This window comes from Candidatus Eisenbacteria bacterium, from assembly GCA_016235265.1.
Classification (GTDB): domain Bacteria; phylum Eisenbacteria; class RBG-16-71-46; order RBG-16-71-46; family JACRLI01; genus JACRLI01.
In genome coordinates this window covers 57672-172668 of sequence record JACRLI010000015.1, presented here as the reverse complement: position 1 = coordinate 172668, position 114997 = coordinate 57672, and the positions used below count along the sequence as shown (strand labels likewise).

114 protein-coding genes (2 of these 114 only partly in view) are annotated in these 114997 nt (G+C 71.7%); 108 read left to right on the top strand and 6 right to left on the bottom strand.

Annotated features, from left to right (window positions below):
- From HZB25_08920 to HZB25_08645, 56 genes are all read left to right on the top strand, one after another.
- Positions 1–2688 carry the 3' portion of a glycosyltransferase gene (locus HZB25_08920; protein MBI5837354.1) on the top strand. Its footprint begins 195 nt before the window's first position, so only the last 2688 of its 2883 coding nucleotides appear in the window; the start codon falls outside the window, past its left edge; its stop codon occupies positions 2686–2688.
- Positions 2678–3475, top strand: coding sequence for a glycosyltransferase family 2 protein (locus tag HZB25_08915; protein MBI5837353.1), 798 nt, complete (start codon positions 2678–2680; stop codon positions 3473–3475). Before HZB25_08920 ends, HZB25_08915 begins: the two co-directional genes overlap by 11 nt.
- Positions 3476–3505: 30 nt before the next feature.
- On the top strand, positions 3506–6397 hold the full coding sequence (locus HZB25_08910) for a tetratricopeptide repeat protein (protein ID MBI5837352.1): 2892 nt from the start codon (positions 3506–3508) through the stop codon (positions 6395–6397).
- Positions 6398–6691: 294 nt separating this feature from the next.
- Positions 6692–7531, top strand: a complete 840-nt coding sequence (locus tag HZB25_08905) for a flagellin (protein MBI5837351.1) — start codon at positions 6692–6694, stop codon at positions 7529–7531.
- 207 nt (positions 7532–7738) lie between these two features.
- Complete coding sequence (locus tag HZB25_08900; protein MBI5837350.1) at positions 7739–8098, top strand: flagellar protein FliS; 360 nt, start codon at positions 7739–7741, stop codon at positions 8096–8098.
- A gap of 22 nt (positions 8099–8120) precedes the next feature.
- Positions 8121–9521, top strand: coding sequence for a flagellar filament capping protein FliD (gene fliD, locus HZB25_08895; protein ID MBI5837349.1), 1401 nt, complete (start codon positions 8121–8123; stop codon positions 9519–9521).
- A gap of 24 nt (positions 9522–9545) precedes the next feature.
- Positions 9546–9911 (top strand): flagellar protein FlaG, encoded by a 366-nt coding sequence (locus tag HZB25_08890; protein MBI5837348.1) that lies wholly within the window; start codon positions 9546–9548, stop codon positions 9909–9911.
- A gap of 67 nt (positions 9912–9978) precedes the next feature.
- Complete coding sequence (locus HZB25_08885) at positions 9979–10230, top strand: hypothetical protein (protein MBI5837347.1); 252 nt, start codon at positions 9979–9981, stop codon at positions 10228–10230.
- Positions 10231–10292: 62 nt separating this feature from the next.
- Positions 10293–10613 (top strand): flagellar biosynthesis anti-sigma factor FlgM, encoded by a 321-nt coding sequence (locus tag HZB25_08880; GenBank protein ID MBI5837346.1) that lies wholly within the window; start codon positions 10293–10295, stop codon positions 10611–10613.
- Positions 10614–10722: 109 nt separating this feature from the next.
- The gene (locus HZB25_08875) at positions 10723–11586 is read left to right on the top strand and encodes an HDOD domain-containing protein (protein MBI5837345.1); all 864 of its coding nucleotides are present in this window, start codon (positions 10723–10725) and stop codon (positions 11584–11586) included.
- Between the two features lie 22 nt (positions 11587–11608).
- The gene (locus HZB25_08870) at positions 11609–12895 is read left to right on the top strand and encodes a SpoIIE family protein phosphatase (GenBank protein ID MBI5837344.1); all 1287 of its coding nucleotides are present in this window, start codon (positions 11609–11611) and stop codon (positions 12893–12895) included.
- The gene (locus HZB25_08865; protein MBI5837343.1) at positions 12892–13359 is read left to right on the top strand and encodes an ATP-binding protein; all 468 of its coding nucleotides are present in this window, start codon (positions 12892–12894) and stop codon (positions 13357–13359) included. The genes HZB25_08870 and HZB25_08865 overlap by 4 nt, the downstream gene beginning before the upstream one ends.
- A gap of 31 nt (positions 13360–13390) precedes the next feature.
- Complete coding sequence (locus HZB25_08860; GenBank protein ID MBI5837342.1) at positions 13391–13711, top strand: STAS domain-containing protein; 321 nt, start codon at positions 13391–13393, stop codon at positions 13709–13711.
- Between the two features lie 2 nt (positions 13712–13713).
- A complete protein-coding gene (locus HZB25_08855) occupies positions 13714–15732 on the top strand; it encodes a HEAT repeat domain-containing protein (protein ID MBI5837341.1) in 2019 nt (672 codons plus the stop codon).
- Between the two features lie 127 nt (positions 15733–15859).
- The gene (locus tag HZB25_08850; GenBank protein MBI5837340.1) at positions 15860–17281 is read left to right on the top strand and encodes a hypothetical protein; all 1422 of its coding nucleotides are present in this window, start codon (positions 15860–15862) and stop codon (positions 17279–17281) included.
- Positions 17256–18668: a sigma-54-dependent Fis family transcriptional regulator gene (locus HZB25_08845; protein MBI5837339.1), complete on the top strand. Its 1413-nt coding sequence runs from the start codon at positions 17256–17258 to the stop codon at positions 18666–18668. The genes HZB25_08850 and HZB25_08845 overlap by 26 nt, the downstream gene beginning before the upstream one ends.
- Before the next feature lie 178 nt (positions 18669–18846).
- The gene (locus HZB25_08840) at positions 18847–19263 is read left to right on the top strand and encodes a response regulator (protein MBI5837338.1); all 417 of its coding nucleotides are present in this window, start codon (positions 18847–18849) and stop codon (positions 19261–19263) included.
- On the top strand, positions 19264–20097 hold the full coding sequence (locus HZB25_08835) for a hypothetical protein (protein ID MBI5837337.1): 834 nt from the start codon (positions 19264–19266) through the stop codon (positions 20095–20097).
- Positions 20098–20119: 22 nt separating this feature from the next.
- Positions 20120–20509 (top strand): response regulator, encoded by a 390-nt coding sequence (locus tag HZB25_08830; GenBank protein MBI5837336.1) that lies wholly within the window; start codon positions 20120–20122, stop codon positions 20507–20509.
- 10 nt (positions 20510–20519) lie between these two features.
- A complete protein-coding gene (locus HZB25_08825) occupies positions 20520–20834 on the top strand; it encodes a sigma-70 family RNA polymerase sigma factor (GenBank protein ID MBI5837335.1) in 315 nt (104 codons plus the stop codon).
- On the top strand, positions 20831–21958 hold the full coding sequence (locus HZB25_08820; protein ID MBI5837334.1) for a tetratricopeptide repeat protein: 1128 nt from the start codon (positions 20831–20833) through the stop codon (positions 21956–21958). The genes HZB25_08825 and HZB25_08820 overlap by 4 nt, the downstream gene beginning before the upstream one ends.
- Entirely contained in the window at positions 21955–23103 is a 1149-nt protein-coding gene (locus tag HZB25_08815; GenBank protein ID MBI5837333.1) for a PAS domain-containing protein, read from the top strand. Before HZB25_08820 ends, HZB25_08815 begins: the two co-directional genes overlap by 4 nt.
- Positions 23100–24515 carry a sigma-54-dependent Fis family transcriptional regulator gene (locus HZB25_08810; protein MBI5837332.1) on the top strand — a complete coding sequence of 472 codons (1416 nt, stop codon included), beginning with the start codon at positions 23100–23102 and terminating at the stop codon, positions 24513–24515. Before HZB25_08815 ends, HZB25_08810 begins: the two co-directional genes overlap by 4 nt.
- Positions 24516–24608: 93 nt before the next feature.
- A complete protein-coding gene (gene flgB, locus HZB25_08805; protein ID MBI5837331.1) occupies positions 24609–25019 on the top strand; it encodes a flagellar basal body rod protein FlgB in 411 nt (136 codons plus the stop codon).
- A gap of 91 nt (positions 25020–25110) precedes the next feature.
- Positions 25111–25599: a flagellar basal body rod protein FlgC gene (gene flgC / locus HZB25_08800; GenBank protein ID MBI5837330.1), complete on the top strand. Its 489-nt coding sequence runs from the start codon at positions 25111–25113 to the stop codon at positions 25597–25599.
- Positions 25599–25913: a flagellar hook-basal body complex protein FliE gene (fliE, locus tag HZB25_08795; protein MBI5837329.1), complete on the top strand. Its 315-nt coding sequence runs from the start codon at positions 25599–25601 to the stop codon at positions 25911–25913. Before flgC ends, fliE begins: the two co-directional genes overlap by 1 nt.
- Positions 25914–25998: 85 nt before the next feature.
- Positions 25999–27450, top strand: coding sequence for a flagellar M-ring protein FliF (gene fliF, locus HZB25_08790; protein MBI5837328.1), 1452 nt, complete (start codon positions 25999–26001; stop codon positions 27448–27450).
- The gene (gene fliG / locus HZB25_08785) at positions 27447–28481 is read left to right on the top strand and encodes a flagellar motor switch protein FliG (protein ID MBI5837327.1); all 1035 of its coding nucleotides are present in this window, start codon (positions 27447–27449) and stop codon (positions 28479–28481) included. Before fliF ends, fliG begins: the two co-directional genes overlap by 4 nt.
- On the top strand, positions 28465–29121 hold the full coding sequence (locus tag HZB25_08780; GenBank protein MBI5837326.1) for a hypothetical protein: 657 nt from the start codon (positions 28465–28467) through the stop codon (positions 29119–29121). The genes fliG and HZB25_08780 overlap by 17 nt, the downstream gene beginning before the upstream one ends.
- Positions 29108–30415 carry a FliI/YscN family ATPase gene (locus HZB25_08775; protein MBI5837325.1) on the top strand — a complete coding sequence of 436 codons (1308 nt, stop codon included), beginning with the start codon at positions 29108–29110 and terminating at the stop codon, positions 30413–30415. Before HZB25_08780 ends, HZB25_08775 begins: the two co-directional genes overlap by 14 nt.
- Before the next feature lie 6 nt (positions 30416–30421).
- Positions 30422–30868: a hypothetical protein gene (locus tag HZB25_08770; GenBank protein MBI5837324.1), complete on the top strand. Its 447-nt coding sequence runs from the start codon at positions 30422–30424 to the stop codon at positions 30866–30868.
- A 6-nt stretch (positions 30869–30874) separates the two neighbouring features.
- On the top strand, positions 30875–31420 hold the full coding sequence (locus HZB25_08765) for a hypothetical protein (protein ID MBI5837323.1): 546 nt from the start codon (positions 30875–30877) through the stop codon (positions 31418–31420).
- On the top strand, positions 31417–33303 hold the full coding sequence (locus HZB25_08760; GenBank protein MBI5837322.1) for a flagellar hook-length control protein FliK: 1887 nt from the start codon (positions 31417–31419) through the stop codon (positions 33301–33303). Before HZB25_08765 ends, HZB25_08760 begins: the two co-directional genes overlap by 4 nt.
- A 37-nt stretch (positions 33304–33340) precedes the next feature.
- Positions 33341–34024, top strand: a complete 684-nt coding sequence (locus tag HZB25_08755) for a flagellar hook assembly protein FlgD (protein MBI5837321.1) — start codon at positions 33341–33343, stop codon at positions 34022–34024.
- A gap of 84 nt (positions 34025–34108) precedes the next feature.
- On the top strand, positions 34109–35374 hold the full coding sequence (locus HZB25_08750; GenBank protein ID MBI5837320.1) for a flagellar hook protein FlgE: 1266 nt from the start codon (positions 34109–34111) through the stop codon (positions 35372–35374).
- 51 nt (positions 35375–35425) lie between these two features.
- Complete coding sequence (locus HZB25_08745) at positions 35426–35752, top strand: flagellar FlbD family protein (GenBank protein MBI5837319.1); 327 nt, start codon at positions 35426–35428, stop codon at positions 35750–35752.
- A gap of 3 nt (positions 35753–35755) precedes the next feature.
- Positions 35756–36532 carry a flagellar motor protein gene (locus HZB25_08740; GenBank protein ID MBI5837318.1) on the top strand — a complete coding sequence of 259 codons (777 nt, stop codon included), beginning with the start codon at positions 35756–35758 and terminating at the stop codon, positions 36530–36532.
- Entirely contained in the window at positions 36529–37287 is a 759-nt protein-coding gene (locus HZB25_08735) for an OmpA family protein (protein MBI5837317.1), read from the top strand. Before HZB25_08740 ends, HZB25_08735 begins: the two co-directional genes overlap by 4 nt.
- Positions 37277–37882 carry a flagellar basal body-associated FliL family protein gene (locus HZB25_08730; GenBank protein MBI5837316.1) on the top strand — a complete coding sequence of 202 codons (606 nt, stop codon included), beginning with the start codon at positions 37277–37279 and terminating at the stop codon, positions 37880–37882. The genes HZB25_08735 and HZB25_08730 overlap by 11 nt, the downstream gene beginning before the upstream one ends.
- A 27-nt stretch (positions 37883–37909) precedes the next feature.
- Positions 37910–38884 carry a flagellar motor switch protein FliM gene (gene fliM / locus HZB25_08725; protein MBI5837315.1) on the top strand — a complete coding sequence of 325 codons (975 nt, stop codon included), beginning with the start codon at positions 37910–37912 and terminating at the stop codon, positions 38882–38884.
- A gap of 10 nt (positions 38885–38894) precedes the next feature.
- The gene (fliN, locus tag HZB25_08720) at positions 38895–39299 is read left to right on the top strand and encodes a flagellar motor switch protein FliN (GenBank protein ID MBI5837314.1); all 405 of its coding nucleotides are present in this window, start codon (positions 38895–38897) and stop codon (positions 39297–39299) included.
- 2 nt (positions 39300–39301) lie between these two features.
- A complete protein-coding gene (locus HZB25_08715; protein ID MBI5837313.1) occupies positions 39302–39772 on the top strand; it encodes a flagellar biosynthetic protein FliO in 471 nt (156 codons plus the stop codon).
- Positions 39759–40562, top strand: coding sequence for a flagellar type III secretion system pore protein FliP (gene fliP, locus HZB25_08710; GenBank protein ID MBI5837312.1), 804 nt, complete (start codon positions 39759–39761; stop codon positions 40560–40562). Before HZB25_08715 ends, fliP begins: the two co-directional genes overlap by 14 nt.
- 10 nt (positions 40563–40572) lie before the next feature.
- On the top strand, positions 40573–40839 hold the full coding sequence (fliQ, locus tag HZB25_08705; protein ID MBI5837311.1) for a flagellar biosynthesis protein FliQ: 267 nt from the start codon (positions 40573–40575) through the stop codon (positions 40837–40839).
- Between the two features lie 2 nt (positions 40840–40841).
- Positions 40842–41612, top strand: coding sequence for a flagellar type III secretion system protein FliR (fliR, locus tag HZB25_08700; GenBank protein MBI5837310.1), 771 nt, complete (start codon positions 40842–40844; stop codon positions 41610–41612).
- Positions 41613–41706: 94 nt separating this feature from the next.
- Positions 41707–42783, top strand: a complete 1077-nt coding sequence (gene flhB / locus HZB25_08695) for a flagellar biosynthesis protein FlhB (GenBank protein MBI5837309.1) — start codon at positions 41707–41709, stop codon at positions 42781–42783.
- 11 nt (positions 42784–42794) lie between these two features.
- The gene (flhA, locus tag HZB25_08690) at positions 42795–44870 is read left to right on the top strand and encodes a flagellar biosynthesis protein FlhA (protein MBI5837308.1); all 2076 of its coding nucleotides are present in this window, start codon (positions 42795–42797) and stop codon (positions 44868–44870) included.
- Entirely contained in the window at positions 44860–45891 is a 1032-nt protein-coding gene (locus tag HZB25_08685; GenBank protein MBI5837307.1) for a hypothetical protein, read from the top strand. The genes flhA and HZB25_08685 overlap by 11 nt, the downstream gene beginning before the upstream one ends.
- Before the next feature lie 46 nt (positions 45892–45937).
- A complete protein-coding gene (locus HZB25_08680) occupies positions 45938–46798 on the top strand; it encodes a MinD/ParA family protein (GenBank protein ID MBI5837306.1) in 861 nt (286 codons plus the stop codon).
- On the top strand, positions 46795–47031 hold the full coding sequence (locus tag HZB25_08675) for a hypothetical protein (GenBank protein ID MBI5837305.1): 237 nt from the start codon (positions 46795–46797) through the stop codon (positions 47029–47031). Before HZB25_08680 ends, HZB25_08675 begins: the two co-directional genes overlap by 4 nt.
- Positions 47032–47050: 19 nt before the next feature.
- Positions 47051–47845, top strand: coding sequence for a FliA/WhiG family RNA polymerase sigma factor (locus HZB25_08670; GenBank protein ID MBI5837304.1), 795 nt, complete (start codon positions 47051–47053; stop codon positions 47843–47845).
- 16 nt (positions 47846–47861) lie between these two features.
- Positions 47862–48308 (top strand): hypothetical protein, encoded by a 447-nt coding sequence (locus HZB25_08665; GenBank protein MBI5837303.1) that lies wholly within the window; start codon positions 47862–47864, stop codon positions 48306–48308.
- A 75-nt stretch (positions 48309–48383) separates the two neighbouring features.
- Complete coding sequence (locus HZB25_08660) at positions 48384–49307, top strand: hypothetical protein (protein MBI5837302.1); 924 nt, start codon at positions 48384–48386, stop codon at positions 49305–49307.
- A 69-nt stretch (positions 49308–49376) separates the two neighbouring features.
- The gene (locus tag HZB25_08655) at positions 49377–50228 is read left to right on the top strand and encodes an HDOD domain-containing protein (GenBank protein MBI5837301.1); all 852 of its coding nucleotides are present in this window, start codon (positions 49377–49379) and stop codon (positions 50226–50228) included.
- A gap of 57 nt (positions 50229–50285) precedes the next feature.
- Positions 50286–51548: a sensor domain-containing diguanylate cyclase gene (locus HZB25_08650; GenBank protein ID MBI5837300.1), complete on the top strand. Its 1263-nt coding sequence runs from the start codon at positions 50286–50288 to the stop codon at positions 51546–51548.
- Positions 51549–51550: 2 nt separating this feature from the next.
- Positions 51551–53332 (top strand): response regulator, encoded by a 1782-nt coding sequence (locus HZB25_08645; GenBank protein MBI5837299.1) that lies wholly within the window; start codon positions 51551–51553, stop codon positions 53330–53332.
- A gap of 34 nt (positions 53333–53366) precedes the next feature.
- Here HZB25_08645 and HZB25_08640 read toward each other — a convergent pair whose 3' ends face one another.
- Entirely contained in the window at positions 53367–54917 is a 1551-nt protein-coding gene (locus tag HZB25_08640; protein ID MBI5837298.1) for a hypothetical protein, read from the bottom strand.
- Positions 54918–55085: 168 nt separating this feature from the next.
- On the opposite strand from HZB25_08640, the gene HZB25_08635 reads away from it, so the two are divergent.
- The 7 genes from HZB25_08635 to HZB25_08605 all read left to right on the top strand — a co-directional run bounded on the left by HZB25_08635 (position 55086) and on the right by HZB25_08605 (position 64699).
- Positions 55086–57731, top strand: coding sequence for a valine--tRNA ligase (locus tag HZB25_08635; GenBank protein ID MBI5837297.1), 2646 nt, complete (start codon positions 55086–55088; stop codon positions 57729–57731).
- Positions 57732–57809: 78 nt separating this feature from the next.
- Positions 57810–59195 carry a hypothetical protein gene (locus HZB25_08630; protein ID MBI5837296.1) on the top strand — a complete coding sequence of 462 codons (1386 nt, stop codon included), beginning with the start codon at positions 57810–57812 and terminating at the stop codon, positions 59193–59195.
- A gap of 136 nt (positions 59196–59331) precedes the next feature.
- Positions 59332–61506: an excinuclease ABC subunit UvrB gene (uvrB, locus tag HZB25_08625; GenBank protein MBI5837295.1), complete on the top strand. Its 2175-nt coding sequence runs from the start codon at positions 59332–59334 to the stop codon at positions 61504–61506.
- Positions 61503–62381, top strand: a complete 879-nt coding sequence (nadC, locus tag HZB25_08620) for a carboxylating nicotinate-nucleotide diphosphorylase (protein MBI5837294.1) — start codon at positions 61503–61505, stop codon at positions 62379–62381. The genes uvrB and nadC overlap by 4 nt, the downstream gene beginning before the upstream one ends.
- Positions 62378–63124 (top strand): biotin--[acetyl-CoA-carboxylase] ligase, encoded by a 747-nt coding sequence (locus HZB25_08615; protein ID MBI5837293.1) that lies wholly within the window; start codon positions 62378–62380, stop codon positions 63122–63124. The genes nadC and HZB25_08615 overlap by 4 nt, the downstream gene beginning before the upstream one ends.
- Positions 63121–63876 carry a twin-arginine translocase subunit TatC gene (gene tatC, locus HZB25_08610; protein ID MBI5837292.1) on the top strand — a complete coding sequence of 252 codons (756 nt, stop codon included), beginning with the start codon at positions 63121–63123 and terminating at the stop codon, positions 63874–63876. Before HZB25_08615 ends, tatC begins: the two co-directional genes overlap by 4 nt.
- Before the next feature lie 55 nt (positions 63877–63931).
- Positions 63932–64699 (top strand): type III pantothenate kinase, encoded by a 768-nt coding sequence (locus HZB25_08605; protein MBI5837291.1) that lies wholly within the window; start codon positions 63932–63934, stop codon positions 64697–64699.
- A 121-nt stretch (positions 64700–64820) separates the two neighbouring features.
- Here HZB25_08605 and HZB25_08600 read toward each other — a convergent pair whose 3' ends face one another.
- Positions 64821–66791: a glycosyltransferase family 39 protein gene (locus HZB25_08600; GenBank protein MBI5837290.1), complete on the bottom strand. Its 1971-nt coding sequence runs from the start codon at positions 66789–66791 to the stop codon at positions 64821–64823.
- A gap of 149 nt (positions 66792–66940) precedes the next feature.
- Between HZB25_08600 and HZB25_08595 the strand changes: the two genes are divergently transcribed.
- The 10 genes from HZB25_08595 to tatA all read left to right on the top strand — a co-directional run bounded on the left by HZB25_08595 (position 66941) and on the right by tatA (position 73300).
- Positions 66941–68122, top strand: coding sequence for an LL-diaminopimelate aminotransferase (locus HZB25_08595; GenBank protein ID MBI5837289.1), 1182 nt, complete (start codon positions 66941–66943; stop codon positions 68120–68122).
- Positions 68104–68466 (top strand): dihydroneopterin aldolase, encoded by a 363-nt coding sequence (folB, locus tag HZB25_08590; GenBank protein MBI5837288.1) that lies wholly within the window; start codon positions 68104–68106, stop codon positions 68464–68466. The genes HZB25_08595 and folB overlap by 19 nt, the downstream gene beginning before the upstream one ends.
- Positions 68463–68957 carry a 2-amino-4-hydroxy-6-hydroxymethyldihydropteridine diphosphokinase gene (gene folK / locus HZB25_08585; GenBank protein ID MBI5837287.1) on the top strand — a complete coding sequence of 165 codons (495 nt, stop codon included), beginning with the start codon at positions 68463–68465 and terminating at the stop codon, positions 68955–68957. The genes folB and folK overlap by 4 nt, the downstream gene beginning before the upstream one ends.
- A 6-nt stretch (positions 68958–68963) precedes the next feature.
- Complete coding sequence (locus HZB25_08580; GenBank protein ID MBI5837286.1) at positions 68964–69614, top strand: deoxynucleoside kinase; 651 nt, start codon at positions 68964–68966, stop codon at positions 69612–69614.
- Entirely contained in the window at positions 69611–70408 is a 798-nt protein-coding gene (gene panB / locus HZB25_08575) for a 3-methyl-2-oxobutanoate hydroxymethyltransferase (protein MBI5837285.1), read from the top strand. The genes HZB25_08580 and panB overlap by 4 nt, the downstream gene beginning before the upstream one ends.
- Complete coding sequence (locus tag HZB25_08570) at positions 70408–71259, top strand: pantoate--beta-alanine ligase (protein MBI5837284.1); 852 nt, start codon at positions 70408–70410, stop codon at positions 71257–71259. The genes panB and HZB25_08570 overlap by 1 nt, the downstream gene beginning before the upstream one ends.
- Entirely contained in the window at positions 71256–71999 is a 744-nt protein-coding gene (locus HZB25_08565) for an NTP transferase domain-containing protein (GenBank protein ID MBI5837283.1), read from the top strand. The genes HZB25_08570 and HZB25_08565 overlap by 4 nt, the downstream gene beginning before the upstream one ends.
- 10 nt (positions 72000–72009) lie before the next feature.
- Positions 72010–72486 (top strand): HIT domain-containing protein, encoded by a 477-nt coding sequence (locus HZB25_08560; GenBank protein MBI5837282.1) that lies wholly within the window; start codon positions 72010–72012, stop codon positions 72484–72486.
- Between the two features lie 66 nt (positions 72487–72552).
- On the top strand, positions 72553–73053 hold the full coding sequence (locus tag HZB25_08555; GenBank protein ID MBI5837281.1) for a LytR C-terminal domain-containing protein: 501 nt from the start codon (positions 72553–72555) through the stop codon (positions 73051–73053).
- A gap of 55 nt (positions 73054–73108) precedes the next feature.
- Positions 73109–73300, top strand: coding sequence for a twin-arginine translocase TatA/TatE family subunit (tatA, locus tag HZB25_08550; GenBank protein MBI5837280.1), 192 nt, complete (start codon positions 73109–73111; stop codon positions 73298–73300).
- 113 nt (positions 73301–73413) lie between these two features.
- On the opposite strand, the gene HZB25_08545 is transcribed toward tatA, so the two are convergent.
- From HZB25_08545 to HZB25_08530, 4 genes are all read right to left on the bottom strand, one after another.
- Positions 73414–75225: a SurA N-terminal domain-containing protein gene (locus HZB25_08545; protein ID MBI5837279.1), complete on the bottom strand. Its 1812-nt coding sequence runs from the start codon at positions 75223–75225 to the stop codon at positions 73414–73416.
- Positions 75226–75327: 102 nt separating this feature from the next.
- On the bottom strand, positions 75328–75771 hold the full coding sequence (locus HZB25_08540) for a biopolymer transporter ExbD (GenBank protein ID MBI5837278.1): 444 nt from the start codon (positions 75769–75771) through the stop codon (positions 75328–75330).
- Positions 75768–76442: a MotA/TolQ/ExbB proton channel family protein gene (locus tag HZB25_08535; GenBank protein ID MBI5837277.1), complete on the bottom strand. Its 675-nt coding sequence runs from the start codon at positions 76440–76442 to the stop codon at positions 75768–75770. The genes HZB25_08540 and HZB25_08535 overlap by 4 nt, the downstream gene beginning before the upstream one ends.
- The gene (locus HZB25_08530; protein MBI5837276.1) at positions 76439–77698 is read right to left on the bottom strand and encodes a 6-bladed beta-propeller; all 1260 of its coding nucleotides are present in this window, start codon (positions 77696–77698) and stop codon (positions 76439–76441) included. Before HZB25_08530 ends, HZB25_08535 begins: the two co-directional genes overlap by 4 nt.
- A gap of 141 nt (positions 77699–77839) precedes the next feature.
- Here HZB25_08530 and HZB25_08525 point away from each other — a divergent pair, with 141 nt between their 5' ends.
- The 35 genes from HZB25_08525 to ptsP all read left to right on the top strand — a co-directional run.
- Positions 77840–78943: a PAS domain-containing protein gene (locus HZB25_08525; GenBank protein MBI5837275.1), complete on the top strand. Its 1104-nt coding sequence runs from the start codon at positions 77840–77842 to the stop codon at positions 78941–78943.
- Positions 78940–80322, top strand: a complete 1383-nt coding sequence (locus HZB25_08520; protein ID MBI5837274.1) for a sigma-54-dependent Fis family transcriptional regulator — start codon at positions 78940–78942, stop codon at positions 80320–80322. The genes HZB25_08525 and HZB25_08520 overlap by 4 nt, the downstream gene beginning before the upstream one ends.
- Before the next feature lie 285 nt (positions 80323–80607).
- Complete coding sequence (locus HZB25_08515; GenBank protein MBI5837273.1) at positions 80608–81021, top strand: response regulator; 414 nt, start codon at positions 80608–80610, stop codon at positions 81019–81021.
- 165 nt (positions 81022–81186) lie between these two features.
- Complete coding sequence (gene uvrA / locus HZB25_08510; GenBank protein ID MBI5837272.1) at positions 81187–84027, top strand: excinuclease ABC subunit UvrA; 2841 nt, start codon at positions 81187–81189, stop codon at positions 84025–84027.
- A 95-nt stretch (positions 84028–84122) separates the two neighbouring features.
- Positions 84123–84695, top strand: coding sequence for a hypothetical protein (locus HZB25_08505; protein MBI5837271.1), 573 nt, complete (start codon positions 84123–84125; stop codon positions 84693–84695).
- Positions 84696–84927: 232 nt separating this feature from the next.
- Positions 84928–87630, top strand: coding sequence for a DUF2344 domain-containing protein (locus tag HZB25_08500; GenBank protein MBI5837270.1), 2703 nt, complete (start codon positions 84928–84930; stop codon positions 87628–87630).
- 54 nt (positions 87631–87684) lie between these two features.
- Positions 87685–89133, top strand: a complete 1449-nt coding sequence (locus HZB25_08495) for an Rne/Rng family ribonuclease (GenBank protein ID MBI5837269.1) — start codon at positions 87685–87687, stop codon at positions 89131–89133.
- A gap of 154 nt (positions 89134–89287) precedes the next feature.
- Complete coding sequence (gene rplU, locus HZB25_08490) at positions 89288–89602, top strand: 50S ribosomal protein L21 (GenBank protein MBI5837268.1); 315 nt, start codon at positions 89288–89290, stop codon at positions 89600–89602.
- 43 nt (positions 89603–89645) lie between these two features.
- Positions 89646–89909, top strand: a complete 264-nt coding sequence (gene rpmA, locus HZB25_08485; GenBank protein MBI5837267.1) for a 50S ribosomal protein L27 — start codon at positions 89646–89648, stop codon at positions 89907–89909.
- A 169-nt stretch (positions 89910–90078) separates the two neighbouring features.
- Positions 90079–91008 carry a malate dehydrogenase gene (mdh, locus tag HZB25_08480; protein ID MBI5837266.1) on the top strand — a complete coding sequence of 310 codons (930 nt, stop codon included), beginning with the start codon at positions 90079–90081 and terminating at the stop codon, positions 91006–91008.
- 23 nt (positions 91009–91031) lie between these two features.
- On the top strand, positions 91032–91556 hold the full coding sequence (locus tag HZB25_08475) for a cytochrome c (protein ID MBI5837265.1): 525 nt from the start codon (positions 91032–91034) through the stop codon (positions 91554–91556).
- 286 nt (positions 91557–91842) lie between these two features.
- Positions 91843–92352 (top strand): hypothetical protein, encoded by a 510-nt coding sequence (locus HZB25_08470; protein ID MBI5837264.1) that lies wholly within the window; start codon positions 91843–91845, stop codon positions 92350–92352.
- 98 nt (positions 92353–92450) lie between these two features.
- The gene (locus tag HZB25_08465; GenBank protein ID MBI5837263.1) at positions 92451–93497 is read left to right on the top strand and encodes an SPFH domain-containing protein; all 1047 of its coding nucleotides are present in this window, start codon (positions 92451–92453) and stop codon (positions 93495–93497) included.
- Positions 93481–95022 (top strand): hypothetical protein, encoded by a 1542-nt coding sequence (locus HZB25_08460; protein ID MBI5837262.1) that lies wholly within the window; start codon positions 93481–93483, stop codon positions 95020–95022. The genes HZB25_08465 and HZB25_08460 overlap by 17 nt, the downstream gene beginning before the upstream one ends.
- 192 nt (positions 95023–95214) lie before the next feature.
- Positions 95215–95946: a 3-deoxy-manno-octulosonate cytidylyltransferase gene (kdsB, locus tag HZB25_08455; GenBank protein ID MBI5837261.1), complete on the top strand. Its 732-nt coding sequence runs from the start codon at positions 95215–95217 to the stop codon at positions 95944–95946.
- A gap of 29 nt (positions 95947–95975) precedes the next feature.
- A complete protein-coding gene (locus tag HZB25_08450) occupies positions 95976–96707 on the top strand; it encodes a hypothetical protein (GenBank protein MBI5837260.1) in 732 nt (243 codons plus the stop codon).
- A gap of 10 nt (positions 96708–96717) precedes the next feature.
- Entirely contained in the window at positions 96718–97197 is a 480-nt protein-coding gene (locus HZB25_08445) for a DinB family protein (protein ID MBI5837259.1), read from the top strand.
- Between the two features lie 161 nt (positions 97198–97358).
- The gene (locus tag HZB25_08440) at positions 97359–98990 is read left to right on the top strand and encodes a CTP synthase (protein MBI5837258.1); all 1632 of its coding nucleotides are present in this window, start codon (positions 97359–97361) and stop codon (positions 98988–98990) included.
- Positions 98991–99339: 349 nt separating this feature from the next.
- Positions 99340–100833 (top strand): hypothetical protein, encoded by a 1494-nt coding sequence (locus HZB25_08435; GenBank protein ID MBI5837257.1) that lies wholly within the window; start codon positions 99340–99342, stop codon positions 100831–100833.
- A 114-nt stretch (positions 100834–100947) separates the two neighbouring features.
- Complete coding sequence (gene kdsA / locus HZB25_08430; protein MBI5837256.1) at positions 100948–101775, top strand: 3-deoxy-8-phosphooctulonate synthase; 828 nt, start codon at positions 100948–100950, stop codon at positions 101773–101775.
- 100 nt (positions 101776–101875) lie between these two features.
- Positions 101876–102484 carry a YIP1 family protein gene (locus HZB25_08425; GenBank protein MBI5837255.1) on the top strand — a complete coding sequence of 203 codons (609 nt, stop codon included), beginning with the start codon at positions 101876–101878 and terminating at the stop codon, positions 102482–102484.
- Between the two features lie 13 nt (positions 102485–102497).
- Entirely contained in the window at positions 102498–103607 is a 1110-nt protein-coding gene (locus HZB25_08420) for a GNAT family N-acetyltransferase (protein ID MBI5837254.1), read from the top strand.
- A 17-nt stretch (positions 103608–103624) separates the two neighbouring features.
- Positions 103625–104632 (top strand): KpsF/GutQ family sugar-phosphate isomerase, encoded by a 1008-nt coding sequence (locus HZB25_08415; GenBank protein ID MBI5837253.1) that lies wholly within the window; start codon positions 103625–103627, stop codon positions 104630–104632.
- A gap of 110 nt (positions 104633–104742) precedes the next feature.
- Positions 104743–105300 carry an LPS export ABC transporter periplasmic protein LptC gene (gene lptC / locus HZB25_08410; GenBank protein MBI5837252.1) on the top strand — a complete coding sequence of 186 codons (558 nt, stop codon included), beginning with the start codon at positions 104743–104745 and terminating at the stop codon, positions 105298–105300.
- A gap of 2 nt (positions 105301–105302) precedes the next feature.
- Positions 105303–106022, top strand: coding sequence for an LPS export ABC transporter ATP-binding protein (lptB, locus tag HZB25_08405; protein MBI5837251.1), 720 nt, complete (start codon positions 105303–105305; stop codon positions 106020–106022).
- 63 nt (positions 106023–106085) lie between these two features.
- A complete protein-coding gene (gene rpoN / locus HZB25_08400) occupies positions 106086–107552 on the top strand; it encodes an RNA polymerase factor sigma-54 (GenBank protein MBI5837250.1) in 1467 nt (488 codons plus the stop codon).
- A 25-nt stretch (positions 107553–107577) separates the two neighbouring features.
- Positions 107578–108105 carry an HPF/RaiA family ribosome-associated protein gene (locus HZB25_08395; protein MBI5837249.1) on the top strand — a complete coding sequence of 176 codons (528 nt, stop codon included), beginning with the start codon at positions 107578–107580 and terminating at the stop codon, positions 108103–108105.
- 58 nt (positions 108106–108163) lie between these two features.
- Positions 108164–109132 (top strand): HPr kinase/phosphorylase, encoded by a 969-nt coding sequence (locus HZB25_08390; GenBank protein MBI5837248.1) that lies wholly within the window; start codon positions 108164–108166, stop codon positions 109130–109132.
- Position 109133: 1 nt separating this feature from the next.
- On the top strand, positions 109134–109550 hold the full coding sequence (locus HZB25_08385; protein ID MBI5837247.1) for a PTS mannose transporter subunit IIAB: 417 nt from the start codon (positions 109134–109136) through the stop codon (positions 109548–109550).
- Positions 109522–110001 (top strand): PTS sugar transporter subunit IIB, encoded by a 480-nt coding sequence (locus HZB25_08380; GenBank protein MBI5837246.1) that lies wholly within the window; start codon positions 109522–109524, stop codon positions 109999–110001. The genes HZB25_08385 and HZB25_08380 overlap by 29 nt, the downstream gene beginning before the upstream one ends.
- Complete coding sequence (locus HZB25_08375; protein ID MBI5837245.1) at positions 109998–112142, top strand: DUF1926 domain-containing protein; 2145 nt, start codon at positions 109998–110000, stop codon at positions 112140–112142. Before HZB25_08380 ends, HZB25_08375 begins: the two co-directional genes overlap by 4 nt.
- Positions 112139–112861 carry a PTS sugar transporter subunit IIC gene (locus HZB25_08370; protein MBI5837244.1) on the top strand — a complete coding sequence of 241 codons (723 nt, stop codon included), beginning with the start codon at positions 112139–112141 and terminating at the stop codon, positions 112859–112861. Before HZB25_08375 ends, HZB25_08370 begins: the two co-directional genes overlap by 4 nt.
- A 2-nt stretch (positions 112862–112863) precedes the next feature.
- A complete protein-coding gene (locus HZB25_08365) occupies positions 112864–113604 on the top strand; it encodes a hypothetical protein (GenBank protein MBI5837243.1) in 741 nt (246 codons plus the stop codon).
- A complete protein-coding gene (locus HZB25_08360) occupies positions 113594–113860 on the top strand; it encodes an HPr family phosphocarrier protein (protein ID MBI5837242.1) in 267 nt (88 codons plus the stop codon). The genes HZB25_08365 and HZB25_08360 overlap by 11 nt, the downstream gene beginning before the upstream one ends.
- Positions 113861–113863: 3 nt before the next feature.
- Positions 113864–114997, top strand: partial view of a phosphoenolpyruvate--protein phosphotransferase gene (gene ptsP / locus HZB25_08355; GenBank protein ID MBI5837241.1) — the 5' portion only. It continues 648 nt past the right edge of the window; the window shows 1134 of its 1782 coding nt (coding positions 1–1134); its start codon is at positions 113864–113866; the stop codon falls past the right edge of the window.

The window sequence follows — 114997 nt, the reverse complement described above, 5'->3', positions numbered from 1 at the left end:
GCCCGGCCGGCGCTGCGCGAGGGCGCGGTGCGGGCCGTGGCGTGGACCGACGCCGGCGCCGACCTGGCGGAAGGGGAACTGGAGGCGATCCTCACCGCCGCGATGCGGGTGGCCGCGGAGCTGGTGGTGGTGGCCGCCCCCGCGGGCCTGGCCGGGAGAATCGAGTGGCACGCCCGCTCCGACGGGCGCTTCGAGACCCGCAGGCTCCCCTGGGGCAGCGCGGCGGTGGAGTGCGCCGCCGCCCAGGCCGACCGGTTGCCCGAGGTGCGCCCCGAGGTGAGCCGCGCGCTGCGCTCGCAGCGCGGCGCGTGGGCGCGCCTGGCTCGGTCCACGGCCTCCCCGGATTCGGGGCGCACGCTGGTGGTCCTCACGCGCCTGGAGCCCCGGGTGCCCGTGCTCGACAGCCTCTCCGGGCTCCCGGGCTCCGGCCCGGCCGCCGTGGCGGAGGCGCTGGCGCCGGCCCTGCTGTGCCCGGCCTGCGCCGCCGCCGCGGTTTGCGCCACCGGCCGCGAATGCCGTCCGCTGGAGTGCACCGCGTGCGGCGCGGGCGCGGCCGCCGGCCTGCGCGGCTTCCCGGACCTGCGGCCCTCCGCGTGGCGGTGCGACCCGGCCACGAAGCGTCCCGACGCCACCGTGGTGATCCCCGCCTACGGGAAGTCCGAATGGACGCGGCAGTGTCTCGCCTCGCTCTTCTCCGTCCCCGCGGGGGCCAGCTTCGAGGTGGTGGTCGTGGACAACGCCTCGGTGGAGGACCCGCGCGAGGCGCTGGCGGAGTTCCTGCCGCGCATCCGGCTGATCCGCAACCCGGTGAATGTCGGGTTCGCGAGGGCCTGCAACCAGGGCGCGCGCGCGGCCGCCGGTTGCCACGTGCTGCTGCTCAACAACGACACCGAGGCGCACCCGGGCTGGCTCGGGCCGCTGGTGGAGGCGCTGGACCAGGACCCCACGGTGGGGATCGCGGGCAGCAAGCTGCTGTTCCCCGACGGGACCATCCAGCACGCCGGCGTGACGGTGGCCGGCAACCCCGACTTCCCGCAGGGGGTGACCGGGTTCCACATCTACCAGCACGACCCGGCCGGGGCCCCGCACGTGGACCGTCCGCGGGACTTCCAGGTGGTCACCGCGGCGTGCTGCCTGGTTCGCGGGGAATTGTTCGACGCGCTGGGCGGTTTCGATCCCGCCTACTGGAACGGCTTCGAGGACGTGGACCTGTGCTTCCGCGCCCGGGCCCACGGCTTCCGCGTGGTGTACCGACCCCGCAGCGTCCTCACGCACCACGAGTCCATGGGCGGCCCGGAGCGCTTCTCGCGCATGTCGCACAACGCCAAGGTGCTCAACGCCCGGTGGGCGGGGCGGGTGCGGCCCGACGTTCATCCGGTGCATCTCGAGGACGGGTTCCTGACCTGCTGGCGCCGCCGGGGCGGGGGGCCGCGCACGGAGGTGCTGCCCGTCGGCCTCACCTCCGTGGTGCTCCTGCCCGGGCATGGCGTGCGCCAGGCCGCGGAGTGCGCGGAGGCGGTGCGCCGCCACACGACGCTGTCCCACGAAATCCTGGTGGCCTGGGACCCGGGCTGCGGGGCATTCCCCGCGGAGCTGGCGCGGCTGGGTGCGCGCGCGGTCGGGACCGGGTCCGCCCCGGGCCTGTCCCGCGCCGCCAACGCCTCCGTGCGCGCGGCCAAGGGACGCTTCGTGGTGCTGCTCGACGACCGGGCCCGGGTGACCGCCGGGTGGCTCGAGGGGCTCCTGGGGGCGCTGGCCGACCGGGACGCGGCCGGCATGGCCGGCCCGCTGCTGCCGGTGCCCTCCGGCGCCCAGGCGGTCGGCGAGGCGCTCTGCTCGGCCGGGCCGGCGGAGGCCGCGGCGCAGCTGCGCGCGCTGCGGCGGATGGACTACGCGGACACTCCCGGGCTCCGTCCCGAATGCCTGGCGCTCCGGTGCGAGGTGGTGGAGCGCATCGGCGAGCTGGACGAGGCGCTGGACGGGCAGGCGGCCGTGGACGACTTCTGCCTGCGGGCCCGGGAGTCGGGCCTGGGGCTCACGGTGGCCCGCGACACCTACGTGCACGTGGACGGCGGGGACCCGGAGGAAGGCGCGCCTTCGGCGGCGCGGGCGTTCGCCCTCAAGTGGGGCGTGACCGCGGCGGAGTACTTCCTGCTGGGGCACCCGCCGGTGCGCGCCGTGCCGGACCTGCCCGAGGCGGGCGACCCCGCGGTGCGCGCGCTGCTGCGCGCCGCATCGGAAGAGCTCGACGCGGGGCTCGTGCGCGAGGCGGTGGCACGCCTCGAGGCCGCCCACGCCACGGGCGACGGGCCGGCGGAACTGGCGCTGCTGCTGGGGATTGCGCGCTGCGCTTGCGGAGACTTCGAAGCCGGGGCCCGGGAATTCGCGGAGGCCGTGCGACGCGCCCCGCGCTCGCGACGGGCGCTGGGCCACCTGGCCCACGTGCTCCGCCACCTGGGGCGCGGGGAGGAGGCCGCCGGGGCGTTCTCCCGGCTGCTCGAACTGGATCCACAGGATCCTGAGGCGCTGCTGGACACCGGGGACTGCCTGCTCTCCATCGGGCGCACGGACATGGCGGTGCAGTGCTTCCACCTGGCCCGCAAGCTGGCCCCGCGAAACGAGGACATCCACGACCGGCTGCGCCTGCTGGGCGCCGCCGGGGAGGAGGAACTGCCCCTTGCCGGTTGAACGCGGAATCGAACCCCGGCTCACGTCCATCCTGGTGCCGGTATGGAACCAGCTGCCGCTGCTGCGGCTGGCTCTCGAGAGCATCGGCCGCCACACCCGGCAGCCCCACGAGATCGTGATCGTGGACAACGGCTCCCGCGCGGACGTGCGCGAGGACCTCGCCGGCCGCGACGTGCGCCTGATCGTGAATCCCGGGAACCGCGGCTTCGCGGCTGCCGTCAACCAGCTGGTGGACGCTTCCCGCGGCGGGACGCTGGTGCTGCTCAACAGCGACGTGCAGGTCACTCCGGGCTGGCTGGAGGAGCTGCACGAGGCGCTGGCGTTGCCCGGCGCGGGGCTGGCGGGCCCGCTCACCAACAACTGCTCCGGTGCGCAGTGCGTCCCGGTGGACTACGCGCGCAGCGGCGGGCCCGACGGCGTGGCCCGCACCCTGGCCGCCACGCGCTTCGGCGCGGTGCGCGAGGTGGAGCGATTGGTGGGTTTCTGCCTCGCCTTCACCCGGGAGACGGCCGACGCCGTGGGCGAATGGGACGAGCGCTTCGGGATCGGCAACTTCGAGGACGACGACTACTGCCTGAGGACCCGCCTGCTGGGCCTGAAGTGCCTGGTGGTGGAAAGCTGCTTCGTGCACCACGAGGGCAGCGCCACATTCCGCGCCGAGGGCGTGGACTACATGGCGTTGATCGAACGCAACCGCGCCCTGTTCCAGCAGAAATGGCGCAACCCGGAGCTGGCGCTGCTGCCCAGCCTGCTCCGGCGGCTGGAGACGGCGCAGCGGGCGGCGTAGCGGCCGCCGCGCGCATCGAGGAGGAACACCGTGCCCGAGGTCCGGCTTTCGCTGTGCATGATCGTCAAGAACGAGGAGGTCCACATGCGCGAGTGCCTCGCGATGGCCTCCGAGTTCGTGGACGAGATGATCGTCGTGGACACCGGCTCCACCGACCGCACCGCGCAGATCGCGAGGGACGCCGGCGCGCGGGTGTCCGGGTTCGCGTGGACCGGCGATTTCGCCGCCGCACGGAACGCGTCGCTGGCGCAGGCGACCGGGGACTGGGTGCTGTACCTGGACGCCGACGAGCGCATCGACTTCTTCAACGGCGCGCGGCTGCGCCGGTTCCTGGAAAATGCCGATGAGTACCTCCCGGCGATGTGCCTGCGGATCGAGAGCGAGGCCCGGCACCGCCATTCCGGAGTGTGGCTGTCCCACTACTATCCCCGCGTCTTCCGCCGCCTCCCGGGAGTGCGCTTCGAGGGAGCGCTCCACGAGCAGGTGATCGGGCCGGACGGGCCCCTGGCGGCGGCGGCCCAGCGCGTCCCGGTGGTGATCCGCCACCTCGGTTACGCCGACCCGCAGCGCGAGCCGGCCCGCCGCGCGCGGAACCTGGCCATCGTGGAGGAGGAGGCGCGGCTGCGCTCCGACGATCCCATGGTGCAACGCAACCTCGCCAACGCGCTGATGGCAATGGGCGAGTACGAGCGCGCCCGGGGCCTGTTCCGCAGGCTGCTCGAGGCGCCGCTGCCAGCGGAGTTCCTGCAGCAGGCGCACTGGAACCTGTGCATCTGCGCCCTGGAGACGGGGCGAAACGCCGAGGCCCTGGAGGCGATCGGCGAGGACGACCGGACGCAGTGCGGGATGTTGCTGCGGGCGGAGGCCGCCCGCCGCTCGGGCGACCCCACCCGCGCGGCGGAAATCCTGACCTCGCTGCTGGAATCCCCGCCCCCGCCCAGCGACGCGGTGATGGACTTCCACGCCGAGCCGGTGCACGTGCGCGTGCAGCTGGCCCTGTGCGAGCGGATCCGCGGCTACCCGGCGCGCGCCCGCGCCCACCTGGAGGCGGCGCTGCGCCTGCAGCCCAACTCCGCGGAGGCGCTGCTGGAGTTGGCGTCGCTGGATGAGGTGGCCGGGGAGCTGGAGAGCGCCCGGGCCCACCTGGAGAAGGCCACCCGGCTCACACCGCACCTGCCCGAAGGGCACCTGGCCCTGGCCCGCGTGCTGATGGGGCTGGGCCGGCCCCACGAGGCGCGCGCCGCGCTGGCGTCGGGCGCGGCCCACGTGCCGGGAAACGCCGAGCTGCTGCGGTTGCAGGAGACCATGGACGAGGATGAGCTGGTCTCCGGCAGCCGCGTCACCGGGGCGGACCTGAGCGTGTGCATGATCGTGCGGGACGCGCGGCCTTCGCTGGAGCGCGCGCTGGCCAGCGTGCGCGGCGTGGCTGATGAGATCGTGGTCGTGGACACCGGCTCGGTGGACGGCACGCCCGACCTGGCCCGCGCGATGGGCGCCGCGGTGATCACGACCACCTGGGACGATGACTTCTCCGCGCCGCGCAACCTGGCGCTGTCCCACGCCCGGGGCCCGTGGGTGCTGGTGCTGGATGCGGACGAGGAGCTGGACCCCGATTCCGTGGACGAACTCCGGGCCCTGCTCCGCGGCGGGCGCTGGGACGCGGCCGAGGTGGTGATCGCCAACCGCATGCGCGACGGCGAGGCGGTGAGCGGGGTGTCCCACCATTACTGCCGCGTGTTCCGCAAGCTCCCGGGCGTGGCCTTCGAGGGCCGGGTGCACGAGCAGGTGCTTCCCTCGCTGGTGCGGGGGGGGGCGCGGCTGGCGCGGAGCAACATCCGCATCCTGCACGCGGGTTACGGCCTGGACGCGCAGACGCTGCGCGTCAAGCAGGAGCGCAACCTGAGACTGCTGCACCGGGAGATCGCGGAACGTCCGGGGGACCGGTTCCTGTTGTTCCATCTGGGCGTGACCCTCTTCGCGCTGGGACGCAACGCCGACGCGGTGATCCCGCTGGAGGCCTCGCTGCACGGGCGCTCGCTGCCGCCCGAGGCCCTGTCGCTGGCGCACGTCAAGCTGGCGCAGATCGCGCTCGCGGAGGGCAACCGGGAGACCGCCCGCTCCCACCTGGACGAGGCCGAGGCCGCCCGCCCGAACAGCGCGCTGGTGACCTACCTGCGCGCGGGCATCGAGTTCATGGGGCGCGACTACCAGGTCGCGGCGGAGTTGCTGGGGAGGCTGCTGGCCTCGGGACAGGGCCTGGCATGCGAGGAGAGCCTGGACGAGGGCCCGCTGCGCCTGGACCACGGAAACTGCCTCTACTACCTGGGCCGCTTCGGGGAGGCCGTGCGCGAATACATGCGCGCGGCGGAACTGCAGCCGGAGTCCGCGCTGGCCCGCTACAACCTGGGCAACGCCCTGTACCAGTCGGGACGCTACGGCGAGGCCCTGCAGTCCTTCGACCGCGCCCTGTCGCTGGACCCGGGTCTTCAGCCCGCGCGGCACAACGCGTGGCAGTGCACGCTGCGGATCGCCGAGCAGATGGAACGCGAGGGGCGGGACCTGGAGCTGGCCGCGCTGGGCGTGGTCGGGGCGCCGCGGGAACTGCGCACGCGCGTGGCGGCCGCCCGGATCCGGGCCCACCTGCCCGGCGAGGCGCTGGAATTGCTCGAGGAGCTCTTCCGCGAGGACAGCGGCGACCCGCACACCGAGTTCCTGCGTGCGGTGGCGCTGCGGGAAGCGGGGCGCGTGGCGGAGAGTCTCAAGGTGTTCGAGAGGCTCACGCCCCAGCACGCTTCGGACGCGCAGCTGCTGTCGCAGTACGCCCTGGCGCTGCTGGCCGCGGGGCGCGAGGACGAAGCCGCCGGGGCGTACGAGCGCGCCCTGGCCGCGGATCCCTCGCTGGCCGGGCGGGCAGCCGCCTGATTGCGCCGGCGCCCGCCGGATTGGCCGGGCGCCCACCACGAGGCCGGTCGGAGGGTGCGCGCGGGCCCGGCACCGCGGTCCGCCGGCACTTCCCGCACCCCGGCGGCGCGCCGGGGTCCGCCCGGCTAAAGTTCCTGCGAGTAATGCCGAAAACCCAGTCCAGACGGTTGGATCCCCGGTGAGGAGCTCGGCCCGGCGATGGGATCCCCGAACGCAGAGGGATCTTGCGAGACCCTCGGGTATGGAAACCCGCTTCGCCACGGATGGTGAAGCACCACAAGGAGTCATCTCCCAATGGCGTCTTCGGACATTTCACGGATCCGGTCCAACATCCAGAGCTTGAACATCCTGCAGGCCCTGCGTGGTGTGAGCCGCGACCTGGCTGTCCACCAGCTGCGCCTGGCGACCGGAAAGCGGATCAACGAGGCCGGTGACGACCCCGCGGGTCTGACCATCGCCAGCAAGCTGGACATCCGGAATCGTAACCTCAACCAGGTGATGGACAACCTGGGTGAGGCGAAGAACCTCATCGGCGTCGCCGAGGGCGGCCTCGAGAAGATGAAGGACGTGCTCTCCGAGATGTCGTCCAAGATCCTGAAGGCGGCCTCGGACTCCCTGGGCACCACCGAGCGGCAGGCGATCTCGGCGCAGCTGACCCAGCTGACGAACGAAATCAACAGCATCGCCAGCGACACCTCGTTCAACGGTGTGTCCCTGCTGGCGAGCGCGGTGACCTTCACCTTCCAGACGGGCGAGGGCAGCCAGACCGCCTTCACGTCGGGCAACTACTCGGCGACCGCGCTGGCGATGACGCAGATGAGCGGCCTCACCTCGGGCACCGTCATCAACAGCAGCAACTACTCCACGTACCTGCAGGAAGTGACCTCCGCGCTGGCCACGGTCAACTCCGGCCTGACCACCGTGGGATCGCTGACCAACCGGTTCACCGTCAAGGAAGACGTGATCGCGGTGGCCATCACCAACACCGAGGCGGCCTACAGCCGAATCATGGACGCCGACGTGGCCCACGAGCAGATGCTGGTGGTCCGCGACCAGATCCTGCAGCAGACGTCCACGTCCGTGCTCGCCCAGGCGAACGTGAACTCGCAGGCGCTGCTGGCCCTGTTCCGCTAGGCCGGGACCGGGCCTGGGATCCCTTCTTTGAGGATCCCGTGACGAATCCGTGCGCCCGGCGGGGGCCGAAGGGCCCCCGCCGGGACCGCCGGAAACCCGGAATCACGGACCCGGGATGGGAAGCCCGGGGAAGGGAAACCGGGGATGAGAGACCCGGGATGAGGTCCCGGGATCAACGGAAGCAACACCAACGCAGCGAGGCCCCCTTTGCCGTCGAACCTGGACTCCAGCAGCCGCCGTTACGTCGAGCACGACCTCCTGAGCCGCAACCCGCAGGAACTCGTGCTCGCGGCCTACGACCTGGGACTGAAGGGCTGCCGCAAGCAGGACCGGTCGCTGGTGCGCGACGTGCTCACCGAGCTGATCGCGGCGCTCGACTTCAACCAGCCCGTCGCGGGCAACTTCCTGGTGCTGTACGACTACGCCCTGCGCGAAGTCCGGGAAAACCGCTTCGAGCAGCCCGAACGCATCCTCTCCTGCCTCCGCGACGCGTGGAAGCAGGCGATGGAAGAGAGCCGCCACGCGGCCCTGACCGGCAAGGAAGCCGGAATGTCCACCGCGGCCTGACGCCGCGGGGGGAGGAAGCACCATGGCCACCACGTCCAGCGTGAGCTCCACATCGGGGGGCAAGTTCGCCACCCAGATCGAGCAGCTCCTGCAGCTGGAACGCGGCCCGATCAACAAGCTGATCGCGCGCCGCTCCCAGCTGGACGTGACGCGTGGCATCCTCAGCGACATCGGGAAGATGCTCTCGGACCTGCGCACGGCGGTGGACGGCCTGCGCGGCACCGGCACGCTCTCCCCGCTGCTGGGCTTCAGCGTCACCAACTCCAACGCCCAGGTGGTCAGCGCCACGGCGGCCGCGGGCGCGGCCCGCGGCACCCACCAGGTGACGGTCACCGAGCTGGCCCAGTCGCACATGCTGGGCAGCGGCAGCTTCAACAAGTCGGCCACCGACTTCGCGGCCGGCGACTACGCCTTCGACATCACGGTGGGCGGCACGACCACCCGCATCCAGGTGACCCTGGGCGCGGGGCTCAGCGACGACACCGCGCTCTCGACGATCGCGCAGGCCGTGAACGCGGCCGGCATCGGCGCCAGCGCCTCCGTGATCACCACCGACGCCGCCGCCGGCACGCGCCGGCTGGTGCTGCAGTCCACCAAGACCGGCGTGGAGAACCTGGTCGCCAACGTGGCGGACGCCACCGGCGGCCTGGCGGCCCAGCTGGGCATCCAGGGGGCCTCCACGTCCTCCTCGTACTCGGCGGCCACCATCCAGCAGGCCAGGGACGCGGCCTTCAACCTGGACGGGCTCGACCTGTCGTCGGCCAGCAACCAGGTGGCCAACGTGCTCTCCGGGGTCACGCTCACGCTCAACGCGAAGAGCGCCACCCCGGTGAGCTTCACGGTCGCCGCCGACGGCACCGCCACGCGGAAGGTCGTGGACGACTTCATCACCAAGTACAACGCCGTGCTGGGCTACGTGCGGGCCAAGAGCGCCATCTCCGATGACGGCAAGACCCGCGGCCCGCTGTCCGGAAACAGCTCGTTCGGTTCGCTGCGCGGCGACCTGCGCGACATCACCGGCGGGCGGGTGGACGGAGTGTCGGCCGGCGCCCCGGCGGGGCTGTACGACCTGGGCATCGACGCGGCCCAGGACGGCACGCTCTCGGTCACCGACGAAAGCAAGCTCGCCGCGGCGCTCGACGCCAACCCGGCGCAGGTCGTGGCGGTATTCGCGGGAAGCAACGGAGTCGCCTCGCGGCTCTACACCCTGGTCGACGACTTCACCTCAACCGGCGGCAGGCTTCGCCTCGAGACCCGAGCTCTCGACGACCTGTCCGCTTCACTCGACGCCAGGAAGGCGGGATTGGAAGATCGCCTGGATCGCAGGCGGAAACAGCTCGTGGCGCAGTTTGCCCGACTTCAGGATCTTGCCAACTCGCTGGCAGACCGGCAGTCACAGCTGTCCAGTTTGACGGGCGGTTAGGCGCCCGTGCCAAGAGAGGACGGCATGAGCTCGATCGAACCACTCAAGCCCGGAACCCCGATGCCCACGACGTGGGACAGCGGGGCCGTGGCGGAACCGGCGTCCGGCGACGGAACGCATGATGCCGGCACGACCCGCGCGCCGGTCCGGCCCCACGTGATGGGGCAGGCTCCGGAGGGCGGCGAGAAGCAGCCCGGTCCCACCCCGGTGGGCACGCGGGTGATGTTCAGCGTGGACCAGCAGTTGCGGGAGACCATCATCCGCGTGGTGGACAAGGACAGCGGCGACGTGCTGCGCCAGATCCCCACGGACGAGGCCCTTCGCATCCGGCGCGCCTACGCCAAGGAACAGGAGAAGGAACCCGACACGGGCGAGGGCGGCGTTGCCTGAGACTTCCCGCCACCCGGCCCGTGAACTGTTTGATTCCGCCCGGCGCCTGAGGTCCGCTCTCCGGAGCATGGACTTCCAGGCCGCCGCGCGGGCGGGCGCCGAGTGCGATGAGCACGTCCGGGCCCTCCGCGCGGCCGGCGCCCCGGCCCCGGAGCCGAGGCGCTGGGCCGAGGCGGCCACCCGGATGCTCGCGCTCTGCCACCGCGCCGTGGTGACGGAGCAGGACCGGGTGGCCCGCGAGCTGGAATCGCTGGAGATGCAGGAGCGATGCGCTTCCCGGTACGCGGGAAAAGACCCCGTGCGCCGGCGCAGCGCCTGAAGCCGAAGCCGAACCCGACACTCACCGCACCCGCGGGCGCGAGCGCCCGGGAGAGAGCCAGCATGCCGATTCCGCCGATCGACCGGTTCCGAGCCGCCGAGGGAAGCCAGCCCCCGCGCAAGGCTTCCGCCAGCGACGCCTCCCGCAAGCCGGACCGGCCGTCCTCGGACGAGATTGACATCTCCGAGGAGGGCCGCGACCAGCTGCGGGTGCACGAGGCCGTGGTGGCCGTGAAGCGGGCGGCGGCGGACGTGCCGGATGTCCGGGAGGAGCGGGTGCAGCAGGCGCGGCAGCGCGTCCAGGAGGGCTACTACGAGCGTCCCGAGGTCCGGGGCTCCATCGTCGAGGCCCTCCTGAGCGCGTTCCGCAAGCCGGCCCACTAGGACCGTGCGCGGAACCGGAGCACCCGGCCGAGCCGGTGCGGGGCGCCCCCGGGGCGCCTGAAAGCCAGAGTCTCCTTCACCAGGCCCCCGGCCTCGGAGAGTTCCCCGAATGCTACTCGCCGAACTCCAGCAGAAGGTGGAGCGCACTCCCAATCTGCCGTCGCTCCCCGTGGTGGTCACCAAGATCATCGCGGCGGTGGACGACCCCAAGTCCTCCGTGTCGCGGCTCAACGAGCTGATCAGCCAGGAGCCGGCGCTCGCCGCCCGGATGCTGCGCCTGGCCAACTCCGCGTACTTCGGCCGCCGCAACGGGATGGTCTCGCTGCCCCAGTGCGCCCTGGTGCTCGGCTTCAACACCATCCGCAGCCTGGCCCTGTCCGCCTCCGTGCACCGCATGATCGCGGGCGCGGGGGCGAAGACGTTCCAGCCCCAGGAGTTCTGGCGGCACTCGCTGGGTGTGGGCGTGGGCGGCCGGGTGCTGGCCCGCGCGGTGGGCCGCGACAGCGAAGCCGCGATGTCCGCGGGCCTGGTCCACGACCTGGGCAAGCTGGTGCTCGACGTGGTGGCCACGGTCGAATACGAGGAGGCCCTGGCGTCGGCGAAGGAGCGGCAGAACTCCGCGTCCGACGCCGAGCGGGAGTTCCTGGGTGCCTCGCATGGCGAGGTGGGTGGATGGCTGGCGACCAAGTGGAAGCTCCCCGACGTCATCGTGGCGGCCATCACTCACCACCACTCACCCGCCGCTGCGGACGCGCAGCACCAACCGCTGGTGCACCTGGTGGCGCTGGCGGATTCCCTGGCCCACGCGCTGGACGCGGGCCGGGCCGCGGCGGACGTGGACGCCACGCTGTGGCAGGCGGCCACCGTGCCCTTCGAGCGCGCGGCGGACCTGGCCGTCGAGTTCCAGAAGGAATGGAAGCAGGCGGAGGAAGTGATGGGCACGCCGGACGCGGAGGTCCCGCAGGCCGCCTGACGGCCCGCGGGGGAGGGCGCCGGTGCTCCAGGCGATCAAGGTGGCCGCGCCGGCCGTGGACGACCGCGCGGAGCTGGAGCTGGGCCTGGCGCGCATCCGGGAACTCACGGATGTGGCCGCGCTGCTCACCTCCACCTTCGACCGGGACCAGATCCTCAGCACCCTGATGGACGCGGCCCTGCACATGGCGGGCGCCGAAGTGGGCTGCCTGTGGCTGGAGGCCGAGACCCCGCACGCGCGGGTGGCATGGGGCCTGGAAGGGGACGTGCTGGAGCAACTGCGGCTCCAGGGAGGCGAGACCGTTCCCGAGTGCGTCACGCGGACCGGGGAGATGGTCTGGTCGCCGGATTGCCTGCACGACCCGCGCTTCCAGAGCGTGCCGCAGGGCGTGAGCCTGGAGTCGCTGGTCGCGGTTCCGCTGCGGCACAAGGGTCACGCCCTCGGCGCGCTGGTGATCGCCAACCTGGCCTACGAGGGCCTGGATGCCGCGGCCGCAGACAGCCTGGGCGCGCTGGCGGGCCTGGCCACCGTGGCCATCGAGAACGCCCGGCTGCACCAGGTGGACCTCGAGAAGCAGGCGCTCGAGCGGGAGCTGGGCATCGCCCGGCAGGTCCAGATGGCGCTGCTGCCCGGCCGCGAGCCGGAGGGCACCGGCATCCGCTGGGCCACCGCGTACTTCCCGATGGGCAAGGTGGGGGGCGACTACTTCGATTTCGTGCGCGGCCCGGGGGGCGCGGCGGGGGTGGTGGTGGCGGACGTCTCCGACAAGGGCGTGCCCGCGGCGCTGTTCATGGTGGCCACGAGAAGCCTGGTGCGCCGCGAGGCGGCGCTGCACTCGGACCCGGCGGGCGCGGTGCGCGGCGTCAACCTGGCGCTGTGCGAGGACACCGAGCGCTACGCATCCGTGTTCGTGACGCTCTTCTACGGGCTGTACGAAGCCGCCACGCGGACCTTTCGCTACGCCAACGCGGGGCACTGCCCGGCGCTGTGGCTGCCGCGCGAGGGCGAGCCGGCCTGGCTCACCGCCCGGGGCGGCGTGCTGGGCCAGTTCCCGGAGATGACCTACGTGGCCGGCGAGGTGACGCTGGCGCCGGACGATCTCCTGGTGTTCTACACCGACGGGGTGACCGAGGCGCACGGCCCCGACGACTCGCTCTTCGGGATGGAACGGCTGCTGGCCACCGTGCGCGCCGCGCGCGGGCTGCCGGTGAAGGAGCTGGCCGCGCGCATCGTGGAGGAGGTCCGGCTGTACGCGGGGCCCGGGGGCGTCTCGGACGACCTGACCGTGCTGGTGGGGAGGGCGGAGTGAACCGCGACGCCGGCCGCCTGGGAGCGGCGCAACACTGGTTCCGGGTGGAACTGCCCAGCGACCCGGCCATGCTGCCGTGGGTGAGCCACGGTCTGCGGACATTCCTCCGCGCCAGCGGGTGGAGCCGGAGGGACACCTTCCGGATCGACCTGGCGGTCAACGAGGCGATGCACAACGCCATCACGCACGGCAACAGCCGGCGGGCCGACCGCACCGTGGAGCTGGTGGTGAGCGACGTCGAGGACGGCGTGTGGTTCGACGTGGTGGATCGCGGGAACGGCTTCGACGTGGGCCGCCTGCAGTCCGTCACCGAACGCAACCGCGAGATGCTGGAGGGGGGGCGCGGGGTGGCGTTGATGCTGCGGCTGATGGACAACGTGGAGGTGGTCCGCGGCCCGGGTGAAAACCGGGTCCGGATGTGGAAGACGCGCCCCGGCGCAATGGAAATGCGCAAGGCCGGGTGACCGGCAACCCCGAAACCCCAAGGAGCGGGAGATGACACTGAAGAAATCGCAAGTGCCCAACGGAGTCGTCCTGGAGGTCTCGGGACGCCTGGACGGCGAGGCCGGCAACCTCCTCGTGGAGGAGATCTCCGCGCTGGCGCAGTCCGGGCTCCACGTGGCCATCGACCTGCGGGCGGTGCCGTTCGTCAACAGCGCGGGGCTGGCCTCGCTCATCACCTGCCTCAAGCGCTGCCGGGAGCGGCGCGCCACGCTGCGCCTGCTCTCGCTGCAGCCGCAGGTGCAGGAAGTGTTCGAGCTGACCCAGCTTTCGCACGTCTTCGGCATGCACCGGTCCATGGACCAGGCGGCCTGAACGTGACCCCGGGCAGGGACATCCCCGGCGTGATCGCCGGTTCGGGCCCGGACATCGAGCAGCTCCTGGCCGAGGCCGGGAGCCCCGAGGACCGGGTGCGCCGGCGCGCCGCGTCGCGGCTGGGCCTGTGCCGGGATTCCCGCGCGGTGCCGGCGCTGGTGGGCCTGCTCTCCGATCCGCGCCAGAGCGTGCGGGAGACCGCCGCCGAGGCGCTGCGCATGCGCGGGGGCCAGGACACCGCCGCCGCGCTGGGCGGGCTGCTGGGATCCAACGACCTGGGCCTGCGCAACCGCGCGGGCTCCGCGCTGGCCGGCCTGGGTGAGCACGCGGTGGGCGTGCTGGTGGGCGCGGCCGCCGCGGCCGAGCCCAGCACGCGGAAGTTCGCGCTCGAGCTGATGGGCGAGGTGCGCGACCCGCGGGCCGCCGCCACGCTGGTGCACGGGCTGCGCGACCCCGACCCCAACGTGGCCTTCGCGGCCGCCGAGTCGCTGGGCAAGTTCCGCGGCGCCGAGGTGGCCACCCACCTGATGGACGTATTCCGCGAGCGGCCCGAACTGCGCTGCGCCCTGGCCGAGGCACTCGGCCGCCAGGGGGACCCGCGCGCCGTGCCGCTGCTGCTGGAATCCCTGGACCACGACGACCTGATGGTGCGCTTCGCCGCGGCCAACGCGCTGGGCCAGGTGGGCTCGCCGGACACCCTGCGCCCGCTGATGTCGGGCTACCGGGGGGCGCCGGCGCCGCTGCGCCACGCCATCATCCGCGCCGTGAGCCGGCTGCTCGAGAAGGGCCCGGTGGGCGAGGCCGCCGACGGCTCCCTGGACTTCATGGTCCCCGACCTGGTGGACGCCTCCGGGTGCGAGGAGTGGGACATCCGCCTCGCGGCGCTCCGCGTGCTGGCCCTGTGCCCGCCCTCGACGGCGGTCACCGCCGTGCTGGCGGCGCGGCTGGAGGACCCCGTGGAGGAGATCCGCAACCAGGCCCGGCGCGCGCTGGAGCGCACCCCCGACGACGTGGTGCCGCACCTGGTGCGCGTGGCGCGCGAAGCCGGCGTGGCCGCCCGCTGCCTGGCCCTGGAGATGCTGGCTTCGCACTCCGACCCGCGGGTGGTGGAGGCCATGTCCGAGCTGCTGTCCTCCGACGACGAACGGCTGCGCGCCGCCGCGGCGCTGGCGCTGGGCCAGTGCGGCCGGGATGGCGACGGCGCCCCGCTGGTGGCGCTGCTGGCCGATCCCATCCCCGCGGTGCGCGCCTGCGCCGCGCGCGCCCTGGGCTGGCTCCGGGTTCCGGAGGCGGCCGCGGCGCTCCGCGCCCGGCTTGACGATGAAGCGCCCGAGGTGCGAGAGTCCGCGCTCGGGGCGCTGGTGCTGCTCTCCGGCGACGACGTGGTGCGCAGCCTGAACGAGGACCTGCACCACCCCGACCCCGAGCGCCGCCGCCTCGCGGTGTCCGCGCTGGGTTTCATCGGGGACGAGGCGGTGCTGGAGCCGCTGCTCGAGGCGCTGCACCACGGCGACGAGATGGTCCGCCAGTCGGCGGCCGTCTCCCTGGCGCGGCTGCGCGACCCGCGGGCGCTGGAGCCGCTGCTCCCGGTGCTGCGCGATCCGGCTGCCGGGGTGCGCCAGTCGGCGCTGCAGGCCCTGGCGGCGATTGACATGAACGCGGTGTTCCCCCAGCTCACGGGCATGCTGGAGGATCCGGATCCGTGGGTCCGCTACCATCTCGTGAACACCCTCGCGGGGAGCGGCCACCCGGGCGTGCCCGACCTGCTGGTCCGCGCGCTGGGCGATCCCGCCACGGTGGTGACCGTGGCGGCCGCGGGGGGGCTGGGCTCCCTGGGGGTGCAGGAGGCGGTGCGGCCGTTGGTCGCGCTGCTGGAGCGCCCCGAAGAGGACCTCGTGCGCGCGGCCATCACCGCGCTGGGCCGGATGGGCGGCGAAGAAGTGCGCGCCGCGCTCGACCGCGTCCGCGCCGAACGCCCGGAGTGGCGGGAGGTGGTCGACCTGGCCAGTTCCTTCCCCTAGAGGCCAACCGTGTGAGGGGCCCGTGACCGAACGCCGTCCGTCCGTCCCGAAGCCCCGAGCCTCCCGCAGCGCCCGCAGCGCCGTCCCGATCCCCGTCCCCGCCCCGGCCCGACTCTTCGAACCTGTCATGGATCTGCTGGCCCGAGAACGCGGGGTCACCGCATTCGGCGTGGCGTGGCGCCTTCCCGGCCTGGCGCCCGCGCTGGCGCACCGCCGCCTGGACGCCGCCGGCCGCCGCGCGCTGCGCGCCGCCCTGGCGGAGACGGTCCCCGGCTCCGGCTCCCCGTTCCCACTGCATCGGCCCTCGGACCCGTGGCGCGCGTGCGTGCTGCTGGTGCGCGTGCGGGCCGCGCTGCCGCCCGGCCGGCGCGCCGCGCTCCGGCGGGTGGCCGCGTCCGCCGCGCGGTCGGCGTTCGAGACGTGGGACGCCGCGCGGCGCGCGCACGCCTGGGCCGTGGCGGGCGCGCTGCTGGAGGAGGGTCTGCTCACGGTGGCCGGCGACGGCGCGGTCACCGCGGCCAGCGATTCGGCGGCTCACATCCTGGGCGTGCCGGCGGCCGGCCTCGTGGGGCTCCCGCTCGCGGCGGCCCTGGGCCAGGACGCCGGGTTCCCATGGCCCCTGGCGCCGGGGGTGGCCCTCGAGGTGCGCGCGCCGCACCCCACCGGACACAGCCTGGCGCTGGTGCTGCGCGCGGTTCCGCTGGGCCGCGGTGCGGGCCACGCGGTGGTGATCTCCGACCGCAGCCAGGAGCGCCGCGCGCAGGAACAGGCGCGCCGGCGCGACCGCCTGGCGGTGCTGGGCGAGCTCTCCGCGGGCGTGGCGCACGAGATCCGCAATCCCCTCGCGGGCATCGCGACCAGCGCGCAGGTGCTGCGCAACCGGCTGGAGGAGGGCGACGACCGCCGTCGCTTCCTGGACGTGATCCAGGACGAGGTCAACCGGCTGGACAGGATCGTTTCAGGGTTGCTAGACTACGCGCGCCCCTGGACCCTCACGCTGCGGCGCGTCTCGCTGCCGGACTGCGCGCGCAAGGCGCTCGCACTGGTGGCCGACGCCGCCGGCCGGCAGGGCGTGGTGATCGAGTTCCAGGAACAGGATCCGCTGCCCGAGGTGTTCGCCGACGGCGACCAGCTCATCCAGGTGTTGCTCAACGTGTTCCGCAACGCCCTCGAGGCCATGCCCCGCGGCGGCAAGCTCACGCTGGATGCGCGCCTCGCGGAGAGCCCGCCGTTCATCCGCCGCACCGGCGGGCGGCGCGCCGAGGACAGCCTGCTGCCGCAGGGTCCGCCGGCGGCGGCGCGCCCGGTGGTGCGCCTGCGGGTGTCGGACACCGGCGAGGGGATCCTGGCCGAGCACCTGCCGCGCCTGTTCGACCCGTTCTTCACCACCCGCGCCACGGGGACCGGGCTGGGCCTCGCGATCTGCCAGTCCATCATTCACGAGCACGGCGGCAGCATCTCCGCCGAGAGCACCCCCGGCCGGGGCACCACCATCACCCTCGAGCTGCCCCTGGAGAAGCGCCATGGCCAGAGAAGAAAAGACGGATGACAGCCCGCGCGTCCTGATCGTGGACGACGAGGAAAACTTCCGCGCGATGCTGACCGAGCACCTGCGCGACCAGGGCTACGGGGCTTCCGCGGTGGGCAGCTCCGCCGACGCCCTCGAGTCCCTGGCCCGCGACCCGCACGACGCGGTGCTGCTCGACATCCGCCTGGGGCGCGAGAACGGCATCGAGGTGCTCCGCAGGATCAAGCGCGACTTCCCCGACGTGGAGGTGGTGATGGTGACCGCCTTCGGCAGCGTGAACCTGGCGGTGGAGGCCACCAAGCTGGGCAGCTTCGACTTCGTGGAGAAGCCGCTCAACCACGACCACTTCGACATCGTGCTCAAGAACGCCACGGCGCAGGCGGGGCTCCGGCGCGAGGTGGAGCGCATGCGCGAGGAGCGCCGGCGGGAGGCCCCGCCGGGCGACTTCGTGGGCCAGAGCGCCGTGCTGCAGGAGATCCGCGACCAGATCGCCAAGATCGCCACCGGCGGCCGCTCCACCGTGCTCATCCAGGGCGAGACCGGCGTGGGCAAGGAGCTGGTGGCGCGCATGGTCCACTGGGCGCGTGAAGGCGACGCGGGGCCGTTCGTGGTCCTCAATTGCGCGTCGCTGCCCTCCGAGCTGCTGGAGAGCGAGCTGTTCGGGTACGAGAAGGGAGCGTTCACCGGCGCCGCCGGCCAGAAGAAGGGGCTGCTGGAGCTGGCCTCCGAGGGCACGCTGTTCCTGGACGAGATCGGCGAGATGACCCTGCCGCTGCAGGCCAAGCTGCTGCGGGCCATCGAGACCAAGACCTTCCGCCGCGTGGGCGGCACCTCGGACGTGAAGGTGGCCACGCGCATCATGGCCGCTACGCACCGCGACCTGCTGGCGATGAAGAGCGAGGGGAAGTTCCGCGAGGACCTGTACTTCCGGCTGATGGTGATCCCCATCCGGGTCCCGCCGCTGCGCGAGCGCCCGGAGGACGTCCTGCCGATCGCCCGCCACCTGGTGGCGGTCCTGAACCGCGAGATGGACCGCAACGTGGAGGGGGTCGCCCCCGACGCCGAGTCGGCCCTGGTGAAGTACCCCTGGCCGGGCAACGTGCGGGAGCTGCGCAACGTGCTCGAGCGCGCGATCCTGCTGCACAGCGACAAGGTGATCCGGCTCTCGGACCTGCCCCCCGAGGTGCGCTCGGGCTCGGCGGCCCCGGCCGGCGGAACGGGCTTCCGCCTGGGCAACGGGCAAGGCATCCCCACCATGGCGGACGTGGAGAAGATGGCCATCGAGTTCGCCCTGGGCAAGTGCGGAGGGAACAAGACCAAGGCCGCCGAGGCCCTGGGGATCTCGCGCCAGACCCTTCGGACCAAGCTCAAGGACTACTGCCTGGCCGGGGTGGAGGACGACGGCTAAGAATCTGCCGACCCGGGCGGGTCCCACCCGCCGGGGCGGAAGCATTTTCCGGGGGGCGGCAAAACCGGCCGCCCCCGCTGCATTTGAGCCGCTTGCCGCGCAAGCAGTTACAGCCCTCCTCCAAACCCGCACCCAACCCCGAAATCTGGCACAGGCATTGCCTTAGCGCTGCTGGACGCTGGCATCCGGACTTCCCCGGGGCGGGCTGGCCAACGCGAGTGGGGGCAACCTGAGAGTTCTGATCGTCGAGGACGAGCGCGCCACGGCCTGGGCCCTGGCGGAGCGGCTCGGGGAGGAGGGATTCGCGGCCGTGACCGTGACTTCCGCGGAACAGGCCCTGCGGGTGCTGCGGCGCGAGCCGTGCGACCTGGTGATCGCCGACCTGCGGCTGCCCGGCCTGGGGGGCGTGAACCTGATTCGCAGGCTGGCGCGGCGCAAGCGCGCCGTGCCCGCGATCGCCATCACCGCGCACGGCACCCCGGCGCTGGTCCGCCAGGTCATGGGGGCGGGCGCGGTGCAGTGCTTCCTGAAGCCCTTCCGCGTGGAACTGCTGGTGGAGGGGGTGCGGCAGGCGCTGGCCCGGGAGCCGGGCTAGATGTTCGTGCCGGTGATCTCGCCGCAGCGCCTGGTGGCGCCACCCGAGGACTGGGGGGCCCTGCGGGACTTCATCCACGAGAGCACCGGCGTGCACTACGCCGACCCGCGGCTGCCGCTGCTGGTGGAGCGGCTCCAGGGCCGGCTCAAGACGGTGGACGCGCAGGGCGCCCACGACCTGCTGCTGAGACTCAAGTACGACGAGACGGGGCAGGAACTGCGCCAGCTTCGCGACCTGGCCGCGCCCCACGAGAGCGGCTTCTTCCGGGAGGCGGAACAACTGGACGCGCTGGTCGAGGAAGTGCTCCCGCCGCTGGGCGGGGAAGGCCCGGTGAGGGTGTGGAGCGTGGGGTGCGGGGCGGGCGAGGAGGCGTACTCGCTGCGGTACCGGCTGGGGCAGGACGACGCGGTGTCGGAACGGGGCCTGGAGGTGCTGGGTTGGGACCTGTCGGAGCGGTGCGTCGCCGACGCCCGGCGCGGGGAATACCGGGGCGCCGCGGTGCGCGACGTGCCCGAAACCGTGAAGCCCCAGCTGTTCGAGGACCGCGCCGGCATGCTGCGGGTGCGGGATCGCTGGAGGCAGGGTGTGAGCTTCGAGGCCGGGAACCTGCTCGAGCTGGAGCCGGGGGAGCGGGCCGAGCCCGACGCGGTGTTCTGCCGGAACGTGATGATGTATTTCTCCGAGACTTCGCGCAAGCGCGCCGCCGCGGTGCTCTACGAGTGCCTGCGGGACGGCGGGTTCCTGTTCCTGGGCAAGGCCGAATCGCTGCACGGCGTGAGCCGCGCGTTCCGGCCGGTCACCTTTCGCCGAGGCCTCGGGTACCGCAAGGATTAGCACATTCACCCAAGAGGTGGTCATGTCCCAGCTGGTTCTCGTCGTCGATGATTCCCCGACCACGCGCAAGTTCATCGCGTTCAGCCTGCGCCTGATCGGTTGCCGGGTGATCGAGGCGATGGACGGTCACGACGCCCTCGAACAGCTGGCCCGGAACCCGGAGACGGCGCTCATCTTCACCGACCTCAACATGCCCAACATGGACGGTCTCTCGCTGCTGCGCGCGGTGAGGGGCTCCGCCGCCTTCGCCGGCGTGCCGGTGCTGGTGCTGACCAGCGAGCAGGACGAGCCGGTGCGCAACCAGAGCCTTCAGGCCGGGGCGGAGGACTACCTGGTGAAACCGTTCAGTTCGGAACAGGTCCAGCAGTGCGCCCAGAAGTACCTGGACGGCCTGCGGCGGACCGGTACCTAGGAGGGACCCGATGTTGTCCGTGGAATCCCTGCTCGGCTGGCTGCCCGGGAGATCGCCCGCGGCCCACCCGCCGCTCACCCCGGACGCGCAGAGCACCGCGCGCCGCCTGATCGTGGACACGCTGCCGCGGCTGGACGAGAAGCGGCGGCTGGTCCTGGCGCTGCACTACTACGAGGAGCTCTCGGCCGGCGAGATCGCGCGCACCCTGGGCCTGCCGGAGCGCGAGGTGGAGAGCCTGCAGCGCGACACCGTGGCCATGCTGGCGCGCGAGATCGAGCGGCGCCTCGAACCGCCGCGGCCCGCCCGGGCCGCGAGGAAGTCGTGATCCACCCGCCCCCGGGCGCGGGGCGCGCACTGCTGGCGCTGGCGTGCGCCGCGGCGCTGTGCGGGCCGGCGCCGTCGGCGCGGGCCGGCGGCGGGGACGCGGTGCTGCGCTTCCGCGGGCCGCGTCCGCAGAAGGTCTGGGAGCTGGGCTCCCCGCCACGCGTGGTGCTGGACTTTCCCGCCGACGCGAAGGTGGAGGCGGATCCGGGCGCGAATCGCCTGCGGCGGGCCCAGGTGCGCGACCTCGATGGCGCGCACCCGCGCCTGATCCTGGAACTGCCCCGGAGCGCGCCGTACTGGGTGAGCTGGAGGGACTCGGCCGGCGTGCTGCTGCTGGCCGGCGGGCCCGCGCCGGCGCCCGCAACTCCGGCTTCATCCGTCGCGGGCCCGCGGTCCGGCGCCGCGCCCGCGACCGCCCGCGGTCGCTCCGCAGGCCCCGCCGCGATCCGCGCGCCCGCGCCGCCCCCGAAGTCGGGGGTCGCCGGCCGGCGCGCGCACGACACCCGCACGGTCACCTCCCGGGCCCCGGATGCACCGGTGCGCACCGCCCTGGCGCGCGGTGACGCCGTCGCGGCCGCCGCCGCGCTCGACAGCTGCGCCAGGTTCCTGTCGGCGGACTCGGCCGCGGCGCTGTACGCGCGGCTGGCCCTCCTGGAATGGGCGCTGCATGCCGCCCCGGATGGGGTGGAAGGTCACGCCCGCCGGGCGCTGCAGCTGGGCGCCGAGTCGGTGTCGCTGGACCTGCTGCTGGGCCGGGTGCTGGATCGCACCGGGCGCACCGACGAGGCGGCGCGCTGGTACCGGCGCGCCACGCAGATCACTCCGGACCCGGAATCGAAGGATGACGCGCGGCGGACCGCGTACTTCCAGTGGGCCGACGCCCAGTACCGCCTGGCCGGACCGGAGGACGCGCTCGCGGCCTACGTCGAGGCCATGGCCGCGTATCCCGCGGCCCCCGAGCGACCCTGGTCCTTGCACCAGTGCGCCAAGCTCGAGACGCGGCTGGGCCGGGCGCAGGCCGCCGCCGCCCGCCTGCAGGAGCTGGAGACGCACCACCCGGACGACTACTGGACGGCCCAGGCCCGCGCTCGCGCGGGCTCGGCCGCGCGGATGACCTCCCGATGACCGTGCTGCACCCGGGGACCGACTGGACCGGGCAGGCGGAGCTGGAACTGCGCCTTGCCCAGGACGAGGCCGAACTGTACGTGCTGCGCGACCGGTTGCGTCGCGTGCGCGAGGAGTCCGAGGGCTTCCACCTGTGGGTCGGCCGGGTGATGGAGTCCCTGCCGCTGGGCCTGGTGTGGAGCGACTCCTCCGGGCGCGTGCGCAGCATGAACCACGCCGCGGAGCGCATGCTGGGTGTGGGCCGCGAGGCCGCGCGGGGGCACGCGTACGCCGAGTTGTGGCCCGGCCACCCCTCGCCCGCGGACCGCCTGCGCGCCGGCGGACCCCGAAGCGAGGCGCTGGACCTGGGACCGGATTCCGGTCACCTCGACTCCGAGGTGTCCTGGGTGCGCGGCGTGCGCGGCGAGCCGCTGGGGGCCGTCGAGATCCTGACCGACCGCACCGAGGACGTGCGGCTGCGCAAGGAGCTGGAGGGCGCCCGCTCGCTGGCGGCGCTGGGACGGGTGGCCGCGGTGGCGGCACACGAGATTCGCAACCCCCTGGGCGGCATGTCCGGCTTCCTGGACCTGCTGGAGCGCGGGCTGGAACCGGCCGACCCCCGCCGGGCCTACGCGGAGAAGATCCGCTGCGGCATCCACGCCCTGGAGGACCTGGTCTCCGAATTCCTGGAATTCACGCGGCCCTTCGAGCCGCGCAAGGACCCCGTGGACCTGCGCGCGGTGGTGGAATCCGCGCTGGTGCAGACCGGTTCGCTGGCGCGCGAGCGCGGCGTGGCCCTGGTGTGGAAGCGACCGGGGGCCGCATTCACCCGCGGGGACGCGACGCGCCTGCAGGCGGCCGTGGTCAACGTGGCTCGCAACGCGGTGGAAGCCTCGCCCCGGGGCGGCCGGGTGCGGGTGGCCCTGATCCCGGGCGAGGCGCACCGGCTCACGATTTCCGACTCCGGCCCCGGCGTGGATCCCGCCGTGCGCGACCGGATGTTCGAACCGTTCATCACCGGCAAGGCGCGCGGCACCGGGTTGGGCCTGGCGCTGGCCGCCAAGGCCGCGCAGTCGCACGGCGGCGCCCTCGCGTACCGGGACCGGAAGCCGCACGGGGCCTGCTTCACCCTGACCCTGCCGTCCCTGCCTCCGGAGGACGCATGAAGCCGCGCGCGCTGGTGCTGGACGACGAGCCCCTGATGCGGGACTTCCTGGGCGAGACGCTGCGCGGCGCGGGCTACGAGGTGGTGGCCACGGGAGAGCCGGCGGAGGCGCTCGACGCCTGGCCCGCCTTCGCGCCCGACGTGGTGTTCCTGGACCTGCGCCTGCCCGGGACCACCGGTGTGGATGTGCTGCGCGAGGCCCGCTCGCGTGGCGGCAGCGGGGCGTGCGTCTTCCTGACCGCCTACGGCACGGTGGAATCGGCGGTGGCCGCGCTCAAGGAGGGCGCGGAGGACTACCTGCTCAAGCCGTGCTCGGCCGACCTCATCGAGCGCGCCGCGGCGCAGGCGCTGCGCGTGTCCCGGCTTCGCGGCGAGAACCGCCGCCTCAAGGAGCTGGTGCGCGAGAGCCGGGCCCACTCCGGCATCGTGGGCAACGACCCGGCGCTTCGAGCCGTGCTGGAGCAGCTTCCCGCGCTGGCCCGCAGCCGGGCCACCGCGCTGGTGCTGGGGGAGAGCGGGACCGGCAAGGAACTGGTGGCGCGGGCGCTGCACGACCTGGGTCCGCGGGCCGAGGGCCCGTGGGTCAGCGTGAACTGCGCCGCCGTGCCGGAGGGACTGCTGGAGAGCGAGCTGTTCGGATACGAGAAGGGCGCCTTCACCGGTGCCGGCGGCCGGCACCCGGGGCGCTTCGAGCAGGCCCACGGGGGCACGCTGCTGCTGGACGAAATCTCCGAGATCAGCCCCGCGCTGCAGGCCAAGCTGCTGCGCGTGCTGCAGGAGCGCGAGTTCTACCGCCTGGGAGGCGCCGAGCCGGTGCGGGTGGACGTCCGGGTGGTGGCCACCAGCAATCGCGACGTGCCCGCCATGATCGCCCGCGGCGCATTCCGCGCGGACCTCTTCTACCGCCTCAACGTGGTCACCGTGACGCTGCCGCCGCTGCGCCAGCGCGCCGGCGACATCCCGCTGCTGGCGTCGCACTTCGTGGCGCGTGTCGCGGCGGAGAGTGGCCGCGACGTGCGTGCCGTGAGTCCCGAGGCCCTCGAGGGGCTGCAGCGACATGCGTGGCCGGGCAATATCCGCGAGCTGCGGAACGCCGTGGAGCGGGCCGTGGTGTTCGCCCGCAGCGAGGTGCTGCAGCCGGCCGACTTCCGCCTGGACGAGCCCCTGCCCGCCCCGCACGGCACACTGAACCTGGACGAGCTGGAACGCTCCGCCATCCGCGACGCGCTGCAGGCCTGCGGCGGCAACCGGATGCGCGCGGCGGAGACGCTCGGCATCAGCGTGCGCACCCTGCGCAACAAGCTCCGCCAGTACCGCGAGGAGGCCGGGGCGCAAAACTTGCCGCCCGGGGCGGCAGAAATTGCCCACCGGGCCCGTCCGGCCGCCCAACCTGCCTTGAGGGTCGCCGCGTAACCCACCTTCCTGCTTGATCTTGTCGGAAATGCCCGGAGCCCCTCCGGGTGGCACGTGGATTGCGTTTTGCCCCTCCACGGACTGGAGGCGAACGTGCTGGACAAGATCCTCTTCGGAGAAAGCATCCCGGGACTGCGGCAGGGCCTCGACGCGGCCGCGCTGCGCCAGAAGGTGACCGCGGACAACATCGCCAACGTGGGCACTCCCGGCTACCAGGCGAAGCACGTGGCGTTCGAGGAGCTGCTCCAGGATCGCACCCGGCAGCCGCACCGTCTGCAGCTGGCCGGGGACGGCCCGGCGCACCTGGAAGCCTCGCGCGGGGCGCGGCACGTGTCGCCGCGGGTGGAGGTGGACACCTCCCCGGATTTGCGCAGCGGCGTGAACAACGTGGACATCGAGCGCGAAATGGTGGAGCTGCAGAAGACCGTGCTGCGCCACGGCGCGATCGCCCAGCTGGTCTCCGCGAAGTACAAGATGATCCGACAGGCCATCGTCGACCGGTAGGCAGGTTTCGTGAGCGCGCCCCGCTGCGGGGCGCGCGCATCCTGGGAGCCGCGCCGCGCGGTCCCGTCCCGGAGGAAGCACCATGCCGGACATGGGCATCTTCAACAGTCTCGAGATCAGCGCGTCGGGGCTCGCCGCGCAGCGGCTCCGGCTGAACGTGATCGCCAACAACATCGCCAACGCCAGCGTGACCAGGACGCCCCAGGGCGGGCCGTACCGCCGCCAGGTGGCCGACTTCCGCGCCGCGCTCGACGGCCCGCGCATCCTGGTGCCCGAAGGCCCCGCGTCCCCGGCCGCCGGCATGAAGACCGGCCCGGGCCAGGTGGCCGCCGAGCGCTACCAGGTGCTGCCCGCCGGGGTGGAGGTGGGCGAGGTGCAGGACGACCCCTCGGAACTGCCCATGGTGTACGACCCGGGCCACCCGGACGCCGACGAGAAGGGCTACGTGCGGATGCCGAACGTGAACCCGGTGACCGAGATGATGGACCTCATGGCCGCTTCGCGGGCCTACGAGGCCAACGTGACCGCGCTGACGGTGGCGCGGGACATGGCCAACAAGACGCTGGAGATCGGCCGCTGATGGAGACCATTCGCCTGAACCCGATCGAGGTCGGGCGGCCCCTCGAGGGGACCTCGCCCGCCGCCACCCCCGCCGCCGGCGCCGGTCCGGCGCAGGTGCCGTTCCAGCAGCTGCTGACCCAGGCCGTGGACACGGCCAACGCGCTCTCGCAGCGCTCGGACGCGATGAACCAGGCCCTGGTGGAGGGCCGGCCGGTGGACCTGCACCGCGTGGTGCTGGCGCAGCAGGAGGCCCAGATCGCCTTCGACCTGGTGCTGCAGATGCGCGACAAACTGGTGTCGGCGTACCAGGAAGTGATGCGGATGCCGCTGTAGGAAGGCCCGCGGAGCGGGCCGGGCCCGGGGACAGTCCCCGGACGGACATGGACGTCGGACCGAACAACGATGAAGGGTGACTGGAATGGATCGACTCCTCGGGACCTGGAAACGGTTGTCCGCGAACCAGCGCATGGCGGTGGTCCTTTCGCTGCTGGCCGTGGTGGCCCTCGGCGCGCTGGTGGCCACGTGGGCCGGCCGCCCCGACTACCAGGTGCTCTACACCGGTCTGAAGTCCGAGGACGGCGGCAGGATCGTGGAGAAGCTCCGCACCAAGAAGGTGCCCTTCCAGCTGCGGGACGGCGGCGCCACGGTGCTGGTGCCGGCCGCGCAGGTTTACGAGACGCGCCTCGACCTGGCCACCGCGGGGCTGCCGCAGTCCGGTGGGGTGGGCTACGAGGTGTTCGACAAGAACAACTTCGGGATGACCGACTTCGTGCAGAAGCTCAACTACCAGCGCGCCCTGGAGGGCGAGCTCACGCGCACCATCCAGGGCATCGAGGAGGTGGAGCAGGCCCGCGTCCACCTGGTGCTGCCCGAGCCGCACCTCTACACCGAGGAGCGCGCGGTGCCGACCGCCTCGGTGGTGCTCAAGCTCCGCGGCCGCCTGAACCAGGGCCAGGTCCACGGCATCACCCGGCTGGTGGCCAGCGGCGTGGAGGGGCTCAAGCCCGAGGACGTGACGGTGATCGACACCAACGGCAACGTCCTCTCCAAGGGTCACTCCGCCAACTCCATCGCGGGGCTGTCGAACGACCAGCTGGAACTGCAGCAGAACGTGGAGAACTACCTGTCCCACAAGGTGCAGGGCATGCTCGAGGAGGTGCTGGGCAGCAACCGCGCGGTGGTGCAGGTCAGCGCGCAGCTGGACTTCGACAAGATCGAGCGCACCGTGGAGAAGTACGACCCGGACAACCAGGTGGTGCGCAGCGAGGAGAAGAACGACACCCAGGGCCAGGGGGGCGGGGAGCGCAGCACCAGCTCGGTGGTCAACTACGAGGTGTCCAAGAGCGTGGAGCACATCGCCAGCGCTTCGGGCGGCATCCGCAAGCTGTCGGTGGCGGTGATGGTGGACGGCGCCTACCAGGTGGACGCCAAGGGCGCGCGCAAGTACCAGCCGCGCAGCCCGGAGGAGCTGACCAAGATCCGCAACATCGTGCGCAACGCCGTGGGCATCGACGCCAAGCGCGGGGACGAGCTGGAAGTGGCCAACGTGGCGTTCGACACCTCGGTGATGGACGCGGTGGCCAAGGACATGAAGAAGGCCCAGACCTTCGGCGTGGTGAGCAAGGTCGGCGGCAAGGTGGGCTACGTGGTGGTGGGCCTGCTGCTGCTGCTCTTCCTGCGCTCCGCCATGAAGGGCCTCGGCAGCCTGACGCAGGCGCCGCCCCCGGAGGAGGAGCTCCACGGCCAGCAGGACCCGGTGCAGATCCAGCGGCGGCGGATGGAGGAGCGCATGGCGCGGCTCGCCCGTGAGCGGCCGCAGGAGGTCGCCACCCTGGTCCGGGCCTGGATGCGCGAGGAGAACCCGAATTGAAGCCGCAACTGAAGACCACCTCGATCTCCCAGCTCACCGGGGCGCAGCGCGCCGCCGTGCTGATGGTGAGCCTGGGACCCGAGGACTCCGCCCGGGTGCTCAAGGAGATGCCGCCCGCGGACATCGAGTCGCTCACGCTGGAGATCGCGCGGCTGGGCGACGTGCCCAGCGAGCTGCGGCACCAGATCTTCGAGCAGGTGGGCAAGGAGGCCATGACCCGCGAGAACTTCGTGGAGGGCGGCCTCCCGTACGCCCAGCAGGTGCTGGAGCGCGCCCTCGGCGGGGACCGCGCGCGCGAGATCGTGAACCGGGTGCAGGGCTCGGTGGAAACCACCGGCTTCGAGATGCTGCGCAACTTCGAGACCGCGCACCTGGTGAACTTCATCCGCAACGAGCACCCGCAGACCATCGCGCTGATCCTGGCGCACCTGCGGGTGCCGCAGGCGGCGGAGGTGCTGAGCATGCTGCCGCCCGAGACGCAGCCGGAAATCGTGGCGCGCCTGGCGACCATGGACCACATCAGCTCCGACACCATCAGCGAGATCGAGAGCGTGCTGAGCCAGAACCTGGTCTCGGTGGAGAGCCAGTCGGCCAGCGAGGTGGGGGGCGTGCAGGTGGTGGCCGACCTGCTGAAGCGGCTGGACCGCGGCGTGGAGCGCAACATCCTCTCCACCCTGGATCGGGAGAACCCGGCGGTGTCGCAGCAGGTGAAGAACCTCATGTTCCTGTTCGAGGACATCGGCCGCATCGACGACCGCGGCATCCAGCGGCTGCTCAAGGAAGTGGACACCAAGGAGCTGGCGCTGGCCCTCAAGGCCGCCAGCGAGGAGCTGAAGAACCTGATCTTCCGCAACATGTCCGAGCGCGCGGTGGAGATCCTCAAGGAGGAGCGCGACAGGATGGGCCCGGTGAAGCTCAAGACCTTCGAGGAGGCCCAGCGGCACGTCATCGACGCCGTGCGCGCCCTCGAGGAGCAGGGCGAGATCGTGATCGCCGGGCGCGGAGGCAAGCAGGATGAAGTCGTCGTCTAGCGTCATCCGCGGCGCGGTGCGCACGGAGCCGGCGGAAGGCCCGGGGCAGGACGCCCCGGTGGCCGTGTTCGCGCCCTATCCCCAGCCCGCCCGGCACGTCCGCATCCAGCCGTCGGCGGAGGCGCAGGGCGAGGCGGCCTACCGCAGGGGCTTCGAGGACGGTGTGGTGGAGGGCCGCGCGCAGGGCGAGGCCGAGGTCGAGGGACTGCGCACCACGCTGGATCTGGTGGTCCGCGAGGTGTGGGAGCACCGCGAGCGCATGACATCCGAGCTGGAGACCGACGCGGTGCGCCTGGCCCTGGCGGTGGCGGGAAGGGTCGTGGGCCGGCTGTCGGAGGAGGACCGCACCATGGCCGAGCGCATGACCACCGAGGCGCTCAAGCGGGTCACCGCGCGCGACCGCATCACGCTGCGCGTGAACCCGGAGGACCTGGAAGCGGTCCGCTCCCGGCGCGAGGCGTGGCTGCGGATCGTGGAGGGCGTGGAGCACTTCGAGGTGATCGAGGACCGCCGCGTGGCGCGCGGCGGCGCGCTGGTGACCACGCTGCACGGGGCGGTGGACGCGCGGTGGACCACGCAACTGGTGGAGATCGAACGGATGCTGCTGGGAGAGAGGCCCGGGACCGATGCCGACGCTTGAACCGAGGCTGGAGCGGGTGAACCGCTTCGACTCCATCCGGGTGACCGGCCGGGTGGCGCAGGTGGTGGGCCTGGTGGTGGAAGCCACCGGGCTGTCCGCCTCGGTGGGCGAGCTGTGCGAGATCTGCACCTCCCGCACCGAGCCGCCCGCGCGCGCCGAGGTGGTGGGCTTCCGGGGCGACCGCGCGCTGTTGATGCCGCTGGGCGACCTGCGCGGGGTGCACCCGGGCAGTGAGGTGGTGCGCACGCGCCAGCCGCTGTCGGCGCCGGTGGGCCCGGGGATGCTGGGACGGGTCCTGGACGGAATGGGCGTTCCCATGGACGACGGGGGCCCCCTGCCTCCGGGCGAGATGCGCCCGCTGCATGCCGCGCCGCCGCACCCGCTGAAACGCGCCCGCGTGCTGCGCCCGCTGGCGTCCGGGGTGCGCGCGGTGGACGGATTCCTGACCCTGGGACGCGGGCAGCGCATGGGCATCTTCTCGGGCTCGGGCGTGGGCAAGAGCATGCTGCTGGGGATGATGGCGCGCGGCACCGAGGCCGAGGTCACGGTGATCGCGCTGATCGGCGAGCGCGGCCGCGAAGTGCGCGACTTCCTGGAGCGCGACCTGGGCCCCGAGGGGCTGAAGCGCTCCGTGGTGGTGACGGTGACCAGCGACCAGCCCGCCCTGGTGCGGGTGAAGGGCGCGCTGCTGGCCGCCACCATCGCCGAGTATTTCCGCGACCGCGGCGCGCAGGTGCTGCTGCTGATGGACTCGCTCACCCGCGTGGCGATGGCGCAGCGCGAGGTGGGCCTGGCCACCGGCGAGCCGCCCACGGCCCGCGGCTACACCCCGAGCGTATTCGCACTGATGCCGCAGCTCCTGGAGCGCTCGGGTTGCGGCGCGGACGGCTCGGTGACCGGCATCTACACGGTGCTGGTGGAACAGGACGACATGAACGACCCCATCGCCGACTCCGCGCGCTCGGTGCTGGACGGCCACGTGGTGCTCTCGCGGCGCCTGGCGTCCGCGGGGCACTACCCGGCCATCGACGTGCTGGAGAGTGTCAGCCGCGTGATGCACGACGTGGCGGACCCGGAGCACCGCAAGTGGGCGCAGGAGGGCCGCCGGCACCTGGCCACCTACCGCGAGGCGGAGGACCTGGTGCAGATCGGCGCCTACGCCCGGGGCAGCAACGCCGACATCGACGCCGCGCTGGAGCGGCGGCCGCGCCTGCAGCAGTTCCTGCAGCAGGCCCCCGGCGAACTGGAACCGTTTCACGGCACCCTGGCGCACCTGCGCGCCGCGGTGGCCTAGGCCGCCATGACCCGCCGCTACCGGCTGCACGGCCTGGAGCGCCTCCGGGCGCGGGCCCTGAAGGACCGCCAGATGGCGCTGGCGCGGGCCGTGGGGGCGCGCGCCGCGGTGGAGCGGGAGGTGGCGCGGCTGCAGCTCGAGGAAAACCGCACGTTGCAGGCGCTGCGCGCGGAGATTTCGGATCCGGCGGCGGTGCGCACCTGGAGCGACCTGGCCGACGCACACCGGCAGGCCCGTGGGGCGGCCGCGACGCGGCTCCGGGGGGCGCACCAGGCCGAGACCCTGGCCCGGGACGCGGTGGCCGCGGCCCGCCAGCAGCTGCGGGTGCTGGAGAGGCTCAAGGAGAGAATCGCCGAGGAGGTCCGGCTGGACACGGTCCGGGCCGAGGAGCGGGAGCTGAACGACAGGAACGCCGGCCGCTACGCGCGCCGGATGTCCCTGGAGAGGGTGTAGGACGCCATGAAGTGGGTCGCCATATTCCTGGTCGCGTTCCTGGGGATCTTCACCGGGCTGCTGTTCGCCACCGGTGTGGCCCAGCAGCACCTGCTGCCGCTGGTGAAGCAGCGCCTGGCGCAGTCGCGCACCGCGCCGGCGAAGGCGCCGGCGGAGCCGCCTGCCGCACCCGGCGGGGCCGCCGCGCCCGCGGAGAGCGCCGCCGCCGCGCCGGTCCCGACTGCCGCCGTGGCTGCCGCCCCCGCGCCGGGCGCCGGGGAGCCGGACGCCGACGCCGCGCGGCGCGACGCCGTCGCCAAGGCCGTGCCCGCGGCCCGCACCCCGGAGCAGCAGGCCCAGGACAAGGCGCTGGCGAAGATCTACGCGGAGATGAAGGCCGAGGACGCCGCGCGCATCCTGCGCCAGCTCGACGACGTCACCGCCATGGCCATCGTGCGCCAGCTCAAGGCCCCGCAGGCCGCGCGCCTGCTGGAGGCGTTCGGGCCGGAGCGCTCGGTGCGCATCACCCAGATGTGGGCCGGCATGACCGGTCCGGAGGGCAGCCGCCCGTGAGCGAATCCGTCCAGTCTCCGCGCCCGCGCCCCGCGGCACGGCGCACCGACCCGTTCGAGCCCCGGCCCGCGGCCCCGCCGCAGGCCGGGCCGGGCGCTGCATTCGCGGCGCTGCTCGACCTGGCCGCGCGCCCGCAGGCGGCGCCCCCGGGCGGGCGGGACCGCGCCCGCGCCGCGGACCCGCGCCGCGACTGCGCGCCGACCCCGTCGCCGCGCACCGGGCGGAGGGACGACACCGACGCGCCCCGCGCCGCACACGCCGCAGCGCCCCGCGATTCCCGCGACGTCAGCACCCCGGCGCGCCCGGCCCGCGGTGCGGACGGCGAGGACCGGCCCGCGGGGGACGAGGACGCACGGACGGAGCGCGCCGCCCCGATCGGCGCGACCGGCGGCACCCCCGGCCCCGACGGGGCACGGACTGCGCCGCGCGCATCGAAGGTCGGAGTGGACGGGACGGGCGGTGGGGAACCCGCCCGCGTGCCGCAGCCGCAGTCGGCCGCGCCGCAAGGCGGACCGGGTGCGGCGAGCGCGTCCCCCGGCGCGCCGGGCACGACGCCGCAGCCCGAATCATCCGCCGCGACGGGCACCCCGTCGGCGCCCGCCGGGTCCGGCCTGCCCGCGGCCGTCGGCCCGGACGGAGACGCCGGGGACCCCGCGGGGGCGATCCTGAAGGAACTGCTGGGGGCCGCCGCGCGCGTGGTGGTGACCGGGCCATCGAAGTCGGATTGGGGCCAGGCAACCGCGGTTGCGGCGCAGGTCCGGGCAGGCGCAGAGGCGGAGGCGGAAGCCGCGGGGGCGCAGCCCGGGGACACCGCGGCCGCGGCGCCGGGCCAGGACGCCGGAGCTTCGGCCCCGGCGACTTCGTCGCGCTCGAACGCCAGCGGCGCAGGTGTGCCGGGCACGCTGCCGGTGACGCCGCAGGACGCGAAGGGCAACGCCCCGGGCGCGCCCGAGGCGCAGCCGGAGGCCGCCCGTCCGAACCAGGAACCGAATGCCGCAGGCACGGCGAATGCCGACGCCCCGGCCCGCGCCGGCGAAGCCGGTCCGCGGGGCGTCCGCGCCGCGTCCGCGCCGGAAGCCGCCGCGGGCGCGCCACAGGCTGCCGCGTCCGCCGCCCCGGAGGCGTCGGGCCCGCGCGGTGCACAGGCGCACGAGTCCGCCCGGGGCGCGGGCACTCCCGCCCACCCGGTGGTGGAGGCCCAGCGCCAGGGAGGAGGGGAACAGGCTTTGACGCAGGAGGGCGGAAACCCCCGTTCCGGCGCCTCCGAGCCCGCGGCCAGCACGACACCGGCGGGAGCGGAGCCTCGCGCTCAACTGATGAAGACACAGGATGTTGCGACCACGGTTTCGAGTGGATCCGCCGACGCGGTGACCGCGGTGAGAGCCGACTCCGCCACGGCCGCCGCGCCGGGCGCCCGGTCCCGCGAGGAGGCTGCGACCCCGGTGTCGAAGTCCCACGCCGGCGCGCCCGCCGCGCGCCGGATCGTGGACACGCTGGTGAGCCAGATCGCGATCAAGTTCCACGCCCCGGGTTCCAGCGAGGCCACGGTGCGGCTGCACCCCGAATCGCTGGGCAAGGTGGAGATCCGGCTGCGCATGGAGAACGGCCACTTGCAGGCGCAGTTCGCGGCGGACAGCCCGGAGGCCCGCGAGGCCATCCGGCAGCATCTTCCGGAATTGGAGCGCGCGCTGGCCGACGCCCGCGGCGTGACTTCGCTCAGGGTGGAAGTGGGGGGGAGTTTCGAGGGCCACGGCCGCCGGGATGCGGCGCCGGCGCGCACGCGCCCGGCAGTCCCGCGGGCTGCGACCACGACCACGGAGATCGCTCCGGCACCCGGCGCGCCCCGCGCGGCGCGCGAAGGCCGGCTGGACTTGTACGCGTGACCCCGGCATCGGGGCCCGCACGGGAGGTGAGCACGTCATGAGCACGAACGCGATTCACGGCACCAACACCGCCGCGAGCCTGGGCGCCACCATGGGCGCGAGCGGCGCCAGCGCGCTGGGCAAGGAGGACTTCCTGCTCCTGCTCACCGCGCAGCTGCGCAACCAGGACCCCATGCAGCCGATCCAGAACGAGGCGTTCGTGGCGCAGCTGGCGCAGTTCTCTTCGCTGGAACAGATGCAGAACATGAACGACGGCATGGCCACCAGCATTCTGCTCAACCAGTCGGTGAACAATTCGCTCACCACCGGGCTCATCGGCCGCGACGTGGAGGCCCGGGGCGACCAGTTCACCCTCTCCGCCGGCGGCAAGGTGGACCTGGGCTTCAACCTCTCCGGCGCCGCGGGCAGCGTGAAGGTGGAGGTGGTGGACTCCAGCGGCAAGGTGGTGGCCACGGTGAAGTCCGGCAGCATGGGCGAGGGTTCGCACACCGTGGCCTGGGACGGCAACGGCGCGGACGGCCAGCCGGCCCCGGCCGGCGAGTACACCTTCAAGGTCACCGCCACCGACGCCAAGGGCGCGGCGGTGCCCGCGGAGACGCTGGTGCGCGGACGCGTGACCGGGGTGAAGTTCAGTCACGGTCAGACCTACCTGCTGGTGGGCGACCGCTCCGTGAGCCTGTCCGACGTGACCCAGATCGTGGAAGCCCCGGTGAAGAAGTAAGGGGGCGTTGGAATCGACCTCAAATCGCGGGCCCGCCCCTGGGGGCGGCGCCCGGTGCGGAACCTGAAAGCAAAGGAGACTTCCATGCTGCGAGCCATGTTCTCCGGAGTCACCGGCCTGCGGGCCCACCAGACCATGATGGACGTGATCGGTAACAACATCGCCAACATCAACACCATCGGCTTCAAGACCGGTCGGGCGCGCTTCGCCGAGCAGTTCTCCCAGCTGCTGCAGGCGGCCTCGCCGGGCAGCGGCACCCAGGGCGGCACCAACCCGATGCAGATCGGGATGGGCACCGGCGTGGCCGGCATCGACAACTTCTTCGGCCAGGGCACGCTGGAGAACACCGGCCTGGGCACCGACCTGGCCATCCAGGGCGACGGCTTCTTCATCCTGGGCAGCGGCGGCGGGCAGCAGTACACCCGCGCCGGCGCGTTCAGCTTCGACGCCCAGGGCCGCCTGGTGGATCCGGGCACCGGCAAGGTGGTGCAGGGCTACATGGCCGACGCCGCCGGCACCATCGCGCCGGGCACCGCGCTGTCCGACCTGCGCATCTCCACCGACGCCACCGCCTCCGCCAAGCCGACCACGCAGATGGAAGTCCACGGCAACCTGGACGCCGGCGCGGCGGCGGGAACCAACGTGGACGTCACCACCACCGTGTACGACTCGCGCGGCAACAAGCACTCGCTGACGCTGCGCCTGACCAAGGATGCCACCAGCCCGCTGGTGTGGAACGTGACCATCCCGACCCCGCCGACGGGCTACACCGCCACCGGCGGCGCCGGCGCGCTGACCTTCAACACCGACGGCACGCTCAACACCAGCTCGGTGACCGACCTCACGCTCGCCCCCAGCCCGGCGAACGGGGCGGCCGACATCGTGGTCAAGCTGGCGACCACCACGTCGCCGGCCTACAACCCGTTCGGCACCATGACCTCGAGCGCCGGCGACACCACCGCGTTCGTGTTCAGCCAGGACGGCTACAGCGCCGGCAACCTGGTGCGCACCTCGATCGACAGCCAGGGTCACGTGGTGGGCAGCTTCTCCAACGGCGTCACGCGCACGCTGGCCCAGGTGGCGCTGGCCCGCTTCATCAACGACGCCGGGCTGACCAAGGGCAACGGCAACTCGTGGGAAGAGTCGCTCAACTCCGGCCGCGCGGTGGTGGGCTCGGCGGGCTCCGGCTCGTTCGGCAGCATCTCCGCCGGCGCGCTGGAAGGCTCCAACGTGGACCTGGCGTCCGAGTTCACCGACCTGATCACCGCGCAGCGCGGGTTCCAGGCCAACGCCCGGATGATCACCACCGGCGACGAGCTGCTGAGCGAAGTCGTCAACATCAAGCGCTAGCCGGCGGCCTGGCGGGGCGGCCCGGGGACGGGCCGCCCGTCACGGAGGACCATGATTCATCTCACCAAGCTCAACGGCGTGGATTGCGTGCTCAACGCCGACCTGATCGAGACGCTCGAAAGCACGCCGGACACCACCATCACCCTGATCTCCGGGCACAAGATGAACGTGCTCGAGCCGGTGGACGAGGTGGTGGCCCGGGTGATCGAGTTTCGCCGACGCCTGATGGCGGCCCCCTACGTCGTGGAGGGGTCGTGGCAGGAGGAGGAGGAGTCGGGGCGGGAGGAAGTGGACGAGGCGCAGGACGCGCCGCTCGCGCAGGCGGGGCCCATCCCCGGCCCGTGGGCGACGGCCCCGCGGTCCGGAGAGGAGCGCTAGGTCATGGATCTCGCGACCGTCGGCGGACTCGTCCTGGCGCTGGGCTCGATCCTGGTCTCCTACCTCATGGAGGGCGGCGAGGTCGCCGCGGTGCTCCAGATCCCGGCGATGCTGCTGGTGATCGGCGGCACCATCGGGGCGTCCACCATGACCACCTCGCTCAAGACCGTGCTGGCCCTGCCCACGTACCTGAAGATCGCGATGTTCTCCAGCGAGCGGAGCCCGGGGGAGCTGATCAACACCATCGTGACGCTGGCCGAGAAGGCCCGCCGCGACGGGTTGCTGCCCCTGGAGTCCGAGGCCAAGAAGATCAAGGACCCCTTCCTCAAGAAGGCCGTGGAACTGGTGGTGGACGGCACCGACCCGGCGGTGGTGCGCAACATCCTGGAAACGGAGATGGCGTTCATCTCGGTGCGGCACAAGGAGGGCGCGACGCTGTTCGGGAAGCTGGGCGGGTTCTCGCCGACCCTGGGCATCATCGGGACGGTGCTGGGCCTGATCCACACCCTGGGCAACACCAGCGACGCGAGCAAGATGGCCGAGTCCATCGCCGGCGCCTTCATCGCCACGCTGTGGGGCGTGGGCATGGCCAACCTGTTCTACCTGCCGATCGGCGATAAGTTGAAAGTCAGGCACGAGGAGGAGCAGCTGTTCCTGGAACTGGCCATGGAGGGGGTAATTTCCATCCAGAGCGGTGAAAATCCGCGCGTCATCCGGACCAAGCTGCTGAGCTTCCTGGAGCCCAAGGCCCGGACCGAGCCCCAGAAGAAGGCCGCATGAGCCGGCGCCGCCAGTCCCACGAGGAGCACGAGAACTCCGAGCGCTGGCTGCTGACCTACGCCGACCTGATTACGCTCCTGCTTGCCTTTTTCATCGTCATGTACTCGATGTCGAAGGTGGACGCGAAGAAGTTCGGGGCGGTCAGCACGGCGCTGCACAAGATCCTCTCGGGCGGCGGGTTGCTCCTGAAGGGGGACATGGGCACGGTCGTTGCTCCTACCCAATCGTACGTGCCGTCGGAGAGCATCGATCTCAAGATCGTTATGGGAAAGATGGAGGCAGACCTCAAGTCCGAGGCCCTCTCCGGAAAGCTGCGCATCAAGCAGGACGCCCGGGGCGTGGTGCTGTCGCTCTCCGACAAGGTGCTGTTCGAGTCGGGGAAGGCGGAGATCCAGCCGGGCGCGCGGGCCATCCTGGACACGCTGGCCACGCTGCTCGCGCGGTACCCGAACGAAGTGAGGGTGGAGGGTCACACGGACAACGTACCCATCCACAGCGACCGATTCGCCTCGAACTGGGAGCTTTCGTCGGCGCGGGCCACCGCGGTGATCCGCTACCTGGTGGAAAACCACCGGATGTCGCCGGCACAGCTCTCGGCGGCCGGCTACGCCGAGTACCGGCCCGAGGTGGCCAATGACAGCTTCGAGGGCCAGGCGCGCAACCGGCGCGTGGACTTCGTGATTCTGGCGGCCCCGGCCCCGCCCCCGGCGGAGGTCTCACCGCCCACCACGACAGGAGGCGACGATGGCCGATGAGGCCAAGGCCCCCGCGGCCCCTGCCACGGACGCGAAGGACGCCAAGGATCCCAAGGACGCCAAGGATCCCAAGGGCGCGAAGGACGCGAAGGATTCCAAGGACCCCAAGGCCAAGGTCAAGGGGGCCCCGGCGAAGAAAGGCGGCCCGCTGTTCCTGATCCTGGGGCTCGTGGGCGGCCTGGTGGTGATCGTGGGCGCCTCGCTGGCGATCATCTACATGGTGGTGCTGCCGAAGGCGAAGAGCGCCGAGGCGAGCGCGAAGAAGAAGCCCGAGAAGGCCGTCGAGGCCGCCATGGGCCCGATGTTCCAGCTGAAGGACATGGTCATCAACTCGGCCGACAAGGACGAGATCCACTACATCAAGGTCGGGCTGGCCTTCGAGGTCGCCAGCGAGAAGGAAGTGGAGGAGCTGGGGGCGCGCGACGCAGTGCTCCGCGACCTGATGATCACCGAGTTCGGCAAGTGCACCGTGGCGGAGCTGAACACGCCCGAGGGACGCCAGCGCATCCGCGACGTGATCAAGGCGAAGATGTCCGAGAAGATGAAGGACATCGCGGTGCGCAACCTCTACTTCACGGAGTTCGTGGGCCAGTAGGCGCCCGCGGCCCGACAGGGGAATCCGATGGCCGGCATTCTGAGCCAGGAAGAAATCGATGCCCTGATGAGCGCCGTATCCACCGGCGACCTCGAGGCGTCCCCCGGCGATCCCGGGATGCCGGCGCAGAACATCACCACCTACGACTTCCGCCGGCCGAGCCGGCTCACCAAGGAGGAGATCCGGACCCTCACGAGCATCCACGAGTCCTTCGCGCGCATGCTGGCCAACTCGCTGTCGGCCTACCTGCGCTGCGTGGTGGAGGTCTCGCTGGTGTCCGTGAGCGGGGTGACGTACGCCGAGTACCAGCAGGCGCTGCCCAACCCCACCGGGCTCACCGTGCTGAGCACCCCGCCCTTCGAGGGCGGCATGGTCCTCGAGATCAACCAGAGCCTGCTGCTGGCCATGATCGACCGGCTCTTCGGCGGTCCCGGGCTGCTGGGCTCGGAGGGCAAGCACCTCACCACGCTGGAACAGACGGTGATCCAGAAGATCGTGCGGCGCGCGCTGCCCGACCTGGTGGAATCGTGGAAACCGGTGGTGGCGCTGCAGCCCGAGATCGACGTGTTCGAGAGCAACCCGCAGTTCGTGAGCGCCGGCGCGGCCGGCGACATGGTGCTGTTCGTGTCTTTCGAGATCCAGCTGCCCAAGGCATCCGGGTTCGCCAGCCTGTGCTTCCAGCACCGCGACATCGAGGAGCCGCTCAGCAAGGCCGGCGCCGCCGGAAGCCCGGGCCAGCGGGTGCGCCGGCCCACGCCGATCCCCGGGGAGCTGTGGCGCGACGGCATCGAACCCACCTCGCTGGACGTGGCCGGGGTGCTGGGCCACGCCCGGATCCGCATCGGGGAGCTGCTCGACCTGCGCGTGGGCGACGTGGTGCGGCTGGACAGCACGCCGCGGGGCACCCTGCCGCTGTGCATCTCGGGCCAGCCCAAGGGCTCGGTGCGACTGGGCCGCGTGGGCCGTCACCGCGCGCTGGAAGTGATCTCCCTCGAACCGTGAGGAGCAAGCCATGAGTGAAGCATTCGAGACCTCCGACTCCGTGCAGGAGCCGATGGACGCGCCGGCCGGGGACTTCGGCGGGGGGGACACCCCCGCGGTGGCCCAGGCCGTGGCGCTGCCGGAACTGGCGCCGGACCCCGGCCAGGTCGCGCCGCGCAGCATCGACCTGTTGCTGGACGTGGAACTGCCGCTCTCGGTGGAGCTGGGTCACGCCCAGATGCCCATCAAGAGCATCCTGGAGCTGGGACTGGGCTCCGTGATCCGCCTCGACAAGGCGGCCGGGGACCCGGTGGACGTGCTGGTGAACGGCAAGCTGGTGGCCCGCGGGGAAGTGGTGGTGGTGGACGAGAATTTCGGCGTGCGCATCCTGGGCCTGGTGGATCCCGACCAGCGCCTCGGCGGGCTGAAGGCCTGATCGTGCGCGCGCTGCGCCTGCTCTGGGTCGCCGGGATGACGGCGTGGGCCACCAACGCCGCGGCCCTGGACCTGCACTACACCGAGCCGTCGGTGCCGCCCGCGCCCTCGATGCTGGGGCTGCTGCTGCGCACCGGGCTGGCGCTGGCCGTGGTGGTGGCGCTGGTGTACCTGGTGGCCTGGCTGCTGCGCCGGGCGCAGCCCGGCTTCGCCCGGGCGCGCAAGGGGCCGGTGGAGGTGGAGTCGCACGTGCCGCTGGGGCCCAAGCGCTCGCTGTACACGGTGCGCTGGGGGCGCTTCCGCCTGCTGCTCGGGGCGGGCAGCTCCGAGATCACGCTGCTGGCCTCGGAATGGAACGAGGGCGCCGGGGAACCGGCCGCCGCGCGCGGCGAGCTTCCGGACGAGGCGCAGTTCGGGAAGCGCCTGGACGATTTCCTCTCGCGACTGGGGAAGATGGAAGATGACCGCTCCTAGCCGGCTCCTGCTCGTCACGCTGCTGGCGGCGACCGCGTTGCTGGCCGCCGCGCCCGCCGCGGCGCAGGTCCCCGCCGGCGCCGCCCCCGCGGCGGCGGCCGCCCCGGCCGGCGTGGGTCTGCCGCACATCACCCTGGGGGTGGAGCAGTCGCGCACCCCGGGCCAGGTGAGCACGTCGCTGCAGCTGCTCCTGCTGTTCACGATCCTGAGCATCGCCCCGGCGCTGCTCATCATGATGACCTCGTTCACGCGCATCGTGGTGGTCCTGAGCTTCCTGCGCCAGGCCATGAGCACCCAGCAGATGCCGCCCAACCAGGTGCTGATCTCGCTGGCGCTGTTCCTGACCTTTTTCACCATGTCGCCGGTGTGGAACCAGGTGAACACCCAGGCGGTGCAGCCGCTCATGGCGGGGCGCATCACCCAGGCCGAGGCCGTCAAGGTGGGCACCGTGCCGCTGCGCGAGTTCATGCTCCGCCAGACGCGCGAGAAGGACCTGGCGCTGTTCGTGAAGCTCTCCCGGCAGCCCGCGCCGCGCAGCGCCGCCGACATTCCCATGACCACCGTGATCCCGGCGTTCATGATCAGCGAGCTGCGCACCGCCTTCCAGATGGGTTTCGTGATCTACCTGCCGTTTCTCATCGTGGACATGGTGGTGGCCAGCGTCCTCATGTCCATGGGCATGATGATGCTGCCCCCGGCCATGATCTCGCTGCCCTTCAAGATCCTGTTGTTCGTGCTGGTGGACGGGTGGCACCTGGTCATCCGCTCGCTGGTCATGAGCTTCCGCTAGGAGGCGCCCGGTGACCCCGCTCGAAGCCGTCTCGATCCTCAAGCAGGCCCTGTGGACCGCGGTGGTCCTGTCCACGCCCATGCTCCTGTTCGGGCTGGTGGCGGGGCTGGTGGTGAGCGTGTTCCAGGCGGTCACCCAGATCCACGAGATGACGCTCACGTTCATCCCCAAGATCCTGGCGGTGATCCTCGGCCTGGTGCTGTTCCTGCCGTGGATGCTCAACATGATGATCACCTACACGTCGAACCTGTGGCTCGGCGCGGCGCGCATGCGCTGACCGTGGACACCGCGCTCTTCATGGGCGGCCCGGCGTTCCTGCTGGCGTTCGCCCGGGTGGCCGGGATCCTCGCCTCCGGCCCGTTCTTCGGCGGCCGGGCCGTGCCCACGCAGTTCAAGCTGGGCGCGGCGCTGTTCATCACCCTGCTGGTCCTGCCGGGGCTGAAACCCGGCGGGGTCGCGCTGCCGCCCACGCTGCTGCTCACCTGCCTGTCGGTGTTCCGCGAGGTGGCCATCGGCGCGGCGGTGGGGCTGCTGGCGCAGCTGGTGTTCACCGCGGTGCAGATCGCCGGGGAGCTGCTGGGCCTGCAGATGGGCTTCTCCATGATGAACCTGGTGGACCCCAGCACCGGCGCCTCGGTGCCGGTGATCTCCGAGGTCTACGGCCTGTTCGCCTCGTTGCTCTTCTTCGCCCTCGACGCGCACCACCTGTTCGTGCGCGGGGTGTTCGCCAGCTTCGAGCTGGCGCCGCTCGGCGTGGCCGGGTTTCAGCCGGCCGTCGGGATGGCCCTGGCGGGCGCGGTGGGCAAGGTGTTCGTGATGGCGCTGGAGTTGTCCGGCCCGGTGCTGGCGGCGCTGTTCCTGGCCGACGTGGCCCTGGGCCTCGTGGCGCGCACCATCCCCCAGATGAACGTGTTCACCGTGGGCTTCCCGCTCAAGATCGCGCTCGGCCTGGTCGCGCTCGGCATGACCCTGCCGATGCTCGCGGGGGTGCTCGAGCGCCAGTTCTCCGCCCTGGAGATCGCCGTACGCACGCTCCTGCGTGGCATGTAGCTTGCGTTTCCCTGTGGTGCCATGCGTTTTGCAGTTCCCGGGCTGCCGCCCGGGAAGAACTTGCCGCGGGCCGGCCCGACGGGGGTAAGTGTCGTTGGCGGAAGACCATAAAGACGAGAAAACCGAGCCCGCATCACCCAAGAAACGACGGGAAGCCCGGGAGCGGGGCCAGGTTGCGCAGAGCCAGGAGGTAAATTCCGCGCTCGTGCTGCTGGCCAGTATTTTGGCGCTCTCGTGGGCCACCCCGCACATGGCGCGCGAGATCGGCGGTCTCGCCCGGCTGTACTGGGGCGAGGGGCTGCAGCGCGCCTGGTCCGCGGAGAGCGCCCAGGGCGAGCTGACCTTCCTGCTGCTGCACGTGGGCAAAGCCATCGCCCCGGCGATCCTGGTCATCGGCGTGGTGGGCGTGGCCTCGAACCTGATGCAGGTCGGGGTGATCTTCTCGGGGGAACCCATCAAGCCCAACCTCGAGAAGCTGAACCCGATCAAGGGCGCGCAGCGGATCTTCTCGAAGAACGGCCTGGTGGAGCTGCTGAAGGCGCTGATCAAGCTCTCGCTGATCACCTGGATCACCTGGGGCACGCTGCGCACCGAGTTCCTGGGCCTGCTGCCGTTCTTCGGCAGCGACCTGGCCCACGTGCTCCCCGCGGCGGGCAAGGCCACCTACCACCTGGCGCTTCGCGTGACGCTGGGCCTGCTGGTGGTGGCCGTCGCCGACTACGGCTGGCAGCGCTTCCAGTTCGAGCAGGGGCTGATGATGACCCGCGAGGAAGTGAAGGACGAGTTCAAGCAGGCGGAAGGGGACCCGCGGATGAAGGCGCGCATGCGCGCGCTGCAGCGCTCGATGCTGCGCCGGCGGATGCTCCAGGACGTCCCCAGGGCCGACGTGGTGATCACCAACCCCACCCACTACGCGGTGGCGCTGCGCTACAAGAGCGGCGAGATGAACGCGCCGACGGTGGTGGCCAAGGGGGCGCGGCTCATCGCGCTGCGCATCAAGGAACTGGCCCGCGAGCACCACGTCCCGATGGTGGAGGACGTGCCGCTGGCGCAGGCCCTGTACAAGTCGGCCGAAGTCGGCAAGGAGATCCCGCTGCAGTTCTACGAGGCCGTCGCCGAGGTCCTGGCGTTCGTCTACCGGCTGCGCGCCCGGCGCGCGGGCGTGGCGTGAGGAGCTGACCCATGGAATCCACCTCCCGCGCGGGGGCGCTGTCCGCGTTGAACCGCTACGGGGAGCTCCTCGTGGGCGCCGGCCTGCTGCTGGTGCTGGCACTGATGGTGGTGCCGCTGCCGCCGCCGGTGCTCGACATCCTGCTGGTGTTCGACATGCTGCTGGCGCTGGTGGTGCTGCTGCTCACCGTGTACGTGCAGAAGCCGGTCGAGCTGTCGGTGTTCCCATCGGTGCTGCTGCTCTCCACGCTGCTGCGCCTGAGCCTGAACGTGGCCTCCACCCGGCTGGTGCTGCTGCACGGTTATGCCGGCGAGGTGATCGCGGCGTTCGGCAGCTTCGTGGTGGGGGGCAACTACGCGGTGGGGCTGGTGATCTTCGTCATCCTCACCGTGATCCAGTTCATGGTCATCACCAAGGGCGCCGGGCGCGTGGCCGAGGTGGCGGCGCGCTTCACCCTGGACGGCATGCCGGGACGCCAGATGGCCATCGACGCCGACCTGAACGCCGGGCACATCGACGAGGCCGAGGCCCGCCGCCGGCGTCTGGAGCTGACCCGCGAGGCCGACTTCTACGGCGCCATGGACGGTGCCAGCAAGTTCGTGCGCGGCGACGCCATCGCCGCGGTGGTGATCATCCTGGTGAACATCATCGGCGGCCTGGTGGTGGGCGTGGCGCAGATGGGCATGTCGGTGGGCGCCGCCCTGCAACAGTTCACCCTGCTCACCGTGGGTGACGGGCTGGTGGCCCAGATCCCGGCGCTCATCATCTCCACCGCCGCGGGCATCATCGTGACCCGCGTGAGCGGCTCGTCCACGCTGGGCGGCCAGATCCTCAAGGAGATGCTGTTCAAGCCGCGGGCGCTGATCGTGGCCGGCTCGCTGATGTTCGCCCTGGCGCTGGTCCCGGGACTGCCCAAGTTCCCGTTCCTGCTGCTGAGCCTCTCGGCCATCGGCGTGGGCGTGGCGGTGCGTCGCAGCCAGGACCGGCACCACCGGGCGGGGGAGAAGGACAAGCGCGAGAAGGCCTCCGCGAGGCCGGAGGAGGTGGAGAAGCTCCTGCCGCTGGACGCGCTGCAACTGGAGATCGGCTACGCGCTCATCCCGCTGGTGGACGAGAAGCGCGGCGGCGACCTGCTCCCGCGCGTGACGCTGGTCCGCCGGCAGAGCGCGCTCGACCTGGGCCTGGTGGTGCCGCCCATCCGGATCCGCGACAACCTGCGGTTGCGCCCGGCGGAGTACTCGCTGCAGCTGCGCGGCTCCGAGCTGGCGCGCGGTGAGGTCCGCGTGGGCCAGTGCCTGGCGCTGGACCCGGGCACCGCGGAGGGGCCGCTGCCGGGCGTGAAGACCAAGGACCCGGTGTTCGGCCTGCCCGCGGTGTGGATCGAGGAGGCGGAGAAGCCGCGGGCCGAGGCCGCCGGGTACACCGTGGTGGAGTGCTCGGCGGTGATCGCCACGCACCTCTCCGAGACGGTGAAGTCGCACGCGCACGAGATCCTCACGCGGCAGGAGACGCAGACCATCATCAACACGGTCAAGGCCACGCACCCGGCGGTGGTGGAGGAACTGGTCCCCAACCTGCTCAGTGTGGGCGGCGTGCAGAAGGTGCTGCAGCGCCTGCTCCGCGAGCGGATCAGCATCCGCGACATGGTCACCATCCTGGAGGCGCTGGCCGACCACGCCGGGGCCGTGAAGGACCACGACCAGCTGGCCGAGTTCGCGCGGCAGGCGCTGGGGCGCTCCATCGTGCGCCAGTACCAGGATGCGCGCGGCCAGGTGCCGGTGATCACGCTGGACCCGGACCTGGAACAGGACCTGGTGGACCGGCTCACGCCCACCGACCAGGGCCAGGAACTGCTGCTGGAGCCGACCCGGTTGCAGGCGCTGCTGCGCGAGCTGCGCGCGGCGGTGCAGGTGGCGCTCACCTCCACGTCCCAGCCGATTCTCCTGTGTTCCCACGCCATCCGGTCGCAATTGCGGCGCCTGGTGGAAAAGTCCTTCCCCGCGCTGGTGATCCTGTCCTACCGCGAAGTGGCCGCGGCGGACGCAGTGAGCTCGGTGGCCACGGTCCGGAAGCCCGATGCGCATTAAGAAGTTCGTCGCACGCACCATGCCCGAGGCCCTCGCGGCCGTGAAGGCCGACCTCGGGGACGCCGCGGTCCTGCTGCGCACCCGCGCCCTCGACATCCGCGTGGACGGCAAGCGCGGCTTCGAGGTCACGGCCGCCGCCGAGACCGAGCCGGTCCGCCCCACCCGCGAGCCGCGGGCGACCCTGCCCGACCTGCCGCCCCATGTCCCGGCGCCGCTGCCGGTGGGCCCGATGCGGGCCCCCGAAGTGGCGAACTGCCTCGTGTCGCGGGGGGTGGATGAGCTTCTTGCAAGGCGACTGGCCGAGGCGTGGCAAAAGAAGAGCCGCTCGAGCGCCGGAATCCGCCTGGAGGACGCCCTGGCGGAGCTGATCCCGGTCACAAAGCCGGTCACACCGTCGGCGCAACCGCATGTGATCGCATTGGTTGGACCCACTGGAGCGGGCAAGACCACGACCCTCGCCAAACTGGCGGCGCACTTCGTGCTTGAAGGGAAGTACACGGTGCAGCTGCTCACCGCGGACACGCACCGCATCGCCGCCGTGGATCAGCTGGCGGCCTACGCCCGGCTCCTGAAAGTAGGTTTCGAGGTGGGTTTCGACGCCGAGGAATTGTCCCGACACCGCGCCGCCTGCGGTACCCGGATCCTGCTCGTGGACACTCCCGGCGTGGGCCCGCTGGACGATGCCGGCCTGGCCGGCCTGGAGCGCACCCTGGCAGCGGTGCGGCCCGACGAGACCCACATGTGCCTGCCCGCCGGCATGAGGACCCCGGACCTCCGCCTGGCGGCTTCGCGCTTCGCCCGATTGGGCTGCGACCGGCTTCTTTTCACCAAGACCGACGAGAGCGCCACCTCGGGTCAGTTGCTGAGCGCGCTGGCCGAGACCCGGCTCCCGGTCTCGTACTGGACCACCGGGCCGGTGGTCCCCGGAGACTTCGAGACGGCCACGGGCGGGGGATTCGCCCGGCTGGTCCTGGGAGGTACCCCCGATGCACGGCAACAGCGGGCCCGCCAGGGCGCCTAAGCCCCGAGGATCGGAACGCCTCCGCACCGCGCGCGAGCGCGACCGGGTGCGTCCCTCGGCGCTGCCCCGCGCGCCCCGCCGCACCGTGGCGGTGGCCAGCGGCAAGGGCGGCGTCGGAAAGACCAACATCGCCACCAACCTGGCGGTCGCGCTGGCGCAGCGCGGCAAGAAGGTGCTGCTGGTGGACGGCGACCTGGGGCTCGCGAACGTGGACCTGCTGCTGGGGCTCAGTCCGAAGCTGACCCTCAAGGACGTGGTGCTGGGACGCCGCGCCGTGGAGGACGTGGTGCTCGAAGGCCCGCTGGGCGTGCGCGTGCTGCCCGCCTCGAGCGGCATCGAGGACCTGGCGAACCTGGACGACTTCCGGCGCGAGAAGCTGATCCGCTCCATCCAGGCCCTGGACGGCGACCTGGACTTCGTGCTGGTGGACACCGGCTCGGGCATCGGCCGCAACGTCACCAGCCTGGCCTTCGCGGCCGACGAGGTGATGGTGCTGACCACCCCCGAGCCGCCCTCGTTCTCCGACGCCTACGCGCTGATCAAGGTGCTGGCCCGGCGGCCGCTGAACGCGCCCCCGCGGCTGGTGGTGAACATGGTCACCGGCTACGACGAATGGCAGGAGGTGGCGGCCCGCATCGCGCTGGTGTCCCGCCGTTTCCTGGGCCTCGAGCTGACACAGTGGGGCTACGTGTACGAGGACCCGGCGGTGGGCCAGGCGGTCCAGAAGCAGGAGCCGTTCGTGCAGGCGTCCCCGTACTGCCTGGCGGCCAAGTGCATTCAGCAGCTGGCCTCGCGGATGCTCGAGGACCCGGGCTACGAGTCCGCGGGACTGGAGGGGTTCCTGCGCGGCGTCACTCCCGAGGAGCCGGAGACGGTCGAAGTCGAAGTGGAAGGGGAAGCCGGTTGAACGAGCTGGCGTCCCGGATTGCGAAGGCGGCGGGGGCCGCCGCGGCGCTGCTGGGCTTCGTCACCGCGGTGTACGCGGGTGCCAGGCTCGAGCAGGTGGTGCTGCGGGCCGTGATCGCCTTCGTGCTGGCCTGGGCGGCGTGCGAATTCCTCGCGCGCTACGTGCTGCGCACCCTGCTCCTCAGGGTCCTGGAAGATCGCAAGGATCGCCAGGTCGACCTGACGGTGCGGTAGACCCGAGAGAGCCGACGACATGCGAGGTGCAGTCAATCCTGAGAAGGTGGTCCGGACGTTCGTCGAGCGCTCCGACCGCAGCCGCCGGGCGAACCAGAAGGTCAAGCAGGCCGTGCTCACCCAGTACGCGCCGCTGGTGAAGTACGTGGTGAGCCGCATCGCGGCCGGGCTGCCGCGGAACGTGGACCAGGAGGACCTGTTTTCGGCCGGCGTGCTGGGGCTGCTGGACGCCCTGGAGAAGTACGACGCCGGCAAGGGCACCAAGTTCGAGACCTACGCGGTGTGGCGCATCCGGGGCGCGGTGCTCGACGAGCTGCGCTCGCTGGACTGGGCCTCGCGCTCCACCCGCCGCAAGGCCCGCGAGATCGAGGAAGTCTGCCGCCGGCTGGACCAGAAGCACGGCCGGCCGGCCTCCGAGCTGGAGATCGCCCGGGAGCTGAAGATCCCCCTGAGCGAGTACCTCCAGCTGATCGACGAGATCAAGGGCACCGTGCTGCTCTCGCTGGACAAGCCGGCGCACGGCGACGACCACGACTCCGGCACGCTGGAGAGCTGCCTGGACCTGGCGGTGGACGACGATCCGCTGCAGGCCATCGAGTCCGAGGAAGACAAGGAACTGCTGGCCGAGGCGGTCAACCAGCTGCCGGAGCAGGAGCGCCTGGTGATCGCGCTGTACTACTTCGAGGAGATGACCCTGCGGGAGATCGGGGAGACCCTGGACATCTCGGAGTCGCGGGTGTCCCAGGTGCACACCTGCGCGCTGGTGCGCCTGCGCGGGCGGGTCCGCAAGGTCATGATGGGGGAGGCCGCCTAGGCGCGGCCGCAGGGAGATGACGGATGTCCGCGGACTGACCCAGTCCGTGCTCCAGACCACCCAGGTGGACCGGGTGCAGGACGCGCAACAGCGGCAGGTGAGCCTGGACCAGCGCACCGGGGTGCAGCAGTTCGCGCAGCGCGTGGACCAGCGGCGCAACCAGGTGAACCTGGCCGAGCGGGTGGAAGGCGACGCGCTGGGTTCGTTCGAGGGCGGGGCGGAGAATGGCACCGCCGGCACCGGGGACTCCGCGGAGGATGGCGGGGAGGAGCGGGACGAGGGGCTGCTGGACGATCCGCCGCCGGACGAGGAGATGCTGGAAGCCATGGCGGCGGTGGAAGACCCAACGGAAGAACGCGCGGACGCGGAAGCGGACGCGGCGGCGCCGGCGGCTCCAGCCGGGACCGCCGCCCACGGCGGGGACGCCGGGAACGAGCCCGGCCACATCGACATCACGGTCTGAAGCGGACCACAAACTGATTCGCAGGTTCAACTCGACCCGGGCCGCCGTCCCGAGCGCGGCCCCGAGGACACGATCATGAAGATCCGAGCCCTGATCCTCACCGCCCTGATGCTGGCTGCGGCCGGCGCGGCGCACGCCGCCGGAGCCCCGGCGCCGTCGACCGCGTCCGCCGTCCTGCCGGCGCAGGCCGGCCCGCCGACGCCGGCGGCCGACCCGTCGCGTCCGTCGCAGGCGGACGGAACGGATCCCGGAGATTTCGCCGCGCGCGTCGCGCTGGAACGCTCGGAGCTCGTCGTCCCGGCCGCGGGGCCCGCGCCGGCCGCCGCGGGCCCGGCCGACGGCGCCGCGAATCCGGCGGCAGCCGTGACCGCGGACCTCGGGGCGGTGCTGGGGCTGGGGGTGTCCGCCGCGCTGATCGCATTCAGCCTGGTGCTGGCCTGGGCCCAGCGCCGCCACCTGCGGGCGCTGCTGCGACCGCTGGCGAGCGGGCGAGCGGGCGAGGGCCTTCTGCGTCCGGCCTCCCCGCGCGTCGCGCGCACCTCCGCGCCGGTCGCGGCGCCCGCGGCCGCCTCGGAGTCGGCGAGCCTCAAGGCGCTGGCCCTGGAGCTCCAGGGCACCATCGAAGAGTTGCGCGCGGAGCGGAGCCGCTGGGAGCGCGAGTGGCAGGAACGGGAGGCGCAGTGGTCGCGCTGGATCCGGCGCAGCCAGCGGGACGCCGCGGAGGCGGCCGCCGGCCCGGAGGGCGAGAGCGCGCCCGCCTCGCCGTCGGCCGCGCCGTTCCGGATGCCGGAGGCGGATGCGCTGCCCGCCCTCGCCGCCGCGGAGGAGGCACGGGGCGCCGCGCCCCGTCTGGACGCCGCCGGGGTGCTGGAGCGCGTCGAGCAGCTGCTGGCGGAGGGGCTCTCGGCGGAGGAGATCTCGAGGAGGCTCCGCGTGGGGCTCCGGGAGATCCAGTGGATGATGCGTCTCGGGACGCTCGAGGCGGGCACCAGGAGTTAGGTCCGGGCGTTCCGCCCGGAGCCGCAGGCCATTGGGAAGGACAGCAGCTCGAGAAAGGAAATCCGAATCGTGCACCCGACACAGCCGGTCCTGGAACTGCCGCTGCAACTGACCCGCGACCTTCCGGCGATGCCGGTGGTGGCCACGCGCCTCTTCGAGATGGCGGAACATCCCGACACCGACGCCATGGACATCGCGCGCGTCCTGAGCATGGACCCGGCCCTGACGGCCAAGGTGCTCAAGACCGCGAATTCCTCGTACTACGCGCCCACGGAACCGATCACCAACGTGCTGCAGGCCGTCACGAGACTCGGGTTCCGGGCGCTGCGCAACCTGGTGCTGGTGGAGGCGCTGCCGTTCCGCGGGCGCGGCAGCGAGGCGGTGGCCCCGCTGCAGCAGGGCCTGTGGGAGCACGCGGTGGCCACCGCGCTGGGCGCGCGGCTGCTGATGCGCCGCCGCGGCGGGGCGCACCCGGATGACGCGTTCGTGGCGGGGTTGCTGCACGATGTGGGAAAGACGGCTCTTGCGCGCTTCAAGGGCGAGGACTACGCGGACCTGGTGGCGGAGGTGCGGGAGGAACACCGGAGCTTCGCCGACGCGGAACGCGGGCGGTACGGCTTCGACCACGCCGACGCCGGCGCCTCGGTGCTCCGGCACTGGAAGCTGCCCGCGTTGCTGGTGGACGGGGTGCAGCACCACCACCGCGCGGGCGCCGGGCCCAACCCGGCGATGTGGGCCGCGGTGGAGCTGGCCGGCCGCGCGTCGAAGGGGTTGGGCCTGGGGCTGGAGCCGCTCCCGGAACTGGAAATCGAGGCCTGCGAGGCGGGGAAGCTGCTGCAGTTCGGCGCCCCGGACTCCGCGTGGCTGAGCACGGAACTCAAGACCGCATTCGAGGCCGAGAAGTCGCAGTTCCAGCTGTAGGCCGGTCCGGCCCGGGGCGGTGGGCCACCGGGCGGCGGCGATCCTCAAGGGGGAACGATGAAGGCACGCAACGGACGCGGTGCGCGGGGTCTCTTCGAGGCCAGCACGCATTTCCTCAAGAGCCAGCAGCGCATCGTGAAACTGCTGAGCACCCGCGGCGCGCTGCCCGGCAAGGACGCCGAGGCCGCCACGCTCAAGCTCGAGAAGCTCATGGACGAGAAGCGCCCCGCCCAGTGCCTCGGTGAGTGCAGCAAGGTGAACGAGAAGCTGCTCACCGCGCTCAAGAAGCACGAGAAGCCCACCGCCGGCGACCGGGGTGAGCTGGCGCTGCTGCTCAAGATGAGCCGGGTGATCCAGGAGACCGACGACCCCGGGGCCGTGTTCGCGGGGGTGATGGCGCTGCTCAAACAGCTGGTCGCCTACGAGAACGGCTCGCTGTACCTGGTCCGCCGGGGCGCCCACGACCTGGAGCTGGCACACCAGGAGGGCGAGCGCGTGGACCTGATCCGCGGGGTCCGCTTCGACCACGGCTACGGCTTCTCCAGCTGGGTGGCGAAGGAGCGCCGGCCGGTGCTGCTCAACGATCTGCGCCGCGAGGCCCAGCCGGGCCTGCCGGTGGTGCGCAGCTTCCTGTCGGTTCCGCTGCTGGTGGGCTCCGAGCTCATCGGGGTGGTGAACCTGAGCCACTCGTGCGCCCACGCGTTCGCGGAGCGCGACAAGGAGCTGTTGATCCTGGCCTCCTCGCTGGCCGCCGCGACCATCGAGCACATGCTCCATTACCAGAGCATCAAGGCCATGGCCGTCACGGACGAGCTGACCAGCGTGTACAACCGGCGCTACTTCCAGGACCGCCTGCAGCAGCAGGCCACGCTCTCGCAGCGGTACCTGCATCCCTTCTCGCTGGTGTTCCTGGACATCGACCACTTCAAGCAGTTCAACGACACCCACGGCCACGAGTCCGGTGACCAGGTGCTGGTGGAGATGGGCCGCCTGCTCAAGGCCTGGGCGCGCACCTCGGACGTGGTGGTCCGCTACGGCGGCGACGAGTTCGTGGTGCTGCTGCCGCACACGCCGCGCGAAGGCGCGCTGCTGGCGGCCGAGCGGCTGCGGGCCTCGGTGGAGGCCCACCACTTTCCGCGCCGTCGCAAGGTCACGGTGAGCCTGGGTGTGGCCAGCTACCCGGTGGACGGCAAGGCGGAGGAGGACCTGGTGCGCAAGGCCGACCAGGCCCTGTACCTGGCCAAGAAGGCGGGCCGCAACTGCATCCAGGCGCCCTGCGCGCCGGCCGCGGCCGGCGCGGGCGCGGCGCGGGTGAACTGACCATGGCCTCCCCGTACGGGTCGTCCCCCGGATTCAGCGCCCCCGCCGGGGCTCCCGGCGCGGGCGGGCCCGCCCCGGCCGGCCGGCGCGAAAAGATCCTCATCGTCGACGACGAGAAGGGGGTGCTCGACGTCTTCCTCGACTTCTTCGGCGAGGAGGGCTACGAGGTGCACTCCGCCTCGGACGGTCCGCAGGCCATGGATCGCATCCGCGACGAGGAATACGACCTGATCCTGACCGACATCAACCTCCCCGGGGCCAGCGGCCTGGACGTGGTGCGCGCCGCGAAGCGGCGCAATCCCGAGACCGGGGTCCTGGTGATCACCGGTCACGCCTCGCTGAACGTGGCGATCGAGGCCATGCACTCCGGCGCGAGCGACTTCATCATGAAGCCGTTCGACCTCCTGGCCGTGAGCCAGGTGGCCGAGAGGACGCTGCGCGGCAAGCGGCTGGGCGAGGAGAACCGCCGGCTGGTGGCGTGCCTCACGCTGGCCAACGAGAAGCTGAAGGACAGCGAGGAGAGCCTGCAGGCCCGCGTGGACGCGGCCACCCGCACGCTGCGCACGCTGTTCGAGATGAGCCGCGAGGTCAGCGCGTCGCTGTCGCTTTCCACCACCCTGTCGGTGGTCACCGATAAGATGCGCGAGCTGCTGGAGGCGCGCGCCTGCGTGGTGTTCCTCAAGGACGAGGAGTCCGGCAACTTCACCGGCGAGGGGGTTTCGGGGGCCGACCCGGCGGTGGTGAAGTCCATCGGGTTCCACTCCGGCGAGGGCGTGCTCGGCCGCGGCGCGGCCGATCCGCACGGCTTCTGCGCCGCGCACGGCAACCCGGAGTTCGACGCCGACGATTCGATCGGCCTGCTGCACGCCTCCTCGGCGGCCGGCGTGCCGCTCACGGCCAGCGGCGGGGCCTTCGGGCTGCTGGTGGCTGTGGACCGGGACGGGGGCTTCGACGCCGCGGCCACGGACCTGATGACCCTGTACGCCAGCGCGGCCAGCAACGCCATCCGCAACGCCCAGCTGTTCGAGAAGACCCGCGAGCTGGACCGGCTCAAGTCCGAGTTCGTGGCGGTGGTCTCCCACGAGCTGCGCACGCCGCTCACGGCCATCCGCGGCTCGCTGGAGCTGCTGGGAAACCCGTCCTACTGGGACGTGAAGCCGCAGCAGAAGGAGCTGCTCGAGATCTGCGAGGCCAACGCCGAGCGGTTGATGATGCTGATCAACGACATCCTGGACTTCTCCAAGCTGGAAGCCAACCGCATGCAGCTGTCCCGGAGCCTGGTGAACCTGTCCGACGTGTGCCGCAACGCGGCGGTGAACATGCGTTCGCTGGTGGACAAGAAGCAGATCGTGTTGCGCCTGGAGCTGCCCGTGCCCGGCGGCGAGTCCGAGGTGGACCCGCACCGGGTGGGCCAGGTGCTCACCAACCTGCTGGGGAACGCCGTGAAGTTCTCGCCGCCCTCGACCGAGATCGTGGTGCGCCTGCGCGAGGACCCCGGCTTCGCGGAGATCGACATCGAGGACCACGGCGACGGCATCGCCGAGGCCGACCTGCCGAAGTTGTTCCAGCGCTTCCAGCAGGTGGACGCCTCCGCCACGCGGAAGATCGGCGGCACCGGGCTGGGGCTGGTGATCTCGAAGGCCATCGTGGAACTGCACGGGGGGGAGATCGCAGTGCGCAGCCAGGTGGGCCAGGGGACGACCTTCACGGTGCGCCTGCCGCGGGTCGCGCCGGCTTCGGCGGGGGAGCCCGCCGCCGAGGAGGGGGAGATGAAGGCCGCCTAGCCGGGCCGGCCGGCGCCGGCCGCAGGCCGTCGCGCTACCAGCGGCCCTCGAGCGAGAGGGCCCCGACCACTTCGTCACGCCGGACGCCTTCCAGGTGTCCGGCGTTTCGCGTGCGGTTCCAGCCGAGGCTGCCGCGGGCCTGCAGGTTGTCGCGCGCGAAGAAGAGCGCGCCGGCGTCCAGGCGCAGCGTCTTCTCCACCACGCCCTGCAACTCCCCCGGCGGGGACTGGATTCCGGGGTGGCTCACGTCCAGGTAGTCGCCCAGCGCGCCCTCACCCTTGGCCAGGTAGTCCGCGGCCACCCAGGCCTTCACATCCGGGCACAGGTCCACCGAGACCCGGCCCGTGAGCCGCTCGAGATCGGGGCCCAGCGGGTACGCCAGGGAGCTTCCGTGGTGGATGTAGTCCTCGCCGTAAAACACTGAGTACACGTAGTTTCGGATGCGGGTCCATTCCACCCTCAGGGTGGCCGGGCGGGCGCTCCGCGGGCGGGTCGCGAGCAGGTTCGCCTGGTAGCCGGTGCGCGCCGCGGGCTGGGTGGACTTGCGCGGCAGGTCGTCGATGAGCAGGGTCGCCCCCAGTTGCACGCCGGCCACCGGCCGCCAGGCTCCCTCCAGGGACACCATGATGTTGTTGCGCGGGCTCGGCCCGCCGCCCGCCTGGTCGTCCGCGGCGAGCAACCGCTGCACCAGCGTGTACGGGATGATGCCGGAGATGTAGAGCGGCTCGGGCTGCTTCGACGCGTAGCGGGACACCTCGCTCAAGCCCACGAACCACCGGCGCGCCGGGCGCCATTCCAGGCGGTGGCCCGACAGGTACTCGCCGCCGCCGGGCCGCAACAGCGCGGTGAGCGCGGTGGCGTGCAGCCGGCGCCAGTCCACCGAGTACTCCACCAGGCTCATGGCGTCGGCGCCGTCGCCCAGGATCAGGCTGCCCTCCTGGCCCAGCCCCCAGCGCACGCGGTCCCGCCCCAGGGCCACCGTGAGCGGCGCGAAGGAGGCCGCCACGTACGCCTGCTGGGTGAGGAACGTGATGTCGGTGTCGGTGAACAGCGGATCGGCGTAGGTGCGGCTGTGCTCGTACCGGCGCGCCAGCATGTCGCTGTACACGGCCCAGTGAGGGCGCGCCAGGAACGCGGCCTGGAACCCCAGCTGCGTGAGCGCGTCGGAGCCCCAGCCACGGCCGGGCTCGCGCGAGAGCCCCGCGCGGGCGGTGGGCCAGGCGCGCAGGGAAGTGGAGCCGTCCCGCTGGTCCACCAGGTGGCGCGTGAAGCCGGGGGCCTGCGCGGGGTCCAGTTCCCTGGCCTCCTGCGCGAACTCGCGCAGCAGCCGGGCCTGGCGGGGATCGCCTCCGGCCACGGCGGCGCCCCGGAGCAGCGCCGCGGCCACCTCCCCGCGGGAGAGGGGCCGCACGTACAGCCACAGGGAGTCCAGCGCGCCGGCGACCGAGAGCTCCTCGAGGTCGCCGTAGCTCCAGTGGCCGGCGGGCAGCCGCTCGGGCGGCGCCGCCCCGGAGGAGCGCGCGGGACCGGCCGCGGCGGCCAGCGCCAGGAGCGCCGCGAGGATCGGTGACCATGGGATTCGCATGCGCGCATGCTAGGTTCCGCGGCGGGCGGTGTCAATCAACGGGCCGGGCCCCGCGTTGCTTCCATTCTGCGCATCTGATACTTTGTCCCAGCCTCGGAAGACGATACGTTCGCGCACGATGGCGCAGCGGGCCAAGCCGCGCGCCGGACCCCCACCGGAGGTGGTTCCTTGCCCGATCCGGGCCTCGAGAAGACCTACGATCCCTCGCGGGTCGAGTCGCGCTGGTATGCCGACTGGATCGAGCGCGGGTTGTTCACGCCCCAGCCGGACCCGGACCGCAAGCCCTTCACGGTGGTGATTCCCCCGCCCAACGTCACGGGCCGGCTCACCATGGGACACGTGCTCAACAACTCCCTGCAGGACGCGGTGGTGCGCTGGAAGCGCATGGAGGGCTCCAACACCCTCTGGCTCCCGGGCACCGACCACGCGGGCATCGCCACCCAGAACGTGGTGGAGCGCCACCTCAAGGACCAGGGTGTATCCAAGGAGAGCCTGGGCCGCGAGGCGTTCGTGGCGCGGGTGTGGGAGTGGAAGCACGAGTACGGCGGGATCATCCAGCAGCAGCTGCGGCTGCTGGGCTGCTCGCTCGACTGGAGCCGCGAGCGCTTCACCATGGACGAGGGCCTCTCGCACGCGGTGCGCGAGGTGTTCGTGCGGCTGTACCGCAAGGGGCTGATCTACCGCGGCAGCTACGTGGTGAACTGGTGCCCGCGCTGCCTCACCGCGCTCTCCGACGAGGAGGTGGACCGCGAGAACCGCCCCGGCCACCTGTGGCACCTCAAGTACCCCGTCGCCGGCACCCGGGACAAGTTCATCACCGTGGCCACCACCCGGCCGGAGACCATGCTGGGTGACGTGGCCGTGGCGGTGCATCCCCGGGACTCCCGCTACAAGGCGCTGCGCGGCAAGACCGCCATCCTGCCCATCCTGCGCCGCGAGATCCCCATCCTGGCCGACGACTACGTGGACCCCAAGTTCGGCACCGGTGCGGTGAAGATCACCCCGGCCCACGACGCCAACGACTTCTGGGTGGCCCAGAGGCACGGCCTCGAGGCCATCAACGTGATGCACGCCGACGGCACCATGAACGAAAACGCGGCGGACTACGCCGGCATGGACCGCTTCGAGGCGCGCGAGCGCATCGTGGCCGCGCTGCAGGACCGCGGGCTGGTCGCGAAGATCGAGCCCTACGATCTCTCGCCCGGCGAGTGCTCCCGCTGCCACACGCCCATCGAGCCGCGCCTGTCCCCCCAGTGGTACGTGAAGATGAAGCCGCTGGCCGACGCCGCGCTGGCGGTGCACCGCAAGGGCAAGGTCAAGTTCTACCCCAAGCGGTGGAACAAGGTGTACGTGCACTGGCTGGAGAACACCCGCGACTGGTGCATCTCGAGGCAGCTGTGGTGGGGCCACCGGATCCCGGTGTGGACCTGCGGCTGCGGCGAGATCATCGTGGATTCCGTCACCCCCGCGGCCTGCCCGAAGTGCGGCTCCGCCGGCCTGAAGCAGGACGAGGACGTGCTGGACACCTGGTTCTCGTCGTGGCTGTGGCCGTTCTCCACGCTCGGCTGGCCCGAGCCGACGGAGGACCTCCGGTACTTCTACCCCACCGCGTTCCTGAGCACCGGCGCCGACATCATCTTCTTCTGGGTGGCGCGCATGATCATGGCCGGGCTGGAGTTCATGGGGGAGGTCCCCTTCTCGCACGTCTTCTTCCACTCCATCGTGCGCGACACCCAGGGTCGGAAGATGAGCAAGTCGCTGGGCAACTCGCCCGAGCCCATGGACCTGATGTCGAAGTACGGCGCCGACGCGGTGCGCTTCACCATGATCTCGCTCACCCCGCCGGGCCAGGACCTGGTGTTCGACGAGGCCCGCTGCGAGACCGGCCGGCACTTCGCCAACAAGGTGTGGAACGCCACCCGCCTGGTGCTGATGAACAGCGGGGACTTCGATCCCGCGAAGGTGCGCGAGTCGCAACTGAAGTTCTCGCTGGCCGACCGGTGGATCCTGGACCGGCGCAACGAGGCCATCAAGGACGTCAACCGCTGCATGAAGACGTTTCGCTTCAACGACGCCGCCAACGCCGTGTACCACTTCCTGTGGGGCGAGTACTGCGACTGGTACCTGGAACTGGCCAAGACCGCCTTCCAGGAGGGCGGCGAGGCCGCGCAGGCGGCGCGCTGGACGGCGGTGCGGGTGCTGGACGACACCCTGCGCCTGCTGCACCCGTTCATGCCCTTCGTGAGCGAGGAGCTGTGGCAGTCGCTGCCGGGCCGCAAGGCCGACGAGCGCCTGCCGGTGGCGGCGTGGCCGAAGCAGAAGGCCGCGTGGCGGCGGCCCGAGGTGGTGCAGGAGCTGCAGCAGCTGCAGGAGGTGATCACCGCCGTCCGCACGCTGCGCTCCGAGATGAATGTCTCCCCCGGCCAGCCGGTGAAGGTGCTGGTGCAGGCGCCGGCCGGCGAGGTGGAGCGGCTGCGGGAGTCCGCGGCGCTGATTCGCTCCCTGTGCCGGGCCGAAACGCTGGAGATCGGCGCCGCGCTGGCCAAGCCCGCGGCATGCGCCTCCGCGGTGGCGGCGGGCTGCGAGATCTACCTGCCGCTGGCGGGCCTGATCGACCTGGCCGCGGAGAGGGACCGCCTGGCCCGCGAGCTGGAGCGCGTGGAGGGCCTGCTGCTCAACGCCCGCAAGAAGCTCTCCAACCAGGACTTCCTGACCAAGGCCCGTCCCGAGGTGGTGGAGCGGGAGCGGGGCAAGGTGGAGGAGCTGGCCGGGGTGCGCGACAAGGTGGAGAGGGCGCTCAAGGCCATCGGGTAGGCACGGAATATTCCCCCCGTCCGCGGCGTCCTCTCCTGTGAAGCCGGGGGTGTCCCCGGACCCGCAAAGGAGAGGCTGATGCGAAAGTCGCACTGGATCCACGTGGTGGCGCTCGCCGCGCTGGGCTTCGCGCCGGCGCCTGGCGGCCCCGGCGGCGCGGGCGGCGCGGACCGCTCGGTGGCGCTGACCATCTACAATGACAACCTGGCGCTGGTGAAGGACCACCGCACGCTGTCCTTCCCGAGCGGCGCGGGCGAGATCCGCTTCACCGACGTGGCCTCCCAGATCGACCCCACCTCGGTCCACTTCCAGGCGGTGGACGACCCCGGCGCCGTCCAGGTGCTGGAGCAGAACTTCCAGTTCGACCTGGTCAGCTCCGAGCGACTGCTCCAGAAGTACGTGGACTCGCCGCTGGAGGTGCTCACCAAGGACGGCAAGCTGCACGCCGGCACGCTGCTCAGTTTCGAGGGCGGCTCGCTGCTGTTGCGCGAGGGCGAGGGCCTGGTGGGCCTGGAGCGCGCGCAGATCCAGGAAGTCCGCTACGGAAAGCTGCCCGGCGGGCTGATCACGCGCCCGACGCTGCAGTGGACCGTGGAGGGCGACGGCGGCCGGCACCCCGCCGAGCTGCGCTACCTCACCACGGGCATCTCGTGGCACTCCGAGTACGTGGCGGTAGCCTCCGAGTCCGGGGACCGCATGGACCTCGCCGGCTGGGTGAGCATCGACAACCGCTCCGGGGCCACCTACGAGAACGCGATGCTGAAGCTGGTGGCCGGCGAGGTGAACCGAGTGGAGCCGGAGCCGCCCGCCGTGCCCCGCGGCAGGGGCATGGAAGTGATGGCGCTCAAGGCCGCGGACTCCCGGCAGTTCGAGGAGGAGACCTTCTCCGAGTACCACCTCTACACGCTGCAGCGCCCGGCCACGGTGGCCGATCGCGAGATCAAGCAGCTGGCGCTGTTTCCCACCACCCGCCTGAAGAGCCGCAAGGTCTACACCTACGACGGGGCGCGCAACGCGAAGAAGGTGCAGGTGACCCTGGAGGCGAAAAACAGCAAGCTCGACGGCCTGGGCATCCCGCTGCCCAAGGGCAAGGTGCGGGTGTACCAGGAGGACGCCTCGAAGGCGCTGCAGTTCGCGGGCGAGGACGCCATCGACCACACTCCCAAGGACGAGATGCTGCGGGTGCACATCGGCAACGCCTTCGACGTGGTGGGGGAGCGCAAGCAGACCGACTCCCGCGCCGTCAGCGACCGCACGCGCGAGACCTCCTTCGAAGTGAAGGTGCGCAACCACAAGAAGGAGGCGGTCACGGTGGTGGTGGTGGAGCGCGCGTGGGGCGACTGGAGCGTGATCCGCAAGAGCCAGGACTTCCGCAAGCGCGACGCGACGACGCTGGAGTTCCCGGTGACGGTGGCGGCCGACGGCGAGGTCGTGGTCACCTACACCCTGCGACAGACCTGGTAGGCCCGGGCGCACGGGCCGCCGCGCGGGGCCCCCGCCGCCGGCACCCGCCGCGCTGCGGACCCCGACCGTGCCGGGCCTTCCGGCACACACACCCGGCCCGCTCCCCGGCGCGGCCGGGTGTGCTATTCTTCCTGCCATGTCCTTCGAGTTGCACGCTCCCTACGAGCCGCGCGGCGACCAGCCCGAGGCCATCGCCGCGCTCACCGACGGCCTGAAGCGCGGCGCCCCGCACCAGACGCTCCTGGGGGTCACCGGCTCGGGCAAGACCTTCACCATCGCCAACGTGATCGCGCAGGTGGACCGGCCCACGCTGGTGATCTCACCCAACAAGACGCTCGCGGCGCAGCTCTACGGCGAGCTCAAGCAGTTCTTCCCCGGGAACGGCGTGGGCTTCTTCATCTCCTACTACGACTACTACCAGCCCGAGGCCTTCGTGCCGGCCTCCAACACCTACATCGAGAAGGACGCCTCCATCAACGAGGACATCGACCGGCTGCGGCTGGCCGCCACCGGGATGCTGCTGGAGCGGCGCGACGTGGTGATCGTGGCCAGCGTTTCCTGCATCTACGGCATCGGGGCGCCGGAGGATTTTCGCGAGCTGGTGCTGGCGCTCAAGCCCGGCCAGCACATGCCGCGCGGCGAGATTCTGCGCCGGCTGGTGGAGCTGCAGTACGGGCGGAGCGACATGGACTTCCGGCGCGGCACCTTCCGGGTGCGCGGGGACGTCATCGAGATCCGTCCGTCCTACGACGAGGACGGGCTGCGCATCGAGCTGGCCGGCAACGAGGTGGAGCGGCTGGGTGTCATCGACCCGCTCACCGGGAAGACCCGCAGGCGCCTCGACCGGATGCAGGTGTGGCCGGCGAAGCAGTTCGTCACCGCCGCGCCGCGACTGGTGTCCGCGCTGGACCGCATCCGCGCCGAGATGGAGGAGCGGGTGGCGTGGTTCGAGTCGCAGGCCCGGCCGCTGGAGGCCCAGCGCCTGCGGATGCGCACCGAGTATGATCTCGAGATGCTGCAGGAGCTGGGCTACTGCCCGGGCATCGAGAACTACTCGCGCCACCTCTCGGCCCGCCAGCCGGGGGAGCGGCCCGCGTGCCTGATCGACTACTTCCCGAAGGACTTCCTGTGCGTGCTGGACGAGTCCCACGTGACCGTGCCGCAGATCGGCGGCATGTACGAGGGCGACCGCTCGCGCAAGCAGACGCTGGTGGACTTCGGGTTCCGCCTGCCCTCCGCGCTCGACAACCGGCCGCTGCGCTTCGACGAGTTCGAGACGCTGGTGCCGCAGACCATCTACGTGTCGGCCACCCCCTCGAACTTCGAGCTGGACCGCTGCGGCGGCGTGGTGGTGGAACAGGTGATCCGGCCCACCGGGCTGGTGGACCCGCCGCTGGTGGTGCGCCCGGTGGCCGGGCAGATCGACGACCTGCTGTCGGAAGTGCGCCTGCGGGTGGAGCGCCACGAGCGGGTGCTGGTCACCACGCTGACCAAGCGCATGGCGGAGGACCTCTCCGACTACCTGGCCCAGGCGGGGGTGCGGGTGCGCTACCTGCACTCGGACATCGACGCGCTGGAGCGCGTGGACATCCTGCGCGGCCTGCGGCTGGCGGAGTTCGACGTGCTGGTGGGCATCAACCTGCTGCGCGAGGGGCTGGACCTGCCCGAGGTGTCGCTGGTGGCGATCCTGGACGCGGACAAGGAGGGCTTCCTGCGCTCCGAACGCTCGCTGATCCAGACCGCGGGGCGCGCCGCCCGCAACGTGGGGGGCACGGTGCTGCTGTATGCCGACACCGTGACCGGTTCCATGCGCCGCGCCATGGCCGAGACCGACCGCCGCCGCGTGAAGCAGCTGGCCTACAACGCGGAGCACGGCATCGTGCCCCGCACCATCGTGAAGAGCATCGAGGACGTGATGCGCTCCACCGAGGTGGCCGACGCGGCGGCGCACGGCTCCGCCGGCCCCGGCGAGGAGCTGGAGGCCATCGGGGATCCCATCCGGATGCGGGAGCTGCTGGAGCGCGAGATGCTGGCGGCCGCCAGGGGCCTGGAGTTCGAGAAGGCGGCGTCGCTGCGCGACCGGCTGGAGGAGCTGGAGACCACGCTGGCTGCCGAGGGCGCCCCGCGCGGATATGCGGCTGTGCGGCGGGGGGGGAACGGCGCCGAAGGCGACGATGGCGTTCCGCGCTCGCGCGCCGCGTCCCGGCAGCCGGTGGCGAAGAAGAAGCGCCCGCGGGGCCAGGTGAGCCCGGGAGTGCGGAAGAGGATCGAGGCGCGGGTGGCCGCGCGACGGGAGAAACCCAAGTCATGAGCCCACGCTCCGCCCGCGAGATCCGCGCCCTGCTGCTGGCGCACGTGGCCGCGGCGCTGTCCGAGGACGGCGCGGCCCACGACGTCACCTCCGCCGTGGGCCTTCCGCCCGGGCAGGCGGGCACCGCGGTGCTGGTGGCCGGCGCGCCGGGTGTGCTCGCCGGCGGGGAGCCCGCGGAGCTGGCCTTCCGGCTGCTCTCGCCCCGGCTCCGCGTGAGGCTCCTGCTCCGCGACGGGGCGAAGGTGCGCCCGGGCACGAAGGTCCTGCGCGTGCGCGGGCCGCGCGCGGCCATCCTTTCGGCGGAGCGCACCGCGCTGAACTACATGACGCACCTCTCGGGGATCGCCACGCTGACCGCCGCGCACGTGGCGCGGCTGAAGGGCACCGGGGTCACGCTGCTGGACACCCGCAAGACCACCCCGCTGCTGAGGCTGCTGGAGAAGGCGGCGGTGCGCGCGGGCGGGGGCCGCAACCACCGCATGGGCCTGCACGACGCGGTGCTGCTCAAGGACAACCACGTCCGCGCGGCCGGGGGGCCGGCGAAGGCGGTGGCCCGCGCGCGACGGGCGCTGGCCGACATGGGCCGCCCGCGCCTCACCGTGGAACTGGAGGTGCAGAGCATGGCGGAGCTGCGCGAGGCGCGCGACCTGCCGGTGGACCGCATCATGCTGGACAACTTCACGCCCGCGCGGATCCGCGCCGCCCTGAAGCTGATGGGCGCCGTGCCCCGCCGCCGACGCCCGGAGATCGAGGTGTCGGGGGGCATCCACCTGGGAAACCTGCGCCGGCACGCGATTCCCGGGGTGGACTTCATCTCCGTCGGGGCGCTCACGCACTCGGCCCCCGCGCTGCCGTTCTCCCTGGACTGGGAATGACCATCCCGCCCCCCCGGCCCGTCGAGCGCCACGAGTCCATCGGGTCCACCAACGACCGCGCCGCGGACCTGGCGCGCGCCGGCGCGCCGCACGGCACCGTGGTGGTGGCCGGGGAGCAGCTCCAGGGCCGCGGGCGGCACGGGCGCGCGTGGCGCTCCGCGCGGGGGCAGGGCCTGTGGGCGAGCGTGCTGGTGCGGACCGCGAGGCCGGTGGCGGAACAGTCCCAGCTGGCGCTGGTGACCGGGCTGGCGGTGTGCGACGCGCTGGCGCTGGACCTGGGGGCCCCGGACGTGACGCTGCGCTGGCCCAACGACGTGGACTTGCGCGGGCGCAAGGTCGCGGGCATTCTCTGCGAGCGCGTGGCCGGCGGGACCGGCGCCGTGGTGGCCGGGATCGGCATCAACACCGGCGCGGGCGCGGTGCCGCCGGAACTGGCGGCGACCGCCACCTCGCTGGAGCCGGAAGGACTGGCCGTCACCCCCGAGCGTCTCCTGGATCTCCTGCGGGCGCGGCTCGACACCCGCGTGGACGCCTGGGAGCGGGGCGGCTTCGGGGCGGTGCGCGACGAGTACCTGGCCCGTCTCGACCTGCTGGGCCGCGAGGCCGGTCTCGCGGGGGCCGGCGAGGGCGGCGCCGAGGTGCGGGGCACCGTCCGCACCGTGGACGCGGCCGGTGCGCTGGTGCTGGCCACCGCCGCCGGGGAACGGGCCTTCCACGCGGGCCAGGTCACGAGGGTGCGATGAGCGAACCACGCAGGGAAATGCACTTCCTCGAGCACCTGGAGGAGCTGCGCTGGGTGATCCTGCACTCGGCCATCGGGATCGCGGTGGGCGCGATGGCCGGGTGGATGTTCTCCCCGGCGGTGCTCGAGTACATCGTGCACTTCACGGTGAAGAAGGTGATCGTGCTCTCGGTGATGGAGAGCTTCAACGAGCGCATGCGCCTGAGCATCATCCTGGGGCTGCTCTTCTCCCTGCCGTACGTGCTGTACCGGGTCTGGATGTTCATCCTGCCGGGGCTGATGCGCAAGGAGCGGCGGCTGGTGCTGCCGATCCTGCTCAGTTCGCTGCTGTTGTTCGCCTCGGGCGGCGCGTTCGCCTTCTTCATGGTGATCCCGGCCATCATCAAGGTGATGGAGACGTTCCTGACACCCAGCATGCAGCAGGTCCTGCGGCTCCACGACGTGCTGGGATTCGTGTACAACCTGTGCCTGGCGTGCGGGATCCTGTTCCAGCTGCCCCTGGTCACCCTGATCCTCAGCTGGATCGGCCTGGTGACCCCCAGGTTCCTGCTGGGCAAGTGGCGCCACGCGGTGATCGGGATCCTGATCCTGACCGCCGTGATCACGCCGGGCGACGTGGCCTCGGCGCAGATCTTCCTCGGCATCCCCATCGTGGCGCTGTATTTCCTGAGCGTCGCCGTGGCCTTCATGGTGCGGCGCAAACCCAAGGAGAACCGAGATGCCGCAGCCGCGAGCCCGCCGCCGCACGCCTGAGCCGTCCCGCCGCACCGCGTCCGCCCCGGGGGGTCCCGCGGCCGCCCGCGCCGACCTGCTGCTGGCCGTGGACGCGGGCAACACCAACGTGGTGGTCGGGGTGTTCGACGGCGCCCGGCTGGTGGCCCACCACCGCCTGAGCAGCCTCACGCACCGCACCGAGGACGAGATGCTGCTGCTCCTCGAGGACCTGGTGCGGCGCGCCGGCGTGTCCCCCGCGCGGGGCCGCATGGCGCTGTGTTCGGTGGTGCCCGACCTCACGCCGCACCTGGCCATGGTGGGGGAGCGGCTCTTCCGCCGCCGCACGCTGGTGGTCACCCACGAGCTGCCCCTGGGGCTCACCTACAAGGTGTACGACCCGTCCACGCTGGGCGCGGACCGCATCACCAACATCGTGGCCGCCCACGAGATCTACGGCGGCCCCGCGATCGTGGTGGACCTGGGCACCGCCACCACCTTCGACGCCTACACCGCGCGCGGCACGGTGCTCGGCGGGGCCATCGCGCCGGGCGTGCAGAGCTCGGCCGAGGAGCTGTTCCGCAAGGCCTCGCGGCTGGCGCGCGTGGAACTGCGCCGCACCGCGCGGGCGATCGGGCGCAACACCGAGGAGAACATCCAGGCCGGCGTGGTGTACGGGGCGGTGGGCCAGGTGGACGGCATCGTGGCCCGCATCCGCCGCGAGATGGGCGGGCGGGCCCAGGTGATCGCCACCGGCGGGCTGGCGGAGCTGGTGGCGCGCGACTCGCGCACCATCCAGGTGGTGGATCCCCACCTGACGCTGAAAGGCCTCAAGCTGATCGACTCGGGATTGCGGCGGGGGTAGGCAGGTCGGCCCGGCGGGCCGGGATGGCGGACTCAACGGTCCCGGGCGACGGGCCCCAGGGGTTTCGGCCGGCGGACCCGGCGGTCCTGGGCGACGGGCCCCGGGGGTTCCGGCCGGCAGTTCAGCGCGCCCGGCCGGCGGCCGCCTCGCGCAGCACCGAATCCACGAGGGCCACGGTGGTGGGGACGTTCCGGTCCGCCAGTGCCTCGCGGGCCTCGTGCGCCAGCGGCGCGGAGTAGGGCGCCACCACGCAGGCCCGGTAGTACAGCGCCACTCCCAGGTCGTTGTCCTGGGCCAGCGCCTCGCGGGCCGCCTCCGCCAGCAGCCGGCCGTCGCGCGGGTGCGAGCGCAGGGCCCGCAACAGGGCCGCCAGCCGCTGCGGTCCCGGCGGCAGGGCGCGCGAACGCGCCAGCGACTCCTGCGGGCCGCCCGCGTCCGCCGTGATCCCGCCCGCGGCGCGCGCCCACTCCGCCTTCGCGGCGACGGTGTCGCCGGACTCCCACAACATATACCCCAGATTCCACGCGGCGGAACCGGCCCCGGCCGCTCCCGTCGTGCGCGCCTCGTGGCGCGTCACGGCCAGGGCAGCCCGGGTGCGCCCGGAGATCTCGAGGTCGTACTTGAAGGCGCGCAGCGCGTCCCCTTCGAGGCGCGCGAAGCCGAAGCTGGCCGCGCGGTCGTCCCACGAGAAGGCCAGCAGCGGGCGGTCGAAGTCGAAACCCTCCTGGATCTCACCCAGGTAGCAGGCGCGCAGCGTGGTGTCCGCGTACAGCAGCCGCATCGCCGGGCCGTCGCCGGAGATCAGCCCGTTGCGGAAGGGCAGGCCGTTGAAGACGAACAGCGCGCCGCGCGGAGGAGCAGGCAGGACCTCCGGGATCTGCCGCAGCGCGGCGACCACGATGCGCGAGCCCATGGCCAGCCGGCCCACCGACACCGAGGAGATCCACGGGCTCTGGCGCGGCGCGGAAGGGTTGTAGACCAGGTTGAGCGAGCCCTGGCCCAGCAGCAGCAGCAGCGCTGGCAGCGGCGCCACCGCCGCGAAGGGCCAGCGCTCCGCCAGCGCGCCCAGGGCCAGGTAGAGTCCCGCCAGCGGGAACGCGAAGTAGTAGGCGCTCCACTGGCCCGCCACCGGCAACACCGGGAGCAGGCCCAGTGCCGCCCAGGTAAGCCACGGCAGCGCGCGGCGGGCAGCCTCCGGGACGGGGCGCAGCGCGGCGAGCGCCGCACCCACGCAGCCCGCGCCTGCCAGCAGCGCCCACGGCGGCGCCGCGGTCACGCCCGCCGGCCACAGCCGGCCGCCCTCCACGCCGCCGGCGGCCAGCAGGAAGCGCAGCGGCAGCCACAGCGCCGCTTCCGCGTCCCAGCGCAGCGAGCTCTCCGGGCCGCGGGCGGCCGCGTACCACGCGGCCCACACCGCCAGCACCACGAAGTGGGGCGCCACCGCCCTCCACGCCCTGCCGTGCGGCCGCTCCTGGGCCAGCAGGGCCACCAGTGCCAGCGGCAGCGGGGCCACGCTCTCCTTGGACAGCAGCGCCAGCGCGAACGCCGCCGCCGAGAGCGCGGTGCGCCCGGAGCCCAGCCACAGCGCGCAGGCCAGGGAGAAGCACAGCGCCCACAGGTCCTGGTCGCAGCTGATCCACCCCACCAGCACCGCGTGCGCGTGCGAAAGACCGAACAGCGAGGCCGCCAGCAGCGCCCCGCGCGGACCGATCCAGCGCCGTCCCAGCCGCCACACCATCACCGTGCACAGCAGCGCCAGCGCCAGGTTCACCAGGTGGTAGCCGAAGGCGTCCATCCCCAGCACCCGGTTGCCCAGCGCGAAGTGGAGGTCCCGCGAGAAGGGCCGCAGGTAGCCGCCGATGCGCAGCGGATGCAGCAGCCCCTCCAGCCAGCCCCGGCGGCTCACGGCGTCGATGTACACGAAGTCGTCGTTGTAGAAGGCGAGGCCCAGTGAGGGCATCAGGCGGGCGCCCATGGTCACCAGCAGGGCGGCCAGTCCCAGCGCCGAGGCGACGGCGGGAGAGGAGAAGTGGGGTGCCGGGGATGGACGCGGGGCCTGGGGCCGCGCGCGGCTGCCGACCTTGGGTTTCATGGCGAGGACGAGTATCAACTTCCGGGCCCCGCGGTCAAGCCGGGCGGGACGCGGACCGGAGGCCGCATCCCGCGGGTCGCTCCGCCGCTGCCGTCGCGGCCCCGGCCTCCTTGACATCGGCCCCCCGCAAGGGCTTACATTACTTGGCCATGAACCCGTTCAAACGCGCCGAGAGGCTCCAGCAGCTCCCGCCCTACCTGTTCGCCGAGATCGATCGCCTGCGCGACGAGGCCCGGCAGAAGGGCGTGGACGTCATTGATCTCGGGGTGGGCGATCCGGACCTGCCCACGCCGCCGGAAGTGGTGGAGCGGGCCCGGGCGGCGCTGACCAACACCGACTACCACCGCTACCCGGCCTACTCGGGGCTGCCGCAGATGCGCCGCAAGGTGGCCGAGCTGTACAACCACCGGTTCGGCGTGAAGGTGGACCCGGACCGCGAAGTGCTGGTGCTCATCGGATCCAAGGAGGGCATCGGGCACCTGCCGCTGGCGCTGGTGAACCCGCTGGAGCGGGTGATGATCCCCAATCCCGGCTATCCGGTGTACCGCTCCGGGACCCTGTTCGCCGGCGGCGTGCCGGTGGACCTGCCGCTGGATGAGGCCCACGGGTTCCTGCCGCGCGCCGAGGACGTGGAACGGGCCTGCCCGGCCAAGCTGCTGTTCCTGAACTACCCCAACAACCCCACCGCCGCGCTGGCCAACGTGGACTTCTACACCGAGATGGCCACGCTGGCGCAGCGCCACCGTTTCTGGATCGCCAGCGACCTGGCCTACTCCGAGATCGGCTACGACGGCTACCGCGCGCCCAGCTTCCTCAAGGCGCCCGGGGCGATGAGCGTCGGCATCGAGTTCCTCTCGCTGTCCAAGACCTTCAACATGACCGGCTGGCGCGTGGGCGCCGCGGTGGGCAACCCGGAGTTGGTGGCGGCGCTGGGCTCGGTGAAGAGCCACCTGGACTCGGGCACGCCGCAGTTCGTGCAGGAGGCGGCCATCGCCGCGCTGGGGCTCTCGGACGCGCGGCACCTGGGACCGCTGATCGCCACCTACCGCGAGCGGCGCGACATGATGGTGGAACGGCTCCGCGCGCTGGGCATCGAGGTGCAGCCGCCCAAGGCCACCATCTACATCTGGGCGAAGGTGCCCGCGGGGCATGACTCGATGGGCTTCACCCGGTTCGTCCTGGAGCACGCCGGCGTGGTGGTCACCCCGGGCACGGGATTCGGCACGCAGGGCCAGGGGTACTTCCGCATTTCCCTCACCACTCCCACCGGGCGGCTGCGCGAAGCGGCCGCCCGGCTGGCGGAGCTGCCGTCATGGACTGGATCCGCCTGACCGATCTGAGCCTCTTCGGGCACCACGGGGCGCACGAGGAGGAGATGCGGCTGGGGCAGAAGCTCGAGTTCGACGTGGAGCTCGGCGTGGACCTGGCCGGCGCCGGGCGCACCGACCGGCTGGAGGACACCGTCAATTACCGCGAGGTGTACGGGCACATCGAGGAGCGGGTAACGCGGAAGCGCTACCTGCTGCTGGAGGCGCTGGCCGAGGCCATCGCCGACGACCTGCTGGAGCGCTTCCCCGCGGTGCGCGAGGTGGTGGTGCGGGCCCGCAAGCCGAACGTGCCCTTCTCCGGTGCCATGAGCCACGTGGAGATCGAAATCCACAGGGAGCGCGCGTGAAGCTGGCCTACGTCGGGATCGGCTCCAACGTCGGGGAGCGCGAGGCCACCATCCGCAAGGCCGTGGACCACCTCGCGGAGCTGCCTCGGACGAAGCTGGTGCGGCTCTCGTCGCTGTACGATTCCGACCCGGTCGGGGTGCTGGACCAGCCTCCGTTCCTGAACGCGGTGGCCGCGCTGGAGACCGACCTGGACCCGCACCGGCTGCTGTGGAACCTCAACCTGGTGGAGAGTCGCCTGGGCCGGGTGCGCGCCGAGCGCTGGGGCCCGAGGACGCTGGACCTGGACATCCTCTTCTACGGAAACATGGTGATGGACGAGCCCGGGCTCACCCTGCCGCACCCCGAGATCGAGAATCGCGCCTTCGTGCTGATTCCGCTCAACGAGCTGGACCCGTTCCTGCCGCACCCGCGCACCGGCGTCGTGGTCAGCGAGATGCTCAAGCGTCTCAAGAGCCACCCGGCGGTGCGCCGCCGCGGACGCCTCTGGTAGGGGCGGATGGCCGAACCTTCCTACATCGCCATCGAGGGCGTGATCGGGGTGGGCAAGACGAGTCTCACCCGCATCCTCGCGGAGCGGCTCAAGTCCAGGCTGCTGCTGGAGCGCCACGACGAGAACCCGTTTCTCGCCGAGTTCTACAAGGACCGCGCGCGGTACGCGTTCCAGACCCAGATGTTCTTCCTGTTCAGCCGCTACGAGCAGCAGAAGGAGCTGCGCCAGCGCGACCTGTTCGAGCAGCGGGTGGTGGCCGACTACCTGTTCCAGAAGGATCGCATCTTCGCCAGCATCAACCTGAGCGACAAGGAGCTGCACCTGTACGAGCTGATCGTGGGCGCCATCGAGCCGGACGTCCCCAAGCCGGACGTGGTGGTGTACCTCCAGGCGCCCACGGAGACGCTGATGAAGCGGGTCCAGAAGCGCGGCCGGGCGTACGAGTCGCAGATGGACTTCGACTATCTCGAGCAGCTCAACGAAGCGTACAACTACTTCTTCTTCCACTACGACCAGGCGCCGCTGCTGGTGGTCAACACCCGCGACATCGACTTCGTGGAGAACGAACAGGACCAGGGCGACCTGGTGCGGCGCATCCTGGAACACCGCGAGGGGGTGGCCTACTACGCCCCGCTCGGGCACGGGGAGCGCGCATGAAGCGCACCACCATCCGCGACATCCAGATGCTGAAAGACAAGGGCGAGAAGATCGCCGTGCTGACCGCCTACGACCATCCCTCCGCCAAGCTGCTGGACGCCGCGGGAGTGGAGGTGCTGCTGGTCGGCGACAGCCTGGGCATGGTGGTGCTGGGCTATGAGAACACGCTGCCGGTCACCATGGAGGACATGCTGCACCACGTGAAGGCCGTGGCCCGGGCCCGCCCGCGCGCCATGGTAGTGGCGGACATGCCCTTCCTTTCCTACCAGCTGGACGCCGCGGAGGCGGCCCGCAACGCCGGGCGGCTGGTGCAGGAGGGTGGCGCGGACGCGGTGAAGTTGGAGGGTGGCGTGGACATGGTGCCGGCGGTCGAGGCGATCCTGCGGGCGTCCATCCCGGTGATGGGCCACGTGGGGCTCACCCCCCAGTCGGTGCTGGCGTTCGGGGGCTACCGGGTGCAGGGCAGGGGCGCCGATGCAGGCGCGCGGGTGACCGCGGACGCGCTGGCGCTCCAGGAGGCCGGCTGCTTCGCGATCGTGCTGGAGGGCGTGCCCGCCGAGCTGGGCCGGACCGTGACCGGGAAGCTGCGCATCCCCACCATCGGGATCGGCGCGGGTCCCGGCTGCGACGGCCAGGTGCTGGTGTACCACGACTTCCTGGACATCCACTCGGAGTTCGCCCCCAAGTTCGTCCGGCGCTACGCCGAGGTGGGCAGGGTGACGCGCGAGGCGGCGGAGAAGTACGTGAAGGACGTCAAGTCGGGCCGCTTCCCCGGCGCCGAGGAGAGCTACTGATGCCTCTGAAGCCGCTCACGCTGCGCACCGCCGAGCGGATGCGCGCGTGGTCGCGCGCGTGCCGCGCCCGGGGCCGCAGCGTGGGCTTCGTGCCCACCATGGGCGGGCTGCACGCCGGACACGCCAGCCTGGTCGAGCGGGCCCGCGCGGAGAACCACCGGGTGGCGGCCAGCATCTTCGTCAACCCGATCCAGTTCGGGCCGAAGGAGGACTTCCGGCGCTACCCGCGCGACCTGCGCGGCGACCGCCGGCTGCTGGCCGCCGCGGGCTGCCACGCGCTGTTCGTGCCGGAGGCGCGCCACGTGTTCCCGGAGGACTTCGAGACCCGGGTCGCGGTGCCCTTCCTGTCCGCCCCGCTGTGCGGGCGGTTCCGCCCCGGGCACTTCGAAGGCGTGGCCACGGTGGTGGCCAAGCTGCTGCACATCGTGGAGCCCGACCGGGTGTACGTGGGCTCCAAGGACTTCCAGCAGGCGCGGGTGATCGAGCGCATGGTCCGCGACCTGGACCTGCCGGTGGAAGTGGTGGTGTGCCCCACCGTCCGCGAGCCCGACGGCCTGGCGATGAGCTCCCGCAACCGCTACCTGACGGACGCCGAGCGCGCCCGCGCGCCGCGCCTCCACGCGGCCCTGCAGTCGGGCGCGGCGAAGGTGCGCGCCGGGGTGCGCGACGCCGGCAAGGTGCGTGCCGCCGTCCTGCGCGCGCTGCGCGGGCTGGGCCGCGTGCAGTACGTGGAGGTGCTCGACGCCCGCTCGCTGGCGGAGCGGCGCGAGCTCGCCGGCGCCACGCTGCTCGCCGCCGCGGTGTTCGTGGGAAAGGCCCGGTTGATTGACAACGTGGTGGTGCGGGCGTGAACGCCCGGGCCTCCCTGATCCTGGCCGCCGGCCGGGGCACGCGGATGAACTCGGACCTGGCCAAGGTGCTGCACCAGGTGGACGGCCGGGCGCTGGTGGAGTACGTGGTGGACACCGCCGAGGGCCTGGGGCTCCGCCCCAACGTGGTGGTGGTCGGCCACCAGGCGAAACGGGTGCGCGAGGTGCTGCGCGGCCGCGACGTGGTCTTCGCCGACCAGCCGCAGCAGCTGGGTACCGGGGACGCGGTGCGCCGCGCCCGCGCCCCGCTCGAAGACTTCGAGGGCACCCTGGCGGTGTTGTGCGGCGACGTGCCGTTCCTGCGCGCGTCCACGCTGCGCGAGCTGTTCCGGCGGCACCTGGACGGCGGCTTCGACGCCACCATCCTGACGGCCGTGCTGGACGACGCCACCGGCTACGGCCGGATCCTGCGCGGTCCGAACGGGGACGTGACCGGGATCGTGGAGCACCGGGACGCCACCCCGGAGCAGCGCGAGGTGCGTGAGATCAACTCGAGCATCTACTGCTTTCGCTACCCGCTGGTGCAGCAGGCGCTGGACGAGGTGCGCGACGAGAACAGCCAGGGCGAGTTCTACCTCACCGACACCATCGCGGTGCTGCGCGGCTGGGGCCGGCGCGTGGGCGCGTGGGCCGCGCCGGATCCGCGCGAGGTGAGCGGCATCAACACGCCGGAGCAGCTCGAGGGCCTGGCCCGTTATTACCACGAGCGCGGGGAGGACTAGCGTGGAGCGCATGTGGGCCACCTGGCGGATGGCGTACGTGGGCGCGAAGCAGCCGCAGGGCTGCCTCTTTTGCCGGCTCCTGAAGGCGCGCACCGACCGCGCGGCGTGGACCCTGGCGCGCAGCGCGCACTCGTTCGTGGTGCTGAACGCGTTCCCGTACAACACGGGCCACGTGATGGTGGTCCCGCGTCGGCACGCCGCGGGACTGTCCGGCCTCACGGCCGCCGAGCGCGCCGACCTGGTGGAGCTGCTGGAGCGCGCGGAGCGCGCGGTTCGCCGGGCGTACCGTCCCCAGGGGCTCAACGTGGGGATGAACCTCGGCGAGTGCGCCGGCGCGGGCGTCCCCGGTCACGCGCACGTGCACATGCTGCCGCGCTGGTCGGGGGACACGAATTTCATGCCCGCCCTGGCGGGCACCAAGGTGATGCCGGAGAGCCTGCCTGCGAGCTGGAAGCGCCTGCGGGCGGCGTTCCGGCAGGAGAAGTAGCGCGTCACCCGGAGGGCCCCGCCCCGTCGCATGCGGCGGAGGCCCGGAAAAGGCACGGAGGTACGGATGGCAAGGAAGTCGTCCCGCAAGCGCCGCGTCCCCAAGGGTGGGAGCGCCTGGCCGGCGGTGGTGCTGCTGGTGCTGGCCGTGGGGCTGGTGGCCGCATTCGCCGGATCGGCCGCGATCAAGGCGGTGGGGGGCCTGCGGGCCCGCTGGGCCGGGTCCGTGGCGGAGGCGGGCCGCGAGTCGGCGCCCCGGGCGATGCGGGCACAGAGGCAGGCGGTGCGCATCGAGATCCTCAACGGCAGCGGCAACGCCGGGGCGGGGGGGCGCGTGGCCGAGGCGCTCCGGGACGGGGGCTTCCGCGTCACCCGGGTGGAGAACGCCGACCGCCAGGACTACGGCACCACGCTGGTGCTGGACCGAAAGGGAGACCCCGCGGCGGCCCGCGAAGTGGTAGAGTACCTGCACGGAGGGTTCCCGCTGCTGATGCGCACGGCCCTGGCCAGTGCCGACATCCGCGTGGTCGTGGGGCGGGATTACCGGGGCCTTCGCCTGACTCCGTGAGCGTTCCGCGCCGCGGGCGGCGGGCCCGCGGTTTCTCACACAAGGAGTGGTATCGATGGGTTTCCTAGGACGCGGTGAAGTCCTCATCGTCCTGCTGGTGGTCATCCTCCTGTTCGGGGCCGCCAAGATCCCGCAGCTGGCAAAGTCGCTCGGGGAGGGGATCAAGGAATTCCGGAAGGCCACCAAGGGCGACGACGAGAAGCCGCCCACGCCGCCGGTGCCGCCCACTCCGCCGCCCACCGGATAGGTGGCCCGCGCGAGCCCCGAAGGCGGGAAGCAGAGGCCCCCGGGAGCACGCTCCCGGGGGCCTCTGCTTCCCGTGGCCGGCGCCCGCCGGCCGGTGTGCGAGGGCTCGCGCCCCTAGAAGCCCACTTCCGCCCGCAGGTCCTGCACCCGGGCGTCCTTCATGAGCTTTTTGAGCAGTGCCTGGCCGTACTCCTGCTGCCGCTCCTGCGTCAGCTGGGAGCGGAACTGCGGGGCCTCCTGCTGGAACTTCTCCATGTCGTAGCCGAACCGGTTCAGCACGCGCAACACGAACGCGCCCTGCGAGCCGCGCACCACGTGGGTGCTGCCCGGGGCGTACCCGAAGGCGGAGCCGACCACCTCCGGCTCGTACTGCAGCGCCGGCGGAAAGGGGCCGTTGCGGGTGAATTCCACCGGTCCCACCACGCTGGCCCCGGCCTGCCTGGCGGACTCCTCGATGCTTCCCGAGGGCGCCTGGGCCATGAACTCGCGGGCCTTCACCTCCGAGCGGTCCACCGACTTCTCCTGGGCCACGCGCGTACGGAGCTCCGGCTCGACTTCCGCGAGGCTGCGCTGGCCGGCGTTGCGGCGGTCCGACACCTGGGCCAGCAGCAGCGCGCTGGGTTTCTCGAGGACCTGGGTCAGGGTGCCCTTCTTGAAGTTCACGCCGAAGCTCACCAGTTCCGGCACCTGCATCAGCAGCGGGGGCGCGCTCTCCTCGCTGAACCAGCCGGTGACCGCGGGCTTCAGGCCGGCCTTGGTGGCCGCCGCCTGCAGCCCCTGCTTGGCGGCCGCCTCACGCACCGCGTTGAGCTGTTCGTGCGCCCGGGTGAGGGATTCCTCGCCGGCCTTCACCGCCACCTGCAGGTCGATGATGTGGCGCTTCTCCTTGCCCTGGTCCTGCACCGGCCCCACGTACTTCACGATGTGCCACGCGCCCGGGACCTGGATCGGCTGCAGCACCTGGCCCGCGGCCATCCCGAACACCGGGCCGTCCAGCTCCCTGGGCAGCTGGCCCTTCTCCACCAGCACGCCGGGCTCGCCCGAGGGCAGGCTGCCCACCTGCGCATCGGACACCTGCGAGGCGAAACGGGCGAAATTGGTGTCCTTCACCGCCTCGGCGTACAGGCTGCGCGCGTTTTCCTCGGCCGAGCGCAGGTCGGAGGGCGTGGGCACCTTCGGGACCACCACCAGGACCAGGCTGGCCTCCCGCTCGCGTCGGAATTCCGCCTCGTGCTTCTTGTAGTAGGCCTCGAGATCGGGGCGGGTGACTTCCTCCGGCTTCACCGGGCTGGCGGTGTTGGGGAAGAGCACCGCCACCACCTGGGCCTTCTCGCGATTGCGGGCGTAGGCCTCGACGAGGTCGGTGTCGGTGATCCGGCCCATCGAGGTGGTGAGCTGGCGCAGCTTCCACTGCGGCAGGGCCTCACGCTGCATCTGCTCGAGCCAGACCCAGCTCTGGTTGGGATCCTCGAGCGCCTGGCGGTACTTGGCCGGGTCGAATTGTCCGTTGGTCTGGAACACCGGGGCCTGCAGGATGTCCTGCGGGGGCAGGTTGCGCACGGCGAACACGACCTCCGCGTCGGTGGCCTTCAGACCCAGCTTCCGGGCTTTCGCGGTCATCACCCTCTCGACCAGCAACTGGTTCCACGTCTGGTCCCGCACGTAGGACAGGCTGGCGTCGTCCATTTCGCGCCCGGCACGCTGGCGGTAGTTTTCCAGGCTGCGGGAGAGGCGCAACTGGTACTCCTCCCGTCCCACGGGCTGGCCGTACACCGAGCCCAGGGAGGCGGAGGTCCCGGCGTTCTCGCTGCCGGCGCCGGTGCCGAACAGGAAGTTGAACCCGATGAGGAACGTGAAGATGGTGCCGCCGGCGACGGCGATCCAGATCAGCTTGGTGCGGCGACGGTCCCGGAACAGATGCAACATGAGGGAATGACCTCCCGGAAGGAAAAACGGCCGATTTCGGGCGACAAACAACTAAGGATACCCCGGCGGGGCCCCGGGCTCAAGGGCTGGATTCGGACCGGCTCAGCGGCCCTGGGAAGGCTCCCGGCGGGCCTGGCGGGCGGAGATGGCGAGCCGGTCGGCGCCGGCAGCCTTCGCGGCGTCCAGGCACTCGATTACCCGGCCGTGGCGGGCCTCGGCGTCGGCCTTGAACACCACCGTCTTGTCGCCACGGGTCAGGATGGCGTTGCGCAGGGCACCCACCAGGGCGGCCGGGCCGTCCACGGGCCGGTCATCCAGGAACACCTGGCCGTCGGCGGTCACCACCACCGTGGGATGCGCCTCGGGGGAGGCGGAGGCCTGGGATGAGACCGGCAGCTTCACCGGGATGCGGGTCTCGAAGAGCATCGGGGCGGTCACCAGGAAGATGATCAGGAGCACCAGCACCACGTCGGTGAAGGGCGTGATGTTGATATCGGAGAACACCGGTTCGTCGCCGTTTGCGGAAGCGCGGCGAAAGCGGCTCACCGGCGGTCTCCGGCCTGCGGGTCCCTCGGGGAGAGCCGCGCCAGCAGGCCCAGGAGCTCGGATGCGGCGGCGTCCAGCCGGGTGCGGGCCACCTTGATGCGGCGCGAGAAGAGATTGAAGGCCGCCACCGAGGGAATCGCCACGAACAGGCCCGCCGCGGTGGTGACCAGGGCCTCGGAGATCCCGCCCGCCACCACGGCCGGCCCGCCCGACTGGTCGGTGGCCAGCGCCTGGAAAGCCTGCACGATGCCCAGCACGGTGCCGAACAGCCCCACGAAGGGAGCGATGGCGCCGATGGTGCCCAGCACCGCCAGCCGCGCCTCCCAGGCCAGGACCTCCAGCTCGCGCTGGCGCCACAGGGCCTCCTCCAGGAACTCGCGTTCCTCCCCCCACGCCATCAGCCCGGCGCGCGCCAGGCGCGCCAGCGCCCCCCGGCCCTGCGCGGTGGAAGCCAGCGCGCCCGCCCGGTCCCCGCGCTCCAGCATCGGGCGGATGCCCGAGAGGAGCGCCTGCGGGTCGCCCCCCAGCCGAATGGCGCGCAGCCGGTCGATCACCACCGCCACCACCAGCACCGAGAACACCAGCAGCACGGTCAGCACCACGCCGCCGTGGGCCACCATGTGGGACCACTCGAAGTTGTAGGCGGTGACGGCGGCGTTGGTTGCGTTCATCGGCTCGGCGCGGTCTCGGGGGAGGCGGGCATGGGCACGAACTGCTGCACCCGGTCGTTGTCGAAGTCGGCCACGTAGACATCGCCGGTCTCGCTCACGGAGATGCCCTGCGGGTGAAGGAACTGGCCCGGGTCGCGCCCCCGGAAGCCCCACTGGCCCACGAACTCGCCGCGGCGGGTGAACTTCTGCACCCGCTGGTTGCCGGAGTCCACCACGTACACCGCCCCGGTGATGTCAATCGAGACGCCCGAGGGCGACCACAATTCACCGGGGCCGCACCCCGGCCTCCCGATGACGCTGAGGAACTTGCCCTCGGTGGTGAACACGTGGATGCAGTGATTGCGGGCGTCGGTCACGAACACGAACCCGGCGGGGTCCACCGCCAGTCCGTTGGGAGCGTAAAGGCCCGGGTCCCCGGCCGAGGGCCGCGGGAATCGCAGCATGAAGCCGCCGTCGGAGGAGAACTTCTGCACCGTGCGATTGCCCGGGTCGGCCACGTAGACGTAGCCCTGGTTGTCCACCGCGATGCCCTGGGGCAGGCGGAACTGGCCCTCGCCGGCGCCCGCAGAGCCGACGGATTTCAGAAACTGCCCCGAGAGCGTGAACTTCTGGATGCGCGCGTTGCGCGAGTCCGCCACCCAGATTCCCCCGCGCCCGTCCAGCGCCAGGCCCGAGGGCCCCTGGAACTGCCCGGTCTGGGTGCCGGTGGCGCCCCACAGCACGAACCCGTACCCGGTGGGCCCGAACTTCTGGATGCGGTTGCCCCGGAAGTCGCTGACCCAGAAATTGCGCGACGGGTCCACCACCACGGCGGAGGCTCCCTGGAAGCGCCCGGGGATGGAGCCGCGGCCGCCCCACTCGAACTGGACCCGGTAGGCCTGCGCCGGCGCCGGACGGGTGGTGACCGGCACTCCCCCGGAGACGGTGGCGAGACCGCCCAGCCCCACCGCCCGGAGCCGCAGGAAGTAGCGCGTGGCCGGGGCAAGTCCGCCCACCACCGAGGCGGTGTCGGAGGCGGCGGTGGTGGTCCACATCAGGGTGCTGTCGTCGGGGGCGAAGTCCGGGGTGCTGCCGGCGTGGATCTCCAGCCGGGCGAAATCGGAGATGTACAGAGGCTCCCACGACACGCGGGCGCAGAACGGCCCGGTGGGGCGCGCGCTCCGCACCACGATGGTCCCCTCGGCGCCGCACGTGGCCGGGAGCGCCGCGAGCGCGACGGCGAGGAGGAGGACTGTGAGGGCGCGTCGGAACTTCATTCGAGGATCTTCCCTGTCCGCTTCGGGACGGCTGGTGGCCTCGTGGCGCAGTCTATCACAGCCCCGATTTTGGGGACAAATTCCTTGCGACCGCCGCGAAGCGCGTGATAGCTTGAGCGCGATGGATGAAGGAGCGTGCTCTTGAGCGGAAGACTCCAGCTCGATGCGCTCGTCCAACGGGCGCCTCAGCTCATCCTCGACAGCTTCGACCAGGGCATCCTCGCCCTGGACCGGGACGAGCGTGTGATCTTCGGCAATCGCAAGGCCGAGGAGATCCTCAAGACGCCGTCCGACGAGCTCTCCGGCCGCCGCGTCGAAAAGGTCCTCAACGTTCCCACCGAGAAGTGGCTCGAGGTGCGGCGGGAGGACCGGTTCGCACAGCCGCAGGAGTCGCTCGAGATCCGCCTCACGGTGGACGAAGCCGAGGTTGTGCTGCGGCCCTCCGTCATGATGATGCGCGACGAGGCGGGCAACCGGGCCGGCTCGGTGGTGTTCCTCGAGGACGTCACCGACTCCGCGGCCGAGGAAGAGCAGCAGAAGAAGCTCGACCGGCTGATCTCGCTGGGCGAGCTCTCCGCGTGCGTGGCGCACGAGATCCGCAATCCTCTCACCGGCATCCGCACCACCGTCCAGTTCGTGGCCAGCAAGCTCAAGCCGCAGGACCCCCGCAAGGAGGACCTGGACGACGTCATCAAGGAGCTGGACCGCATCGAGACCATCATCAGCGGCCTGCTCCAGTTCGCCCGGCCCCAGGTCAGCCGTCCCGGCCCCACCGACGTCTCCGCCCTGGTGGGCCGCGTGCTGGACAACCTCGAGCTGCAGTTCAAGGCTGCCGGCGTGCAGATCGCGCGCGACTTCTGCGACGAGCCCGCGCACGTGTGGACCGACCCCGACCTGCTCCAGCAGGTGGTCCTGAACCTGGGCATCAACGCCATGCAGGCCATGCCCGAAGGCGGCACGCTCAAGGTCGGCCTGGGCATCAAGCGCTACCGGACCAAGAAGTCCATGGTGGACCTGGTGCTCGCGGACACCGGCCCCGGGATCCCCCCCGAGGTGTTCGAGAAGATCTTCGACCCCTTCTTCACCACCCGGCCCCTGGGCACCGGGCTGGGGCTGCCCATCTCGCTGCAGATCGTGCGCGAGCAGGGAGGGGCGCTGACGGCCAGGAACCTGCCTTCCGGCGGGGCCCAGTTCACGGTGCGGCTGCCGCTGGTGAACGTGGCGGCCCAGGCGGAGGGCGCGTGAGCTACCGGGTCCTGGTGATTGACGACGAGGAGCTGATCCGCAAGAGCCTCACCAAGTTGCTGGTCTCGAGGGGCTACCGGGTGGAAACGGCCAGCACCGCCGCGCAGGGCCTGGCCCGGGTGGAGGAGTTCGGCCCCCAGGTGGTGGTGCTGGACCTCAAGCTGCCCGACATGACCGGGCTTCAAGTCCTGGCGCGCATCCGGGAGATCGACGTCACCACCGAGGTGGTGGTGATCACCGCCTTCGGCGACGTGTCCTCCGCGGTGGAGGCCATGAAGGCCGGCGCATGCGACTTCCTCAAGAAGCCCTACGAGATGGAGGAGATCTGCCTCTCGGTGGAGCAGGCAGCCCGCAGCTTCGAGCGGGAGAGCCAGCTCAACGTCTTCCAGACCCGCGCGCTCACCCGGTTCAGCCAGGAGACCATCCTGGGCCACTGCCCCGCCATGGAGCAGGTGCGGGAGCTGATCTCGAAGGTGGCCCGCAGCGAAGCCAGCACGGTATTGATCGAAGGGGAGAGTGGTACCGGCAAGGAATTGGTCGCCCATGCCATTCATTACCAGAGCGATCGCGGCCGGTTCCCGATGATGGAGGTGAACTGCTCCTCCTTCCAGGACCAGCTGCTGGAAAACGAGCTGTTCGGGCACGAGCGCGGGGCCTACACCGACGCCCACGCCATGAAGAAGGGCCTGGTGGAGCTGTGCCACCGCGGCACGCTGTTCCTGGACGAGGTCGGCGACATGGCGCCCGGCACCCAGGCGCGCCTGCTGCGCTTCCTGGAGAACCTGACCTTCAAGCGGGTCGGGGGCACCGAGGAGATCAAGGTGGACCTGCGCATCGTGGCGGCCACCAACAAGGACCTCGGGCGGGCCGTGGAGTCCGGCGCGTTCCGCCAGGACCTCTACTACCGGCTCAAGGTGGTGAACTTGTACCTCCCGCCGCTGCGCGATCGCGGCGAGGACGTGCTGGAGCTGGTGGCGCACTTCCTCCAGGAGTTCAACCGGAAGTTCAAGAAGCAGTTCCGGATGATCCCCGAGGAGACCCGCGAGGCGCTCCTGCGCTACCGCTGGCCCGGGAACGTGCGCGAATTGCGCAACATGCTCGAGCGCATCCTGCTGCTGGAGGAAGGGGAGGTGGTGCAGCCGGAGTACCTGCCGCCCGAGATGCAACGCGCCCTGGAAGAGGAGGCGCCGCCCCGCGCGTTCGCGCTGGACGGCCTGCGCCCCACGCTCGCAGAGGTGGAGGAGCGATACATCCAGGAGGTGCTCGAGAGCGTGGACGGAAACAAGTCGCACGCCGCCCGGCTGCTCGGTGTCTCCCGCCAGGGCCTCATCGAACGCATCAAGCGGATGGAGCGCCGGAGCCCTCAACTGTCGCAATAGTTGGGATGTCAACAGACTGGACACATTTTCAAGAGATGTATCCGCAATCAGTTACCGCCTCGAATCGCGTAAGCCGTTATCTTTCTTGACACTACGTCGAAGATATCCACCGCCTCGCTCCGCACGACTCGAGCCCATCCGCTTCGTGGACAAATCCGCAACTCAATATGATGCAGCGAACTACAGTCACGGTTTCCATGCATCGAGGCTTCAATTTGGCGCTGGCACGCTCCATGCTGAGATCAGGTAGCAGCGAAAGCTGTTTGGGCATGACGGAGGTGCTCTTTGGCGAAGTCCATTCTGATCGTGGACGACGAGCGGCTCCTGGCCCGGACTCTGAGCAAGGCCCTTAAGGAAGCGGGTTACAAGGCTGCGATCGCAGCCACCGCGGAACAGGCTGAGAAGCAGATCTTCTCGGACCAGGTGTTCGACCTGGTGGTCCTGGACTACCGCCTCCCCAAATCGAGCGGTCTCGCGATCGTGCAGAAGATGCGCGAGCAGAACGTGGGCAGCCGGGTGATCCTGATGACCGCGTTCGGGACCCCGGAGGTCAGGGCGGAAGCCAGGCGGCTGCAGGTCGACAAGTTCATTCGGAAGCCGTTCGACCTCACGCGCATGCTGAACGAGATCTCGGATCTCGTGGGTGCGCCTGAAGAGCCGGACACAAAAGAGGATTCCTACCGACACGGAAGGGGGTGAATCCACCGATGGCAGCCAAGAAGAAGGCCGCGAAGAAGGCCACCAAGAAGAAGGCCACCAAGAAGAAGAAGTAACTCTTCAAGGGCGCGTCCCACGGGGGTTGGGAGGAGCGGAGCTCCTCGCAACCCCCACGCTTTTGGGGGCGGGCTCCGTTACAATCTCCCCATGGATCGAATCCGGCTCCTCGGCGCCCGCCAGCACAACCTCAAGAACATCTCCCTCGAGATCCCCCGCAACGCCCTCACCGTGATCACCGGCGTGAGCGGTTCGGGGAAGTCCTCGCTGGCGTTCGACACCCTCTACGCGGAAGGCCAGCGCCGCTACGTGGAGTCGGTCTCCACGTACGCGCGGCAGTTCCTGGACCGGCTGCCGCGCCCGGAACTGGACCTGCTGGAGGGCCTGAGCCCGGCCGTGGCGATCCGCCAGGTCAACGCGAGCCGCTCGGCGCGCTCCACGGTCGGCACGGCCACGGAACTGCTGGACTACCTGCGGCTGCTGTATGCGCGCGTGGGGGTCACGCGATGCGCCCGTTGCGGGGAGCCGGTGCGGCCCGACCGGGCCTCGGAGACTGCGGCCGCCTGGATTGAGTCGCACCCGGGGGCGCTCACCCACGTTCTGTTCCCGTTTCGGACCCGCGGCCGCAGCGCCTTCCCGGAGGAGGCGGAGCACCTGGTGGCGGCGGGCTTCCTGCGGGTGTTCGTGGCCGGCGCCGCCGTGGCGCTGGATCCCCCGCCGCGGATCGGCGCGCGCAAGGGCGATGTGCTCATGGTGGTGGCGGACCGGGTGACGGCCGCGCCGCAGGAGCGCACGCGACTGGCGGAGGGGCTCGCGGGCGCGTTCCACATGGGCGAGGGGCGGGCCTCCCTCGCCCTCGAGGGAGGGGTACGCTCGGACTTTCACGAGGGCTTCCATTGTGCCCGCTGCGACCTCGCCGCCGAGGAGCCCACCCCGCAGATGTTCTCGTTCAACAGCCCCGTGGGCGCGTGCGGCAAGTGTCGCGGCTTCGGCAACACCCTGGAGTTCGCCGAGGACCTGGTGGTGCCCGATCCCTCGAAGAGCCTGGATCAGGGCGCGCTGGACCCGTGGGCCGGGTCGTGGCGCTGGCGCTACGACCACGTGTGGCGGGCGCGCCTGAAGGCGGCCGGTGTGCGCACCGACGTGCCGTACCGCGACCTCCCGGCGGCGCAGCGCCAGGTTGCGCTGCACGGCGACGGCGGGAAGCTCTCGGGTGTGGTCGGCTTCCTGACGAAGCTGCAGGCGAAGGCGTACAAGGCCGGCAATCGCTTCCTGGTGAAGCGCTACCAGCGCGCGGTGCCCTGCGGCGAGTGTTGTGGGTCGCGCCTGCGCGCGGAGGCCTCGCGGGTGAGCGTGGCGGGGGCCACGCTGCCCGAGCTGTGCCGTCGCACCGTCGGGGACCTGGCCGCCCACTTCGAAGACCTGGAGCTGGGCGGGCACGACGCGCGGGTGGTGCACCAGGTCCTGGACGAAGCCCGGTCGCGCCTGGAGTACCTGTGCCGCGTGGGGCTGGAGTACCTCACTCTGGACCGCGAGACGCGCACGCTCTCCGGGGGGGAGGCGCAGCGCATCGAGCTGGCCAACGCGCTGGGGGCGCGGCTGGCCGAGACCCTCTACGTGCTGGACGAGCCCACGGTGGGACTGCACCCGCGCGACACGCGCCGCCTGATCGAGGTGCTGCGCGGCATCCGCGAACGGGGCAACACCCTGGTGGTGGTGGAGCACGACCGCGAGGTGATGGAGGCCGCCGACTGCGTGGTGGACCTGGGGCCCGGGGCGGGGGAACAGGGCGGACGGGTACTCTACCGCGGGCCCCTCGCGGGGTTGCTGGCCTCGGAGGATTCGCTCACCGCTCGCTGCCTCAACGGGCGGGCCGCGGTGCGGCCGTCGCGGCCGCGGCGGGTCCCGGGGGCTTCCCGACTGCGGCTGCGGGGAGTGGAACTGCACAACCTGCACGGGCTCGAGGTGGAAATCCCTCTGGGCGTGCTGGTGGCCGTCAGCGGGGTGTCGGGCTCGGGCAAGAGCACGCTGGTGGAGGACGCGCTCTATCCCGCCGTGGCCGAGGCGGTGGGCAGTCCCACGGGCGCGCCCAGGTGCTGGAGCGGCCTCGACGGCGCCGCGGACCTGCGCGCCGTGGCCATGCTGGACCAGTCGCCGATCGGCAAGAGCTCGCGCAGCAACCCCGCCACGTATCTCAAGGCGTGGGACCCGGTGCGCGCACTCTACGCGGACCAGCGCCTTTCCCGCGAGCGTGGCTACCGGCCCGGGGACTTCTCCTTCAACGTGCCCGGGGGGCGTTGCGAGAAGTGCGAGGGGGAGGGGCAGGTGCAGGTGGAGATGTTCATCATGGCCGACGTCTACCTGCCGTGCGACGCCTGCAACGGCCTGCGCTTCAAGCCGGAGATGCTGGAGGTGAAGTACCGCGGCCGCAGCGTGGCTGACGTGCTGAGGCTCACGGTGGACGAGGCGGTGGCCTTTTTCGCCGGCGCGCCGGCGGTGACCTCGCGCCTGCACCTGCTGAGGCAGGTGGGCCTGGGCTATCTCCGGTTGGGACAGGCCGCGCCCACGCTGTCCGGAGGCGAGGCTCAGCGGCTCAAGGTGGCGCGCGAGCTGTCGCAGGGCGGCGTCGAGACCACCCTGTACCTGATGGACGAGCCCACCACCGGGCTGCACCCGGCCGATGTTCGGGTGCTGCTGGAGGTGCTGGACAAGCTGGTGGACCGGGGGCACACGGTGGTGGTGATCGAGCACCACCCGGAGGTGCTGGCGCACGCCGACTGGGTCCTGGACCTGGGCCCCGAGGGGGGCGATGGCGGCGGCCGGGTGGTGGCGCAGGGCGCGCCCGAGGAGGTGGCGCAGAGCGCCGATTCGCGCACCGCGCCGTTCCTGCGGGCGGCACTGGCGCGGGGGCCGGGGGGGATGGTCGCCGGCCCGGGGCTGGCCTCGCGCCCGCCGGTGCGCAAGAATTCCCGCGGGAGGGGCTCGAGTTGAATCTGGCGTCCGGAGGACGACACTCCCTCGGGACAGGTGGGAGGCGTGATGCGCGGGGACGGCCCCCGGCGCTCGTCTTCACGTCGGTGGCCGCGTTGCTGGTGTGCTCTGCGGTCCTCATCGCGGATTCCGGGCTGGCGGCGGTGGACGGCGCGCCCCGCCGCCATGGGCCGGCGCACCTCGACCCGGATCGCGAGTTCATCGAGCGGGGAGCCTGTCCTTTCGAATGCTGCGGATACGGTCGCTGGTGGGCGGAGGGACCGCTGACGGTCTACCGGCGCGAGGGGGACACCACGCGGGTCGCGTACCGATTGCGCGACGGCGAGCGCTTCACCGCGGTCACCGGGAACGTCCACGTGCTGCGCGCGGGAATCGTGCGCATGACGAGGGCCACGCCGGCGGGGCAGTTTCTGCCCTTCGAGACCACCGAGGGCGAGTCGCTCTTCGTGCTCGACTACCAGGGGGATGCAGTCTGGGAGGTGTGGCACCGGGGGTATATCCACACCCTGGACCAGTTCTGGGACGACGAGGGTGGCCCGGAGCTGCCCTGCGAGCTGCTGCGGGCGCCCGAGTCGAACTGGTGGGCCCGGATCGTGGATCGCCGCGGCCGGCCGGGCTGGCTGTTCATGGACCGGGCCAGGGTCGGGGGGGCCGGCGGCTGCGAGTGAGGCCGGCGCGGGCCCGCCGGCCTGGAATCCCCCCAATTTCCCCTCCTTGTATGCGAGTCCCCACCAATGCTATCCTGCTTTGTTGGCTCAGTTTGCCCGCCCGGCCGCACCCGCGGCCCCTCAAGGGCGGGCGGATGTGCGGCCGGCGAGCCCTGACTTTGCCGATTCCGCCGCTGCGCCCGGGACAGGCTCCCGGGCCCTGCACCGGTTCCCGATATTGTAAGGATCCAACATGCGCGTGACGCTGGACCAGCTGGAGGATCGGATCCTCCCGCGGGTCGAAAAGCCCAATCGTTATCTCGGCAATATCCACAACCTCGAGTCCAGGCCCCGGGAGGGGCGCATCGGTGTGCTGCTGGCGTTTCCCGACGCGCTGGAGCGCGCCATGGAGCCCTCCGTGGCGGGCCTGCTGCACCGCGTGAACCGCCTCGAGGCCGCCGCCGCCGATCTCTGTTTCACTCCCGCACCCGACTTCGCCACCGAATTGCGCGCCCACGGCCTGCCGCTGCCCGCGCTGGGGAGCCGCACGCCCGCCTCCGGGTTCGATCTCGTGGTGGTGCCCGTTGCGCGCGAAGAGCTGGCCACGGGCGTGCCGGAGCTGCTGGACCTGCTGCGTCTGCCGGTCCTGGCCCGCGAGCGCGGGGAGGACGGCCCGCTGGTGGTGCTGGGCGGGCCGGTGATGTTCAATCCCGAGCCGTTCGCCGGCTTCGCGGACCTGGTGGTGGTGGGCGACCTCGAGACCGCGCTCGACGACCTGGTGGGCCTGGCGCTCCGTCGCCGCGACGGCGCGCTGCCGCGCGCGCAGGCGCTGCGGCAGGCGGCCGCGATTTCGGGCGTCTATGTGCCCTCGCTGTACGGAACGGCGGTGGGTTCGCGCGGGAGGTTGCTCCCGCGGCCGCTGGAAGGATCCGGCGCCCCCCCCTCGATCGCCCCGCTGTTCGCCCTGCCGCAGGGCCAGCCGGACGCCGATTCCGCGCCGTTCCTTCAGCCGCTCTCGGAGATCGCCTCCGACCGCCTGTGCGTGGAAGTGGCGCGGGGCTGTTCCACCGGCTGCCCGGCGTGCCGCTCGGGCTTCCCGCACCGCGACCCCGCGGTGCGCCCGGTGGGGGACGTGGTGGCCGAGCTGGCGCGCGGCCTCGACGCCACCGGCTGGGAGGAAGCGCTGCTGCAGCTGCCGCCCGGCGCGCACGGGGTGGAGTTGCTGACGTTGCTCGAGCGGGCCGACCAGGTGCTGCTGGGCCGTCAGCTGGGCATCGCCCTGGCATCCGTCGGCGGGGACGAGCTGGTGCGTCCCACCGCCGAGCGCCTGGTGCGACTGCGGCGCGGGCCGCTCTCGTTCGCGGTGCTGGCCGCCGGCGTGCGCCTGCGCGGGGCGCTGGGGCTGACCCCGGACGAGGAACATCTGCTGGCCGGCGTGCGCGAGTCCCAGCGCCAGGGCTGGCATTCGGCCCGGCTGGGGTTCACCGTGGCGCTGCCCGGCGAGACCCCGGAGGACGTGGAGGCCGTGCCCGCCCTGCTGAAGCGCGCGCAGGCGGCGGTGCGCGACCTGCCGGAGGCCGCGGGGAAGACGGGCGCGTTCGCCGGAGCGTTCCAGGTCTCCGCCAGCGCGGACGTATTCCTGCCGCGGCCGCACACGCGCTTCGAGCGCGAGGCCCTCGCGGACCTGGACGACATGCGCGCCCGGCTCGCGCTGCTCAAGCGGCGCATCGCGCGGGGGCGGCTGTACGTGCGCCGCGGCGCGGCCGAGCGCGCCTGGATCGGCGGGCTGGTGGCCCGAGGGGACCGGCGCGTCGGCGAGGCGGTGCTGCAGGCCTGGAGACTGGGATGCCTGCCGGCCACCCTGGACGAGCCCGTGGCGGCGGACCTGTGGCTCCAGGCGCTCGCGGCGTGCGGGCTGGACGGGCAGGAACTGCGTGCCGCCTTCGCCCCGGATGAGCCGCTGCCCTGGGCGATGTTCCGCGAGCCCGAGCCCACGGGCGCGGGCCTGGCCGCGGAGGGCGATGCCGCGGCCGGCGGTCTCGCGTCCCCGGCCTCGAATGGACCGGCCGCGGGAGTCGCGGGCACTTCGAACGGCACGGCCGCGGAGCCGGTATCCGGGGAATCCGCCACGCCCGGCCCGGACCCGCGCCTGTTCGGGCGCAAGCGCAGGAAGGCGCCCGCGTCGGCGGCCGCGTGGCAGCGCGGATTGCGCTTCCGCATCGAGTATGTGAAGGGCGAGGAGGTCCGGTTCACCTCGCACCTGGAAGTGATGCGCGCGCTGGAGCGCGCGGTGCGGCGCGCGGGCCTGCCGCTGGCCTACTCTCAGGGGCAGGTGCCGCACGCGAAGATGGCCTCCGGGCCGCCGCTGCCGCTGGGATTCACCAGCCGTGCCGAGTACCTGGACCTGGAATTCTCGCGCTCGGTGGACGAGGGGTTCCTGGCGGAGCTGAACGCGTGCATGAACCGCGGGCTGGAGGCGCACGAAGCGGTGGTGCTCTCCGGCAAGCCGGCCTCGCTGTCCGCCGCCCTGGACACCGCCTCGTGGAGGGCGTGGATGAGCGCGCCCGTGCTGAAGTCCCTTGGCCTCGACGCCGGCGCCTGCGCCGAGCGGTGGGGCCGCGCCCTGGAGGAGCTGCGCCGCGCGGCGCAGCCCGTCGCCTGGCCGGTGAAGCCCGGCCCGGACGCCCGCACGGCGGACGCCCGAGGAATCGCGCGCGGCGCGGCGGCCGAGTGCCGCGCCGGCGTGCCCGAGATTCGATTCGATACCCCGGTCAACGGCGGGATGCGTCCCGAGATGTTCGTCGCCCGCCTGACCGGCCTGAGCGAGCTGGACCCCCGGCTGGTGCGCGTGGAGCGCACCGGGTTGTGGGTGACCAGCGGCACGCGGCGTCTGACGCCGCTCATGGCCATCGTGTCCCACCCGGGCGCCCTGGCCGCAGCCACGGACTGGTCCTGACATGTTCAAGGAAATCGTCATCAACGCCGACCCGCACGAGTCNNCGAGATCCTGGTGGAGCGCGCCGACCGGCCTCATATGGTGTGCGTCATCTTCAAGGGCAAGGTCAACGCCGTGCTTCCCGGCATGCAGGCCGCCTTCGTGGACCTGGGCCTGCCCAAGACCGCCTTCCTGCACGTCTCCGACCTCGCGGAGTCGCTGAAGGACATCGACGACCTGAGCGATCTCGAGGAGCACCGGCGCCGGGGCAAGAAGAAGACCTCGCAGCTCAAGATCGAGGAGTTCCTCGAGAAGGGCGAGGAGATCCTGGTGCAGGTCACCAAGGAGCCCATCAGCACCAAGGGCGCCCGGGTGACGCAGCAGATCTCGCTGCCCGGCCGGTTCGTGGTGTTCATGCCCGGGCTGGACCACGTCGGAGTCTCCCGCAAGATCGAAGGTCGCGAGGAGCGCACCCGGCTCAAGCAGATCATCGCCGAGATCAAGCCGGACAACGCGGGCCTGATCGTGCGCACCGCGGGGGAGGGCAAGACCAAGCGGGACTTCACCGCCGACGTGAAGAACCTGGTCAAGCTGTGGGCCAAGATCGAGAAGAAGGCGCTGGTGGCCAAGGCGCCCGCGGTGGTGAACCGCGAGATGGACATGAGCATCGGCCTGATCCGCGACCTGTTCACCGAGGACGTGAACCAGGTCACCGTGGACAGCAAGGACGTCCACGACGAGATCCTGGACTACCTCAAGACCTTCTCGCCCGAGCTCCGCTCGCGGGTCAAGCTGTTCAAGGGCAACAAGCCCATCTTCGACCACTTCGGCATCGAGAGCGAGATCGAGAAGCTGATGCAGCGCAAGGTGTGGCTGAAGAAGGGCGGCTACCTGAGCATCGACCAGGCCGAGGCGCTGGTGGCCATCGACGTCAACACCGGCCGCTTCACCGGGCGCAAGAACCAGGAAGACACCATCTTCAAGACCAACATGGAGGCCGCCCGCGAGGTGGCCCGGCAGCTGCGCCTGCGCGACCTGGGCGGGATCATCGTCATCGACTTCATCGACATGGAGATCGAGGCCAACAAGCGCGCGGTGCTGGACGAGCTGCGCACCTACCTCAAGGGCGACCGCTCGCGCACCAAGACCTTCGAGGTCAGCGCGCTGGGCCTGGTGGAGATGACCCGGCAGCGGCAGGGCCCCAGCCTGTTCCATTACTTCACCGAGGACTGCCCCACCTGCGCCGGCAGCGGCAAGGTGTACTCGCTGGAGTCGATTCTGAGACGGCTGGAGCGGTTGCTGCGGCGCGTGGGGCTGGGCAGCCGGGAGCGCACCATCCAGGTGAAACTCCACCCCGAGGCGGCGGTGTACGTGCTGGAGGAGAACAACCACCGCGTGGAGGCCCTGGAGAAGCAGTACAAGCTGCGCATCGACTTCAAGGACGACCCGCAGCTCAAGCGCGAGGATATCCGCATTCTCCAGGCCAAGTCGGGCACGGACATCACGCGGCAGTTCGAGCAGTAGGACGGGGCGCGCCTCGTCGGGCGACGTGCCTCCAAGGTCCTGAAAAATAACGATTTATGATTGCAGGAGTGTGGATAGGTTGACGCCCGGGCCCGCAATCTGCTATAAATTCTACGTTTGTGCCAAAAAGCGTCGCAGGTTCGAGGAGGATTTCATGTCGTTTGCAGTCGTTGAGATCGGCGGGCTCCAGTACCCGGTGCACGAGAACGAGCGCATCGTGGTGCTGCTCCACGTCGGCACGCCCGGTTCGAAGATCAGCTTCGACCAGGTGAAGCTGGTGGGGGAAGGCGCGGCGGTCAAGGTTGGGCGCCCCCAGGTGGCCGGCGCCTCGGTGGAAGCCGAGGTCCTGGAGCACCGCAAGGGCAAGAAGGTCACGATCGGCAAGTTCAAGCGCAAGCGGGACTACCATCGGACGAAGGGGCACCGCCAGGACGAGACGGTGCTGAAGATCACCCGCATTTCCGCGTAGCGGTTCCTTATCCGCGCGGCGGTTCCGAGGACGGTGAAGTAGAGTGGCTCACAAAAAAGGGCAGTCCAGCTCCAAGAACGGTCGCGAGTCCAACGCCCAGCGGCTGGGTGTGAAGCGCTTCGGCGGCGAGGCGGTGCTCGCCGGGAACATCCTGGTGCGGCAGCGTGGCACGGTGTTCCGGCCCGGCCGCAACGTCGGCATCGGCAAGGACGACACGCTGTTCGCCCTGGTCAATGGCAAGGTCGTGTTCGAGAAGGTGGCCCGGACCGCGCGCAAGCGCATCTCCGTGGTCGCCGAAGAGAACTGACCGGGCGCTCCGCGGCAGGGTGAGGCAGCGCCAGCACAAGGCAGCACCGAGGCGGGGCGGTCCCGCCTCTCTTTTTGCGGTGGATGGCGTCCCGCTGTGTGAAATCCGTAGCAAGCCCGCCGGGGCGCGGCCCCGGCCGGGCGGGTAACCCGGGGAGGAGGGCAGCATCGTGGCCAGGAAGGTGAGCATCATCGGCGGCGGCGGTAACGTCGGCGCGTCCTGTGGTCTGTACGTGGCACAGATGGGCATCGCGGACGTGGTGTTGGTGGACGTCGTGGAAGGGCTGGCCGCGGGCAAGGCGCTGGACCTGCTCCAGAGCGCCCCGGTGCAGGGCTTCAACGCGCTCCTGACCGGGAGCCACGAGATGGCCGCGATCGAGGGTTCGGACGTGGTGGTGGTCACCGCCGGCGTGGCCCGCAAGCCGGGCATGAGCCGCGAGGATCTCCTCAAGGTGAACGCGGACATCGCCCGGAGCGCCGCCGAGGCGATCCGGAAGCACGCCCCGAACGCCCACGTGATCCTGGTCACCAACCCGCTCGACGTGATGGCCTACCTCACCTGGAAGGTCACCGGCTTCCCGAAGAACCGCGTCACGGGCATGGCCGGCGTGCTGGACTCGGCCCGCCTGCGCGCCTTCGTGGCCCTGGAACTGGGCGTGTCGCCCGAGGACGTCCACGCCATGGTGCTGGGCGGACACGGCGACTCCATGGTGCCCCTGCCGCGCTACACCACGGTGGGCGGCATCTCCATCACCGAACTGATCTCGCCGGAGAAGATCGCGGCCCTCTCGAAGCGCACCGCCGGCGGCGGCGCCGAGATCGTGGCCCTGCTCAAGACCGGCAGCGCGTTCTACGCGCCGGGCGCGTCCGCCGCCCTGATGGCGCATGCGATCATCACCGGCCGCAGGCGGCTCCTGCCGGCCTCGGTGGCCCTCGAGGGCGAGTACGGGATGAAGGACCTGTTCATCGGAGTGCCGATCGTGCTCGGCGCGAAGGGTGTGGAGCAGATCATTCCGCTCAAGCTCTCGGCCGAGGAGATGGGACTGCTGCAGAAGAGCGGCGACGCGGTCAAGAAGACCATCGCCGAGCTCGGGCTCTAGACACCACAAGGAGGAATCACCCGATGTTCCGTATCGTTCGCATCGCGGCCCTGGCGCTGATCGTGCTGGGCGTGCTGTCCCTGGCCGGCTGCGGCCAGAAGACCGAGCCGGCGGCCACCGGCGGCGCCGCCACCGAGGCCGCCCCGGGCGCCACCCCCGAAGCCGCCCCTGCGGCTCCGGGCGGCGACACCTGGACCCCGCCGAACAACGACTACGCGGCGCTGGACGCCGGCCCGCCCGCTTCGGGCACCCCGGTGGACAAGGCGCTCGCAGAGAAGGGCAAGGCACTGTTCGTCTCCAAGACCTGCGTCGCCTGTCACGCCTTCGGCTCCAAGAAGATCGGTCCGGACCTGGCCCCGGTGGCCGGGCAGCGCAGCGCCGAGTGGATCAAGGCGCAGCTGATGCACACCGCGGTGATGATCGCCAACGACCCGGTCACCAAGCAGTTGATGGCCGAGTCGAACAACGTGCCGATGGTGGTGCCCGGCGGCGTGACCGAGGAAGAGGCCAACGCGCTGATCGAGTACATCAAGAACGGCGGCAAGTAGGCCGGCTCCGCCCGGCGCAGGTTCCGAGAGGACCGGCGTCCGGCAGCGAATCCAGGGGGCGTTCCCGCGGGGGACGCCCCCTTCGCACGCCCGGCGCGCGGGAGGCGGGCATGCGCCGCGTGCCGCACCGCTCCGGCCCCCCGGAGCCCCGCCATTGCGCCGCAATCCGCTCATTCGCCCGCCAAAGTCCCGCCTGCCGCACGCCGATAAGGATCGGGTGAAGCGTCCGGCCGCCCCGCGACCGGGCAGGGATTCCGGCCGTGGGCCATTTCCGGGAGTGCCCCCAATGTCTTCCCCCAAACGCCTGAGTTCGATCCCCGAGGACGTGCCCGCGTGGGCCTCGCTGCTGCCCGGGTACCGCGGCTACAAGGAACGCGAGCTGCTGCGCGAGGACGACCGCGCGGTGCGCGACCATGCGTCCGCCGGCATGCGCAAGAGCGCCGACGTCCTGCGCCGGCTGTCCGCCGAGCACCTTAGGCACGGTCCCGACGAATTGCTGAAGGCCACGGACTGGTTGTCGGTGGAGCTGCGCACGCTGGCGGACGCCACCGCGCTGGCCCCCGGCGGCTACGGCAGCCTGTTCGACCGCAAACAGGTGAAGCAGGAGGAGCTGGGCCAGCTGCTCGCCCTCGACCTGGACCTGCTGCGCGGGCTGCTCGAGGTGGAGGCCCGCGTGTCGGGTCTCGAGGACTCGGTGGCCGAGCCCGGGCGCTTCATGCTGGTGCTGCAGGCTCTCCGCCCGCGCGTGGACTCTCTTCGCTCCACCCTGGAGCGACGCGCCGACCTGCTCCGCTAGACCCGTTTCGCACAGCGCCGCCGCGCGCCCCGCGGGCCGCGGCGGTCCCGGCCGGGCGGGCTGCCCGCGCCCGCATCCCGCGACCCTGGAGGTGATTCGTGTCGGAATTCCTGGAAGTACTCGAGTGGAACGACCCGCTGCCCGGTGAGATCGTCCGGCGCTACCCCGCCGAGGGCTCGGCCGAGATCAAGATGGGCGCGGTGTGCGTGGTGCAGGAGTCGCAGCAGGCGGTGTTCTTCCGCGACGGCAAGGCGCTGGACGCGCTCCGCGCCGGCCGCCACGTCCTGAGCACGCAGAACCTGCCCATCATCACCAAGGTCCTGTCGCTGCCGTTCGGATTCAAGAACCCGTTCCGGACCGCCATGTACTTCGTGAGCCAGCGCGTGGTCACCGACCTGCGCTGGGGCACCAAGAACCCGGTGGCGTTCCGGGACCGCGACCTGGGGCTGGTGCGCCTGCGCGGCTTCGGGGTGTACACGCTCCGCGTGGGCGACCCGGTGAAGTTCGTGAACACCCTGATGGGAGTGCGCGGCTCCATGGGCTCGGCCGAAGTCGGCGACTACCTGTGCGACGTGATCGTGTCGCGCCTCAACGACCTGCTCGGCGAGACGTTCACCAGTATCCTGGACCTGCCCGCGGGCTACGAGGAGCTGGCCGCCAAGGTGAAGAACGCGGTGCACGAGGACTTCGCGAAGTACGGCATCGAGCTGGTGGACTTCTTCGTCAACGCCATCACGCCGCCCGACGAGGTCCAGAAAATGATCGACGAGCGCAGCGGCCTGGGCGCGGTCGGCAACCTGGACAACTTCCTGAAGTACAACGCCGCCAAGGCGCTCGGTGGCTCGGGGCAGGGCGGCGGGATCGGGGCGACGGCCGCGCAGGCGGGCATGGGCGTGGGAGTGGGGGCCGGCGTCGGCGCCGCCCTGCCGTCCATGATCGCCCAGGGCATGCACTCGCCGCAGCCGGCGACCGGCGTGGCGCTCTCCGCGGTGTGCGGCGCCTGCGCCGCGGCCCTGCCGCAGGGCTCGAAGTTCTGTCCGCAGTGCGGCACCACCCTGGGTCCGGCGGCCGCGTGCCCGAAGTGCGGCGCGCCGCGGGTGCCGGGCACGAAGTTCTGCGGGCAGTGCGGTGAAAAGCTGGCCTGAGGCGCCGGCGGGCCCGGATCGCGCGCGCGCGTGCCTCACGGTGGAGGTGCCGTGCCCCGGCTGCGGCGCGCCGGTGCGGATGGACCCCGCGGCGCGCACCGTGAGCTGCGACTTCTGCCGTCGCCGCCACTTCCTCCGCGGCCGGCGTGCCTACCTGACCACGTTCCTCGAACCCCGCGTGCGGCCCGCGGACGCGCTCCTGGCCGCCAAACGCCACTTGCGCGAGGGCGAGGTCCGGGCCACCCGGCTGCTCGACCCGGATCTGGTGTACGCGCCCTACTGGCGGGTGCGCGCGCGGCTGTTCAAGTGGACCCGTGGCTCGTCGCTGGTGCGCGACGCCGCCGGCGGCGGGGCGATGCTGCAGAGCACCCACACCGAGGTGCTGGCGCGCGACTTCGACCACACCTTCCCGGCGTGCTCCGCGGACACCGGCGTGTGGGGGCTTTCCACGCGCCCGGCGATGCTGGAGGTGAAGGCCTTCGATCCGGCGCGCCTGCCGGACGGCGCCCGGTGGCTCAAGCCGGAAGCCTGCGGGACGAAGGCCCGCGAGGAGGGCCTGGCCCGGGTGGACGCCCTGCTGCGCCCGCCCGTGGAGTTCACCGTGGAATCGGGGCGGCTGTTCCCGGTGCAGCTCACTCTCACCCTGGTGTTCTTCCCCTTCTACGTGGTGCGGCACCGCTTCCGGGACGAGGCGTGGCAGGGGGTGATCGTGGACGCGGTGGGCGGCGGCGTGACCGCCGACCACCCCGAAGAGCTGTTGCCCGCGACCGGCGAGCCGTGGCTCCCGGACGAGAGCGGGCTGTCGTTCCTGCCCCTGGCCTGTCCCGACTGCACCTTCGCGCTCGATTTCCGCGAGCTGGACGAGGTCGGCCGTTGTCCCAACTGCCACCGCGGCTGGGAAGTGGGCGACGAGCGGCTGGAGAAAGTGGATGAGTGCGTGGAGGACCCGGGTGCCGCAGGCGCGCGGCTGCTGCCGTTCTGGACGTTCACCGGAGAGCTCACCCTCCCGGGCGTGGGCCGGCTGCGCGACGCCGGGCAGCTGCGCCGGCTCGCCTATGAGGGCCCCGGCGGGGGGGGGCGTGACCGGGGTGATGCCGTCGAGTTCGAGGGCGCGGGTCGCGGCGACGCGTCGAGCGCCTCGTCGGGGTCCCCGTCGGGACTCCCCGAAGTGCCCCGCGACGGTTTCCGCGTCCTGTTCCCGGCGTTCGACGCGCGGCACGCCGAGAAGCTGCACGAGCTGGCGGTCCGGTTCACCCTGGCCGACCCGCGCTGGGAGCCCTCCACGCGCGAGGCCCCCGGGACCTGCCGGCTGGGCCGCGAGCAGGCCGCCGGGCTCGCGGACCTGTGCCTGCTCCAGGCGCTGGCGGTGAACCCGAAGCTGCAGGCCGCCTATCTGAAGGGTGGCTCATTCACGCCGTCCAGCGCCCGGCTGGTGTGGGTGCCGTTCTACCTCTCCGGCACCGAGTACCAGGAGCCGAGGACGGCCGCGGTGGTGCCGGAGATGCTCCTCAGGCCCTGGGAGTAGGCGCCCGGCGGAGCTGCACTCCCGGGAGCGCCGTGCCGGGAGCCGTCGGACCGGGAGTCGCGGCGCTTTTCTTGTCCCCCCCCACACGCTACGCTGTGCGGGCCGCCCCGATCCGGGCGGCCCGATTCGTCATCGGTCGCACCGCCTCCGCGGCCCGCGACCCTGAAGCGCCGCCGCCTCCCGGAGGATGCCCTGTCCGAGCTCCGCGACGTCCTCGCCGTGATCCCCGCCCGGTATGCCAGCACGCGGTTGCCGGGCAAGCCGCTGGCGCTGCTGCACGGGCGGCCCCTGGTGCTGCACGCGCGCGATGCGGCGCTCGCCGCGGGGATCGCCCGCGTGGTGGTGGCGGCGGACGACGAGCGCATCGTGGCCGCGGTGCGCGCCGCGGGAGGGGAGGCGCAGATGACCTCGCCCGCGCACGCGAGCGGCACCGACCGTGTGGCCGAGGTGGCGGCGCGCTCCCCGGCGGGGGTGGTGCTGAATCTCCAGTGTGACGAGCCCGAAGCGGATCCCGCGCTGCTGCGCGAGCTGTGCGAGTCCATCGCCGGCGGGGAAGCCATGGCCACCGCGGCGGCGCGGCTGGAGGATCCCGCGCACCTGGAGTGTCCGCACGTGGTGAAGGTGGTGTGCGACGCCGCCGGACATGCGCTGTACTTCTCCCGCGCCCGGATCCCCGCCGCACACCCGGGCGCCGCGGGGGCGCCGCCGGCGTACGGGCACCTGGGGATCTACGCGTTCGGTCGGGAGACACTGGAGCGCTTCGTGAGGCTGGAGCCGTCGCGCCTGGAGCGGCTGGAGGGGCTGGAGCAACTGCGGGCCCTGGAAAACGGTATCCGCATCCGGGTGCTGCGCGCCGCGCGGTTCACGCGCGGGGTGGATACCCCCGAGGACCTGGAGGAACTGGAGCGCCGCATCAGGCCTTAGCCCCGGCCATGCCGGACAGGAGTGGGCCCATGAGGAAGACACTGCTGGCGCTGGGGACGGTCCTGGCCGGGATCCTCCCGGCGGGTTGCGGCGATCCGACCACGCAGCCTGCGCCGTCCGATCCCTGGCCGACCGACTACACGGACATCATGGCTGCCGGTCTCACCGATCCGGTCGGGGACCTGAGGCTCGCCCCCGGCGGCGCCCCTCCGTACCGTCAACCGGTCGGCTACCCACCCGTGGACATCACCCGACTCTCCCTCGGGATCCACGGCAAGTATCTCTACATGCGGGCCGACTTCTCCGGGCCCCTGCCGGGCGCGCGGGTTTCCATCCCCCATTCGGGGGAGGTGGAGGCGCAGGAAGTGAGCTCGCAGGCATTCAACATCAGTGTCGACAGCGACAACGACGACGCGACGGGGGCCTGGGGCGAGGGAATCGCGGGGGTGGACATCTTCTTCGCCGTGAAGCTCGAGTACGGCCAATGGAGCACCGCCTACGCGAACTTCGGCTTCCCCCCGCCCGGGAATCCCCACTACCGCGACATTCACTACAACAGCGGTCATATCGAAGGGCAGATGGGGCCGGGTGGGCCCGGCGCCTCCTACATCATCGTGCGCATGGACGTTTCGAGCCTCGGGACCTACCTGCGACCGGGCTCCACGGTCGAAATCGGCGGCTGGTCCGAGGCCGAAAGCAACCTGTATCATCACTTCGCATTCGATCCCCTGGCCCCGGGCCAGTGGACGCTTCAACCCTAGGAGCCAGCCCATGCACCCGTCCATCCTGCAGGCCGTCCAGATCCAGGGAGTCGTCACCAGCCTGTTCCATCGCGCGCTCGAAGGCGTCACCGAGGAGGAGGCGCGCATCCGGCCCGGGGACGACTCCAACCCGATGTTGTGGATGGCCGGCCACCTGGTCACCACGCGCGTCTACCTGGCGAAGCTGGTGGGCGTCGAGCGACCGCTGCCGTGGAACGGCACGTTCGCCCGCAGCGCGGCGCTGGACATGTCGCTGCAGTTGCCCGCGCTGGCCGAGGTGTGCGCCGCCTGGGACGACATCTCCGCCGCGCTGGCGGCGCGCTTCGAGCAGCTCACCGACGCGGAGCTGAAAGGCCCTGCGGGCGAGTTCCCCAGCCTGGACCAGACCGTGCGCGGAGCGCTGGCCATGGCCGCGCTGCACGACAGCTACCACGTGGGGCAGATGGCCTTCGTGAGGAAATTCCTGGGGCACGGAAGGCTGGTGGGGTGACGCGGGCGACCCGCGGTCGCCGACTGGCCGCCCATCGGTCCTCCCACCGGTCCGCCAGATCTTGACCCCGACCTCGCCGGGGTGCTAGCCTCGGGTTCCGTGAAGACCTGCTCCGGTGAGGGCGGGTCACGCGGTCCCATCCCTTACCTGCGAGCTTCCCAATGCCAAAATATGTCTTCGTCACGGGCGGCGTCGTTTCCTCCCTCGGAAAGGGCATTGCCGCGGCCTCGCTGGGACTGCTGCTCAAGTCCCGCGGGCTGAAGGTCAGCCTCCAGAAGCTCGACCCCTACCTGAACGTGGACCCCGGCACCATGAGCCCGTTCCAGCACGGGGAGGTCTTCGTCACCGACGACGGCGCCGAGACCGACCTCGACCTGGGCCACTACGAGCGCTTCACCGACACCTCGCTCACCCGCCGTCACAACGCCACCGCGGGGCAGATCTACGACACGGTGATCACCAAGGAGCGCCGCGGGGACTACCTGGGGCGCACGGTGCAGGTGATCCCGCACGTCACCGACGAGATCAAGGCCCGCATCCGCGGGGTGGCCGCCGACGTGGATGTGGCCATCGTGGAGATCGGCGGCACCGTGGGCGACATCGAGAGCCTGCCCTTCCTGGAGGCGGTGCGCCAGATGCACCTCGAGAACAAGCGGGGGGACACCGCGTTCATCCACCTCACGCTGGTGCCGTACGTGAAGGCCTCCCACGAGGTGAAGACCAAGCCCACCCAGCACTCGGTGCGCGAGCTGCGCGAGATCGGGATCCAGCCCGACATCCTGCTGTGCCGCAGCGAGACGCACCTGACCTCCGAAGTGCGCGAGAAGATCGCGCTGTTCACCAACGTGCGGAAGGACTCCGTGATCGAGGCGCTGGACGTGGCCTCCATCTACGAAGTGCCGCTGGTGTTCCACGAGGGCAACCTGGACGGGCAGGTCACCGAGCTGCTGGGCCTGGACGCCGGACCGCCCGACCTGGAGGACTGGCGCCGGTTCGTGCGCGCGGTGCAGGAGCCGGCGGGGGAGGTGCGGGTCGCGATCTGCGGCAAGTACACGCACCTGCGGGACTCCTACAAGAGCATCATCGAGGCCATGATCCACGCCGGCGCCGCCAACGGGGTGCGCGTGGAGCTGGACTGGGTGGACACCGAGAAGATCGAGCTGGACGGCCCGCGCGCGTGGCTTTCCCAGGCGCACGGGGTGCTGGTGCCCGGTGGTTTCGGAGACCGCGGCATCTCGGGCAAGCTGGAGGCGGTGCGCTTCGCGCGCGAGAACCTGGTGCCGTACTTCGGCATCTGCCTGGGACTGCAGGCGGCGGTGGTGGAGTTCGCCCGCGACGTGTGCTCCATGGACCGCGCCAACTCCACCGAGTTCGACGCCCACACACCCTACCCGGTGATCGACATCCTGCCGGGCCAGCTGGGCGTGGAGAACAAGGGTGGCACCATGCGGCTCGGTTCCTACCCGTGCCGGCTCAAGCCGGGCTCGCGGGCGTTCGAGGCGTACGGCTCCGAGTTCATCGAGGAGCGCCACCGGCACCGCTACGAGCTCAACGACCGCTACCGCGAGGACCTCAAGAGGGCGGGGCTCTCGGTCGCGGGGGTGTGCCCCGAGAATTCGCTGGTGGAAATCGTGGAACTGCCCGATCACCCGTGGTTCGTGGGGGTGCAGTTCCATCCCGAGCTGAAGTCCAGGCCGGCGCGGCCGCACCCGCTGTTCACCGGGTTCGTGGCGGCTGCGAAGCGCGAGGCGTTGCGCAGATCGGGCTCCGGAACGGGAGTGGCCAGGTCCTGACAGTGGTCCGCGCCCAGGCGGGGAAACTTTTCCGGCCCGATGCGCGTCCATTACATTAGGTGGCGCCGCCGGGCCGCGGGCCCGGCCGTTCACCCCCGGTGGATGCGCGGGCTGCAGGCCCGCGTGATCTCTTGTTATTGCAACCAGTTCGACTGCCCCCGTCGAGATCCCCGGGTGGGCGCGCGCAGGCATCCGTCGCGCTGCCTTCCCCAAGGACATGTCCTCCCAGGAATTCGCACCCGATCGCCCGGACACCCGGAAGCGGCAGGCGGCCCTGCCTCACCCCTCCCCAGGCCAGCAACCTCCGAACCCGACCCGCGGCCCCGGCCGCCGGGCCATCGGCCCGCGCATGTCCTCCGGGAGCGCCGCGGGGCCGCAGTTGCCGCTGGCCACGGTCCTTCGAGACCCTTCCGCGCCGTACCTGGTCCCGCTGCTGGTGCTGCTCGCCACGCGAGCGTGGTTCTGGTTCCGCCTGCCCAACGCCTACGAGGACGCCTATATCACCTTCCGCTACGCCCGCAGCCTGGCGGAAGGTCTCGGGCCGGTGTTCAACGCCGGGGAACGCGTCATGGGCTTCTCCTCGCCACTGTGGACCGCGTGGGTCTCGCTGGGTGTGTGGCTGACTCACGAGCCCGTGGCGTGGGCGCGCGGCTGGTCGGTGGTCGCCGACGCGGTGGCCATCACGCTCGCGGCGCGCCTGCTGGACCGGCACGTGGGGCGCATGAGCGCATGGTGCTTCGCCCTGTTCTTCGCCGCGTGGCCGTACTTCGCGGCAACCGCGGTGTCCGGCATGGAGAGCAGCGCGCTGGTGGCGCTGACGCTGATCGCGGCCACGCTGGGCGCGCGCGGGAGCGCGCTGGCCGGGCCGCTCATCGGGGCGGTGGCGCTGACCCGTCCGGAGGGCATCGCGGTGGCGGCGCTGCTGCTGCCCGCCGCGCGGGGGCGGGATCGGCTGGTGGCGGCCGGCATCGGCGCGCTGGGCTGGGGCGCGCTGGGCGTCTACTTCGGCTCGCCCATCCCGCAGAGCGTGATCGCCAAGGCCCAGGTCTATGGGAGCCCCGGCCCGTGGGCGGGGCGCGCGTGGTGGGAGTGGCTGTTGCCCGCCGCGCTCGGACGCTGGCCGAACAACCCCGAGCTGGCGCAGCTCTTCCAGGTCTCCGCGGTGATGGCCCCCGCGGCAGTGCTGGGTGTGCCCGCCCTGTGGCGGCTGTGGCGCGAGGTCCATCGCGCGCTGCCGTGCGCGGTGGCGGGGATGCTCGCGGTGTGGCTGGGCTACGTGCTGGTGGGCGCCGCCTACTTCTCCTGGTACCTGTGCGTGCCGCTGGCCGGGATCGCCTCCCTGGCGGCCATCGGGCTGCCCCGGGTGGTGCGCGGCACCGCGGTGCCCGCCGCGCTGCTGGTGTTCGTGGCCGGCAGCTGGACCGTGTTTCCCCGGCTCTACGAGGGCCGCGCGCTGCAGGAGAGCGCCACGTTCGCCGAGGCGGGCTTCTACCTGCGTGACCACGGGCGCTCCGGGGAGTCGGTGATGCTCGAGCCCATCGGCATCGCGGGCTGGATCAGTGGCCTGCGGGTGGTGGACGAAGTCGGCCTGGTCTCGCCCGAGGTGGCCCGCCGGCGGGTGCAGGGCCCCGGGTGGTACGGGGACATGGTCCGCGCGCGCCGGCCCGAGTGGCTGGTGGCGCGCCGCGCGCTCCTGGAACGCCCCGAGGGCTTCGCCGGCGCCGGGGCGCCGTTCCGCGACGAGGCCGACCGCAAGGCCAGCCTGTCTGAGTACGCCGTGCGCACCGTGGTGGCCCCCGAGGCCGGCGACGGGGCGCTGGTCGTCCTGCGCCGAATTCGCTAGTCTGGGGCGCCGGGCCCGCCAGGGGTCCGGCCGAATCGGGCCCAGGCCGGGCCCGGGTGCCGGCGGGCGGGGCCATCTCCCCGGCCGCCACCCGACTCGCGGAAGGAGCCGTCCATGACCGGCGCGGTGCGCGTCCCCGGGCCCCGGGGCGACGTGACCGTCGGGGCCGAGGCCCTGGTGGTGATCGCCGGACCGTGCATGCTGGAATCGCGCGACCTGGCCCTTCGCACCGCCGAGGCCGCCGCCGCCGCATGCTCCCGCCTGGGCCTCGGCTACATCTTCAAGAGCTCCTACCTCAAGGCCAACCGCACCGCGTCGGGCTCCCCGGTGGGACCGGGACTGGAGGCCGGGTTGCGCGTGCTCGCGGAGGTGCGTTCCGCGGTCGGCGCGCCGGTGCTCACCGACGTTCATTCTCCCGAAGAGGCCCGCGCCGCGGCCGCGGTCGCCGATGTGCTCCAGGTGCCCGCGTTCCTGTGCCGGCAGACCGCGCTGCTGACCGCGTGCGGGGCCACCGGCAGGGTGGTCAACATCAAGAAGGGACAGTTCCTGGATCCCGCCGCCATGGCGCGCGCCGCCGAGAAGGCGCTCAGCGCGGGGGCGACCGGGGTGCTGCTCACCGAGCGGGGCACCTTCTTCGGCTACGGCGACCTGGTGGTGGACTTCCGCTCCCTGGCGGTGATGCGGGAGAGCGGCTGTCCGGTGGTCTTCGACGTCACTCACAGCCTGCAGCGCCCCGCCGGCCCGGTGACCGGGGGGGAGCGCCGCCACGCGCCCGCCCTGGCGCGGGCCGCGGTCGCCGCGGGCACGGACGCGCTGTTCCTCGAGACCCACCCCGACCCGGGGCGGGCCCTCTCGGACGCGGCCACGCAGTGGCCGCTGGACCGCTTCGAGGAGCTGGTGGAGGGCTGCGCGCGGGTGCGCGCGGCGGTCGGCAGGGGATGAGATGCCGGGGGCGACGCGCGGTCCCGCGCGCAGCCCCAGTTTGCCTGTGCCGTCGCGGGCCGGGCGCGCAGGCGCACGTTCCGCGGGAAGGAGGGAGACCTTGAATCTCGTGGAGCGTGCCACCAGGATGCTGACCACCCCCGCCACGGAGTGGGACGTGGTCGCCGCCGAGAACATCGACCCGCAGCCGCTCACCATGAGCTACGTCGTGCCGCTGACTCTGCTGAGCCAGCTGGCGGCGTTCATCGGGAGCGCCTTCGTCAGCGCGATGTTCATGGCGGCGTTCGGGATGCATCGCAGTCTCCCGTACTGGCTGGTCAGCGCGGTGCTCGCGTGGGTGCTCACCGTGGTGGCGGTGTACATCAACGCCTGGGTGGTGAACGCGCTCGCGCCCACGTTCGGCTCGAAGCAGGACTTCCGCAGCGCCTTCAAGCTGGTGGTGTTCGCGTGCACCGCGGCGTGGGTGGGCGGCATCCTGGCCGTCATCCCGGTGCTGGGCATGCTGGGCGCGATCGCCGGCGGCCTGTATTCCATCTACCTCTTCTACCTCGGGGTGCCCCGGCTGATGGCCACGCCGCCGGACAAGGTGGTGCCGTACATGCTGGTGAGCGCCCTGGTGCTCATCGTGGTCACCATGCTGATCGGGCTGGTCGTGGGCGGGGTCACGGCCGCGATGTTCGGCCTCTCCGCGACGGGGATGGGCAGTTAGGGACCGCCGCCGGATGACCCTCACCGTACGGATCGCGGACACTCCCGACACCGCCCGGTCCGCAGCCGGCCCCTGGAGCGCGCTGATGGAGCGCGCGCCGGGGGCCGGCGTGTTCCTCACGCCGGAATGGCAGCTCTCCTGGCTGGACGCGCTGCAAGGTGGCGCCGAGCCGGCCATCGTGCTGCTGGAGGACGCCGGGTCGGTGCGCGCGGCGCTGCCCATGGCCCGCACCGTGGAGCGGCCCGGCGGGCTGCCCGTGCGGGTCACCGCGATCGGGGGGGAGGAGATGGCCTCGGGCGATCACCTGGCCCCGGTGGTGGAGCCCGGCTTCGAGGCGCCGGCCGCCCGCGCGCTCGAGACCTGGATGGCCGACGAGCTGCAAGTCGCGGACGTGCTGCGGTTCGCCTCCGTGGACGAGGGGCCCTTCGCGGGCGCCGTGCGCGCGGCCGCCGAGCGCCGCGGCTGGGAGTTGCTCGAGCGCGCCCGGGACGTGGCGCCCTTCGCCGCGCTCCCGCGCACGTGGGGTGAGATCGAGGCGGCCCTGGGGGCCAGGCGCACCGGCCGCCTGGAGTACTATGCGAGGCGGCTGCGCAAGGACCACGCCGATGTCGAGGTGCGGCTGAACGACGAGGCCGCCCCGCTGGCGCGCGTCCTGGATGAGATGGCTGCGCTGCACGTTCGCCTGTGGGAGAGCCGCGGCCGGCCCGGCACCCTGGGGCGGGAGGCGAAGCGGCGCTTCCTGGACCGTTTCTGCGCCCGCGCGCTGGAGCGCGGGTGGCTGCGGCTCCACCAGCTTTGGGTGGGGCCGCGGCTGGTCTCGGCGACGCTGGTGTTCCATCACCGCGGCGTGGCCAGCTACTACCAGTCCGGCTGGGACCTCGACTTCAAGCTCTACAACGTGGGCGAACTGGCGGTGATGCAGGGCCTGCGCCGCGCGGTGGAGGAGGGCGTGGCGGTGTTCGACTTCCTGCGCGGCGACGAGCCGTACAAGGAGAAGTTCGCCACCGGGCGCGCCGAGCTGCTCACGCTGGAGATCGCTTCCCGGCCCAAGGGGCGGCTGCTGCTGAAGGCCGGAGCCGCCCGCGGCGCCGCGGCCGCGGCCGTGCGGCGCGCGCACCCCTGACCTGCTAGAATCCTGCAATGACAACGAACCCGGAGCCCGGCACGCACACCACGCCCCAAGCGCTCGAGGCGGCGCGGCGCGTGCTGCGCCTGGAGAGCCGCGCGGTGGCCGCGCTGGAAGGCGCGCTGGGAACGGGCTTCGAGCGCGCCGTGGAGGCGGTCGCGGCCTGCCGCGGCCGGGTGCTGACCTCCGGGGTGGGCAAGTCGGGCATGGTGGCCGCGCGGCTGGCGGCCACCCTCACCTCCACCGGCACGCCCGCGGTGTTCATCCACCCGGTGGAGGCGCTGCACGGCGACCTGGGGCTGGTGAGCCGCCAGGACGTGGTGGTGCTGATTTCCAAGAGCGGCCAGAGCACCGAGCTGGGCGCGATCATCCCCACGCTGAAGCTGCTGGGACTGCCCCTGATCGGAATCCTCTCCAATGGCGACAGCCCGCTGGCCGGGGCGTGCGACATCCGCCTCAGCATCGGCCGGCCCGAGGAGGGCTGCCCGTTCGACCTCGTGCCCACCAGCAGCGCGGCCGCCGCCCAGGCGCTGGGCGACGCGCTGGCCATGGCGGTGCTCACACGCAAGGGATTCCGACGCGAGGACTTCACCTTCTACCACCCGGGCGGGGCGATCGGCCGCGCGGGCCTGCTGCGGGTGCGCGATGTGATGCGCACCGGCCCGGACCTGCCGATGGTGGACGCTGACACTCCGTTGCGCGAGACGCTGCACGTGATCCTGGACAAAGGCATCGGCCTGGCCCTGGTGCGCGGCCAGGAGGGGCGGCTCGAGGGGATCCTCACCGACGGCGACTTCAAGCGACTGCTGCTGCGCGACGCCGGCCTGCTGGACCGCACCGCGGGGGAGGTCATGACCCGCGGGCCGCGGACCGTGGCCGCGGACGCCTACCTGTCCGAGGCGGTGCGGCGCATGGAGGAAAACCCCGGCGGATCCATCACGTCCCTGGTGGTGCTGGACGGGGACGGTCGGCTGGAGGGAGTGCTGCACCTGCACGACTGCCTCAAGGCCGGGCTGAAGTAGCGGGCCGCCCTGCAGAACCGCCCCGACCGAGCCGATAAGTAAATGGCACAGAATATGCTTGCTGGGGCTTCTTCCTTCCTGATAGGGTGGGGTGAGGAGAGATCGAGTCCATGACACCTGCCATCCCCCGACATGGAATCCTGCCCGGCCTGGCGCTGCTGTGCCTGGTGGCGGCGTGCTCGCCGGAGTCCACCTCGCCCGCGCTCACCCGGGCCGCCACCCGCCCCGACGAGATCATCGAGGACATGAAAGTCACCGAGACCAGCGCCGGCTCCCGGAGCTGGACGCTGCACGCGCGGCGCGCGCTGGTGTACAACGCGCAGAACCGGGTGGAGGTGGAGGGCGTGGACGTGGACTTCTACGACGAGGGCGGCAAGGCGTACTCGCACCTGACGTGCAACCGCGGCACCCTGAACCAGTCCACCAACGACATGGTGGCGGAGGGACGCGTGGACATCCGGACCACCACCGGCGTGCACGTGGAATCGGAGGTGCTGCGCTTCTGGAACGGGCAGCAGAAGATCACCTCCGACGCGTTCGTGAGGGTGACCGACGCCCAGGGCAGCGTGCTTTCGGGCGTGGGTTTCGAGAGCGACACCAAGGTGGAGCACTACAAGATCGTCAAGGTGGACGCGACGCTGCGGCAGGCCGGCGGAAAGGACCTGTAGCCGTGCTGCGGGCGCAGGGCCTGGTCAAGCACTACGGCAAGTGGCGGGTGCTGGACCGCGTGGACGTGGAGGTGGCCCCCGGCGAGGTGGTGGGGCTGCTGGGCCCCAACGGCGCGGGCAAGACCACCACGTTCTACCTGCTGGTGGGGCTGCTGGTGCCCGACGGCGGCTCCATCACGCTCAACGGCCGGGACGTGTCGCGCATGCCCATCTACCGGCGCGCCCGGCTGGGGCTGGGCTACCTGGCGCAGGAGGCCAGCGTGTTCCGCCGGCTCACGGTGCGGGACAACGTGCTGGGAGTGCTGGAAGTGATGAAGACACCGGCGGCGGAGCGCCGCCGGCGCCTGGACGAGCTCCTGGGGGAGCTCGGGATCGCGCACCTCGCCGACCGGAAGGGCTATAATCTGTCCGGCGGGGAGCGGCGGAAGGTGGAGATCGCGCGCGCGCTCGCGGTGCAGCCCTCGATCCTGCTGCTCGACGAGCCGTTCGTGGGGATCGACCCCATCACCGTGGCCGACATCCAGGACATCGTGCTCCGGCTCAGCCGCCGGGGCATCGGGATCCTGATCACCGACCACAACGTGCGCGAGATGCTCTCGACCACCGACCGCGCGTACCTTTTGTTCGAAGGCAAGATCCGGGTCCAGGGCACGTCGCGCGAGCTCGCCGACGACCCGTGGGCGCGCAAGGTGTACCTGGGCGAGAGATTCTCTCTGCCCTGAAGCGGCGCGCCGCGAAGCCCACCCCGGCTTCGCGGGCGCGACGGTCCCCCGAATCGGACGGCCATGGAAATCAAGCACGGACTGCACCTCTCCCAACGGCCCGCACTGGTGATGACCATGCGGCTGCGGCAGGCGTTGAAGCTGCTGCAGCTGCCCCAGCTCGAGCTGAACCTCGCCATCAAGCAGGAGCTCCAGACCAACCCCATGCTCGAGGAAGTGGACGACCTCGAGGAGGAGCTCAAGGTCGAGGACCGCGCCACCGACGGCGACGCGCAGCTCTCGCCCGAGCCGGAGCCCGAGAAGGAACCGGAGGAGCCGAAGGAGGGCGAGGACGACCTGTTCGACCTGCTGCCCGGCAACGATCCGGACAACCCCTACATTCCCGCCGAGGACCACTCCGCCGAGCGCTTCGAGAAGGTGGCCGTGACCACCATGAGCCTGAGCGAGCACCTGGAGACCCAGCTGCGCCTGCTCCAGCTCACCGAGGACGAGGTCGAGGTGGGCACCTACATCATCGGGCTGATCGACGACCGCGGCTTTCTGGGCAGCCCCCGCGTGGACGGGGGCGGCGAGCCGGCCACCGTGGTGGCCGAGATCGCCGAGGTGCTGGGGAGGCCGGTGGAGCTGGTGGACAAGGTGCTCGGCGTGATCCAGTCGCTGGAGCCGGTGGGCGTGGGCGCGCGCGACCTGCGCGAGTGCCTGCTGATCCAGCTGCGCCACCGGGGCTATCTCGAGCACCCGGCCTACCGGATGGTGGAGGAGCAGTTCGACAACCTGGTGCACCGCCGCTTCCACGACGTCGCCCGCCACTTCAAGATCACGCTGGAGCAGGTGCAGGACGCGGTGGACATCATCGGCACGCTCTCGCCCAAGCCCGGGCTGGACGTGTCGCCGGAGGAGCCGAGCTACATCATCCCGGACCTGGTGGTGGACAAGGTGGACGGGGAATACGTGGTGTACCTCAACGACCGGCACGTGCCGCGGCTGCGGATCCGCTCCGACTACGAGCGCCTGCTGCGCGAGAAGCGCCGCGGGGACGAGACCCGTGCGTTCGTGCAGGGCAAGCTGAGCAGCGCCCGCTGGCTGATCCAGACCATCGAGCAGCGCCGCCGCACCATGATCAAGGTGATGACCAGCATCGTGGACAAGCAGCGCGACTTCTTCGAGAAGGGCATCGCCCATCTGCACCCGCTCACGCTCCAGGACGTGGCCCGGGAGATCGGGATGCACGAATCCACCGTGAGCCGCGTCACCTCCGGGAAGTACGTGCAGACGCAGCGCGGGGTGTTCGAGCTGAAGTTCTTCTTCTCCAGCGGCCTCAAGCAGGAGAGCGGCGAGGACATCTCGGCCAAGACCGCCAAGGACATCATATCCCGCCTGGTGGGGGACGAGGACCGCAAGGCCCCCCTGAGCGACCAGCGGATCGCCGAGTTGATGAAGGCGCGCGGGGTGGACATCGCGCGCCGAACCGTCGCCAAGTACCGCGAGCAGCTGCAGGTCCCGCCCGCCCGTTTCCGCAAGCGGGTGTGAGCCTGCCAGCCCAAGGAGCGCACCAATGGAAGTCGTGATCACCGCCCGCCACTTCAAGCCCAGCGCCATGCTGCGCGAGTACGTCGAGGAGAAGTTCGGGCGGCTCGCCCGCCTTGCGGGCAGGGGACAGGGGGACCTCCACGTGACCCTGACCGTGGAGCGCCGGGTGCACCGCGTGGAGGCTTCGCTCGGCGCGGCGGTCGTGAAGCACGAGTCGGACGACATCATGGTCTCGATCGAGAAGGCCGCCGACCGGATGAAGGACCTGCTGCGCCGCAACAAGGACCGGGCCAGCGAGCGCAAGGGCCGGATGGGGCTCAAGGACGGGGCGGCGCAGCGCGTCACCTCGCGCCGCGTGGCGCCGAACGTGAAGCGCGAGGCCTTCGGCAACGCCGAGATCGACGTGGACGAGGCGGCCGAGAAACTGGCCCGGAGCAAGAAGGAGTTCCTGGTGTTCGTGAGCAGCGAGACCGGCCGGGTGAACGTGATGTACCGCCGCAAGGACGGCCTGTTCGGGCTGATCGAGCCCGGGGTCGAGGGCGCCGGAAGTTGAACCTCCACGCGCGGGGGAGGGCGGGCGCCTGCCCGCCGTCGCACCGCGGAGGGGCCCGATGAACCATCTTCCCGTGGCGCGTTTCTTCGAGGAGGAGCGCGAGGAACTCAAGCTCGAGAAGCTGACCTCGGGCCTGGAGTCTCCGGTGGACATCACCACCAGCGACGTGAACCGTCCGGGCATGGCGCTGATGGGGTTCGTGGAGAACTTCCTGGCCGAGCGCATCCAGATCATGGGCCAGACCGAGATCAGCTACCTGGCGCAGCTCTCGGAGAAGGAGCGGCGCGGCGCGGTGGACCGGCTGCTGCAGTTCCAGGTGCCGTGCATCGTGGTGGCCAAGGGGCTGGAGGTGCCTGCGTACCTGGTGGAGCGCTGCGACACGCTGCGCATCCCGGTGGTGCGCACGCCCATGTCCACCACGCCCTTCATCCACGACCTGGGCAAGTACCTGGACACGGTGTTCGCTCCGAGCATCATCATGCATGGCTCCCTGGTGGACGTGTACGGGGTGGGCCTGCTGTTAACCGGCAAGAGCGGCATCGGCAAGAGCGAGACCGCGCTGGACCTGGTGGAGCGCGGTCACCGGCTGGTGGCCGACGACGTGGTGACGCTCACCCGGCGCCAGGGCGACGTGCTGATCGGGATGGGCAACCAGGTGCTGGCCCACCGCATGGAGATCCGCGGGCTGGGCATCATCGACGTCCAGAGCATCTTCGGGATCCGCTCGATCCGGCACCAGAAGCGCATCGAGGTGCAGGTGAACCTCCACGAGTGGGGCTCGGTGGACCACGTGGAGCGGCTGGGGCTGGACGACCGGCACACCACCATCCTCGACGTCAGCATTCCCTACATCGACATCCCCATCTTCCCCGGCAAGAACATCACGGTGATCGCCGAGGTGGTGGCCCTCAACTACCTGGTGAAGGTGTACGGCTACAACCCCGCCGAGGTGTTCAACCAGCAGCTGATCGAGACCATGCGCAAGCGGAGCGTCGGCCGGAGCTGGGTCCGCGACGACACGGAGTGAGATGGTCCAGGCGCTGATCGTGGCCCACGGCGACCTCGCACGGGCCCTGCTGGAGACCGTCGAGTCGCTGACCGGGCCGCAGCCGGGGGTGCGGGCGCTCTCCAACCGGGACTGCAACCTGCCCGACCTGGTGGAGCGCATCCGGGAAGCCGCCGGTGCCATGGGCCCGGGCCCGCTGTTCATCTTCGCCGACCTGCTCGGGGGCTCCTGCTCCCAGGCCGCGCGCATGGTGGTCGAAGGCCGCCCGGAGTGGCGGCTGGTCACCGGCGTGAGCGTGCCGATGCTGGTCAACTTCTTCCAGAACCGCGACACGGCCGAGCCGGCGCGCATTCTCGAGCTGCTCGTGGACCGCGCCCGCGCGGGAGTGCGGGTGTTCCCGGAGGGCGGCGATGCCGTGGATCCTCGTCCGGCTGGATGACCGCCTGCTCCACGGACAGGTGGCGGTCGGCTGGGCGGGAAGGCTGAAACCGCGCGCCATCGTGATCGGTGACGACTCCCTGTCCGCCTCCGACCTGGGCCGCGAGCTGGCCGAGGCATCCGCGCCCCCCGGGGTGGAGGTGCGCGTGGTTCCGCTGCTGGAGGCCGTGGCGCTGCCCCCCGCGGAATCGGACGGCGCGTTCCTGCTTCTCCGCGGCCCCGCGGAGCTGCTGCGCGCGGTGCGCGCGGGCGCGGACCTGCCCCGGGTGAACGTGGGCGGGCTGCACGCCGCGCCGGGCCGGGTGCGCATCCTCGACTACTTCCACGCGGATCCCGGCGAGGCCGCCGCACTGCGGGAGGCGGCGGCCGCGGGCTGCCACCTGGCCGCGCAGGACGTGCCGGGCAACCCGGAGCACGAAGTATTGACCCTTCTCCTCAAGGCGGGACTGTGAAACGCGTCTCCCTCATCCTGGCCCTGCACAATCATCAGCCCGTGGGCAACTTCGACCATGTGTTCGAGGAGTGCACCCGGCGCTCGTACCTCCCGGTGCTCGACACCTGGGCCGAATTCCCCCACGTGCCGCTGAGCCTGCACAACTCCGGGATCCTGTGGGACTGGCTCGGGGCGCACCACCCGGAGTACCTCGGGCGCGTGGCGGCGATGGTCTCGGCGGGGCAGCTGGAGCTGCTCACGGGCGGCTACTACGAGCCGATCCTGGCCGCCATCCCCGACGCGGACAAGGTGGGGCAGGTGCGCAAGCTGAGCGCGTTCCTGGAATCGCGCTTCGGCGCCCGGCCCGAGACGCTGTGGCTCACCGAGCGGGTGTGGGAGCCGGGGCTGCCCGCGCCGCTGGCGGAGGCCGGCGTGCGCGCGGTGCTGGTGGACGACGAGCACTTCCACGCCGCGGGTGTGCCGCACCGCGACCTGGCCGGCTGCTTCCGCACCGAGGAAGGCGGCGGCTCGGTGGGGGTGTTCCCGATCCTCAAGGAGCTCCGCTACCTGATCCCGTTCCATCCCCCGGAGGAGACCCTTGCGTTCCTGCGCGACTGGGCCGACGACAGCGGCGAGCGCGTGGCGGTCCTGGGCGACGACGGCGAGAAGTTCGGGGTGTGGCCCGGCACCCACAAGTCGGTGTTCGAGGAAGGCTGGCTGCGCCGCTTCCTGGAACTCCTCTCGGAGCAGCGGGAGTGGCTCGAAGTGACCACGCCCTCCAGATGGATGGCCGCTCACCCCCCGCGGGGGCTGGTGTACCTGCCCACCGCCTCCTACACCGAGCTCACCGAGTGGGCCCTGCCCACCGCGGCGCAGTCCGAGCTGGCGGAGGTGAAGCGGCGCACCGCGGGCGTGCCGGGGGTGGAGGGCTTCCTGCGCGGCGGCTTCTGGCGCAATTTCCTGTCGAAGTATCCCGAGAGCAACCGCATGCACAAGCGCGCGCTGGACCTCTCGCGGCGCATCCATGAGCTGCCCGACGGCCGGCGCGAGGCCGCGCTGGACCCGCTGTGGCAGGCGCAGTGCAACTGCGCCTACTGGCACGGCGTCTTCGGGGGACTGTACCTGCCGCACCTGCGCGACGCCGTGCACCGCAGGCTGCAGCAGGCCGAGACGGCGCTGGACCAGGCCCGCGGCCTGGCGCTCTCCGCCCGCGAGGTGGATCTCTACAACGAGGAGGGGCGGGCCTGGGTGCTGCGCAACGCGCACGTGAGCCTGGGAGTCGCGCCGGACATGGGCGGCATGCTGTTCGAGTGGGCCGACGCGCGCACCGGGCACGACCTGGGCAACACCCTGGCGCGCCGCGCCGAGGCCTACCACCACAAGGTCGCCGGGGCGGTGTATGGCGCCTCGCAGGGCGGCAGCGTGAGCCTGGAGACTTCGGCCACGGCCAAGGAGCCCGATCTCGAGAGGCTGCTGGTAGCCGACCGCCTGCCGCGGGCGTCGCTGCAGGACCACATCCTCGCGCCGGAAACCTCGCGCGAGGATTTCGCGCGCTCCGCGCACGAGGAGTGGGGCGAATTCGCGGGTCTCCCGTACGCCGCCGAGCTGGACTGGGACCGCGGCAAGGTCTCGATGGAGCTGCGCCGCCGGGCGTGGGCCGGGCCGGCCCGCGCCACGGAGCTCGAGATCGTCAAGCGCATCACGCTGCGGGAGGACGATCCAGGCTTCGAGGTGCGCATCGTGGTGAGCCACGTCGGGGGGGTGCCCATCGATGCGCGCTTCGGCGTGGAGTGGAACCTCACCTTCCTGACCGGGGAGGCGGACGACCGGTGGGCCGACTTCTTCGAGGCCGGCGGCCGCGAGCGCATGGGCGCGGTGCGCGGACTGGCGGGGGTGCGGCGCGTGCGCGCCGCGGACGAGTGGCTGGACCTGGCGGTGGAGACGACGGTGGAGCCCGCGGCCGGGGCGTGGACGTTCCCGGTGGAGACCGTGTCGTACTCGGAAGCCGGCTTCGAACGCGTGTACCAGGGCACCTGCGTGCTGTTCCTGTGGCCCCACCGCCTCGCCGCCGGGGAGAGCCTGGAGCTGCGCGTCGAGCCGCGCCACGGGCACGCGGCGGCCGCGCCGGCCGCGGCGGCCGCGCGAGGCGATTCCGCGTGAGCCCGGCCGGCCCGCTCGGGAACCCCGCCCTGCTGGGGGCGGAGTTCTTCGCCCTGGGCGCGCTCCTGGGCGCCGACCAGGTGGCGGGCCCGCAGTGGATGCTGTCGCAGCCGCTGGTGGCGGGGGCGCTCGCGGGTGCCCTGACCGGCGAACCGCGCATCGGCCTGCTGGTGGGCCTGGTGGCGCAACTGGCGTGGAACGGGGCCGTGCCCGTGGGCAGCCGGCCCAACCCGGATGTCTCCGGCGGCACGCTGGCGGGGGTGCTGGCCGCCTCGGCCGTGGCGCCCGGCGAAGGCTGGCTGCGGGCCGCCGTGGCCGGCGCCGCGGTGGCGCTCGTCGTCGGCTGGCTGGGGGCGTGGCCGGCCGCCTGGAACCGCCGCTGGAACTCCCGCTGGACCGGCTGGGCGCTGGCGGCGCCTTCGGATCGGGAATGCGCCCGCCGCGTGGATTCCGCCCAGCGCTTGGGCTGGCTGTGCACCGCGGGGCTTTCCGGCACCTGGGTGCTGGCGGCCGGTGCGGCCGGGACGTGGGGCGCGGGCGCGCTGCTGGCCTGGATTCCCGCGCGGGGCGGGGCGGGCGGGGCGCTGCCGGCCCTGGCGTGGGGCCTGGGACTGGCGGCGGCGGCGCTGGCTTTCGGCGGGGGCGCGCGGCGCGACTGGATCTGGGCCGCCGGGGGGGCGGCGCTCGCCGCGGGGCTCAAGCTGGCGGGAGCGCTGTAGCCGTGTGGTGGCGGACGTTCTTCCTGCAGGCGGCCTGGAGCTACGCGCACAAGCAGAACCTGGGCTTTGCCTCGCTGTACCGGCGGCTGGCCCCCGGCACCCGCGTGGGGCCGGTCCGGCTGCTGGAGCCGTTCAACACCAACCCGGTGACCAGCTGCTTCGTGCTGCCCTACCTGCGCCGGCTGGACCCGCCCGGGCGCGCTCCGGATGGAGCGCCTGTCGCGGGAGTAGTCGCGCCGCCGGGGCCGGACCCGGCGATGGAGGAATTCCTGCGGGCGCGGGGATTCCTGGCCACTTCGTTTGCCGCCACCGGCGACCGCCTGGTGTGGTATCTGTTGCGTCCGGCGGCCGGGCTTCTGGGCGCCGGGCTGGCGTGGTGGACGCAGTCGGCGGCGGCCGGCGCGGCGGTGCTGGTGGCCGCCTACGGGCTGCCCCAGCTGGCGCTGCGCGCCACGCTGTGGCGCGCGGGGGCCGGGGGCGCGTCCCCGGCGGGCTGCCTGAGGGTCCTGACGGCCCGGGCCGAGCGGGTGCGCCGGCTGGGACTCGCCCTGACCGGGTTCCTGGCGGTGGCGGCGGCCGCGCGCGGCCCCGGGTGGGACCCCGAGGGTGTGGGATGTCTGCTGGTTTCGTTCGCTGTTTCCCTGGTCGTGTTGCGCTGGAAGCCGCGCGCCGGCACGCTGCTGGCGCTGGGGCTGCTGGCCGCGGCCGTGTTCCTGAACCGCGGGATGCCACGTGTATTCTGAAGATGTCACCATCGAAAACGAGCTGGGTCTGCACGCGCGTCCCGCGGCGCTGTTCACGCGCACCGCGACCCGGTTCAAGTCCGAGGTGTTCGTGACCAAGGACGGGCAGCAGATCAACGGCAAGAGCATCCTGGGCGTGATGATGCTCGCCGCCTACCAGGGGACCGTCCTGAACATCCAGGCCGAGGGGGAGGATGAGCGCGAGGCGGTCGCCGCGCTGGTGGAGCTGGTGAAGAGCAAGTTCGGGGAGCGCTGAGCCATGAGCCCAAGATCCGCGACATTCGAGGGGGTGGCGGCGTCACCGGGCATCGCCATCGGCACCGTGTTGACGCTCTCCTGGGACGACATGCGCGTGCCGGAGCGCAGCATTCCGGCGGAGAGCGTCGAGGCGGAGGTGCAGCGCTTCGAGGCGGCCCTGCTCGAGGCCGGGCGCGAGCTGGGCGAGATACGGGACGCCTACTCGAGCGAGATGGGCGAGGAGGCGGCGCAGGTGCTCGACGCGCAGCTGCTGCTGCTCACCGACGTCATGGTCCGCGACGCCACCGTGGAGGACATCCGGCGGGAGCACAAGAACGCCGCATTCCTGTTCAAGAAGGTGCTCGCCTCCGCGCGCCATCACCTCGAGAACGTGGCCAATGAATACATGCGCGAGCGGGCCACCGACGTGATGGACGTGGAGCGCCGGGTGCTCCACCACCTGCTGGCGCGGAGTGCGCCGGGGCTGCGCGACCTGAGCGAGCCGGTGGTGCTGGTGGCGCGCGACGTGCCGCCCAGTGAGACGGTGCTGATGCGGCCCGGCCAGGTGCTGGGCTTCGCGCTGGAGTCGGGGGGACGCACCTCGCACTCGGTGATCGTGGCGCGCTCGCGCGGCATCCCCGCGGTGGTGTGCGTGCCGGGGATCTGCCGCGCCGTGCGGGACGGCGACACCCTGGTGCTGGACGGCAATGAGGGCCGCCTCGAGCTGAACCCGGACGAGGCGACGCTGGAGCGCTACCGGCGCAAGAAGCGCGAGTTCGAGGAGTTCGAACAGCGGCTGGAGGCGACCCGCAGGCTGCCCGCGGTCACCATGGACGGCCGCCGCATCGCGGTGATGGCCAACATCGAGACCCCGGACGAGGCCGGCGAGCTGCGGGCCCGCGGCGCCGAGGGCGTGGGCCTGTACCGCACCGAGTTCTTCTACCTCGACCACGCCTCGCTGCCTTCCGAGGAGGACCAGCTCCGGGCCTACCGCAGGGTGGCCGAGGCGGTGGCGCCCGACCCGGTGGTGGTGCGCACCATCGACGTGGGCGGGGACAAGGTGGCGTCGTACATGGGCGCCACGCCCGAGGAGAATCCCTTCCGGGGCTGGCGCGGCATCCGATACTCGCTGGCCCACGAGGATATCTTCCGGGTG

Coding starts and splice junctions, on each gene's coding strand:
- HZB25_08905 (MBI5837351.1), top strand. CDS start 6,692: ATGGCGTCTTCGGACATTTCACGGATCCGGTCCAACATCCAGAGCTTG.
- fliD (MBI5837349.1), top strand. CDS start 8,121: ATGGCCACCACGTCCAGCGTGAGCTCCACATCGGGGGGCAAGTTCGCC.
- HZB25_08890 (MBI5837348.1), top strand. CDS start 9,546: ATGAGCTCGATCGAACCACTCAAGCCCGGAACCCCGATGCCCACGACG.
- HZB25_08885 (MBI5837347.1), top strand. CDS start 9,979: ATGGACTTCCAGGCCGCCGCGCGGGCGGGCGCCGAGTGCGATGAGCAC.
- HZB25_08880 (MBI5837346.1), top strand. CDS start 10,293: ATGCCGATTCCGCCGATCGACCGGTTCCGAGCCGCCGAGGGAAGCCAG.
- HZB25_08875 (MBI5837345.1), top strand. CDS start 10,723: ATGCTACTCGCCGAACTCCAGCAGAAGGTGGAGCGCACTCCCAATCTG.
- HZB25_08860 (MBI5837342.1), top strand. CDS start 13,391: ATGACACTGAAGAAATCGCAAGTGCCCAACGGAGTCGTCCTGGAGGTC.
- HZB25_08850 (MBI5837340.1), top strand. CDS start 15,860: ATGGATCTGCTGGCCCGAGAACGCGGGGTCACCGCATTCGGCGTGGCG.
- HZB25_08845 (MBI5837339.1), top strand. CDS start 17,256: ATGGCCAGAGAAGAAAAGACGGATGACAGCCCGCGCGTCCTGATCGTG.
- HZB25_08835 (MBI5837337.1), top strand. CDS start 19,264: ATGTTCGTGCCGGTGATCTCGCCGCAGCGCCTGGTGGCGCCACCCGAG.
- HZB25_08830 (MBI5837336.1), top strand. CDS start 20,120: ATGTCCCAGCTGGTTCTCGTCGTCGATGATTCCCCGACCACGCGCAAG.
- HZB25_08825 (MBI5837335.1), top strand. CDS start 20,520: ATGTTGTCCGTGGAATCCCTGCTCGGCTGGCTGCCCGGGAGATCGCCC.
- HZB25_08815 (MBI5837333.1), top strand. CDS start 21,955: ATGACCGTGCTGCACCCGGGGACCGACTGGACCGGGCAGGCGGAGCTG.
- HZB25_08810 (MBI5837332.1), top strand. CDS start 23,100: ATGAAGCCGCGCGCGCTGGTGCTGGACGACGAGCCCCTGATGCGGGAC.
- flgC (MBI5837330.1), top strand. CDS start 25,111: ATGGGCATCTTCAACAGTCTCGAGATCAGCGCGTCGGGGCTCGCCGCG.
- fliE (MBI5837329.1), top strand. CDS start 25,599: ATGGAGACCATTCGCCTGAACCCGATCGAGGTCGGGCGGCCCCTCGAG.
- fliF (MBI5837328.1), top strand. CDS start 25,999: ATGGATCGACTCCTCGGGACCTGGAAACGGTTGTCCGCGAACCAGCGC.
- HZB25_08780 (MBI5837326.1), top strand. CDS start 28,465: ATGAAGTCGTCGTCTAGCGTCATCCGCGGCGCGGTGCGCACGGAGCCG.
- HZB25_08775 (MBI5837325.1), top strand. CDS start 29,108: ATGCCGACGCTTGAACCGAGGCTGGAGCGGGTGAACCGCTTCGACTCC.
- HZB25_08770 (MBI5837324.1), top strand. CDS start 30,422: ATGACCCGCCGCTACCGGCTGCACGGCCTGGAGCGCCTCCGGGCGCGG.
- HZB25_08765 (MBI5837323.1), top strand. CDS start 30,875: ATGAAGTGGGTCGCCATATTCCTGGTCGCGTTCCTGGGGATCTTCACC.
- HZB25_08755 (MBI5837321.1), top strand. CDS start 33,341: ATGAGCACGAACGCGATTCACGGCACCAACACCGCCGCGAGCCTGGGC.
- HZB25_08750 (MBI5837320.1), top strand. CDS start 34,109: ATGCTGCGAGCCATGTTCTCCGGAGTCACCGGCCTGCGGGCCCACCAG.
- HZB25_08745 (MBI5837319.1), top strand. CDS start 35,426: ATGATTCATCTCACCAAGCTCAACGGCGTGGATTGCGTGCTCAACGCC.
- HZB25_08740 (MBI5837318.1), top strand. CDS start 35,756: ATGGATCTCGCGACCGTCGGCGGACTCGTCCTGGCGCTGGGCTCGATC.
- HZB25_08735 (MBI5837317.1), top strand. CDS start 36,529: ATGAGCCGGCGCCGCCAGTCCCACGAGGAGCACGAGAACTCCGAGCGC.
- HZB25_08730 (MBI5837316.1), top strand. CDS start 37,277: ATGGCCGATGAGGCCAAGGCCCCCGCGGCCCCTGCCACGGACGCGAAG.
- fliM (MBI5837315.1), top strand. CDS start 37,910: ATGGCCGGCATTCTGAGCCAGGAAGAAATCGATGCCCTGATGAGCGCC.
- fliN (MBI5837314.1), top strand. CDS start 38,895: ATGAGTGAAGCATTCGAGACCTCCGACTCCGTGCAGGAGCCGATGGAC.
- fliP (MBI5837312.1), top strand. CDS start 39,759: ATGACCGCTCCTAGCCGGCTCCTGCTCGTCACGCTGCTGGCGGCGACC.
- flhA (MBI5837308.1), top strand. CDS start 42,795: ATGGAATCCACCTCCCGCGCGGGGGCGCTGTCCGCGTTGAACCGCTAC.
- HZB25_08685 (MBI5837307.1), top strand. CDS start 44,860: ATGCGCATTAAGAAGTTCGTCGCACGCACCATGCCCGAGGCCCTCGCG.
- HZB25_08670 (MBI5837304.1), top strand. CDS start 47,051: ATGCGAGGTGCAGTCAATCCTGAGAAGGTGGTCCGGACGTTCGTCGAG.
- HZB25_08665 (MBI5837303.1), top strand. CDS start 47,862: ATGACGGATGTCCGCGGACTGACCCAGTCCGTGCTCCAGACCACCCAG.
- HZB25_08660 (MBI5837302.1), top strand. CDS start 48,384: ATGAAGATCCGAGCCCTGATCCTCACCGCCCTGATGCTGGCTGCGGCC.
- HZB25_08650 (MBI5837300.1), top strand. CDS start 50,286: ATGAAGGCACGCAACGGACGCGGTGCGCGGGGTCTCTTCGAGGCCAGC.
- HZB25_08645 (MBI5837299.1), top strand. CDS start 51,551: ATGGCCTCCCCGTACGGGTCGTCCCCCGGATTCAGCGCCCCCGCCGGG.
- HZB25_08640 (MBI5837298.1), bottom strand. CDS start 54,917: ATGCGAATCCCATGGTCACCGATCCTCGCGGCGCTCCTGGCGCTGGCC.
- HZB25_08630 (MBI5837296.1), top strand. CDS start 57,810: ATGCGAAAGTCGCACTGGATCCACGTGGTGGCGCTCGCCGCGCTGGGC.
- uvrB (MBI5837295.1), top strand. CDS start 59,332: ATGTCCTTCGAGTTGCACGCTCCCTACGAGCCGCGCGGCGACCAGCCC.
- nadC (MBI5837294.1), top strand. CDS start 61,503: ATGAGCCCACGCTCCGCCCGCGAGATCCGCGCCCTGCTGCTGGCGCAC.
- HZB25_08615 (MBI5837293.1), top strand. CDS start 62,378: ATGACCATCCCGCCCCCCCGGCCCGTCGAGCGCCACGAGTCCATCGGG.
- tatC (MBI5837292.1), top strand. CDS start 63,121: ATGAGCGAACCACGCAGGGAAATGCACTTCCTCGAGCACCTGGAGGAG.
- HZB25_08600 (MBI5837290.1), bottom strand. CDS start 66,791: ATGAAACCCAAGGTCGGCAGCCGCGCGCGGCCCCAGGCCCCGCGTCCA.
- HZB25_08595 (MBI5837289.1), top strand. CDS start 66,941: ATGAACCCGTTCAAACGCGCCGAGAGGCTCCAGCAGCTCCCGCCCTAC.
- folB (MBI5837288.1), top strand. CDS start 68,104: ATGGACTGGATCCGCCTGACCGATCTGAGCCTCTTCGGGCACCACGGG.
- HZB25_08580 (MBI5837286.1), top strand. CDS start 68,964: ATGGCCGAACCTTCCTACATCGCCATCGAGGGCGTGATCGGGGTGGGC.
- panB (MBI5837285.1), top strand. CDS start 69,611: ATGAAGCGCACCACCATCCGCGACATCCAGATGCTGAAAGACAAGGGC.
- HZB25_08570 (MBI5837284.1), top strand. CDS start 70,408: ATGCCTCTGAAGCCGCTCACGCTGCGCACCGCCGAGCGGATGCGCGCG.
- HZB25_08560 (MBI5837282.1), top strand. CDS start 72,010: ATGTGGGCCACCTGGCGGATGGCGTACGTGGGCGCGAAGCAGCCGCAG.
- HZB25_08555 (MBI5837281.1), top strand. CDS start 72,553: ATGGCAAGGAAGTCGTCCCGCAAGCGCCGCGTCCCCAAGGGTGGGAGC.
- tatA (MBI5837280.1), top strand. CDS start 73,109: ATGGGTTTCCTAGGACGCGGTGAAGTCCTCATCGTCCTGCTGGTGGTC.
- HZB25_08545 (MBI5837279.1), bottom strand. CDS start 75,225: ATGTTGCATCTGTTCCGGGACCGTCGCCGCACCAAGCTGATCTGGATC.
- HZB25_08535 (MBI5837277.1), bottom strand. CDS start 76,442: ATGAACGCAACCAACGCCGCCGTCACCGCCTACAACTTCGAGTGGTCC.
- HZB25_08530 (MBI5837276.1), bottom strand. CDS start 77,698: ATGAAGTTCCGACGCGCCCTCACAGTCCTCCTCCTCGCCGTCGCGCTC.
- uvrA (MBI5837272.1), top strand. CDS start 81,187: ATGGATCGAATCCGGCTCCTCGGCGCCCGCCAGCACAACCTCAAGAAC.
- HZB25_08500 (MBI5837270.1), top strand. CDS start 84,928: ATGCGCGTGACGCTGGACCAGCTGGAGGATCGGATCCTCCCGCGGGTC.
- rplU (MBI5837268.1), top strand. CDS start 89,288: ATGTCGTTTGCAGTCGTTGAGATCGGCGGGCTCCAGTACCCGGTGCAC.
- HZB25_08475 (MBI5837265.1), top strand. CDS start 91,032: ATGTTCCGTATCGTTCGCATCGCGGCCCTGGCGCTGATCGTGCTGGGC.
- HZB25_08470 (MBI5837264.1), top strand. CDS start 91,843: ATGTCTTCCCCCAAACGCCTGAGTTCGATCCCCGAGGACGTGCCCGCG.
- HZB25_08450 (MBI5837260.1), top strand. CDS start 95,976: ATGAGGAAGACACTGCTGGCGCTGGGGACGGTCCTGGCCGGGATCCTC.
- HZB25_08445 (MBI5837259.1), top strand. CDS start 96,718: ATGCACCCGTCCATCCTGCAGGCCGTCCAGATCCAGGGAGTCGTCACC.
- HZB25_08440 (MBI5837258.1), top strand. CDS start 97,359: ATGCCAAAATATGTCTTCGTCACGGGCGGCGTCGTTTCCTCCCTCGGA.
- HZB25_08435 (MBI5837257.1), top strand. CDS start 99,340: ATGTCCTCCGGGAGCGCCGCGGGGCCGCAGTTGCCGCTGGCCACGGTC.
- kdsA (MBI5837256.1), top strand. CDS start 100,948: ATGACCGGCGCGGTGCGCGTCCCCGGGCCCCGGGGCGACGTGACCGTC.
- HZB25_08420 (MBI5837254.1), top strand. CDS start 102,498: ATGACCCTCACCGTACGGATCGCGGACACTCCCGACACCGCCCGGTCC.
- HZB25_08415 (MBI5837253.1), top strand. CDS start 103,625: ATGACAACGAACCCGGAGCCCGGCACGCACACCACGCCCCAAGCGCTC.
- lptC (MBI5837252.1), top strand. CDS start 104,743: ATGACACCTGCCATCCCCCGACATGGAATCCTGCCCGGCCTGGCGCTG.
- rpoN (MBI5837250.1), top strand. CDS start 106,086: ATGGAAATCAAGCACGGACTGCACCTCTCCCAACGGCCCGCACTGGTG.
- HZB25_08395 (MBI5837249.1), top strand. CDS start 107,578: ATGGAAGTCGTGATCACCGCCCGCCACTTCAAGCCCAGCGCCATGCTG.
- HZB25_08390 (MBI5837248.1), top strand. CDS start 108,164: ATGAACCATCTTCCCGTGGCGCGTTTCTTCGAGGAGGAGCGCGAGGAA.
- HZB25_08385 (MBI5837247.1), top strand. CDS start 109,134: ATGGTCCAGGCGCTGATCGTGGCCCACGGCGACCTCGCACGGGCCCTG.
- HZB25_08380 (MBI5837246.1), top strand. CDS start 109,522: ATGCCGTGGATCCTCGTCCGGCTGGATGACCGCCTGCTCCACGGACAG.